The organism is Hymenobacter rubripertinctus (assembly GCF_003583925.1).
GTDB classification, from domain to species: domain Bacteria; phylum Bacteroidota; class Bacteroidia; order Cytophagales; family Hymenobacteraceae; genus Hymenobacter; species Hymenobacter rubripertinctus.
Map to the genome: position 1 here is coordinate 113,986 of NZ_QYCN01000003.1, position 113,202 is coordinate 227,187.

Annotated in this window: 97 protein-coding genes (1 of these 97 only partly in view); 38 read left to right on the top strand and 59 right to left on the bottom strand. The window is 63.1% G+C overall.

Translation table 11 applies throughout. The annotated features are described in order from the left end of the window. Window positions 1-48: 48 nt before the first annotated feature. Together D0T11_RS02685 and D0T11_RS02690 are read right to left on the bottom strand one after the other, a co-directional pair. The gene (locus D0T11_RS02685; protein ID WP_119654241.1) at window positions 49-1,536 is read right to left on the bottom strand and encodes a cellulose synthase family protein; all 1,488 of its coding nucleotides are present in this window, start codon (window positions 1,534-1,536) and stop codon (window positions 49-51) included. 142 nt (window positions 1,537-1,678) lie between these two features. Then, a complete protein-coding gene (locus D0T11_RS02690; RefSeq protein WP_119654242.1) occupies window positions 1,679-2,368 on the bottom strand; it encodes a glycosyltransferase family 2 protein in 690 nt (229 codons plus the stop codon). A gap of 224 nt (window positions 2,369-2,592) precedes the next feature. Here D0T11_RS02690 and D0T11_RS02695 point away from each other — a divergent pair, with 224 nt between their 5' ends. The 3 genes from D0T11_RS02695 to D0T11_RS02705 all read left to right on the top strand — a co-directional run bounded on the left by D0T11_RS02695 (window position 2,593) and on the right by D0T11_RS02705 (window position 4,499). Further along, window positions 2,593-3,057, top strand: coding sequence for a peroxiredoxin (locus tag D0T11_RS02695; RefSeq protein ID WP_119654243.1), 465 nt, complete (start codon window positions 2,593-2,595; stop codon window positions 3,055-3,057). 137 nt (window positions 3,058-3,194) lie between these two features. Then, the gene (locus D0T11_RS02700; RefSeq protein WP_119654244.1) at window positions 3,195-3,764 is read left to right on the top strand and encodes a hypothetical protein; all 570 of its coding nucleotides are present in this window, start codon (window positions 3,195-3,197) and stop codon (window positions 3,762-3,764) included. Window positions 3,765-4,202: 438 nt separating this feature from the next. Continuing rightward, complete coding sequence (locus D0T11_RS02705) at window positions 4,203-4,499, top strand: hypothetical protein (RefSeq protein ID WP_119654245.1); 297 nt, start codon at window positions 4,203-4,205, stop codon at window positions 4,497-4,499. A gap of 124 nt (window positions 4,500-4,623) precedes the next feature. Here D0T11_RS02705 and D0T11_RS02710 read toward each other — a convergent pair whose 3' ends face one another. Both D0T11_RS02710 and D0T11_RS02715 read right to left on the bottom strand, forming a co-directional pair. Continuing rightward, entirely contained in the window at window positions 4,624-7,350 is a 2,727-nt protein-coding gene (locus D0T11_RS02710) for an outer membrane beta-barrel protein (RefSeq protein WP_119654246.1), read from the bottom strand. A gap of 286 nt (window positions 7,351-7,636) precedes the next feature. Beyond that, window positions 7,637-7,921 (bottom strand): hypothetical protein, encoded by a 285-nt coding sequence (locus tag D0T11_RS02715; protein ID WP_119654247.1) that lies wholly within the window; start codon window positions 7,919-7,921, stop codon window positions 7,637-7,639. 211 nt (window positions 7,922-8,132) lie between these two features. Between D0T11_RS02715 and D0T11_RS02720 the strand changes: the two genes are divergently transcribed. After that, window positions 8,133-9,050, top strand: coding sequence for a hypothetical protein (locus tag D0T11_RS02720; RefSeq protein ID WP_119654248.1), 918 nt, complete (start codon window positions 8,133-8,135; stop codon window positions 9,048-9,050). A gap of 157 nt (window positions 9,051-9,207) precedes the next feature. Then, on the top strand, window positions 9,208-10,470 hold the full coding sequence (locus D0T11_RS02725) for a hypothetical protein (protein WP_119654249.1): 1,263 nt from the start codon (window positions 9,208-9,210) through the stop codon (window positions 10,468-10,470). A gap of 108 nt (window positions 10,471-10,578) precedes the next feature. Here the strand turns inward: D0T11_RS02725 and D0T11_RS02730 are convergent, their stop codons facing one another. The 4 genes from D0T11_RS02730 to D0T11_RS02745 all read right to left on the bottom strand — a co-directional run bounded on the left by D0T11_RS02730 (window position 10,579) and on the right by D0T11_RS02745 (window position 14,860). Then, the gene (locus D0T11_RS02730) at window positions 10,579-11,505 is read right to left on the bottom strand and encodes a formylglycine-generating enzyme family protein (RefSeq protein WP_182888215.1); all 927 of its coding nucleotides are present in this window, start codon (window positions 11,503-11,505) and stop codon (window positions 10,579-10,581) included. A 209-nt stretch (window positions 11,506-11,714) separates the two neighbouring features. After that, the gene (locus tag D0T11_RS02735; RefSeq protein ID WP_119654251.1) at window positions 11,715-13,091 is read right to left on the bottom strand and encodes a 4Fe-4S binding protein; all 1,377 of its coding nucleotides are present in this window, start codon (window positions 13,089-13,091) and stop codon (window positions 11,715-11,717) included. A gap of 170 nt (window positions 13,092-13,261) precedes the next feature. Next, a complete protein-coding gene (locus D0T11_RS02740; protein ID WP_119654252.1) occupies window positions 13,262-13,489 on the bottom strand; it encodes a hypothetical protein in 228 nt (75 codons plus the stop codon). Window positions 13,490-13,525: 36 nt separating this feature from the next. Then, a complete protein-coding gene (locus D0T11_RS02745; RefSeq protein WP_119654253.1) occupies window positions 13,526-14,860 on the bottom strand; it encodes an NAD(P)/FAD-dependent oxidoreductase in 1,335 nt (444 codons plus the stop codon). A gap of 208 nt (window positions 14,861-15,068) precedes the next feature. Here D0T11_RS02745 and D0T11_RS02750 point away from each other — a divergent pair, with 208 nt between their 5' ends. After that, on the top strand, window positions 15,069-15,467 hold the full coding sequence (locus tag D0T11_RS02750; RefSeq protein WP_119654254.1) for a hypothetical protein: 399 nt from the start codon (window positions 15,069-15,071) through the stop codon (window positions 15,465-15,467). A 275-nt stretch (window positions 15,468-15,742) separates the two neighbouring features. Then, complete coding sequence (locus D0T11_RS02755) at window positions 15,743-16,459, top strand: carboxypeptidase-like regulatory domain-containing protein (protein ID WP_119654255.1); 717 nt, start codon at window positions 15,743-15,745, stop codon at window positions 16,457-16,459. 181 nt (window positions 16,460-16,640) lie between these two features. Here D0T11_RS02755 and D0T11_RS02760 read toward each other — a convergent pair whose 3' ends face one another. Continuing rightward, entirely contained in the window at window positions 16,641-18,131 is a 1,491-nt protein-coding gene (locus D0T11_RS02760; protein WP_119654256.1) for an APC family permease, read from the bottom strand. A 132-nt stretch (window positions 18,132-18,263) separates the two neighbouring features. On the opposite strand from D0T11_RS02760, the gene D0T11_RS02765 reads away from it, so the two are divergent. Further along, window positions 18,264-21,023 carry a hypothetical protein gene (locus D0T11_RS02765; RefSeq protein WP_119654257.1) on the top strand — a complete coding sequence of 920 codons (2,760 nt, stop codon included), beginning with the start codon at window positions 18,264-18,266 and terminating at the stop codon, window positions 21,021-21,023. Between the two features lie 173 nt (window positions 21,024-21,196). Here the strand turns inward: D0T11_RS02765 and corA are convergent, their stop codons facing one another. After that, window positions 21,197-22,411 (bottom strand): magnesium/cobalt transporter CorA, encoded by a 1,215-nt coding sequence (gene corA, locus D0T11_RS02770; protein WP_119654258.1) that lies wholly within the window; start codon window positions 22,409-22,411, stop codon window positions 21,197-21,199. Window positions 22,412-22,680: 269 nt separating this feature from the next. On the opposite strand from corA, the gene D0T11_RS02775 reads away from it, so the two are divergent. The 3 genes from D0T11_RS02775 to D0T11_RS02785 all read left to right on the top strand — a co-directional run bounded on the left by D0T11_RS02775 (window position 22,681) and on the right by D0T11_RS02785 (window position 26,347). After that, window positions 22,681-23,688, top strand: a complete 1,008-nt coding sequence (locus D0T11_RS02775; RefSeq protein WP_147374495.1) for a hypothetical protein — start codon at window positions 22,681-22,683, stop codon at window positions 23,686-23,688. 232 nt (window positions 23,689-23,920) lie between these two features. Further along, complete coding sequence (locus tag D0T11_RS02780) at window positions 23,921-25,210, top strand: MATE family efflux transporter (protein ID WP_119654260.1); 1,290 nt, start codon at window positions 23,921-23,923, stop codon at window positions 25,208-25,210. A gap of 237 nt (window positions 25,211-25,447) precedes the next feature. Then, complete coding sequence (locus D0T11_RS02785; protein ID WP_119654261.1) at window positions 25,448-26,347, top strand: glycosyltransferase family 2 protein; 900 nt, start codon at window positions 25,448-25,450, stop codon at window positions 26,345-26,347. Window positions 26,348-26,433: 86 nt separating this feature from the next. Here the strand turns inward: D0T11_RS02785 and D0T11_RS23305 are convergent, their stop codons facing one another. After that, window positions 26,434-28,101, bottom strand: coding sequence for an ArnT family glycosyltransferase (locus D0T11_RS23305; protein WP_119654262.1), 1,668 nt, complete (start codon window positions 28,099-28,101; stop codon window positions 26,434-26,436). A 73-nt stretch (window positions 28,102-28,174) separates the two neighbouring features. Between D0T11_RS23305 and D0T11_RS02795 the strand changes: the two genes are divergently transcribed. After that, window positions 28,175-29,863, top strand: coding sequence for a hypothetical protein (locus tag D0T11_RS02795; RefSeq protein WP_119654263.1), 1,689 nt, complete (start codon window positions 28,175-28,177; stop codon window positions 29,861-29,863). Between the two features lie 86 nt (window positions 29,864-29,949). Further along, complete coding sequence (locus D0T11_RS02800; protein ID WP_119654264.1) at window positions 29,950-30,933, top strand: acyl-ACP desaturase; 984 nt, start codon at window positions 29,950-29,952, stop codon at window positions 30,931-30,933. A gap of 140 nt (window positions 30,934-31,073) precedes the next feature. Here D0T11_RS02800 and D0T11_RS02805 read toward each other — a convergent pair whose 3' ends face one another. Both D0T11_RS02805 and D0T11_RS02810 read right to left on the bottom strand, forming a co-directional pair. Continuing rightward, complete coding sequence (locus tag D0T11_RS02805) at window positions 31,074-31,694, bottom strand: hypothetical protein (protein WP_147374496.1); 621 nt, start codon at window positions 31,692-31,694, stop codon at window positions 31,074-31,076. 192 nt (window positions 31,695-31,886) lie between these two features. After that, window positions 31,887-32,168: a DUF427 domain-containing protein gene (locus D0T11_RS02810; protein WP_119654266.1), complete on the bottom strand. Its 282-nt coding sequence runs from the start codon at window positions 32,166-32,168 to the stop codon at window positions 31,887-31,889. 148 nt (window positions 32,169-32,316) lie between these two features. Here D0T11_RS02810 and D0T11_RS02815 point away from each other — a divergent pair, with 148 nt between their 5' ends. Further along, window positions 32,317-33,426, top strand: a complete 1,110-nt coding sequence (locus tag D0T11_RS02815; protein WP_119654267.1) for a vWA domain-containing protein — start codon at window positions 32,317-32,319, stop codon at window positions 33,424-33,426. Between the two features lie 26 nt (window positions 33,427-33,452). Here D0T11_RS02815 and D0T11_RS02820 read toward each other — a convergent pair whose 3' ends face one another. Beyond that, window positions 33,453-34,205 (bottom strand): DUF4386 domain-containing protein, encoded by a 753-nt coding sequence (locus D0T11_RS02820; RefSeq protein WP_119654268.1) that lies wholly within the window; start codon window positions 34,203-34,205, stop codon window positions 33,453-33,455. A 302-nt stretch (window positions 34,206-34,507) separates the two neighbouring features. Here D0T11_RS02820 and D0T11_RS02825 point away from each other — a divergent pair, with 302 nt between their 5' ends. Continuing rightward, window positions 34,508-36,043, top strand: a complete 1,536-nt coding sequence (locus tag D0T11_RS02825; RefSeq protein WP_119654269.1) for a sigma 54-interacting transcriptional regulator — start codon at window positions 34,508-34,510, stop codon at window positions 36,041-36,043. A 317-nt stretch (window positions 36,044-36,360) separates the two neighbouring features. Here the strand turns inward: D0T11_RS02825 and D0T11_RS02830 are convergent, their stop codons facing one another. Next, complete coding sequence (locus D0T11_RS02830; RefSeq protein WP_119654270.1) at window positions 36,361-36,921, bottom strand: transposase; 561 nt, start codon at window positions 36,919-36,921, stop codon at window positions 36,361-36,363. Between the two features lie 233 nt (window positions 36,922-37,154). After that, a complete protein-coding gene (locus tag D0T11_RS02835) occupies window positions 37,155-40,298 on the bottom strand; it encodes an Eco57I restriction-modification methylase domain-containing protein (RefSeq protein WP_119654271.1) in 3,144 nt (1,047 codons plus the stop codon). Window positions 40,299-40,478: 180 nt separating this feature from the next. Here D0T11_RS02835 and D0T11_RS02840 point away from each other — a divergent pair, with 180 nt between their 5' ends. From D0T11_RS02840 to D0T11_RS02850, 3 genes are all read left to right on the top strand, one after another. Then, on the top strand, window positions 40,479-40,748 hold the full coding sequence (locus tag D0T11_RS02840; protein ID WP_119654272.1) for a hypothetical protein: 270 nt from the start codon (window positions 40,479-40,481) through the stop codon (window positions 40,746-40,748). Between the two features lie 104 nt (window positions 40,749-40,852). Further along, a complete protein-coding gene (locus tag D0T11_RS02845) occupies window positions 40,853-41,083 on the top strand; it encodes a hypothetical protein (protein ID WP_119654273.1) in 231 nt (76 codons plus the stop codon). A 527-nt stretch (window positions 41,084-41,610) separates the two neighbouring features. After that, the gene (locus tag D0T11_RS02850) at window positions 41,611-42,183 is read left to right on the top strand and encodes a helix-turn-helix domain-containing protein (protein WP_119654274.1); all 573 of its coding nucleotides are present in this window, start codon (window positions 41,611-41,613) and stop codon (window positions 42,181-42,183) included. Window positions 42,184-42,440: 257 nt separating this feature from the next. On the opposite strand, the gene D0T11_RS02855 is transcribed toward D0T11_RS02850, so the two are convergent. Further along, window positions 42,441-42,701, bottom strand: coding sequence for a hypothetical protein (locus D0T11_RS02855; RefSeq protein WP_119654275.1), 261 nt, complete (start codon window positions 42,699-42,701; stop codon window positions 42,441-42,443). A gap of 161 nt (window positions 42,702-42,862) precedes the next feature. Then, window positions 42,863-43,324, bottom strand: a complete 462-nt coding sequence (locus D0T11_RS02860; RefSeq protein ID WP_119654276.1) for a peptidylprolyl isomerase — start codon at window positions 43,322-43,324, stop codon at window positions 42,863-42,865. A gap of 168 nt (window positions 43,325-43,492) precedes the next feature. Between D0T11_RS02860 and D0T11_RS02865 the strand changes: the two genes are divergently transcribed. Next, window positions 43,493-44,140, top strand: a complete 648-nt coding sequence (locus tag D0T11_RS02865) for a fasciclin domain-containing protein (RefSeq protein ID WP_119654277.1) — start codon at window positions 43,493-43,495, stop codon at window positions 44,138-44,140. Window positions 44,141-44,239: 99 nt separating this feature from the next. On the opposite strand, the gene rsgA is transcribed toward D0T11_RS02865, so the two are convergent. The 6 genes from rsgA to D0T11_RS02895 form a co-directional block, all read right to left on the bottom strand. After that, a complete protein-coding gene (rsgA, locus tag D0T11_RS02870; RefSeq protein WP_119654278.1) occupies window positions 44,240-45,166 on the bottom strand; it encodes a ribosome small subunit-dependent GTPase A in 927 nt (308 codons plus the stop codon). A gap of 218 nt (window positions 45,167-45,384) precedes the next feature. After that, on the bottom strand, window positions 45,385-46,629 hold the full coding sequence (locus D0T11_RS02875; protein ID WP_119654279.1) for a 3-deoxy-D-manno-octulosonic acid transferase: 1,245 nt from the start codon (window positions 46,627-46,629) through the stop codon (window positions 45,385-45,387). 241 nt (window positions 46,630-46,870) lie between these two features. Further along, the gene (locus D0T11_RS02880; RefSeq protein ID WP_119654280.1) at window positions 46,871-47,509 is read right to left on the bottom strand and encodes a peroxiredoxin; all 639 of its coding nucleotides are present in this window, start codon (window positions 47,507-47,509) and stop codon (window positions 46,871-46,873) included. Between the two features lie 143 nt (window positions 47,510-47,652). Further along, a complete protein-coding gene (locus D0T11_RS02885; RefSeq protein WP_182888216.1) occupies window positions 47,653-48,144 on the bottom strand; it encodes a Fur family transcriptional regulator in 492 nt (163 codons plus the stop codon). A gap of 247 nt (window positions 48,145-48,391) precedes the next feature. After that, the gene (locus tag D0T11_RS02890) at window positions 48,392-49,171 is read right to left on the bottom strand and encodes an enoyl-CoA hydratase-related protein (RefSeq protein ID WP_119654282.1); all 780 of its coding nucleotides are present in this window, start codon (window positions 49,169-49,171) and stop codon (window positions 48,392-48,394) included. A 152-nt stretch (window positions 49,172-49,323) separates the two neighbouring features. Then, window positions 49,324-50,583, bottom strand: a complete 1,260-nt coding sequence (locus tag D0T11_RS02895) for an aspartate kinase (RefSeq protein ID WP_119654283.1) — start codon at window positions 50,581-50,583, stop codon at window positions 49,324-49,326. A gap of 158 nt (window positions 50,584-50,741) precedes the next feature. On the opposite strand from D0T11_RS02895, the gene fbp reads away from it, so the two are divergent. After that, complete coding sequence (gene fbp / locus D0T11_RS02900; protein ID WP_119654284.1) at window positions 50,742-51,785, top strand: class 1 fructose-bisphosphatase; 1,044 nt, start codon at window positions 50,742-50,744, stop codon at window positions 51,783-51,785. 123 nt (window positions 51,786-51,908) lie between these two features. Here fbp and D0T11_RS02905 read toward each other — a convergent pair whose 3' ends face one another. The 3 genes from D0T11_RS02905 to yihA form a co-directional block, all read right to left on the bottom strand. Next, the gene (locus D0T11_RS02905) at window positions 51,909-52,520 is read right to left on the bottom strand and encodes a DUF5606 family protein (protein ID WP_119654285.1); all 612 of its coding nucleotides are present in this window, start codon (window positions 52,518-52,520) and stop codon (window positions 51,909-51,911) included. Between the two features lie 86 nt (window positions 52,521-52,606). After that, window positions 52,607-53,041, bottom strand: a complete 435-nt coding sequence (locus tag D0T11_RS02910; protein WP_119654286.1) for an energy transducer TonB — start codon at window positions 53,039-53,041, stop codon at window positions 52,607-52,609. Window positions 53,042-53,116: 75 nt separating this feature from the next. Continuing rightward, on the bottom strand, window positions 53,117-53,734 hold the full coding sequence (yihA, locus tag D0T11_RS02915; RefSeq protein WP_119654287.1) for a ribosome biogenesis GTP-binding protein YihA/YsxC: 618 nt from the start codon (window positions 53,732-53,734) through the stop codon (window positions 53,117-53,119). Between the two features lie 518 nt (window positions 53,735-54,252). Between yihA and D0T11_RS02920 the strand changes: the two genes are divergently transcribed. The 4 genes from D0T11_RS02920 (at window position 54,253) to D0T11_RS02935 (ending at window position 58,961) form a co-directional block, all read left to right on the top strand. Further along, on the top strand, window positions 54,253-56,466 hold the full coding sequence (locus tag D0T11_RS02920) for an OmpA family protein (RefSeq protein WP_119654288.1): 2,214 nt from the start codon (window positions 54,253-54,255) through the stop codon (window positions 56,464-56,466). 129 nt (window positions 56,467-56,595) lie between these two features. Next, complete coding sequence (gene ubiE, locus D0T11_RS02925) at window positions 56,596-57,324, top strand: bifunctional demethylmenaquinone methyltransferase/2-methoxy-6-polyprenyl-1,4-benzoquinol methylase UbiE (RefSeq protein WP_119654289.1); 729 nt, start codon at window positions 56,596-56,598, stop codon at window positions 57,322-57,324. Continuing rightward, window positions 57,273-58,091 (top strand): type IX secretion/gliding motility protein PorT/SprT, encoded by an 819-nt coding sequence (gene porT / locus D0T11_RS02930; RefSeq protein WP_119654290.1) that lies wholly within the window; start codon window positions 57,273-57,275, stop codon window positions 58,089-58,091. The genes ubiE and porT overlap by 52 nt, the downstream gene beginning before the upstream one ends. 123 nt (window positions 58,092-58,214) lie before the next feature. Beyond that, window positions 58,215-58,961, top strand: coding sequence for an SDR family NAD(P)-dependent oxidoreductase (locus tag D0T11_RS02935; RefSeq protein ID WP_119654291.1), 747 nt, complete (start codon window positions 58,215-58,217; stop codon window positions 58,959-58,961). A 39-nt stretch (window positions 58,962-59,000) separates the two neighbouring features. Here the strand turns inward: D0T11_RS02935 and D0T11_RS02940 are convergent, their stop codons facing one another. The 4 genes from D0T11_RS02940 to cdd form a co-directional block, all read right to left on the bottom strand. Next, window positions 59,001-59,687 (bottom strand): response regulator, encoded by a 687-nt coding sequence (locus D0T11_RS02940; RefSeq protein WP_119654292.1) that lies wholly within the window; start codon window positions 59,685-59,687, stop codon window positions 59,001-59,003. 81 nt (window positions 59,688-59,768) lie between these two features. Next, window positions 59,769-61,712: a sensor histidine kinase gene (locus D0T11_RS02945; RefSeq protein WP_119654293.1), complete on the bottom strand. Its 1,944-nt coding sequence runs from the start codon at window positions 61,710-61,712 to the stop codon at window positions 59,769-59,771. A 256-nt stretch (window positions 61,713-61,968) separates the two neighbouring features. Beyond that, window positions 61,969-62,613, bottom strand: a complete 645-nt coding sequence (locus D0T11_RS02950; protein WP_119654294.1) for an alpha/beta hydrolase — start codon at window positions 62,611-62,613, stop codon at window positions 61,969-61,971. Between the two features lie 119 nt (window positions 62,614-62,732). After that, window positions 62,733-63,236 (bottom strand): cytidine deaminase, encoded by a 504-nt coding sequence (gene cdd, locus D0T11_RS02955; RefSeq protein ID WP_119654295.1) that lies wholly within the window; start codon window positions 63,234-63,236, stop codon window positions 62,733-62,735. A gap of 290 nt (window positions 63,237-63,526) precedes the next feature. Here cdd and D0T11_RS02960 point away from each other — a divergent pair, with 290 nt between their 5' ends. The 3 genes from D0T11_RS02960 to D0T11_RS02970 all read left to right on the top strand — a co-directional run bounded on the left by D0T11_RS02960 (window position 63,527) and on the right by D0T11_RS02970 (window position 67,003). After that, window positions 63,527-64,885 carry a saccharopine dehydrogenase C-terminal domain-containing protein gene (locus D0T11_RS02960; RefSeq protein WP_119654296.1) on the top strand — a complete coding sequence of 453 codons (1,359 nt, stop codon included), beginning with the start codon at window positions 63,527-63,529 and terminating at the stop codon, window positions 64,883-64,885. A 365-nt stretch (window positions 64,886-65,250) separates the two neighbouring features. Next, window positions 65,251-66,150: a hypothetical protein gene (locus D0T11_RS02965; protein ID WP_119654297.1), complete on the top strand. Its 900-nt coding sequence runs from the start codon at window positions 65,251-65,253 to the stop codon at window positions 66,148-66,150. Window positions 66,151-66,223: 73 nt separating this feature from the next. Continuing rightward, a complete protein-coding gene (locus D0T11_RS02970) occupies window positions 66,224-67,003 on the top strand; it encodes an ATP-binding cassette domain-containing protein (protein ID WP_119654298.1) in 780 nt (259 codons plus the stop codon). Window positions 67,004-67,101: 98 nt separating this feature from the next. Here D0T11_RS02970 and D0T11_RS02975 read toward each other — a convergent pair whose 3' ends face one another. The 9 genes from D0T11_RS02975 to D0T11_RS03015 form a co-directional block, all read right to left on the bottom strand. After that, window positions 67,102-67,824, bottom strand: coding sequence for a tRNA1(Val) (adenine(37)-N6)-methyltransferase (locus D0T11_RS02975; protein ID WP_245990584.1), 723 nt, complete (start codon window positions 67,822-67,824; stop codon window positions 67,102-67,104). Beyond that, window positions 67,817-68,920: an acyltransferase family protein gene (locus D0T11_RS02980; protein ID WP_182888217.1), complete on the bottom strand. Its 1,104-nt coding sequence runs from the start codon at window positions 68,918-68,920 to the stop codon at window positions 67,817-67,819. Before D0T11_RS02980 ends, D0T11_RS02975 begins: the two co-directional genes overlap by 8 nt. Before the next feature lie 25 nt (window positions 68,921-68,945). Continuing rightward, window positions 68,946-69,419 (bottom strand): ribonuclease HI, encoded by a 474-nt coding sequence (gene rnhA / locus D0T11_RS02985; protein ID WP_119654300.1) that lies wholly within the window; start codon window positions 69,417-69,419, stop codon window positions 68,946-68,948. 252 nt (window positions 69,420-69,671) lie between these two features. Beyond that, window positions 69,672-71,456: a chloride channel protein gene (locus D0T11_RS02990; RefSeq protein ID WP_119654301.1), complete on the bottom strand. Its 1,785-nt coding sequence runs from the start codon at window positions 71,454-71,456 to the stop codon at window positions 69,672-69,674. A 115-nt stretch (window positions 71,457-71,571) separates the two neighbouring features. After that, window positions 71,572-72,396, bottom strand: coding sequence for a mechanosensitive ion channel family protein (locus tag D0T11_RS02995; RefSeq protein ID WP_119654302.1), 825 nt, complete (start codon window positions 72,394-72,396; stop codon window positions 71,572-71,574). Between the two features lie 161 nt (window positions 72,397-72,557). After that, window positions 72,558-72,950 (bottom strand): hypothetical protein, encoded by a 393-nt coding sequence (locus D0T11_RS03000; RefSeq protein ID WP_119654303.1) that lies wholly within the window; start codon window positions 72,948-72,950, stop codon window positions 72,558-72,560. After that, window positions 72,947-73,258 carry a hypothetical protein gene (locus tag D0T11_RS03005; RefSeq protein ID WP_147374497.1) on the bottom strand — a complete coding sequence of 104 codons (312 nt, stop codon included), beginning with the start codon at window positions 73,256-73,258 and terminating at the stop codon, window positions 72,947-72,949. The genes D0T11_RS03000 and D0T11_RS03005 overlap by 4 nt, the downstream gene beginning before the upstream one ends. A 204-nt stretch (window positions 73,259-73,462) precedes the next feature. Further along, on the bottom strand, window positions 73,463-73,897 hold the full coding sequence (locus tag D0T11_RS03010; protein WP_092737426.1) for a nucleoside deaminase: 435 nt from the start codon (window positions 73,895-73,897) through the stop codon (window positions 73,463-73,465). A 142-nt stretch (window positions 73,898-74,039) separates the two neighbouring features. Further along, window positions 74,040-77,096: a PD-(D/E)XK nuclease family protein gene (locus D0T11_RS03015; RefSeq protein ID WP_119654305.1), complete on the bottom strand. Its 3,057-nt coding sequence runs from the start codon at window positions 77,094-77,096 to the stop codon at window positions 74,040-74,042. Between the two features lie 538 nt (window positions 77,097-77,634). Between D0T11_RS03015 and D0T11_RS03020 the strand changes: the two genes are divergently transcribed. Continuing rightward, window positions 77,635-78,030 (top strand): hypothetical protein, encoded by a 396-nt coding sequence (locus D0T11_RS03020; RefSeq protein ID WP_147374498.1) that lies wholly within the window; start codon window positions 77,635-77,637, stop codon window positions 78,028-78,030. Here the strand turns inward: D0T11_RS03020 and D0T11_RS03025 are convergent. From D0T11_RS03025 to D0T11_RS03035, 3 genes are all read right to left on the bottom strand, one after another. Further along, a complete protein-coding gene (locus tag D0T11_RS03025) occupies window positions 78,027-79,304 on the bottom strand; it encodes a TCR/Tet family MFS transporter (RefSeq protein ID WP_119654307.1) in 1,278 nt (425 codons plus the stop codon). The genes D0T11_RS03020 and D0T11_RS03025 overlap by 4 nt on opposite strands. 168 nt (window positions 79,305-79,472) lie before the next feature. Next, on the bottom strand, window positions 79,473-82,973 hold the full coding sequence (locus tag D0T11_RS23310) for a UvrD-helicase domain-containing protein (protein WP_119654308.1): 3,501 nt from the start codon (window positions 82,971-82,973) through the stop codon (window positions 79,473-79,475). A gap of 84 nt (window positions 82,974-83,057) precedes the next feature. Then, a complete protein-coding gene (locus D0T11_RS03035) occupies window positions 83,058-83,483 on the bottom strand; it encodes an acyl-CoA thioesterase (protein WP_119654309.1) in 426 nt (141 codons plus the stop codon). 230 nt (window positions 83,484-83,713) lie between these two features. Here D0T11_RS03035 and D0T11_RS03040 point away from each other — a divergent pair, with 230 nt between their 5' ends. Both D0T11_RS03040 and D0T11_RS03045 read left to right on the top strand, forming a co-directional pair. After that, the gene (locus tag D0T11_RS03040; protein WP_019947277.1) at window positions 83,714-83,905 is read left to right on the top strand and encodes a cold-shock protein; all 192 of its coding nucleotides are present in this window, start codon (window positions 83,714-83,716) and stop codon (window positions 83,903-83,905) included. 316 nt (window positions 83,906-84,221) lie between these two features. Continuing rightward, window positions 84,222-86,144, top strand: a complete 1,923-nt coding sequence (locus D0T11_RS03045) for a DEAD/DEAH box helicase (protein WP_119654310.1) — start codon at window positions 84,222-84,224, stop codon at window positions 86,142-86,144. 295 nt (window positions 86,145-86,439) lie between these two features. Here the strand turns inward: D0T11_RS03045 and D0T11_RS03050 are convergent, their stop codons facing one another. From D0T11_RS03050 to D0T11_RS03060, 3 genes are all read right to left on the bottom strand, one after another. Next, on the bottom strand, window positions 86,440-86,889 hold the full coding sequence (locus D0T11_RS03050) for a PA2169 family four-helix-bundle protein (protein WP_119654311.1): 450 nt from the start codon (window positions 86,887-86,889) through the stop codon (window positions 86,440-86,442). A 100-nt stretch (window positions 86,890-86,989) separates the two neighbouring features. Continuing rightward, entirely contained in the window at window positions 86,990-88,240 is a 1,251-nt protein-coding gene (locus tag D0T11_RS03055) for a BaiN/RdsA family NAD(P)/FAD-dependent oxidoreductase (RefSeq protein WP_245990585.1), read from the bottom strand. 31 nt (window positions 88,241-88,271) lie between these two features. After that, window positions 88,272-89,117: a Rossmann-fold NAD(P)-binding domain-containing protein gene (locus D0T11_RS03060; RefSeq protein ID WP_119654312.1), complete on the bottom strand. Its 846-nt coding sequence runs from the start codon at window positions 89,115-89,117 to the stop codon at window positions 88,272-88,274. A 244-nt stretch (window positions 89,118-89,361) separates the two neighbouring features. Here D0T11_RS03060 and D0T11_RS03065 point away from each other — a divergent pair, with 244 nt between their 5' ends. After that, window positions 89,362-90,243 carry an SDR family oxidoreductase gene (locus D0T11_RS03065; protein ID WP_119654313.1) on the top strand — a complete coding sequence of 294 codons (882 nt, stop codon included), beginning with the start codon at window positions 89,362-89,364 and terminating at the stop codon, window positions 90,241-90,243. 91 nt (window positions 90,244-90,334) lie between these two features. On the opposite strand, the gene D0T11_RS03070 is transcribed toward D0T11_RS03065, so the two are convergent. Further along, window positions 90,335-91,183, bottom strand: a complete 849-nt coding sequence (locus tag D0T11_RS03070) for a DUF1571 domain-containing protein (protein WP_147374499.1) — start codon at window positions 91,181-91,183, stop codon at window positions 90,335-90,337. Window positions 91,184-91,333: 150 nt separating this feature from the next. On the opposite strand from D0T11_RS03070, the gene D0T11_RS03075 reads away from it, so the two are divergent. Continuing rightward, window positions 91,334-92,092 carry a glycosyltransferase family 2 protein gene (locus tag D0T11_RS03075; protein WP_119654315.1) on the top strand — a complete coding sequence of 253 codons (759 nt, stop codon included), beginning with the start codon at window positions 91,334-91,336 and terminating at the stop codon, window positions 92,090-92,092. 36 nt (window positions 92,093-92,128) lie between these two features. Here the strand turns inward: D0T11_RS03075 and D0T11_RS03080 are convergent, their stop codons facing one another. The 4 genes from D0T11_RS03080 to D0T11_RS03095 form a co-directional block, all read right to left on the bottom strand. Beyond that, window positions 92,129-93,397, bottom strand: a complete 1,269-nt coding sequence (locus D0T11_RS03080) for a metal-dependent hydrolase family protein (RefSeq protein WP_380282867.1) — start codon at window positions 93,395-93,397, stop codon at window positions 92,129-92,131. A 46-nt stretch (window positions 93,398-93,443) separates the two neighbouring features. Further along, on the bottom strand, window positions 93,444-94,049 hold the full coding sequence (locus D0T11_RS03085; protein WP_119654317.1) for a hypothetical protein: 606 nt from the start codon (window positions 94,047-94,049) through the stop codon (window positions 93,444-93,446). A gap of 305 nt (window positions 94,050-94,354) precedes the next feature. Then, entirely contained in the window at window positions 94,355-96,598 is a 2,244-nt protein-coding gene (locus tag D0T11_RS03090) for a S46 family peptidase (RefSeq protein WP_119654318.1), read from the bottom strand. Between the two features lie 242 nt (window positions 96,599-96,840). Then, window positions 96,841-97,362, bottom strand: a complete 522-nt coding sequence (locus tag D0T11_RS03095) for a YkvA family protein (protein WP_119654319.1) — start codon at window positions 97,360-97,362, stop codon at window positions 96,841-96,843. 164 nt (window positions 97,363-97,526) lie between these two features. Between D0T11_RS03095 and D0T11_RS03100 the strand changes: the two genes are divergently transcribed. Next, window positions 97,527-98,060, top strand: a complete 534-nt coding sequence (locus D0T11_RS03100) for a DinB family protein (protein WP_119654320.1) — start codon at window positions 97,527-97,529, stop codon at window positions 98,058-98,060. 482 nt (window positions 98,061-98,542) lie between these two features. Then, entirely contained in the window at window positions 98,543-98,941 is a 399-nt protein-coding gene (locus D0T11_RS03105) for a VOC family protein (RefSeq protein WP_119654321.1), read from the top strand. Here D0T11_RS03105 and D0T11_RS03110 read toward each other — a convergent pair. The 4 genes from D0T11_RS03110 to D0T11_RS03125 all read right to left on the bottom strand — a co-directional run bounded on the left by D0T11_RS03110 (window position 98,929) and on the right by D0T11_RS03125 (window position 102,657). Then, the gene (locus tag D0T11_RS03110) at window positions 98,929-99,555 is read right to left on the bottom strand and encodes an RNA-binding domain-containing protein (protein WP_119654322.1); all 627 of its coding nucleotides are present in this window, start codon (window positions 99,553-99,555) and stop codon (window positions 98,929-98,931) included. The genes D0T11_RS03105 and D0T11_RS03110 overlap by 13 nt on opposite strands. Window positions 99,556-99,745: 190 nt before the next feature. Further along, window positions 99,746-100,621 (bottom strand): SDR family oxidoreductase, encoded by an 876-nt coding sequence (locus D0T11_RS03115; protein ID WP_119654323.1) that lies wholly within the window; start codon window positions 100,619-100,621, stop codon window positions 99,746-99,748. Window positions 100,622-100,724: 103 nt separating this feature from the next. Further along, window positions 100,725-102,071 carry a leucine-rich repeat-containing protein kinase family protein gene (locus tag D0T11_RS03120; RefSeq protein WP_119654324.1) on the bottom strand — a complete coding sequence of 449 codons (1,347 nt, stop codon included), beginning with the start codon at window positions 102,069-102,071 and terminating at the stop codon, window positions 100,725-100,727. Window positions 102,072-102,231: 160 nt separating this feature from the next. Next, window positions 102,232-102,657, bottom strand: a complete 426-nt coding sequence (locus tag D0T11_RS03125) for a DUF3127 domain-containing protein (protein WP_119654325.1) — start codon at window positions 102,655-102,657, stop codon at window positions 102,232-102,234. 149 nt (window positions 102,658-102,806) lie between these two features. Here D0T11_RS03125 and D0T11_RS03130 point away from each other — a divergent pair, with 149 nt between their 5' ends. Next, the gene (locus D0T11_RS03130) at window positions 102,807-103,763 is read left to right on the top strand and encodes an isoaspartyl peptidase/L-asparaginase family protein (protein ID WP_119654326.1); all 957 of its coding nucleotides are present in this window, start codon (window positions 102,807-102,809) and stop codon (window positions 103,761-103,763) included. A 245-nt stretch (window positions 103,764-104,008) separates the two neighbouring features. On the opposite strand, the gene D0T11_RS03135 is transcribed toward D0T11_RS03130, so the two are convergent. Together D0T11_RS03135 and D0T11_RS03140 are read right to left on the bottom strand one after the other, a co-directional pair. Beyond that, complete coding sequence (locus D0T11_RS03135; protein WP_119654327.1) at window positions 104,009-104,947, bottom strand: cyanophycinase; 939 nt, start codon at window positions 104,945-104,947, stop codon at window positions 104,009-104,011. 201 nt (window positions 104,948-105,148) lie between these two features. Further along, the gene (locus D0T11_RS03140; protein ID WP_245990586.1) at window positions 105,149-107,002 is read right to left on the bottom strand and encodes a M1 family metallopeptidase; all 1,854 of its coding nucleotides are present in this window, start codon (window positions 107,000-107,002) and stop codon (window positions 105,149-105,151) included. A 219-nt stretch (window positions 107,003-107,221) separates the two neighbouring features. On the opposite strand from D0T11_RS03140, the gene D0T11_RS03145 reads away from it, so the two are divergent. The 3 genes from D0T11_RS03145 (at window position 107,222) to D0T11_RS22420 (ending at window position 111,069) form a co-directional block, all read left to right on the top strand. Then, window positions 107,222-108,982 (top strand): L,D-transpeptidase family protein, encoded by a 1,761-nt coding sequence (locus D0T11_RS03145; protein ID WP_119654361.1) that lies wholly within the window; start codon window positions 107,222-107,224, stop codon window positions 108,980-108,982. Between the two features lie 516 nt (window positions 108,983-109,498). Then, window positions 109,499-110,143, top strand: a complete 645-nt coding sequence (locus tag D0T11_RS03150; RefSeq protein ID WP_119654328.1) for a helix-turn-helix transcriptional regulator — start codon at window positions 109,499-109,501, stop codon at window positions 110,141-110,143. A gap of 755 nt (window positions 110,144-110,898) precedes the next feature. Further along, complete coding sequence (locus D0T11_RS22420) at window positions 110,899-111,069, top strand: hypothetical protein (RefSeq protein WP_182888218.1); 171 nt, start codon at window positions 110,899-110,901, stop codon at window positions 111,067-111,069. A gap of 99 nt (window positions 111,070-111,168) precedes the next feature. Here D0T11_RS22420 and D0T11_RS03155 read toward each other — a convergent pair whose 3' ends face one another. Both D0T11_RS03155 and D0T11_RS03160 read right to left on the bottom strand, forming a co-directional pair. Continuing rightward, complete coding sequence (locus tag D0T11_RS03155; protein ID WP_119654329.1) at window positions 111,169-111,639, bottom strand: hypothetical protein; 471 nt, start codon at window positions 111,637-111,639, stop codon at window positions 111,169-111,171. A 213-nt stretch (window positions 111,640-111,852) separates the two neighbouring features. Then, on the bottom strand, window positions 111,853-113,202 hold the 3' portion of the coding sequence (locus D0T11_RS03160) for a DEAD/DEAH box helicase (protein WP_119654330.1). The gene runs 57 nt beyond the window's last position; 1,350 of the gene's 1,407 nt are visible here — the last part of the coding sequence; its start codon lies beyond the right edge, outside the window; its stop codon occupies window positions 111,853-111,855.

The window sequence follows — 113,202 nt, forward strand, 5'->3', positions numbered from 1 at the left end:
TGCCGCGTCATCGGCTAAGCTGCCTGATACACCAAGTCTTCAACCTGCCTAGGAAGCGTGGCGGAGCGAGTAGTAAAATACCAGTCCGTAGCCGGTGGCCAGCAGCAGGTGGGTGGGGAGCAGGCCGTATTCTTGCAGGTAAATGCCGGCCCCGATGCCGAAGAGAAAGTAGGCCGCCAGCAGGCCTTCGAGCAGGGTGAGGCCGCTGAGCAGCGAGCTGGTGCGGTAGCGGCGGCCCCGCCAGCTACCCGCCCCGGCCAGCATCCCGAGCTTGGGCGTGCGGATAAAGGCGCTGCGCTGCCCCACCAGGCCCAGCACCACGGCCCGGGCGTTGTGCAGACTCAGCCCCATGGAGAAGGCCAGAAACAGCAGCAGTTGCTCCGTGAAGCCCGCCGGCGCGGGCCGGCGGCGGGCCGCCTGCTGCCACGACGTGCGGAAATACAGCGTGAGCGGCACCAGCGTGAGCAGGAACAGGGCCGCCATGTGGAACACCGGCCGCAGCTGCTCGGCCCCCAATGCCCGCACGAACACGAGTGGCACGCTCAGCACGGCCATCAGCAGAATGGCCACGAACACGGCGCTGTTGAGCAGATGAAACGTGGCGTGCAGGCGCGTGCCCACCGACTGACCCGAATTCCAAACCTGCCGCAGGTGCTTGCGGGCGGTTTCGGCGGCGCCCTTGGTCCAGCGGAACTGCTGCGACTTGAGCGCGTCCATGGTGGCGGGCAGCTCGGCGGGGGCGGCCACGGCGGGCAGGTACCGGAACTGCCAGCCCCGCAGCTGGGCCCGGTAACTCAGGTCGAGGTCTTCGGTGAGCGTATCGGCGTGCCAGCCGCCGGCATCCTCAATGCAGGCGCGCCGCCAGATGCCGCCCGTACCGTTAAAGTTGAGGAAGTGCCCGCCGGCCTGCCGGCCCACCTGCTCCACGAAAAAATGGGCGTTCAGTCCGAAGGCCTGCAACTCGGTGAGCAGCGAGTAGTCCTCGTTGAGGTGGCCCCAGCGGGTTTGCACCACGCCGGTGCGGGCGTTGTCGGTGGTGGGGTGGTAGAAGTGCGGCACTGCCCGGCGCAGGAAATCGGGTTCGGGCAGGAAATCGGCGTCGAAAATGGCAATCAGCTCCCCGTCGGTGCAGCCGAGGCCGTAGGCCAGGGCACCGGCCTTGTAGCCGGTGCGCTCGGGCCGGCGCACGTGGCTCACGTGCACGCCCCGGGCGCGGTGGTAGGCCACCCGGGCCGCTGCCAGGGCCACCGTATCATCGGTCGAGTCGTCGAGCACCTGCACGTGCAGGCGGTCGGGGGGGTAGTCGAGGGCGGCAGCGGCGTCGATCAGGCGCTCCACCACGTTCTGCTCGTTGTAGATGGGGAGCTGCACCGTAAGCCGGGGCCAGGTGGCCGGGGGCGGTGGTTCGGGCAGGGCGGGGGCACTGTAGGCTCGTCGGGCCAGCCGCGTAAGCTGCCATTGCGTGAGGCTGAAGCCCAGCAGTAGCAGCAGACACAGGCCGTAAAGGGCCATCAACAGAACTTGCAAAACGAGCATTTACGGGAAACTTGGGGGCTTGGGGTGGGGGAGAGAGTCGGGCGCGGGGTGGGCGGCCGCCGACGGGGTAAGCGGGTGGCAAAGGGGCTCCGGCCGCGCGAAGCCGCCTACAACGCCCCTTGGCCGCCGCGCTTTTTCCGCCTTACAAGTACCGGAAAATCGTCCAGAGGATTTTGTAGCCGGCCCCCAGGGTGCCTTTTACGGTGCCCGACACCTTGCTCACGCCAATGCGGCGGCGGTAGCGGACGGGCACTTCCACGGAGCGCAGCCGGAGCTTGGCGGCCTTGAGCTGCATCTCCACCGTCCAGCCGTAGGTGGTATCGCGCATATCGATACGTTGCAGGGCCTCGCGCCGGATTGCCCGGAACGGCCCCAGGTCGGTGAAGCGGGTGCCGTAGAAGCGGTGCAGTAGGGTAGTGGCCAGCCAGTTGCCAAACAGCTGCTGGGGCAGCATGGAGCCCGCTTCCCGCTCGCCCAGGGCCCGGGATCCAATCACCAGATCGGCCTCGTCGCGCAGAATGGGCTGCACCAGGGCCGTCATGTCGGCCGGAAAATCGGAGTAGTCGCCGTCGAGAAACACGATGATGTCGGCCTGCTCGGGCAGGGGGCGGGCGAAGCAGTGGGCCATGCCGGCCAGGCAGGCGTGGCCGTAGCCGGGGCGGGGCTCGCGCAGCACGGTGGCCCCGGCCGCCCGGGCCACCGGACCGGTCTGGTCCCGGGAGTTGTTATCAACCACGATGACCTCCCGCACCAGGCCCGCCGGAATTTCGGCCAGCACCCTGGCAATAGACTGCTCCTCGTTGAAGGCAGGAATGATGACGTCGATGACCATGCGGGCGGGCGGAAGCAGCGGGGGCGGATCAGGCCGGCCCGGCTGCGGGCAAATCAAAAGAAGTGCAAAGATGCACAGTTGCGCCGGCTTGAGTCCTCACAAAAGTATCCCGGGCCGGGTTTTCGGGTCGGTTGATCGTTTTGGCCTACTTTTGCGCTGCCCCGTTTTGGGGCTGAACCCGCGCGGTCCGCCGTGCCTTATGCCGGCTCCGCGCCGTTTTGCTTATGCTCCAGATTGGCGACCAGGCCCCCGATTTCACCCTGAACACAACGTCGGGCGAACCGTTCCGGCTCAGCGACCTGCGCGGCCAGCGCAACGTAGTGCTCTACTTCTACCCCAAAGACGATACGCCCGGCTGCACGGCCGAAGCCTGCTCCTTCCGCGACCAGTACCAGGACTTTCAGGACCTCGGGGCCGAGGTCATCGGTGTCAGCTCCGATTCGGAAGCTTCGCACCAGAAATTCACCCAGAAGCACCGCCTGCCCTTCCCGCTGCTGGCCGACGCCGGCGGCCAGGTGCGCAAGCGCTACGAAGTGCCCCGCGCTCTGCTGGGCCTGCTGCCCGGCCGCGTCACGTTCGTCATCGACAAGCAGGGCCTCATTCAGTACGTGTTCAACTCCATGAGCCGCGCCACCGACCACGTGAGCACGACCAAGGACGTGCTCAAGAAGCTGCTGGCGGATGGCTGATGGTAGCCGTTCAACCTGTTGGCCGTTCTACCGATATGCCGCCCCGCCGGGGCTCAGGGAACCGGTACTGCCTTCTGTCCTACGTTTACTCAGCTAACAGCTAACAGCTAACAGCTAACAGCTAACAACCCCAAACCATGTCCGGCTTATTCCAGGAAGTATTTGAACGGGCCCGCCAGGAGAAGCGGCTGCTGGGCGTGCGCACCAGCCAGAGCGAACCGGGCCGGTTTTCGGTGGGCTACGTGCTGAGCTTCTCCGACGAGGTGGTGGTGCTGCGCATCATCAACCGCGACGGGATGTCCACCGCCATCCAGTCGTTCAACATGGCGGAGGTGTTCCAGCTCGATTACGACGACCAGTACATCCGCCACGTGGAGTTCAAGGCCGATAATCTCGACAAAGTGTACGCCGGCCTCAAGTCGCCCGCGTTTTTGGAGCAGGAGTACGTAACGGTGCCGCTGCTGCTGGCGCGCGCCCACGAGCAGGGCCAGCTCGTGAACGTGTACACCCACCTGGGCATGGATTACTACGGCTACGTGCGCCGCCTCACGGCCGAGCAGATTCTGATGGAGTGCTACACCGAGTACGGCACCCCCGACGGGCTGGTGGTGTTTCGCGTTGAAGACGTGCGCAACTTCATCTGGAGCAACGAGGATACCCGGGTGCTGGAGCTGCGCCTCAAGCCGCGGGGCAGCCTGGAGGGGTAGCCCGCCCGCCGGATGCCCCGGCCGGACACGAAAGGGGCCGTAGGGCGGAACCTATTTCCGCTCGCTACGGCCCCTTTTGTGTTCAGCATGTTTTCCGTAAATTGACCGTATTTCACCTGGTTCGCCCCTTGAAAACGGGCATAGGCCGCTGAGCTGTCCGGCAAAGTAGCCACTCGTGGTGCCCACGCATACTGTTTGCCGGCTGGTAAGTATCAGTCGCAACCCTGTTTTTTTACGTAATCCGGGTACTGACAAAGAGAAACTGTCTTTGCGCCAGCCCGTTTGCCGCCCTGCCCTGCCCTGCCCTGCCCTGCCCTGCCCTGCCCTGCCCTGCCCTGCCGTCCTCGAGTCCTTTCCGACTTCCATTCGCATGTCCACACCTACCTTTTGCCTCTTTTCATGCCGAACTCACGAGTGCCTTCCCGGGCAGCCTCCAACATGTCACTGGTCATCTCCTATGAGGAGTGCCTTCAGTACGTTCAGAACGAGTTGAATTCCTTTATGCACGGCGAGCTGAAACCGTGGACCGAGCGCCAGCAGCTCAACTACTCCATGATCGTGAACGTGAAGAACGGCCGGGTACCCCGCCCGATTCCGAAGCTGGTGCAGAAGATTATGGGCGTATTCGGGTTCCATCTGGAAGCCCGGCGCATCAGGCAGGAAGACCGGTTTGTGGCGGAATATACCCTTGTGGATGCCGACGAGATAAAGGCCTTCTGTTCGCAGAGCGTCTAATTGCTTGCTTCGGGGAGTACGGTAGCCTGCTGTTCACTCATTCGGGAAGTGCCCTAACCGGGGACCGGCAAACAACGCCTGTTTCCAAAAACCGCGCGTACGCCGGTGGGCCAGCCCCGGGCCGCTACTTCCACTTTTCGGGAAATACACTGACGCCCAGCATCAGGAACCGGGGCAGGCGGTCGACGGCTTCTTCGCGCTGCACATAGTTGGAGAAGGAGTTGGTGTAGAAGGATTGCACGTTCAGGGCGTTGCGAAGGGTAAGGGCCACTTTTACCCGGTCGTTGCTGCCCAGGTACTTGCTCGCCGTCAGGTCGAGCAGGGAATTGACGTTCATGCCCCCCCGGGCGTAGCGGTTGACGAAGCCGGCGTACATGCCTTCCACGTAGAAATTGCCGGCCCACTTCTTCTCCACGCGTAGCGTAGGCTCGGCGCGCCCGTTGAGCACGTTGGCGGCCGTGGTCGGGGTGCTCTGGCGGGTCAGGGTGGTGCGAACATCGAGTTTGGCGCTTAGCGTAGGCGTTACCCGCCACTTGGTGCCCAACGCCACCACCGTCACCATCGTCCGCAGCGGAATCACGGCGGCCTGGGTGATGAGGTAGCCGTTCAGCCACTGGGTAGTTGCCAGGCCATAGAGGCTATACGGCCGGAGCTGATGATACTGGTACCAGAGCAGCGAAACCCCGGTCGTCCTCACCGAGCGGTACTGCTGGTAGGACTGGGTGAGAAATCCCAGCGAATTTATCCGGGTGCTCGTCAGCACGGGGTTGTCGTCGAGGCCGTAGCGACCCGTCAGGCTGAGGCGGTTGCTGCGGTAGTCCGTGCTCAGGCTTACTTCCGCGCTCTGGCGCGCGGTGCTGGTCAGCCAGGCATTGCCCACGCGGATGGTCTGAAGGTTGGTGCTGTCGGCAACGGGAAAAAGCTGCTCGGTGGTCGGCAGGGCCTGGGTCTGACCGTAGCGCAAAGACAGCTTGGTCACCGCGTCGGGGCGGTATTCCAGAAACAAGCCGGGCAGCCAGGCCGTCCGGCTCAGGCCGTCCTGCTGGTCGGGGGCAATGCGTCGGTGGGTGCGCCAGTGCCAAAGCGCAACGCTGCCCAGCGCGCTGAACCGCGGGGTTTTGTAGTAGAGGGCTGTCTGGGCCGTCTGCTGGGTGTTGTCAACCCGGAAATCCGGCAAGCTCAGCCCGGCCGCGCCAAGCTGCCGGCCCTGGTCGTCGTACCGATACCCCCGCTGGTCTACTGGCAGCAGTTCGCGGAGCCAGCTTGCTTTCGCTTCCACCAGCACCCGCCGGCTTATGGGCAGCGCGTGCAGGGCTTGCAGCTCGAAGCGCTGCTCGGGGGCCGTCCGGTCAATCCGGTTGCGGAATTCGGCCCGCTGCTGCTCCCGGACCAGGGCGTTGTCGTAGCGCTGATCCAGGTTGCGGGTGCCGTAGCCGTAGCGGGCATACAGGGAGCTGACGTGGGCCGGGCGCTTGTGCCGGTACACGCCCACCGCCTGCTGGGTGGTGTAGAGCTGTTGCTCGGTCTGGTCGTTGAACCGGCGCAGCGCCGTGGCCGCCAGCAGGGTGTCGGCCCTTCGTAGCCGGGTATCAAATTCGGCCCGTAACGTAGTCTGGGCATGCTGCCAGTAGTTGGTACTGGCCACGGCCAGCGTCAGGCGGGGCGCGAGTGTCCACTTCGCGTTGAAATAGGCCGTTATCTTGGTCCGCTGGCTGGTATCGTCGATGCGGCCGCTTTCCGTTTGCTCCAGCGGGGGCAGGAAGCGGGTGGTCAGCAGCGAGCGGGTGGCCGCCTGCCGGGTCCGGTCGAACAACACGTAGCCGAACATTTCGCTGGCCTTACCGCTGCGGTTGTAGTTGAGCCCCCCGTTGGTAGAAGCAACGTCGCCCACGTTCAGGGGCGACTCCACCAGGTTCTGCACCGTGCGGTCGGCCTGCACGGCGGCCGGGCGGGGCAGCGCCGATTCGGTAACGGAATAAACGCCCTGCATGCCTTTGAACACCACATCCCGCACCAGGTTGTTGCGCTCGTCGTTCGTGAGGGCCTGCTCATACACGTTGTTGGTGGTGAGGAAGGCGTTCAGAAAAGAGCCCGGGCGCAGGCGACTCATCCGGCCGGTGGCCAGGTAGGTGCCGGACGTACCGGCCAGCCCTTCCAGTTTGCCGTAGCTACCCGCCTTACGGTCGTCCTTGAGCCGGATATTCAGGGCCGATTTCTGGTCGCCCTCCGCGCCGGTGGCGGCCATCACTTCCAGGTCCTTGATCATGTCGGCATTAAGGGCCTCCAGGGTGGCCTTGGCATTGCCCCCGTATAAGGTCTTGCCATCAACTGTCACCTGATCCACGGTTTTGCCCATGATCCGGACCTGGCCGTTGGCATCAACCGAGGCTCCCGGCACGTTGTTGAGCAGGTCCGTTGCGCTGGCGTGGGGTTGGGTTTTCACGCTGTCTACGCTGATAACCAGCGTGTCGCCCCGGTACCGAACGGCCCGGTCGGAGGCAATTTTCACCTCGTCCAGCATCACCACGCGCGGCTCCAAGGTGAGGTGCAGCGGCCGGCCGGAAAGCGTGTCGGTCCGCACCGTCAGACGCCGCATCGCGTAGCCTTCGGCCTCCACTACCAGCGTAGTGGGGGGGCTGCCCGGGCCGTACCCCACCCACAGGCAGGTGTCGGCGGTTATCACCAACTGCGGTCCGGCGTTAATCGATACCTTTTTCGTGGGCGGCATACTACCCACGTCGCCTGCCGCAAAGTGCAGGCACAACCGGAGCTGCCGGTTCTGCTGGCCGTGGGCGGCGCTCAGGACCAGCAGCAGCAACAGCAACAGCAGACTAAGTAGGGGTTTGCGCATAGTCGATAGTCTCCCTGGTCCTCTCCGCCTCTCTGCTCTGATGCTTATGTAGGGCGTCGCCCGTATGGCCTGCTCGCAGCAGGGCGGCCGAGGCGCTGGGGCTGACCGATCAGGCAAAAACAGGGGTAGGGGCCGCGGGCCAAATTAGCATTTCTTTGCCGCTGGTGAGCCAGGGTAAACAACCAAAAGTACCCTAACCTCCCCCGGCCGTCCCCTTCTGGCAGAGGAGGACATCCGGAAAGGCGGTTAGGGTACCAGCAGGCAATGGGCTCACCGAAAGCAGGAATTAGTCCTGGATGATGATGATGATGACCGTACCATCATCGAAAATGATGATGATGACGGTGGTTTCCTGCAGGACGGACTTTTTAATCGAGTAGTTTGACTGGTTGGCCGTCAGGGTGCTGATAAGCGCATCGGCTTCCTGCTGGGAGGCCACGGTGATGGTTTGCTTGGTGGGGGCCGTTGCCAGCGTGGTAGCCGGGGCAACGGTAGTGGCCGTAGCAGAGGCGGCGAAGCTAGCCGAGGAGGCGGCGAAGAGGACGGCGAGGGAGAAGAATAATTTTTTCATGATGGCTGAAGTTTGTTTTGGTTGCTTGAAAACGTGTGAGTTAAGCGGTGAGCCTGCGACAAGAATAGAGAAGAAAAATGAGAAAAGAAATACCGAGTGTATATTTTATAAATAGATTAAATAACCTTGCTTTTCCCACCTTATTCAGCCTACTTGGCGGTTGAATGCGCTCCGAATTGCTTCCTTGTTCCTTGCCCTACTCTCAGCACATATGAAAACGAACCGGACCTTATGGCTTGCCACTCTCTTAAGCGCCGGCCTGGTTGGTGCCCAGGCCCCAACAGCCGATGGCCGCCTGCCGGCGCTACCCAAGGGGTTTGATCCGGCTTACCTGGCGGGCAAGAAAATCGTTAGCACCATCAAGCTATCCAAAGTGGAAAACGGGGCCTCGCCGGCCGCTACCGGCGGCAGCAGTATTTCGGTAGCCGGACCCAGCGACCAGCTTATCTCCCGGCGGCTACAGGTGAAGAAAACGGGCAGCAGCGGGGAGCTGTCATTGGAGCGGATCGTGCAGCAGGTGCAGATGACCGTTGTTTCCGTGCTGGGAAAAAGCGTGTACGACTCCGAGAATACATTCGAGCAGGACCAGGTGGCCGCCGCCCTCGGGCAGCGCTACGACCCCTACGTGCGCAAAACGTTCAAATCGGTTTACCAGCCCACGACCGGTACGCTGAGCCAGCAGGATACTGACCCCAAGTTTGATAACCTGTGGAGTCAGAATGTTCCCAACCTTATTTCGGTGCCGGCCTTCCAGGGTTTTTTCCTGCGCCTGCCCCCTAAAAGCGTAAGTCCGGGCAGCAGCTGGAAGGATAGCGTGGTGGTGGGCTCAACCACGTGGCTCAATACCTACAAAGTGCTGAGCCAGCAGGGCGAAATACTGGTCGTACGGATTGAAAACCGGGGCCTGACCGGGGCCGGCTCCACGTCGCAAACCAATCGGAGCGGGGCCGTAACGGCGACCAGCACGAGCGATACCAGCTACGAAGGGGAAGCCAGAGTGAGGCAAAGCAGCGGGTTTATTGAAGAACTCGACGTGATGAAGAAATCGAACGCAACGGTTTTAGCGCTGGGGCAAAACATGCGCAATAGCACGACATCCCGCATCACGGTGAAAAACACAGTGGACTAGCCCCCACTCCACCTGCTCTGGTAAGGTGCCAGAGTCGCCACTTCAGGCTGCGGACCGGAAACCAGGTCTGGTTCCTCGCCTTGCCAAGGAGGGAACCCCGTTTTCTGCCCCTGAATACAGTAGCTCGTAACTGGGGCTACTATAGCCGTCCCGATCCATGAGTAGAGGTAGCGCCGTGCTTGTTCCGCTTACCGGCCCGGCCCAGCCTGCGCTGGGCATAGAGGCGCTGGATACATTGGTGGTGGCGCTCAACACGCAATCAACGGCAGTTCTGGAACCCTACCTGCGGGCCGACACCCGCATCGACCAGCTGCCGGCCGCTTACACCGCGCTGGTGCTGGCGCAGCTGGTGGCGCGGGCGCTTCCCGTGGAGGATGCCCGGCTGGTGCGCCAGGGCGCGGAAGAGGAAAATACGCGCTACGCCTGCTCCTTTGCCCGGGCCGGAGTCTGGAAAGAGTACAATTTTCTGCTGGATTCCACGGGGCAATTCCTGGAGCTCAACCTGGCGAAGGCCCACGTTAAAAAGATAGCGCCGCAGCTACCGGCGCAAAACCTGACGTTGCCTGAAAGAGTGACGATGCCGTTTCGGCTGGTCAGCGGCCTTGTGGTGGTTACCGCCTCGGTGGATGGCCGGCGGGGCGACTTCGTTCTGGATACCGGCTGCCCCACCTTGCGCCTCAACAATGCGTACTTCGCGCCCCCGGCCGGACAGCAAACCTTAGTGGGGGGCGGTTCTACTGGTATCGGGGGCCTCGTTGGGGGGGCTTCTTTTTATCAGATCGGGGAGTTTGACTGGCAAGGAATCGTCGGTCGCCACCTGGAGGTGGCCACTTTCGACCTGACCACGCTGGAGGCCGGGCTGGGCCAACAGCCGATTCTGGGGTTGATTGGCTACAGCTTGCTCAGCCAGTACGCACTCACGCTCGATTACCAGCAAAAACAGCTGTGGCTGGACAAGCCCCCGCCCGTGGCGGCGGGCTCCGCCGTGGCGGAAGGCACGTTTTCTTTTCTCCAGCGCGGCCACCTGCCAGTAGTCGCCTTCAGGGCAGGCGGTCAAACGTTGCGTCTGGGCATAGACTCGGGGGCTCAGAACAACTTGCTCGACGAGAAATACGCTTCGGTTCTGGCACCCGTTACCCGCCGGTGGCAAACCTGTACCGTGGTGGGACTTGATGCCACTCCCGGCCGCGTACTGCGGGGCGAACTGTCGGCCATTGAGCTGGGGCCGCACCTTGTCTTTAAAAGGCAGCCGACGGTGTTTGCCACAACCGAACACCTCAATCGGAACGCCCCGCAAACGCCCTTGGATGGATTAGCCGGTTACCCGCTGCTACGGAAATATGTCACGACCATTGATTACGTCCATAAAACGATTCGCTGGGCATCATCGGGCCAGAGGACGGGCGGGGGCGGGGGGTGATCCAGGCGCCGCCTACTAGAGGCCGCGAAACGGGTAGAGCTCGAAGGCATCGGCCTCATTCCGTTCCTTGGAGTAACAGCGGCACTGCTCGCGTTTCCGCAATAGAACTCACTTGCGGTTGGGGTACGAAGCCTGGCTCACGCACCGGAAGCCCACGTTGGGGGCCGGGCCGGCATAGGTGCCGCGGGCCGTTACGGTGCAGGCTTCGAGCGGGTCGAGGTAGCTGCCGCCCTTGCTGATGCCGCGCTCCTGCACCATTTCCGCCGCGTTGCCCAGTAGTTGGTAGAGGCCGTAGTCGTTGGCAGGAGTCTGGAAGACGTAGGCGGGTGCCAACAGGCGCAGAAAATACGGCTGCTTCGGCTGCCGGCAGCTAATGCCGAAGCTGACGGGCCTGGTTTGGTTGTACGCCTTGATGTCGGTGGCCACCTGCGCGGGGCTGGCTTCAGTGCCCGAATACTGCCGCAGATATGCTGCTGCGCGCGGATTCACGGTGAGGGGCCAGGTGGGGCAGCTGGTGCCGTAGGGTTGGTTGCGGTCGGCTAGGGCGGCACGCTCCCATTCGGCTTCGGTGGGCAGGCGCAGTTCGTAGCGCACGTAACGCTCGGAAAGGCTATCGGCTGCGTTGGCCGGGTCGGCGTTGTAGAGGTGAGTAATGGTACGGCCCCGCCAGCGGCAAAAGGCTGTGACCTGTTCGTAGCTCAGACCTACCACCGGCGCGTAATCGTAGAACGGGTTGGTGTAATAGTCGGGAACGGGCAGGGCGGTGGCGCTGGGCTCGGCGGCGGCACCCTGGCCCGTCAGACGCAGCTGCATCTGATAGCGCCGCCACTCGTTGTTGGTCACCTCCGTCTCATCCATACTCAGCCCATCGGGCCGGATGAGCACGCAGCCGGGTGCCACAACATGCGGTACCAGGGGGTTAGCCTTCAGGTTTTGGTTGAGCGGCGCGCCCGGTGGTAACGGATTTTGGCAGGCGGTTCCTTTGCCAAACTCCAGCACGGCGTAATCGTCGTAGCCCTTCCACGGGGTCTGCATTCCCACCTCATTTGGCAGACCAGTCGTGCTGCTGTAATAGGTCGGCGTAATGCTGCTGGGAAACCTCGGTCCACAGCCCGCAGCGAGCAGCAACAGCGCCGAGAGTAGCGTGGCAACCCCGAGCCGCCGCGAAGAACAGGATAAACTGCCCATGGGGGAAAACGTGATTGTCGGTATGCTTATCAGTATAAAAAGAAGCGCAGCAATACTTAGCTCAGAATCCGCAGCGAGTCGGCCGAGATGAGTTGGGAGCCTTGGTAGCGGTTGTCGCGGGGGCCGTTTTCGAGGTTGAGCACGCCGCGCGGGCAGGCGGTGGAGCACATGCCGCAGCCCACGCAGGAGGCCCGGATGATGGGCTCGCCGCGCTGGGCGTACTGCTTCACATCGATGCCCATTTCGCAGACGTTGGAGCAGTTGCCGCACGAGATGCACTGGGCGCCGTTGGTGGTGATGCGGAAGCGCGAGAAGTGCTTCTGAATCAGGCCCAGGTAAGCCGCCATGGGGCAGCCGAACCGGCACCACACCCGCGCCCCCATCAAGGGGTAGAAGCCCACCCCAATCACACCCGAAAACACCGAGCCGATGGCAAAGCCGTAGGCCTTGCTCAGCGGCTGGGTGATACTTTGCAGCGCCGGCACCGCGCCCGAAGCGCCCACCCACAGCAGCGCCGTGAGGGCCACAATTACTACCAGCACGGTGTAGATGATGCGCACTTCCCACTTCCAGGCGGTGCGGCTTTTGTCGGAGAGCTGGCGGTAGGGGTCGCCGGCAGTTTCGGCCAGGCCGCCGCAGCCACACACCCACGAGCAGTACCAGCGCTTACCGAAAAAGTAGGTGAGCACGGGCACGCCCACGAAGGAAATAACGGCCGTCCAGAACACCATGAACACGCCCAGCCCCGGCCCGCCATCCTTGAGCAGATAGCCCACGGTGTCAGGAAACAGGTATTCCTGCTTGAGGGGCCAGAAGTAGCTGAAGTAGAACTCGGGCCGCTGGAAAGCCAGCAGCAGCCCCGGCAGCAGAAACGCAAACCCCAACTGAAAGAACATCAGCGAGCCGGTGCGGATGAGGTGGTAGGGCGAGCTGCGGTACTTCCAGAGGCCCCGGCCGCCCATCAGCAGAATGGCCAGCGTGTAGAAGGTGCCGTACAAAAACCACTGGTCGGCGGGCTTGTGGCGCAACAGCTGGCTGAACGGATCAAGGGCGTGCACGAGCTGGTTGAGCGGCCCGAAATTGCCCTGGTCGTCGGGGCTGCTGAACCAGTAGAGGATGACGTAGAAGCCGGTGAGCACAATGCCCGTGACCCAGGCCACGGCCCCGCGGCTGGTGCTGGCCCGCAGCCAGAGGTTGTGGTTGTACACGCCGGGCGGTTTCTGGCCGTATTTCCAGCCGGCCCAGCCCAAGGTGCCCACGCTGATAAGGCCCAGCGCCGCGTAAAAAGCGGCGTGCGCCCGCGGCGCATCGGCATCGAAAGCGGCGGGCAGCAGCAGCAGCAGCCCCAGGCCCACGAGGGCCAGCAGCAGCTTTTCGGTGCCCGCTACCTCGGGCAGGGGCGCATCGGCGGTGAGGGGTTGGGCAGTGGTCATTGGGCAAGGCTGGATGATGATTGGACTGAACGTCATTCTGAGCGCAGCGTAGCGGAGTCGAAGAATCTCTACCGCTACAGTAAAGCCCGAGGTCAGGATTAGCATCGCAGTAGAGATTCTTCGGCTCCGCTGCGCTGCGCTCAGAATGACGTTCTGGCTAACAGTTGCTACTAATGATGGTGGTGATGGCCCTGGGGTGGTTTGCCGAACAGGTTGAGCAGGGAGCCGAAAATGTAGAGGCCCAGCCAGCACCAGTAGAGGTAGAGGTAGCCTTCGGGGCGGGGGTAGTTGAGCAGGTGGATGATGAGCTGGGCGCCGCCGCTCATGATGGCACCCACCACGGCAATGTACTGGAAGCTGTTGAGGGCGCTGGGGTGGTAGAGCTTGTTGAAATCCATGTGGGAAAGAAGATAAAGGCAGAAAAAGCCGCTTGACTATACGCGGAACAGGCCCTTGCGGCGGCGCAGCTGCACCGCGTGCTGCGGAAACTGCTGGTTGAACTGGGCCACCATCACCTTTTCGTACTGGCGGAAAAACTCGGGGTCGAAGTTGGCCGCGCCCAGGTTGGCCATTACCTCGGTAACGGGCGTGCCGGCTTGCAGCCAGGCGGCCCAGGTGTCGTGGCGCTGGCGCAGGCCCAGCACGTTCAGGCCGGTTACGGCCAGCGTGTCGGCCCGGAAGTTGATGCGCAGCAGGGCCGCGCGGGTGGGGTGCTGCCAGCAGAAGCTGTGCTCGCCCGCAGCCGGCTCGGCGGGCACGCGGCCGTAGGTCTGGTATTCGAGGTCGAAGAACTTGGCCGAGTTAAACCACTGGCCGCGCTGGTAGGAGCGGGGCGCATCGGCGTTGCACAGGGTATAGGCCACGGTTTCGCCCTGCTGGCGGCCGGTGTACCAGAGCTGCTCAACGGCGAGTTCGCCCTTGGCAAATTCGCGCAGCTGTGTGCAGTCGCCGGCCGCGTACACGTGGGGGGCGCTGGTTTGCAGGTGTTCGTTCACGAGCACGCCCTTGTCTACCTCCAGGTCGCCGGCCCTGGCCAGATCCAGGTTGGGCTCGACGCCGATGGCCAGGCCCAGCCACTGGCAGGGCAGCTGCTCGCCGGCGGTGGTGCGCACGGCCCGCACCCGGCCGTTTTCGTCGGCCAGAATTTCCTGTAGTTCGGTTTCGTAGCGGCACACGATGTGGTGGGCATCGAGCTGGCGCTGGACCAGCGCGGCCTCTTCGGGGGGCAGAATGGCGCCCCAGTAACGGGCGTCGCGGATGAGCATGGTGACGGCCACGCCCTTGGCGGCCAGCATCTCGGCCAGCTCCACGCCAATCAGGCCGCCGCCCACAATCACGGCCTGCCGCACGCCCTGGCGGGTGTCGCGGGTCATCAGCTCCAGGTCGGGCAGCGTCACAAAGGTTTGCACGCCGGCTAGCTCCGCGCCCGGCCAGGGGCCGCGGCGGCCCCGCGAGCCGGTGGCCAGCAACAGCTTATCGTAGGTGAGGGTGGTGCCGTTGTCGAGCTGCACGGTGTTGGTGGCGGTATCGAGGCCGGTGGCGGTAGCGTGTACCAGTTCCAGGCGGTTTTCGGTCCAGAACCAGTCTTCGTAGGGCTTGATGTCCTGGTAGCGCAGGTCGCCCAGATACACGTACATGAGGGCGGGGCGCGAGAAGTGGTGGGCGCTTTCGGCCGAGACGAGCGTGATGCGGGCCTCGGGCTGCAGCTTGCGCGCCGTGAGGGCGGCCGTTACGCCGGTAATGCCGTTGCCGATAATAACCAGGTGCATACTCAACAGGAAAAAACGGAAGGAACCAAACGGGGCCGGGACCCGGGCAGACGTGGGCGCCGGAAAATCCTTACGGCGGGCCGGATACTTTTTCCGGGACCCCGCCCGAACAGCTGCCGGCTAGCGGGGAAACTACCGGCCTCCTTAACCCCGGCCACCGACCCCGCGTACAGCAAAGTAAACCGTTTCCACTCAACCCGCATTTCTCATGGCTCCTGATAACCGCAACGACCTCAACAGCAACAAGGAAATCGTAAACGATACCCAAAGCGCCATTCCCGATAACGAGCAGCTCAAAAAAGAGCAGGAGTTCAAGGAAAGCATGAGCAACGGCAAGGATGCCTCCGACCCCTCGGCCCAGCGCAATACGGGCGCCGGCGGCTTCACCCAGCGTGCCGACCAGAAGGACCAGCTCGAAAACCTCACCATCCGGGGGGGCGAGGGAGTGCCCCAGGGGGGCAATGAGCACCACGAGGCGGGCGAGCAGGCCAGCGGCCCCGGCTTCGAGGTGGAGGGCAGCTACGAAATGGGCAACGCCATCCGCAGCCAGGAGCAGAAGTTTGGCGAAGCCGCCCCCAGCGGCCCCGCCAAGCCAGCCCAGGACTGAGCCGGAGCCCCGCAATCAGGCAAACGACTGGTTCTCTTCCAATGTGGAGGAGAACCAGTCGTTTTTTTATGAAAAAATTATTTTTAAGGACTGGGACCTGCGAATCAGAAGGGGAAATAAAATGCCGGAATTGGTAGCGGGCATTAGGTACTACGCTGGCTAAAGCTATATCTTTAACAGCCGGTGGTGTCGTTTTGGAAAAAAAAGCCCGTCAAGGTCCCGATTCACGGCCGCTGGTTGTCCGCAACTCCCACCACTTTTTACCTGATCCTGGTATGGATACCAATTCTACTGACGCTTTCGACAACGACGACAACTCCCCGGAACTGCTGAGCGCGGAGGAAGAGCTTTCTTCCGGCAATGGCCGGCTGGCTATCATCGTGGGGGTGATTGTGGCCGTTGTGGTGTTGGGCTACATGCTGCTGCCGGCCCAGACGACGCGGCGCATTGCCGCTGCCGTGCCGATTATGCAGCTCGGCGAAGCCACCGTGACGGGCTCCCGGCCCGTGGAAGAAGTAGCGGCCACGCCGGCCGAAACGGCCGCCACCGCCGCCAGTAAGGCAGATGCTACGGCCAAAACCCCGGGCATAACTCCCAAAACCGCCGCCGCCGTTGCTCCGGCCACTGCCGCCCGGGCCGCCGCGGAAGAAGAAGCGGAAGCCAAGGAGGAAGCCGTAGAAACCGCTGCCCCCGTGGCCGTGGCCGCCCCCGAGCCGGTGGAAGCCGCCCCCGCCATGACCAATATGACGGGCCGCGTGCTTAACGAGGATGGCCGCCCCCTGGCCGGGGCCACGGTGATGCTGAAAGGCTCCAAGAAAGTGGCCAGCACCGACGCCAACGGCAACTACTCCCTGGAAGTGCCGGCCAACGGCGACAACACGCTGCTGTACGGCTACGGCGGCTACGAAGACCAGCTGGTGCGCACCCGCAGCGCCAAGGGCCAGAACGTGACCCTCGTACCCAAAGAAACTTCCCGCCGCCGCCGCCGCTAGCGGTGAAGTGGGGAATGCGTGAATGAGCTGTCGTCAGGAGCGAAGCAAAGCAATCCGTCCTGCCCGCAGCTTGAACCCCAAGCAAATGCAAAGCCCCTGACGCTCAAACGTCAGGGGCTTTGTGCTGAATAGAGGGGGCGCTCCAAAAAAAGGACAAACTGCGTCGCTTACACTCACACACTCACTCTCCGAGTCGCTCCTTCGCTTTGCGGGCGAAGCGGTTGCGGAACAGGTAATACACCGGTACGCCGAGGGCGACCAGCAGCAGGCCGCGCTGGGCGAATTTGGAGTTGGCCGGGTCGGTGAGCAGGATAAAGCAGAAGCTGGAAGCCAGCACGATGTAGAGCAGCGGCACCACCGGATACCCCCAGGCCCGGTAGGGGCGCGGGGCGTCGGGGCGGGTGCGGCGCAGGATGAAAATGCCGATGATGGTGACCACGTAGAACAGAATCACGGAGAACATCACGTAGTTGAGCAGCTCGCCGTAGGAGCCCGATAAACACAGCAAACAGGCCCAGGCGCACTGGCCCCAGAGGGCCACGCCCGGTACGCCGGCCTTGTTGAGGCGGGCCATGCCGGGGAAAAACACGCCGTCCTGGGCCATGGCATAGTAGGCGCGGCCGCCCGAAAGCAGGATGCTGTTATCGGCGCTGAAGGTGCTGATCATGATGAGCACGGCCATCACGTAGGCCCCGGGCGCGCCCAGGATGCTCTCGGCGGCGGCCGTGCCCACGCGCTCATCGGTGGCGTACATAATGCCCCGCCCGATAACGTCGGTAGCATTCGGGTCGCCCTGGAGGGGGAGCACCAGCAGGTACACCACGTTGATGAGCAAATAGAGGCCCGTTACGATGCCCGTGCCCAGGGCCATGCTCAGCACAATGGTGCGCTCGGGCTTCACGATTTCGTCGCCCGCGAAGCCGATGTTGTTCCAGGCATCGGAGCTGAACAGGGAGCCCGTCATGGCCAGGCCCACGGCCGTGACCAGGGCGGCCACCGTGAGGGGCGTGCTCTGGCCGGCCGCGTCGAAGCTGGCCGCCTGCCAGATGTGCTGGAAGTTCTGGCTTACGGCCTCGTGCTTGACGCCCAGAAACAGGCCCGACAGAATCAGCACGCCCAGGGCCACGAGCTTGGTGCTGCCGAAGATGTTGGAAATGAGCTTGCCGCCCCGCACCCCGCGGGAGTTGATGTAGGTGAGAAACACCAGCAGCCCGATGGCCAGCAGCTGCACCGTACTGAACTTAAAGGAGCCCAGCAGGGGCAGGTTGTTGACCTCGAGCAGTACGTTGGCCTCCGAAAACCAGGGAATCAGTACCCCAGTAAAACGGGCAAACGCCACGGCCACGGCCGCAATAACGCCGGTCTGAATCACGAGAAACAGCGTCCAGCCATACAGGAAGGCCACCAGCTTGTTGTAGGCCTCGCGCAGGTACACGTACTGGCCGCCCACTTTCGGAAACATCGACGAGAGCTCGCCGTAGCTCACGGCCCCGGCCAGCGTAATAACGCCCGTGAGCAGCCAGACCACCAGCAGCCAGCCCGTGGAGCCTACCTTGCGGCTGATATCGGTGCTGACAATGAAAATACCGGACCCGATCATGCTGCCCGAGACAATCATGACGGCGTCGAACAGCGTAATGGCCCGCTGAAAATGGCCTTGTTTTTCCGACATAAAAGAAAGAGAGAAAGGGTTTGGGGCCGGAAGATAGAAAACTGGTTTCCAAACCCCACATTTAGCCCGGGCGCGCCACTCCGCCCCGATTCCCTATTTTTGCCCACCCATCTGCTCCCGGGGTTTTCCTGCATGTCGAACCGCGTACTGGTATTTCTGGCAAGTCTGCTGCTGCTCATCACGGCCGTGGGCTCCTACGTGTACTACCGGCGCACCCTGGCCCGCGTGCCCGTCGACTCCTGGACCCTGGTGCCCGACGATGCCGCCCTGGTCATCGTCACGCGCGACCACCCCACGCTGATTCGTCATCTGAAGGAAACCCAGGTCTGGGACAACCTGACGGCCGTGCGCTATTTCCAGCAGGTGGAGGAAACCCTGGCAATGGCCGACAGCCTGGCCGGGGGGCGCGATGTGGTGCTGAAGTTTCTGGGCCGCAAGCGCGTGTTTACGTCGGTGCACGTGACGGGGGCCGGCCGTTTCGATCTGTTGTTTCAGGTGCCCATCGGGAGCGTGCGCGAATACCGGCAGGTGCGGGGCCTGCTCGAAGGGCTGGGCCGCGACCCGCATTTCCGGGTGAGCACCCGCGACTACCAGGGCCAGGTGCTGACCGACATCCGGCCGCCCGACGGCGGCGAGGGCCTGACGCTGCTCAACTACCGCAACCACCTCGTTTTCAGTGCCCGGGCCGCGCTGGTCGAGGCCGTCGTTCGCCGGCTGGCCCGCCCCGAAGCCCCCACCGTGGCCGCCGATTTTCAGGGTACCGATTACTTCCAGCTCCGCGACGTGGACGCGACCCTGCTGCTCAACCAGCGGCGGCTGCCCCAGCTCATGGGCGTGTTCTTCCGGGCCGAGCTGACCCCCGAAATGGCCGCCGTGGCCAGTCTGGCCCGCAACGAAATGACGGAAATGCGGCTGGTGGGCAATAAAGTGGAGTTCAACGGCTTTGCCAACCCCGAGGCCGCCCGCGACGGGCTGCACCAGCGCCTGGTGGGCCAGCCCGCCCAGCGCCTGCGCATGGCCGAAGTGCTGCCCTTGCGGGCCGCCCTGGTGGTGCACCTGGGCCTGGGGCCGGCGGCGGTGCTGCGCGGCCCCAGGCCCGCCGTCGCCGCCGCCGATTCGCTGGCCCCCCTGGTGCAGCCGCTGCTCGACAGCCTGACGGCCCAGCTCAGCCAGGAAGTGGCCCTGTGTTACCTGGGCACGAGTTCGGCCCGGGTGCGGCCCGGCAAGCTGGCCCTGGCCTACACCGCCCGCCCGGCCACGGTGGGCAACCTGCTGGCCCAGCTGCGACGGGCCACCGGAACCTCGCCGGCTTTCGGGCGGGTGGGCACTTACCAGTGGTACCAGACCGGCGTGGGCGAGCTGCCCCGGGAGCTGCTGGGGCAGCTGTTCCAGGGCTTTGCCCGGCCGGTGGTGGCCCAGGTGGGCAACTACGTGGTGTTTGGCGATGATGAGGCCGCCCTGCGCCAGTACCTGGCCGACGTGGTAGCCGGGGACGTGTGGAGCCGCTCGCCAACGCAGGTGGCGTTTTTGCAGGATACCCAGCCCCTGGCCCGCCTGCGCATTCTGCTCGATACGCGCAACTGCTGGAACCTGCTGCTGCGCGGCTTGCAGGAAGACCGCCGGGCCGGGCTGCTGCGCAACGAAACCCTGTTTAAGCGCTTCCCGCAGGTGGCCCTGCAATGGGTGCCGCCGGCCAACGAGCAGGAGGCGGGGGCGCAGTACTTCACCCAGTTCATCCTGCGCCACCCCGCCGAGGGGCCGGCCGAAGCCCGGCCCCAGAACGCCGACGGTACCGGCAGCGTGCTCGACTTCAAAGTGCCCCTGGAAACCTCGCCCGAGGCCGTGCTGGTGGCCGGGGCCAAGCTGCCCGGCGTGCTGGTGCAGGATACGGCCCACGTGCTGCACTACGTGACGCCCGACAACGTGGTGGCCTGGTCCGACTCGCTGCCCGGGCCGCTGGTAGGCCCCACGGTGCGCCTGCCGGGGGCCACGGGCTTCCTGCTGGCCACGCCCCGCCACCTGTTCGAGTACAACAACCGGGGCCAGGTGCAGCCCAACTTCCCGCTCAACCTGCCCGATACCGTGCGGGCCACCTCGCTGAGCGTGTCGCCGCCCACGGTGCAGCCCGCCCCGCGCCGGTTGCTGGTGGCGGGCGGGGGCAGCAACCTGTTTCTCTACGACACCCAGGGCCGCACCTACGCCGGCTGGCAGCCCAAGCAGCTGGAGTTCCGGCTGGCCGGGGCGCCCCAGTACCTGACCGTGGACGGGCGCGACGTGGTAGTGGTGCTGCTCGAAAATGGCTACGTGTACGCCTTCGACCAGGCCGGCGGGGCCTACCCGGGCTTCCCCATCAGCATGGGGGCGCGGCTGGCCAGCGGGGTGCTGGTAGAAAGCGGCCCCACCCTGCGCCGCACCCGCCTGACGGTGGTCAGCCAGCACGGCGAGCGGGTGAGCTTCAACCTGAGCGGCGACATCGTGAGCCGCCAGCGCGTGGCTACCTGGAGCCGCGAGTCCCGGTTTCGCCTCATTCCCGACCAGCGCCGGCGCACCTACGTGGTGTCGCGCGAGGAGGGCGGGCGGCTGACGCTGTTCAGCCCCACGGGCCGGCCCCTGCTCAGCCAGTCCTTTCTGACTTCGGCTCCGCGCTCCATCCAGTACTTCGATTTCGGCCCCGACCGCCAGGTATATGCCCTCACCGAAACCGGCCCCGGCAAAGCCTACCTCTACGATGCCCGCTTCCGCCTCATCGGCGGCAAGCCCTTCGACAGCACCACGCCCCGCATCGACCTCACCTACAACCCGCTCACCAGCACCTTCCACCTCTTCCGCGTCAACGGCACCGAACTGCGCCGCACCGATATTCGGGTGGAAGCGGTGAAGGTGAAAGAGTGAGTCGGTGAGGGGGTTGGATTGTTGAATGGTTAAAAAGAACTGTCATCCTGAGCGGAGCGAAGGATCTTATCAAACTGGAACGACAATCGTGCAAACGACTCGTTTCAACGTGGTAAGATCCTTCGCTCCGCTCAGGATGACAGTTCTTTTTAACCATTCAACAATCCAACCATTCACCTGTTCGTCAGCCAGCCTTTGCGGTAGAAGTAGGCGAGCTGGAAGATGACGATCAGGGCCAGCACGGCCAGTAGCACGGGGTAGCCCCAGGGGCTGTAGAGCTCCGGCATATTGAGCGGGTTGACGTGGCCGTTGGGGCCTTCGCGCTGGAAATTCATGCCGTAGAGGCCCACGATGAAGCTCAGGGGGATAAAAATGCTGCTGATAATGGTCAGCACCTTCATCACCTCGTTGGCCCGGTTGCTCTGGTCCGACATGTACAGATCCACGAGGCTGCTCACGGTTTCGCGGTAGCTCTCGGCCAGGTCCAGGGCCTGAATGGCGTGGTCGTAGCAGTCCTTGAAGAATACCTTAATTTCTTCGGGCACGTCCTCGTCGGGCATCCGCAGCAGTTCGGCAATCTTCTCGCGCTCCGGGTACACCAGGCGGCGAAAGCGCACGATGTCCTTTTTCACGTGCAGGATGCGGTTGAGCACCCGGCGGTCGGCGCGGCCCTGGAAAATGCGCTCCTCCAGCGTTTCGAGGTAGTCGCCGATGGCGGCCATGGTAGGGTAGTAGTGGTCGAGCACCACGTCGGTGAGGGCGTAGGCCAGGTAGAGGGGCGAGTGCCGACGGATGTTGGTGCGCCCCATGCGCAGGCGCACCCGCACCGGCTCCAGGCAGTCGTCGTAGTCGTCCTGGAAGGTGAGCACGTAGTTGTCGCCCGTGAAAATGGAGAGCTGGTCGTCCTCGATGTCGAGCAGGCGGGTGAACTCGGTCATGCGCGAGACCAGGAACAGGCCGTCGTCGGTTTCCTCCACCTTGGCCCGCTGGTAGTCGCCGAGTACGTCCTCCATTTGCAGGGGATGGATGCGGAAGTCGGCCTGGAGGCGCTGCATCAGGTCCAGGTCGTTGTAGCCGCGCACATCAAGCCAGTGCTTCTTATCGGGGTGCTGGCGGAAAAAGTGCAGCAGCTCGTCGTAGCTGGCGTAGGCGTGCTCGTGGAAGAAGTCCTCGTCGTAGGTGGTCAGCAGCAGGCGCGGGGGCAGGGCATCGGCGCGCAGGATGAGCGTGCCGGGGCGCTGGCCGATCTGCTGTTCGCGCAGCAGGCGGGCGGCTTCCATTTCGGCCAGATCCTCGGCGGAAAGGTGGTCGGCGTCGTCGTCCTCATCTTCGGGGGAGAGCACAGGGGCAACGGGCAGGGAGGCAGCAGGGGAGGCGGGGGGCGTCATGGGCAATAAAAAAGCAGCAACCGGGCGGCGCGAAGCCGGGCTTCGTCGAACCGGCTTTTGTGGTAAGGCAAGGGCCTGGGCGGCAGAATCCGGGGCAGTTTACGGGATTTTGGCGGAACGGCGGGGGTTGGTGTTCGGGCCGGGTACCCGTACCGGGTGGGCCGGCGGCCCCACCGGGTTTGGCCCGGCGGTAAGAACGGGGCTGGTGCGGGGTATGGCCGGAATTCGTCGTACTTTCGCCCCTCCGCTCCCGGACTAGTCGCCTGCCCTTGCCGCCCCTCGTTGCTCCTTTTGCCCTTTCGTTGCCCGCCCTGGCGGGGCGCTACGTAGTACGGCAGCAGGCCGAAGCGGCCCCGGCGTTGCCCCCGGCCTACGCGCCCTGGCTCTACCTCACACCCGCCCATCAGGCCCTGCAACAGGCGGGTGGCGAGGCCCTGCATTTTTTCCTGGAAGAGCCCGCCACCGGCCGCACCGTGGCCCAGCTGCCGGTGTTTCTGCCCGCCGTCACGGTCGCCCGCAGCCCCGGAATGGCACCTTTCGCGGCCGTGCAAACTGCCCCCGACCTGCCCGAGCCGGCCCTGGAGGCATTTCTGGCAGTAGTAGAAGCCCGGCTGGCGGCCCGGGGCGTGCGCCACCTCAGGCTGCGGCCCCACGCCTTCGTGTACGAGCCGGCGGCCAGTGCCCGCCTGGCGGCCGTGCTCACGCGCCGGGGCTACCGGGTGGCGCTGGCCGAAATCAACCACCACCTGGCCCTGGGCCGCGACTACGCCGCCCACCTGCACCCCTCGGAGCAGCGGCGGCTGCGCAAGTGCGCGCGCCACGGCCTGATTTTCGAGCAGGAGCCGCCGCTGCTGCTGCCTTTGGCCTACGAGTTTCTGAGCCGCTGCCGCCAGGAGAAGGGGCAGGAGCTGTCCATGTCGCTGGGGCAGCTGGAGGCGCTGTTCCGGGCGCTGCCGCGCCAGGTGTTCCTGTTCTCGGTGCGCGACGCGGCGGGGGAGTGGGCCGCCCTCACGGTCGCTATTCAGGTGCGCGAAGACGTGCTCTACAACTTCTACCCCGCCAGCCCCCTGGCCTACAATGCCCTGAGCCCGGTGGTGCTGCTCAACGCCGGGCTGCACGCCTTCGGGCGGGCCAGCCACATGCGCCTGCTCGACCTGGGCACGTCCACTTTGCCCGAGGGCGGACTCAACCAGTCCCTGCTCCAGTTCAAGCGCCACCTCGGCGGCGTGCCCAGCCTCAAGCTCACATTTGAGAAGGAGCTGGGCGGGAATGGGTGAATTGGGGCATGAGTAATCAGGCTGTTCGGGCGAACAACGCGCCTGTCGGTAGGGGGGGTATGGTACAGAACAGGTAGGGTACAATTATAATTGTACCCTACCTGTTCTGTACCATACCCCCCCTGACCACTGAGGTCCGGGGGTTCTAAACAGAAAGCAGATTAGGCGCACCCGAAAGGACGGGTTTCGTCGCGCTGTCCGCCCCAACAGCCCCTTTCTCATCTACTCACTCATGGACCCTACGCTCATTCCTCAAACCCAGCCCGAACCCCGCGCCGCCGTGTTGGGGCCGCTGTTGCGCGGGACGGTAGGCTCGGGGGTGGCGGKGGGGGCGCGGGCGGCGGGCGCCCTGGTGCTGGGCAAGCTGCTGGCCGTGTATGGCGGGCCGGGCGGCCTTACGCTGCTGGCCCACTTCCAGAACCTGATGGCCCTGTTCACCACCCTGCCCAACGACGGGGTGCACGTGGGGGCGGTGAAGTACCTGGCCCCCTTACGGCCCGGTTCGGGCCGGTACCGGGCTTGGCTGGGGGCGGCCCTGCTGCTGAACGCGGGGGCGGTGCTGCTGGGGCTGGCAGCGGTGCTGCTGGTGCCGGGGCCGCTGGTGGGCGTGTTCGGCACGGGAGGAGCCTGGAGCCTGGCGTTTGGGGTGGGGCTGGCCCTGCTGGTGGGCCACGCGCTGGTGGTAACCGTGCTGCTGGCGGCCGGCCACCTGGGGGCCTACGTGGGCCTGACGGTGGTGCTGAGCGCCCTGGGGCCGCTGGCCGTGGCGGCCGTGCTGCTGCGGGGCGGTACGGTGCCCACGGCCCTGCTGGCCTACCTGCTGGCCCAGGGCCTCACGCTGGGACCGGCTGCCTGGGTGGCGGGCCGGGCGGGCCTGCTGCCCCGCCTGCGGGGCCGGCTGAGCCGGCCGGCGCTGCGGGGGCTGGGCCGGTTCCTGCTCATGGCCCTGAGCGTGCTGCTGTTTTCCAAGGTCGTGGATTTTAGTTTGCGCGAAGTGCTCATCCGGCAGTTCGGGCTGGCCGCCACCGATTTGTGGCAGGCCGTTGCCAAGCTCTCGGATAACTACACGATGGTGTTTTCGGCCCTGATGAGCAGCGTGTACTACCCCCGCCTGGCCGCCCTGAGCGCCCACCCCCGGGAGCGGGGCCGGTTCGTGCGCCTGGTGCTGGCCCTGCTGGCCCCGGTGCTGGCCCTGGGCCTGGGCTCACTCTGGCTGGCCCGCACCTGGCTGCTGCCCCTGCTGTTCGAGCCCCGCTTCGCCGCCGCCGACTTTCTGCTAGGCCCCCAGCTGCTGGCCGACTGGGCTAAATTCCTGACCTGGACGTTGCTGTTCCTGCTCACGGCCCAGGCCCGGGTGGGCCGCTACGTGGCCGTGCAGGCCGTGTCGGCGGCCGTCTTCGCGGCCCTGCTGGCCCTGCTGCTGCCCCGTTTTGGCCTGCTCGGAGCCCCGCTGGCCCAGGCTGCCCGCTTCGGTCTGTTGCTGGCTTGGTGCCTCTGGTACTTCCGCCGGGAAGTAAGGTGAGATGATCAGTTGCCAGTTGCCAGTTGTCAGTTGCCGGTTGCCAGTTGCCCGTTTCCGGTTGTCAGGTAAAGCAGAACGTCATTCCGAGCGGAGCCGAGGAATCTCGCGTGCTGATGTTGATTAGTATGGCAACGTCAGCACGCGAGATTCCTCAACTTCGCCTCCGGCTCCGCTCGGAATGACGTTCCGTTTCTCACCCGATTCCCGTACCGTTTCTCACTTCTCACCTCCAAAAAAATGCCCCTGGTTACCATCGTTGCGCTGTGCTACAACCACGCCCGGTTTCTGGCCGTGGCCCTGGATTCCATCCGGGCTCAGACCTACGCCGAGCTGGAGGTGATTCTGGTCGATGACGCGAGTACCGATGGCAGTCCGGTCCTTCTGCGCCGGTATGCGGCCGAAAACCCCGGCTGGCAGCTGCATCTGCTGCCCGAAAACGTGGGCAATTGCCGGGCCTTCAACGTGGCCCTCCGGCTCGCCAAAGGCGACTTTATCATTGACTTTGCCACTGATGACGTGCTGCTGCCCGAGCGCGTGGCCCGGCAGGTGGCGGCCTTTGCCGCCGCCGGCCCGCGCTGCGGCATGGTGTACTCCGATGCCGAGCTGATTGACGAGGCCGGCCGGTTCGTGCGCCCCCACTTTCGCCGCGACGCCCAGGGCCGCCTGCACCCGCGTCCGGCCTCGGGGCAGGTGTTTGCCGATGTGCTGGCCCGCTACTTCATCAGCACGCCCACCATGCTCATGCGCCGGGCCACGTTGCTTGCGCTGGGCGGCTACGACGAAACCCTGGCCTACGAGGACTTCGATTTCTGGGTGCGCGCCAGCCGCGACTGGGAGTTTCACTTCCTTGACGCCCTGACCACCCAGAAACGACTGCACCCGCAGTCTATGTCCCGCAAAGGCTACCGCCCCCACGACCCCTACCTGCGCTCCACCATCCGGGTCTGCCACAAGGCGCTGGCCCTCTGCCGCACCCCCACGGAGCGCGCCGCCCTGGCCGTGCGGGTGCGCTGGGAACTGCGCCTGGCCGTGCGCCACCGCAACCTGCCCGAAGCACGCGACCTGTACCAGCTGCTCCGGGAGCTCCGCGCCGTCCGGCCCCTAGACTGGGTTTTGGGCAAGCTGGCGGGTGGGTGAGGAGGGGATGACGTTCCTTTCTTACCCGATTCCCGTACCGTTTCTCACTTCTCACTTCTCACTTCTCACTTCTCACTTCTCACTTCTCACTTCTCACTTCGAAAAACCTCATACAACTCCACCGGCCCGTCCTGGGCCACTAGCCGCCGCCGGGGGTACCAGCTGAGGACCGAATCGGGCGAGTAGCGGATGAGCTGGCGGGTGAGCTCACCGTTGGACAGGGTGGCGCGGTTGAGCAGGAGCCAGGCGGGGTAGTCGGGGGTGATGCGGATGGAGTCGCGGGCGAAGTAGCGGCGGTAGTGCAGGCCGGGCGGCACCCGGAAGCCGTGGGTGAAATCGGCGTTGTCAATCAGAAAACCATCCACCAGCACCGTGCCCCGGGTGGGCGGCCCGAGGTGCCGGCGAATCACCCGGCTCTGCGCGAAATGGGCCGAAACCGACGGCTTGCGCATGAAATACACCGGCCGCACGGCCAGTGCCAGCGCCAGCAGCAGCACCGTGGCCAGGGCCAGCGCCGGCGTGCCCGGCCGCAGGGTCCGGGGCCAGCGGGGCAGCCACTGGCTGGCTCCCAGCCCCAGCAGCCCCAGGCCCGGCAGCAGGTAGAGCACCGCCACCGCGCTGCGCAGCCAACCCGTCATCAGCAGCAGCCCCAGGCCGGCCAGCAAGGCCGGCCACCCGCCCCGGGCCACCAGCCGGCGCAGGCCAAACCCGGCGGCCAGGGCCAGCGGGGGCAGCAGCGGGGTGGTCATGCGGGGCAGCAGGCTGATGGGGTTATACTGACTCAGGGACGTGCTGCCGACCCAGTAAAAAAGCAGCGTGATGCCGCCCAGCGCCAGCCAGAACCGGCGGTCGGGCCGCTCAGCAGGAGCCTCCGGTTCGGGGCGCGCACCTACGGCCACGGCGGCCAGCGTGAGCATCAGCCCCAGGCCCGCTTCCACGAAAAAGGCCAGCGGCTGCCAGGTAACGCGCGCCAGCAGAGCCGCCCGGTTGCCGGCCAGAAAATTGCCCTCCTTCAGAAATTCGTTGGTCTGCTCGATGAGGTGGATGCGGTAAAGCGCGTCGCCGGTGTAGTAGTGGTAGAAGCCCAGGTAGCCCGCCAGCAGCACCGTGCCCGTACCCAGGGCCGCCCCCCAGAACCGGCCGTGCCGCCGCCGCCCCGCATCCAGGGTCAGCGTGCCCAGGTAGAAAGGGGCGTAGTAGGCAATGGTTTCCTTGCTCAGCAAGGCCGCGAAGCTCAGCAGCGCGAAGCCCAGGCCCCACCAGTCGGCCCGCCGGCCCGGTTCGCGGCCCCGGAGCAGCGCGGCCGCCCCCGCCAGGCACCAGAACATGAGGATGTTGTCGGGGTAGAGGTAGTTGCTCAGGTTGAGCGTGAAGTAGTGCAGGCCCAGCAGCAACATGGCCCCGGCCGCCACCACCGGTTCGCGCCGTCGGTACAGCGCCCAGATGAGTCCGGCGCAGCCCAGTGTAGCCAGCAGGGGCCAGATCGTGGCGCTGATAATGTTGACCCCGAACAGGGCAAAAAGCACCGCCACCGGCCCGAAAATCATCGGCCGCTCGTGCAGCGGGTCGTGCAGCAGGCCCTGGGGGTCGGGGGCCAGCCCGAACGTGCCGGTCAGCAGCTGGTGGGCATACCGGGCGTAATAGTAGTCGTCGAGGGCATACAGGCCCTCGTGGGTCAGCAGGAAGTAGGCCCCGGTCAGCACCACTACCAGCAGCAGCGTCCAGGTAGGCAGGCGGGTCAGCAGTCGGTTCACCGGCGCAAGGTAAGGGGCGAATGCGTGAATGGCAGTTCACCGACTCACCCATTCACCGCTTACCTTGCACCTCATGCGGCACCGGGTTCTTCTGCTACTTCTGCCATTCCTGCTCCTGCTGGCCACGGGCGCGCTGCTGGGCGGCTATTTTGAAACCAACGACGACCTAACCATCGTGGCCCTGCTGCGGGGCACCACGGCCGCCGACCCGGTTACCAATCTGCACCTCTATTTCCACGGCTACGCCGCGCTGTGGAGCCGCCTTTACGCGGCGGCTCCGCGCGGGTCCTGGTACGGGCTGACGCTCTACGGGCTGCTCTACGCGGCTACGGTGCTGGCGGCGGCGGTGCTCTGGCGGGTGGTGCGGCCCCGGGCGGGCACGGGGGCCGCGCTGGCTTTGCTGGGGCTGTTCTGGCTGGTGGGCTGGCTGGAGCACGGCTTCTGGTTCAACTACGTGCGGGTGCCGCTGCTGCTGGCCGGCGCGGGCGTCCTGTTCGCCGCCCAGCGCGCCCCGGCCCGCTGGGCGTTGGCGGTGGGGCTGCTGGCCTTCGGCCTGAGCTGGCTGATAAGGCCCAGCGCGGCGGTGCTGGGCGCGGCCGTGGCTTTGCCTGGGGCGTGGTGGCTGGCAGGCCGCCGGGCCGGGCCGGTGGTAGCGGGCGCGGCGGCCTGGGCCGTGCTGGGCGCGCTCGGGCTCCAGCTCACCCGCAGCCCCGCAGCCGCTAGCTTCCGCCGCCTCGACGTGCTCAAATCCAACCTCAACGACTTCCGGCTGGCCGCCCCGCCCACCACCCCGCTCCGCCCCGCCGATAGCCTCGCCCTGGCCGCCGCCCAAGCCTGGCAACTGGCCGATTCCGCCCTGGTCAATGAGGCTGCGCTGGCGCGGGTGGCGCCTTTCCGGCCCGGCTACTTCCTGGGCCACACCGCCCCGGCCAAGCTCGGGGCGCTGGCCCGCCAGTTGCCCCGCGACTATTTTCCGTTGCTGCTGCTGCTGGCCGCCACCGGCGCGCTGGTGCTCCGGGCCGGGCGCGGCCACCGGGTTTTCTGGCTGGTGCAGGCCGCCTACGCGGGGCTGGGACTGGGGCTGGGGGTTTTGCTGAAACTGCCCCCCCGCCTGGCCCTGCCGCTGTTCGATTTCTGGGCGTTCAGCAATCTGGTGTACCTCTGGCAGCTCCGGCCGCTGCCCCGCCATTCCCTGGCCGTGCTGCTGCTGGCCCTGCTGGCCGCTGCCGGACCCTACGCCTACAAAACCCGGCACCGCAGCCAGCTGCTGGCCCGGGAGCAGGCCCGAAACCGACAGCAGCGCCGGCAGCTGAGCCGGCTTGCGAGCGGCGCGCGCGTGGTAGTGTCTGATGCGCTGGAGGAAACCTACAAATCGGCAGCGCCCTTCAGCGAGGGGGCCGGGGGGGCAGCCTGCGCCGGGCGGCCCGGCCTGGTCTGGCTCTCGGTGCGGGGCTGGCAGACGCTGCATCCGTCGCAGGCGGTCCTGCGGCAGCGCCTCACCGGCACCCGCGACTTCACCGCAGCCCTGCGGCGGCTGGGGCAGCGGCCCGACGTGGCCTGGCTGCTCACGCCCGAAGGCGCGGTCCTGCTCAACCGGCAGCTGGCCCTGGGCCGCCTGCCCGATGAACCAATGGCCCGGCTGGAACATCTGAACCGACCGAAACAGCTTGCCCCCGGCTTCGATGGGGTACTAAAAGGAGTGCAGGCCTACCAGATGCGTATAAAATTCCCGCAATCAACCGAAAAAGACAAAATAATGTAAGCTCTACCGGACTTATTCCCGGCATCCCCGGTTACAAGGAACATACCTTTGATATTCTTGTACCGTACTCTCTTGCCCCATTCACCATGATTACCGCCTCCCTGACCTCCCGCGGAGAGGTCCTCCAACACATGGAGGGCTTCCTCAAAGACAATATCGGCACCTTCCTGAAAAGCGTCGAAGAAAGCTGGCAGCCGTCTGACTTTATGCCGGACTCCCGCCATGATGCCTTTTTCGATGAGGTGAAGCTATTGCGCGAGCGGGCCAAAGGACTGAGCTACGACCTGTTGGCCGTGCTCATCGGCGACACCATCACCGAGGAAGCCCTGCCCAACTACGAGGCGTGGTTTCATGAGCTCGACGGCCTCAACCGCGACCCCGACAACGGCTGGGCCCAATGGATCCGGGGCTGGACGGCCGAGGAAAACCGCCACGGCGACCTGCTCAACCGCTACCTCTACCTCTCGGGCCGCGTGAACATGCGCGAGTTCGAGGTCAGCACCCAGTACCTGATCAATGACGGCTTCGACCTGGGTACGGCCCACGACCCCTACCGGGCTTTCGTGTACACGTCGTACCAGGAGATGGCCACCAATATTTCGCATCGCCGGGTGGGCCAGCTCGCCCGCACGGCCGGCGACGACCAGCTCTCGAAAATCTGCGGCATGATTGCCGGCGATGAAAACCGCCACGCCCGCGTCTACAAAACCTTCGTGGAGAAGATTTTTGAGGTCGACCCGTCCGAAATGATGCTGGCCTTCGAGGATATGATGCGCAAGAAGATCGTGATGCCCGCCCACTATATGCGCGAAATGGGCGTGGAGATGGGAAAGACCTTCGGCCACTTTACCGACGCCGCCCAACGCCTGGGCGTGTATACCAGCCACGACTACACCGAAATCCTGGATACGCTCATCAGCGACTGGAAAATTGAGCAGCTCACCGGCCTCACCGGAGCCGCCGAGAAAGCCCGCGACTACGTAACCGCCCTGCCCAACCGCCTCCGCCGCGTTGCCGACCGGATGCCCGTACCCAAACTGGAATACAAGTTCCGATGGATTGAGGGCTAGCGCCCGACACACCTGGCTCTCACTCATCCGGTGCAACGAAGCCTGAAAACACCTGGAAAAAAGAAGGCCCCGCCGTAACCACGGCGGGGCCTTCTACTTATATTTCTAAGCTCTAAGCTCTAAGCTCTAAGCTCTAAGCTCTAACGAGCATCCATCGACTGGCCCATCATCAGGCGGCCGGTGGCATCGAGCGTGTATTCTACGGTGCGGTTGCCGGCCCGCATGGTTGAATCGATGGGCGTGACCGGGAACGTGCGGACCAGCTTGTTGCCGCTGATGGTGTACATATCCTGGCCGGTGTAGCCCATGCCAGCCTGGCCGCCGGGCGTGCCGGGGAAGGAAATGGGCGTGTAGCCCCGCTCCCCAAACTCATAGGCATAGAGCCCACCGTTCGCCTTTTTGTTGTCGGTCATGATGAAAAGCTCCGGCTTGCCGTTTCCGTTCAGGTCGCCGGACGCAATGTTGGTTACGGCTCCGGTTACTTCTACCCGCATCGGATCCATGATCTGCGAGGAGCCCCGGTAAGAACGGATGCTCACAAAGCGGGGCTCCTGAGTGCCAAACGTTTTGACGGCGAAACGGTAGTCACCCTGCGTTACTTCGCGGTTGAAGGTCACGTCGCTTTCATCGATGGTAGGTCCGGCCGGCACGCTGCTGGCCGAAGACTCGCTGGCTACCTGGCGCGTTGAGTCGCAGGCCGAAAGCGAGGCCGCTATAACGCCGGTAACCAGCAGCAAACGAGGGAGGGAGGAGGTACGCATTGGACAAAAATGGAATTAGGGAAGATGCAAAAGAAGCCTCGGCAGGGCCAAGGCATAAAGTTTACCAGGGAGAGAAGGCTAGCTCGTTTAAACGCAATGTAAGAAGATTGAGTTGTATTTTTCTGCTTATATAGGGATTAATAAATCAACACCTTAGGTAGTTGATTGCCATTCCGCGCCGCCGCCGGCCGCCTAAGGCAGGATCTGCACGCCTTTCCAGAAGGCTACGTACCCCTTGATCTGGGCCGCAGCCTCCTTGGGCTCCGGGTAAAACCAGGCGGCGTCCTTGTTCAGCTCGCCTTCAATCCGCAGCGAGTAGTAGCTGGCCCGGCCCTTCCAGGGGCAGGTGGTGTGGGCAATGCTGTCCTCGTAAAACTCCCGCTTGATGGAGTCGGCGGGGAAGTAGTGGTTGTTTTCGATTACGACCGTGTCGTTGCTCTCGGCCACGACGGTGTTGTTCCAGATGGCTTTCATGGGGAGGGGTTGTTGGTGGGTGGTGGGTGGTTCTTAGTAGCCGATACCGAGGTGGCGACTATCGGATGGCGGGTCCCGAAAACCAAAAACCAGCAACCCTAAACCATCCCTGCCCGCCGGTTGTTCTCAGCATTCAATTCCTTTTTCTATGTCCGCAGGCTTCCGATTCCGGGATTACGTGCCCGAAGAAACCACCGAGAAGGGTTTCGATTCCCTTTTCAAGATATTCATGCAGCTCATCACCATCACCAGCGGCGACGTGGGTGAGGCCCTCTCGTGGCTCAACGAGCTCGACAAGCAGTACGGCCTCACCGACGACGGCTACGGCATGGGCGACTTCATCGAGGACCTTAAAAAGAAGGGTTACATCGACGAAAACGCCCAGGAGCCCGGCTCGTTCAACATTACGGCCAAGAGCGAGCAGACGCTGCGCAAGTCGGCGCTCGAGGAAATTTTCGGTAAGCTCAAGAAGTCGGGCACCGGCAACCACCGCACGCCCCACACCGGCCAGGGCGACGAGCAGAGCACCGACATGCGCGAATTCCGGTTTGGCGATTCGCTCGACCAGATTTCGATGACCGAGAGCATCCGCAACGCCCAGCTCAACCACGGCATCGGGGCCGGCGACGACTTCATGCTGACCGAGGGCGACCTGCAGGTGCGCGAGAACGAGCACAAGACCCAGACCAGCACCGTGCTCATGATCGATATTTCGCACTCGATGATTCTGTACGGCGAAGACCGCATCACGCCCGCCAAAAAGGTGGCTATGGCCCTGGCCGAGCTCGTGAAGCAGAAGTACCCGAAGGATTTTCTCGATGTCATTGTATTTGGCAATGATGCCTGGCAGATTGAAGTCAAGGAGCTGCCCTACCTGCAGGTCGGCCCCTACCACACCAACACGGTGGCCGGTCTGGAGCTGGCCCTCGACCTGCTGCGCAAGCGCAAAACGGCCAACAAACAGATCTTCATGATCACCGACGGCAAGCCGACCTGCCTGAAAGAGCCCGGCGGCTACTACAAAAACAGCTTCGGGCTCGACCGCAAAGTGGTCAACAAAACCCTGAACCTGGCCGCCTCGGCCCGCCGCCTCAAAGTGCCCATCACCACCTTCATGATTGCCGACGACCCCTACCTGCGCCGCTTCGTGGAGGAGTTCACCGAAGTCAACCAGGGCAAGGCGTACTACTCGTCGCTCAAAGGCCTGGGCCACATGATTTTCGAGGACTACAAGCGCAACCGCCGCAAGAGTTTGTAATGCGCTGACACGGGCGGTGCGGGGTGCTAAACCTGCGCCAGGGTGCAGGCCTGCTGGTTCCGGCACAGTCTTGCCTGCCACCGCACGCTATCGACGCCCTTCACCAGCAGCCACAGGCACAGGGCCGATTCGCCAAGCAGGCAGGGCAGCAGAATGCCCGGCAGCAGGTGGTCAGCCAGTGTTGGGGCAAAGAGCGCCGCAAAACAACCCACCAAGTAGCACCCACCCGCTACTTGTAGCAGCACGCCTAATAGCTTTGGTAAGAAGCCCGACCGGAAAATTAAGTAGCCGTTCACCAGGCAGGTGATGCCAAAGAAAATAAGAGCAACGTTGAAAGTAACGTTGTGCGACCTTAGCGCCAGGTTGGCTAGCACCGCCTGGCCCTGAACTCCGAAAGTCTGACCATACTCGGCGTTTTCCAGCGTCGGCATCACCAGCAGCAGGAACACTTTGCTCATGGCTTCAACTGCCAACGACACCGTATTGAGCAGTACGGCCAGCATGGCCAGGGTTTTGCTCACCGGCCGTAGCAACAGATACTCAATCCAAAGCAGAGGAACGGCACACAGCACCACCAGCAGATTGCCCAGCGTACTCATCTGCCAGAGCCCGGGGGAGGCCAGAATGTGGCGCGCCGTGGCGGCCGCGTCTCCTGGCACGAGCAGCTTGCTGTTTACGAACCCTTCGGCAAAAGCGCCGAACAGGATGATGAGCAGGTAGAGCGCCCCGCCGAAGCGGGCATAAAGCTGCGGCGAAGTCTGGATGGAGCGTGTAGTCATGGGGTTGGTATGGCTGGCAGGTGTGGAAGCAGTGTGGTACTGGCTTGGCCGCGAGTGGTGCGCCCGGCGGAAAGCACTGCTGAGTAGTGGCAGATGCAAGCCCGCTGGCCGGCGTTGCCTGATAGGATGATCTTTTTAATTGCCCATATCGATGCTTTTGGCTGAATTTTGTGTTCCGCAACGCAGCCGTACTTACCCCCGGCCGACCAGCTGCATCCAGCGCTGCCCGGACTTGTCCTGAACCTCCACCCACCTTTACCGGTTAATGAAGCCGGGAAACCGGTTTCCCCTTACGTCTCCGCATGAACCACGAAACTATCCGAACCCTGGGCCAACTGCGCGCCAGCGGCTACCAGCCCCGCTCCGTGAAAACGGAGCTGCGCGACAACCTTATCAAGAAGCTGCAAAGCGGCGAAGACGTGTTTCCCGGCATCTTCGGCTACGAGGAAACCGTGATTCCCGAGTTGCAGCGCGCTATTCTGGCCGGTCACCACATCAACCTGCTGGGCCTGCGCGGCCAGGCCAAAACCCGCATTGCCCGCCTGCTTATTGGCCTGCTCGATGAGTACGTGCCGATGGTGGAAGGCTCCGAGCTGAATGACGACCCGCTGCAGCCGCTGAGCGTGTTCGCCAAGAACCTGATTGCCGAGAAAGGCAACGACACGCCCGTAAGCTGGCTGCCGCGCGCCGACCGCTACACCGAGAAGCTGGCGACCCCCGACGTGTCGGTGGCCGACCTGATTGGCGACGCCGACCCCATCAAGGCCGCCACGCTCAAGCTACCGTATTCGGATGAGCGGGTGATTCACTTTGGCCTGATTCCGAGGGCCCACCGGGGTATCTTCGTGATTAACGAACTACCCGACTTGCAGGCCCGCATTCAGGTGTCGCTGTTCAATATTCTGCAGGAGGGCGACATTCAGATTCGCGGTTTCAAGGTGCGTCTGCCGCTCGATCTGCAGTTCGTGTTCACGGCCAACCCCGAGGACTACACCAACCGGGGCTCCATCGTGACGCCCCTCAAGGACCGCATCGACGCCCAGATCATCACCCACTACCCGAAATCCATCGAAATCGGCAAGCGCATCACCCAGCAGGAAGCCCGCATCAAGGAGGCGCAGCGGGGCATGGTGACGACCAACGACATCATCGCCGACCTCGTGGAGCAGGTGGCCATCGAGGCCCGGGGTTCCGAGTTCGTCGATGCCAAGTCGGGCGTGTCGGCCCGCCTCACCATCTCGGCGTTCGAGCAGGTGGTGGCCGGGGCCGAGCGCCGGGCGCTGGTCAATGGCGAAAAGACCACGTACGTGCGCGTAAGCGACTTTATTACCGCCGTGCCGGCCGTTACGGGCAAGGTGGAATTGGTGTACGAGGGCGAGCAGGAGGGCGCGGGCATTGTGGCCGAGAAGCTCATGGGCAAGGCCATCCGCACGCTGTTTCTCAACTACTTCCCCGACCCCGACAAAGCCAAGAAGCTTAAAGGCCGCCCTTCGCCTTACAAAACGGTGCAAGAGTGGTTCGGCGCCGGCCACACCGTGGACCTGCTCCACGACCTGAGCACGAAGGACTACCGCACCGCCCTCGACCAGGTGCCCGGTCTGCGCGACATCGTGACGGAGCTGCATCCCAACGAGGACGCGGAAGCCACCTATTTCCTGATGGAATTCCTGCTCCACGGCCTGAGCGAGTACAGCCTGATTTCGCGCAACCGCCTCACCGCCGGCGCCCAGTTTAAGGACCTGCTCAGCAGTATGTTCACGATGCCCAGCTTCGGCGAAGGCGACGAGGATGACGACGAGGACGAAGACGAAAAGCCCCAGCGCGGCCGCCGCCGCTAACCGCCGCTTCAGTCGCGCACAGATAAAACGCCCCGCGTACCGATTGGTACGCGGGGCGTTGCCGGTTGTAGAGACGCATCTTTGCGTCTCGGCGTTGAACGGTTACGGCCGCGCCGTCAATCCTAGTATTGCCGAGCGACCGTACGCGGGCCGTTTGGCAGCTGTAGAGACGCATCTTTGCGTCTCGGCGTTGAACGATCCGCGCGCAGCCATCGCCCGAGAAGGCAATATGCCCAATGGCGCGGCCGTAACCGTTCAATGCCGAGACGCAAAGATGCGTCTCTACACGGCTTGATGGTGGCAGTGTTGCACCTCGTTCAGCGGTAGAGCCCTTCGCCGTTGTCCCATTCGTGCTGCCAACGGCTGGGATTGGTAAGGATGTAGTCGCGGATGCGGGTCAGTTCGCTTTCGGAGCGGACGATTCGGTCGTAGAAACGCGGTTGCCAGGCGAAAGGCATCTGCTGGGCGCGGGCGAAACTGCTGACTCCGGCCTTAAAACCGCGTAGTACGGCGGCCAGATTGGCGTGCTGGGGACCAAAGCGGTTTTCATAGCTCAGCGAAGGTATCAAGTCTTCGGCCTTATCGAACAGCAGAACCCCGTGCACATGGTCGGGCATCAGCACGAAGGCATCGAGCGTAACGAATGACGCGAAAGTGGGAATGGCATCCCAGCCTTCCCGCACCCGTTGGCCCACCATAGAGGGGCGCACGAACGCCGCATCCCAGTCGCCGGCCGGTACTTCCATCGAGCCGAAATAGGGCTGGCGTTCAGCCGTGCAGATGGTTACGAAGTAAGCACCACGCTGCCCGTAATCATAGCCCGGCAGCCGGGCCGAGGCCACCCGGTACTTCCCCTGGTATAAAATGGGTTCCGTCATAGCAGCTTCCATGTAAACCTTGTAGAGACGCATCTTTGCGTCTCGTCGTTGAACGATGCCGTTGGTATGACCGGCCATCGGCTACCAGCTGGCGCGCATCGTATCGTTCGGGAGAGCCGTTCAACGGGGAGACGCAAGGATGCGTCTCTACATTGCCCAATGCCGCAGACAGCCCGCCGGTTTTTGCAGCATATTTTTCAAAAAGCAGAAAATATGCTGCAAAACTTCGTGGGCTACTCAGCGGGGGCGGGGTGGCCTTCAACCAGGGCTATTTCGGCATCTGTGAGCTGGTAGAGCTGGTACACCAATTTATCCAGGGCGTCGTCCTGGCGCTGGAGGGTGGCGCGGCGCTGCTGCTGCTGCTGCTGGAACTGGGTGAGGTAGTCGCTCCACTCGCTTTTCTCGGGCAGACTGAGCTTGCGGCCCAGGGCTTTTTCGAGGGCCTTGCTCCAGGTGGGCCAGGGCTGGCTGAGGGCCAGCTTGCCGCTCAGCGCCTGGGTCAGCCCCAGCTCGGCCCGCACCAGCCGCGCCGCCTTGGCCTCCGCCTCGTGCAGCTCCTTATGGCCTAAGAGCAACGCCTCGGCGGCGGTGATAAAGGGTTGTTGCTCGGCAGGGGTAGCGTTGGGGATGGGAAGTTCTAAGATTTGTGAGCGTTTTATTTTAGGAAAAGTTTCTTTGTTGTCTGAAAAGACATAATCAAAGTAGAATTTGATTAATCTAGATGAAACGATAGATAATGTGTAATGTAGTCTTAGTGATTTTTCCGAATAGATTATATAGTTACTTTGATCTGTGTATATGTTGTTTTTGTCTATTGTTGATATTAGATAATATTTACTAGGTATTTGCCTGATTAATATTTTGGGCTGCTCAAATATTTCATTAGTTCTAAATCTTTGATTTGAATACAATTTTTCATTTTCACTTGTATAGTGAACATATGTTTCGGGCTTATCTATGGTATAACGTCCAATATCTTTTCCTAATATGAAAGGCTTGTAATCATTGTCAAGGCAAATGGGCAAAAGAAGTTCTTTCCTAACCTTCATACCACTATTCACCTCGTGGTAGTTCGATAGGGCTGGATGTTTGCTAATTTTATCGGTTATTTCATTCGTTTCCGTAGTGTTATTCTGGTTAATAATGAACCCAGGATCTTTCAGGGTTGATGTGTGTATACTCTTGTTGCTGGTTGTGCTACTTTCGTCTATATCGTAAAACGATATTGTATTACTTTCTTCTGTATTATTTTTAATGTTGAAAATAACAGTCTTGACTTCGGCATCTTGAAAGACTTTATTGGTAGGAAATGTTAGACTAATTAGAGTATGTTTAAATATTAGGTAGTGCCGCAGTTGTGCATCATTGTCATTAACCAGAAAAGCGCTAGGGGTTATAAAAGATACATAGCCGTTGTTGTGTATGATATTTAATGATTTTTCGATAAATAGCTTATATAAATCGAGCTGATAAGAGGCAGTTGCATAAGTATTGCTTAAATATCTCTTCTCCTCACTTGAGAACAAACCGCGGCTTCTCACATACGGCGGATTCCCAATCACCACGTCAAACCCGCCCTGCGCGAATACTTCCGGGAAGGCGGTTGGCCAGTCGAAGGCGCGGTCGCCGGCTACGGCGGGGTCGGAGATGAGGGAGTTGCCGCAGCGGATGCTGTGGTCGAGGGAGGTGAGGGGCTTGCCGGGGTTGGCGGTTTGCAGCCACAGGCTCAGGCGCGTAATGTCCACCGACTCGGGGTTGAGGTCGACGCCGTAGAGGTTGTGCTGCAAAATGTGGCGGTCGAAGTCGAACACCTTGTACTGCCCGGCCCGCAGCCCGGCCAGCTCCCGGTTTACCTGCTCGCCCTCGCGCAGCAGATACCCGAAGGCCTCGTTGAGGAAAGCGCCCGAGCCGCAGGCCGGGTCCAGCACCCGGATGCCTTCCAGGCGCTGCCCGTACTGCTCCCAGGCCGCCATGTGCCGCTGCACCCGCGCCGTGGGCTGCACCAGCCGGTTGCCGGTACCAATCCGGATGCTGGCCCGGTCGTCGTCGGTGAGCTCGGGCAGGGCATCGAGGCCGGCTTCCTGGCGGCGCTCCTGCAACCAGCCGCCCACCGCCTGCCGCACAATGTAGCGCGTGATGTACTCGGGGGTGTAAAAGATGCCGTCCTGCTTGCGCTTGCCCTTTTTGGGGTTGTGGGCCTCCCCGCTGAGGCGGGCGCGCTCCTGCTCCAGGTCCGAGAGGCTCTGCTCGAAAATGTGGCCCAGGATGTTCACATTCAGGTCGGAGGCAAAGTCGTACTGCTCCAGCTGAATAACCGGCGTGAGGGTGCGGTCCTTGATGCGGAGGGCATCCAGGGCCGGGTCTTCGGCAAACAGCCCCCCATTGAAGCGGTTGATGCCGGCCAGGGGGTTGCCCTTATCGATGCTCTGAAACAGGCCCCGCACGGTGCGGTACACCTTGTCGTCGGCGGGGTCGAACACGTTCTGGCGCACGGCATCGAGCAGGCGGCGGAAGGTGTGGCGCGGGATGATGTTCTTGTCTTCGCAGAAGCACACGAAAATCACCCGGTCCAGCAGCTTCTGGGTATGGGCCAGCAGCTCCAGCGGGGCCACGTCGGGGTTCTGCTCAATCAGGTGGTCAAGCAGCTGGCGGCGGGCGGCGCGGTAGTCCTTGTAAAAGGCTTTCGTGATTTTGGTTTCTTCCTGCTGGCGCTGGTGCAGGGCCTCATCGAGGGGGGCCTCGGCCCGGCCGGCGGGGGGCAGCAGGTGGGCGGGCAGCAGCAGGGCAAAAAAGCGCCGGAGCTGGGCCTCGTCGTCGGGCAGGGTTTCGAGGTTGAATACCTCGGCCCGGAGCTGGTCGTTGGCCGCGTACAGGCGCAGCTCTACAAAGTTAGACACCAGCACCCAGCGGCAGGTAGCACCGTACTTGCTGGGGTAGCTGAAGGCCTGCTCCACCGGCGTTTCGGCGCGGCCGCCGCTGCTGCGGCGCTGCTTGGCATCGAGGGCGGTGCGGGCATCTTTCAGTTCTACCACGGCCCGCACCGGCCCGCCCAGTCCGCCGCTGGGCACGCGCACGAAGTCGCCGAGAGCCCCGTCGGGCTTGGTGCCGTCGGTGAGGGTTTTGAGCTCCAGCTCCAACTGGCGGTGGGTGGTGGCCTGGTACTCGTAGCCCAGCACCTGCCCGAACAGCAGGTTCAGGAACTCGGCCTGGAGCACTTCCTCCTTGCGGTCGTGCACGTAGCGGTCCTTAATGGCCTGCTGCCAGTGGCGCAGGTGGCGCACGCGTTCGGCAAAGTCGGGCAGGGCCGTGGCGGGGGCAAATCGGGTAAAGGGAGCGGGCAGCTCGGCGGCCGGAAACAGCGGTAACAACTCGGGCATGGATAGTAAAGGCTAAAAGAGGACCGGAAGGTAGCACGGAAAGGGTTGGCCTGCTCAAAGGAAAAACGCTTTCATCGAACTGTTTCTCCCAGCATTCCGTATAGCCTTTCCCTCGCCAGTTATTGGGTTGAGGGGTGTATATATTTTTTAAGTCTATGTTTAGCCTATCACGATACCTCTATGAGTCGCAATACTACTACGCACAATTATGTGACTAAACGCCTGCCCGAAGCCCTGCGCATCGTACAAAACGGCGGCTACGCCACCGCCCACCCCGAGCTAACCTCAGCCGAGAAGGCGTTGGTATACCATTACACGGAAGATGGTTACGATGCACTGAACGCTGGCTTACACGGTAATCCTACTGCGCCGCTGGCCGCTTTTGGCCAGGGCTTGGCAGCAGTATTGAGCAAGCTGCCTCCGCATGTGGGGAGGCTTTTAGCGGAGTAATGTTGCGGCCGGCCGAGCTGCAATTTTACCACGATTGTGCCCAAACAGGTACTCCCGTTCATTGGCCGGCATTTCTATCAGCCAGTCTTAAAAACAGCGTAGCCATGCAGTTTTTGCGCACTACTGGCAAAAACTGTTTATTTGTTATCCAATCCAAGAGTGGTCGTCTCATTGAGGCGGTTGCCAAATACGGGATTCACGGCCTAGCCCCAGGGCAAAATGAATACGAAGTTCTTTTCTCGCCTCAAACTCGTTTTGATGTGTTGGCGGTAGAAGATGTGCTGAGCCCGAATAAGGAACGCGACTATACGCGCATCACGTTAGACGAACTGTAAAGTCTGTTGCCACTATGTCACTTACCCTACTCGATACGCCCGCAATTCAAGCCGAATTGGCTACGACGTCGCCCACTGTGGCCTCGGCTCCCGCAGTAGCCGGGTTGCTATTCGATGCCGGCCTGACCCATGCCCGGGGACCACTGCTCAATTCCTACATTCAGTTGCTAAGTGATTTTTTGAGCAGCGGTCAACCCCTAACCCGCGCCGACCGGCTACATCTCATTTCGCTCCGGCATGTGCTCACGATGCGCCGCGAAGCGGAAGAGTTGGAAGCTGACCCTACCTTACGGAGAGAGCGAAGTGCAGCTGCTGCCCGCTTTACCCGCAAAGCGCAATCGGGCTGGTCAACGCCGCCGTTACCCGAGTCATCTAGTAGTTCCGAGTAGCTGGCCCATACTGCTAGCTGTTTTTGTAAGCCCCAACTGCCGGTGCGGTTGGGGCTTTTTATAGCGGAAAGCTATCCGAGAATTTTTTGCAGCATATTATTTATATTTTGAAAAATAAGCTGCAAAAACGCATTCGCTATGCCGCGTAAGTCCATTCCCTCTACCACGCTCTTCGCCCAAGTGCGGACGTATTTTGGCCTAGAACAGCAGGAATTGGCCGCCTACCTGGGCATCAGCCGCCCCTACGTGGCCGACATCGAAGCCGGCCGCCGCAGCCTTACCAGCCCGCTGCTGCTGCGCCTGAGTCCGCTGGCGGTGCTGCTACCCGCCGCTGGCCCGGCCCGGCCGGCGGCCCCGCAGCCCGAGCTGGCCCCGCCCGGCGCGCCCGCGCCCGGACCCCTGGAAGCCCGCCTCGATTACTGCCAGCACCACGCCGCGAAGCTGCGGCGGGAGTTAAAGAAATGGGCCGCCACCCAGGCGGCGGCCCGGCGCTGGCTGGCCGTGCTGCCGGGCCTGCTGGCGGCGCCCGCGCCGGCCGAGGTGCTGGTGCCGCCCGCCGAGGCCGCCCGCGCCCGGCAGTGGCTGCTGGCCCACCAAGCGCAGGCCCAGGCCACCCTGCACGATGCCGAGGAAGCCGCCCGCTACCACCTGCTGCGCCTGCGCCTGGCGGCGCTGGAAACGGAAGCTGCCGGGTTGCAGGCGCTGCTATAGTCACTGCCGGGCACAGGGCGCTCAGGCCGTAGAGCCGCGTGCTTGCGTGTAGCTCATCCGCGCCGCACCAACGGTATCGTTCTTCAACGCCGAGATGCAAAGAGGCGTCTCTACCTACCGGGCACACCGTTCGCAAAACCGTTGTGTGCGCGCTTCCCCCGCCTTGTGGGAACCCCTCTGCGGGGGGATATGGGGCGCAAAAAAAAACGCCCGCCCGGGGTTACCGGACGGGCGTTTTCTGGGAGAAGTTCACCGCCTTACATCTTGCGGGCCTTGAGCTCCTGCTCGGCGCTCTTGAGCTGGTATTCCAGGGATTTGAGCTTGGCTTTCTCGGTTTCCACCAGGCGGTCCTGGTCGTTGATCTGGTTGCGCAGGTCGCTGATGCGCTGGGCCTGGGCGGCAATAACGGGGTTGCTGGAATCCATGTCGGATTTGAAAGCGGCGCAACCGCTGCTCAGCAGCAGGGCCGTACCAAATGTAAGCGACAGGAACAAGCGGGCAGTGTTGGACTTTTTCATAAGAAGGGAGTGTGAAGCGTGGTTTCGGGAAGAAACCATTCTGCCTGTTCTTACGCGGCACCTGCGGGCGAGTTGTGCCGGGGCGGGGCAACGGGCCAATAAAAAGGCCTCCCGCAGCCGGAGCTGCGGGAGGCCTTCGGCAGCCGGAGCCGGCCGGTCGGTTAGGCCTGCTCGCCCACTACAATCTTCTCGATTTCGTCGTTGGCCTTGATCTGCTCGATGATGTCGAGGCCCTCCACCACTTTGCCGAACACAGTGTGGTTGCGGTCGAGGTGGGCGGTGTTGTCGCGCGAGTGCACGATGAAGAACTGCGAGCCGCCGGTGTTGCGGCCGGCGTGGGCCATGCTCAGGGCGCCGCGCTCGTGGTACTGGTGCTCGCCGTTGAGCTCACAGTCGATTTTGTAGCCGGGGCCGCCGGTGCCGGGCGCGCCCTTGGCCCCGTCGCGGGAGTTGGGGCAGCCGCCCTGAATCACGAAGTTGGGGATAACGCGGTGGAACTTCAGGCCGTCGTAGAAGCCTTTCTCGGCCAGGTCGGTGAAGTTCTTCACGGTGTTGGGAGCGTCCTTTTCGTAGAACTCCACTTTCATTACGCCTTTACTGGTGTGGATTTCAGCTGTTTTCATCGGTGCTGGAAAAAGGGTGGAACGGCTACCCGTACGGGCCGGGCCGACCGGCGGGTGGGCCGGCGGGCAAAGGTAGCCATTTTGCGGGCGGCCAAACATCCGGACGCGGGGGCGGTTCGTAAGCTTACCAACACCAGTTCACTTTTTTTTCACCACTTTCTGCTTCTTATGCACCAGACCCTTCGTTCGGCCACCTTCGCCTTTCTTGCCGCCTCTACGCTCGGCTTCGGCCTGACCAGCTGCGGCGACGGCAACTCCGAACAAGCCGATGCCAGCGTCGATTCCATGACCGCGCCCACCGTCGATTCCACGGCCATGATGGCCGATGATGCCCGCATGGGCAAGCCCGAAGGGGTGATGGTGGATGGCGTGGCCATGACGCCGGACAAAACCATTGTGCAAAATGCCGTGATGGCCTCCAGCGTCAGCACCCTGGTGAAAGCCGTACAGGCTGCCGGCCTCGATGGCACGCTCAGCGGCCCCGGTCCGTTCACCGTTTTCGCGCCCACCAACGCCGCCTTCGATAAGTTGCCCGCCGGCGCACTGGCCGGCCTACTCAAGCCCGAAAGCAAAGACAAGCTCGCCGGCGTGCTCACCTACCACGTTATTCAGGGCCGCCTCGTGGCCCAGGACCTCAAGGACGGTCAGGAGCTGACCACCGTGAACGGTGAGAAGCTGAAGGTAATGGTGAAGGACGGCGTGGTGATGATTGGCAACGGCCAGGACGCGCCCGCCACCGTGCAGATTGCCGACGTAATTTCCAGCAACGGCGTCACCCACGTTATCGATGCGGTTATCCTGCCCCTGGGCAAGTAAACGGCCCGTTCCTGCAACAAAAAACCCCGGCTGCGTTAGCGCCGGGGTTTTTTGTTGCAGGATAGAAAGCCAGGCTGCGGCGAGAGCCCGTACCACTTCTCACTTCCGGTTGTCGTCGGCCTGCTGCATACTCACGTAGCTGTCGTAGCGGGGCAGGGCAATGCGGCCCTTGTCCACGGCCTCGCGCACGGCGCAGCCGGGCTCGTGCAGGTGCTGGCAGTTGTGGTAGCGGCACTGGTTGAGCAGGGCGCGCATTTCGGGGAAGTAGTGGGCCAGCTCCCCGGCCTTCATATCCACGAGGCCCAGCTCCTTGATGCCGGGCGTATCAATGAGGTAGGTGCCGGGGCGCACCTCCAGCATTTCGGCAAACGTGGTGGTGTGCACGCCCTTGTCGGAAAACTGGCTGATTTCGGCCGTTTTCAGGTCCAGATCGGGCACCAAGGCGTTGATGAGCGTGCTCTTGCCCACGCCCGAGTGGCCCGAGAGCAACGACACCCGGCCGTCGAGCAGGCCATCAATAGCGGCCACGCCCTCGCCCGAGTGGGCCGAGCAGCGCAGGCCAGGGTAGCCCACGCGGGCGTACATGGTCAGAATCTGGTCCTGATAATCGGCCAGGTCCTCGTCGTAGAGGTCGGTTTTGTTGAAGAGCAGGGTGACGGGAATCTGGTAGGCTTCGGCCGTGACCAGAAACCGGTCGATGAACCCGAACGAAGTGGCCGGCGAAGCCAGCGTGACCACCAGCAGGGCCTGGTCGAGGTTGGCGGCCACGATGTGGGCGTGCTCCGTTTTGTGGACCGAGCGCCGGATAATGTAGTTGCGGCGGGGCGCAATATGGTGAATCACGCCCGCGCCCTCCGTCTGCTGCTCCACCGTAAACTCCACCTGGTCGCCCACGGCCAGCGGGTTGCTCACCTTCAGGCCCTGGTTTTTGAACTTGCCCCGCAGGCGGCAGCGGTGCAGCTGGCCCGAGCCCGTTTCGCGCACCACGTACCACGAGCCCGTCGATTTAACAATGATTCCGGTCACAAGGTGAATGGGTGAAGGAGTGACTCGGTGAAGGAGTGACCCGGTGAATGAAGGAGTGCAACGATAAATAAAGGTACGCTCATCCTGCCTCTGACCTGCGCAACGGGAAGGATCTTACCGCTGCAATAATGAATTGGTGTAGTCTCCTTCTCAACTGCGCGTGGGCGCCGCCAACTGAAGGAGTGACAGTTCTATCACTCCTTCACCGAGTCACTCCGTCACGCATTGGCCGCAATCCAGCGCATAATGGTGCGGGTGGCCCCGCTGTGGTCGTGCACGTAGTCGAGGCTCAGGTCCTGAACCTGGAGGCGGGCTTCTTCGCGGTGGTACAGGCCCCCGAACACCTTGAGCAGTTCCTCGGCGGAGGCAACGGAGAAAGCGCAGCCCAGAGCCACCAGGTCTTCGGCTTCCTGAAACTTGTGGTAAGTGGGGCCGAAGAACAGGGGCAGGCCGAAGGCAGCGGCTTCGAGCGTGTTGTGCAGGCCCTTGCCAAAAGCGCCGCCCACGTAGGCAAAGTGGCCGAAGCGGTAGAGCTGGCTGAGCAGGCCCACATTATCGATGAGCAGCACCCGGGCCTGGGCCACCGTATCCGCCCGGGCCTGGGAGTAGCGCGTTACGCGGCCGGGCAGGATGGCTTCCACCAGGCGCAGGCTGGGCTCATTGATTTCGTGGGGAGCCACGATGAAGCGCAGCTCGTTCTGGTACTGGCGGAGCAGGGGCGTGAGCATGGCTATATCCTCGGGCCAGCTGCTGCCCACAATCAGCACCGGGTGCCAGTCGTCGGTGAAGGCGTCGATCAGGGGCAGGGAGCGGGGCGGGGCCGAGGCCGTCTGCACCACCGTATCGAAGCGGGTGTCGCCGGCCACGCTTACGCGGCCGATGCCGGCCTGGCGGAGCAGGTCGGCCGAGCGTTGGTTCTGGGTGAAGATGTGGGTGAAGCAGCCCAGTATCCGGCGGAAGAAACCACCCCAGGGCTGAAAAAACACCTGGTCGGCCCGAAAAATAGCCGACACGCAGATAGTCGGAATCTGGCGGCGGTGCAGTTCGGTGAGGAAGTAGTACCAGAACTCGTACTTCACGAACACGGCCAGCTCGGGCCGCACCGCGTCGAGAAAGGCGTGGGCGTGGGCGGCGGTATCCAGGGGCAGGTAGAACACGTAGGCCGCGCCGGGCCAGTTGTGGCGCACCTCGTAACCCGAGGGCGAGAAGAAGGTGAGCACCAGCTTATGGTCGGGGTGGTCGGCCAGGTAGGCTTCCATCAGCGGCCGGCCCTGCTCAAACTCGCCCAGGGAGGCGCAGTGAAACCACACCAGCGGGGCCGTTTCGGGGCGCAGCTCGCCCTGGATGCGGCCCAGCAGCCCCTGCCGGCCGGCCGTCCAGCGGGCCGCCTTGGGCACGAAGGGGGCCAGCAGCCGCAGCAGCCAGGCGTAGAGGTGCAGACCCAGGGAATACAGAAAGCGCAAGAGGTAGTCGTCGTTAGGGCTTAGAACGAAGGGGCCGGGTCGCGGCGCGAAAAGGCGGGAGGGCAAAAGTACGGTCTTCCCCTCACTCTTAAACCAAAAACCTCCACCCGGTGGGGCAGAGGCTTTTTGGGGTGATAAAGCGGAAGAGTTGCAAAGCTGGGAAGGGCGCTCAGGTCCTGCCATTCCAGTAGGGTCCGTTGGCTTACTTCTATCCTCCCCCACTTGCCAACTTGCTGCCGGCCTACTGGGCGGCCTGCTTGCCCAGGTAGTTGGCTACGCCTTCGCGGGTGGCGTGCATGGCCTCCTTGCCCTCTTCCCAGTTGGCGGGGCACACTTCGCCTTTCTCCTCGAAGTATTGCAACGCATCCACCATGCGCATGGCCTCGTCGATGCTGCGGCCCAGCGGCCCGTCGTTGACTACCTGATGGCGCACGATGCCGTCCTTGTCGATCAGAAACAGGCCGCGGTAGGCCAGGGGCGAGCCCACGAAGGTCATTTCGCCGGCTTCGTTGTAGTCGTAATGGCCGCCGAGCACGTCGTAGTTGGCGGCAATGGTTTTGGTGGCGTCGGCCACCAGCGGATAGGTTACGCCCTCAATGCCGCCGTTGTCGCGGGCGGTTTGCAGCCAGGCGAAGTGGGAGAAGTGGGTATCGGTCGAGCAGCCGACAATAGCGACGCCCTTGGCCTCAAAATCGGCCAGCCGATCCTGAAACGCAATGATTTCGGTGGGACACACGAACGTGAAATCAGCGGGGTAGAAGTAGAAGATGACGTGCTTCTTGCCCAGGTACCGGTCAAGCGAAAAATCCTCCTCGAATTCGCTGTCGATAACGGCCGTAGCTTTGAAAGAAGGGGCACGTTTGCCTACGAGAACTGCCATGGATCAAAAAAAGATGGGTAAAAAAAAGGTGAGTTACTGAAGCGGCTCAAGTGGGCCACTATAAGCCAGTATCATCCGGCCGCCGGGAACAGCTTCCCGCAGCAGTCAGGGTGATGGGGTTGAAAGCAACGCGCCCCGCTGCGTCAGCCGGCCGATGGCGGCTCGTCGGCGCGGAGCTGCGGCCCCGTCACCTTGTCGCCCGTAATGTGCAGGGAGAAGGAGCGGGGCTGAAAATCGGGCAGGCCCTTGGTGGCGAAGAAGTCCCGGATCAGCGCGTCGAGCTGGGGGTCGCAGTAATCAATGATTTCCTGGGTGTTGGTGCAGAACAAATGATGGTGCTCCGTGCAGTCGGCGTCGAAGCGCCGGGACGAGCCTTCGGCCGAGGCTACCCGGCGCGTGAGGCCGGCGGCCACGAACGAATCCAGGGTTTTGTACACGGTGCCCAGCGAAATAGACGGCACCTGCCGCGTTACGTGCTGGTGCACCTGCTCGGCGGTGGGGTGGCCGGGCAGCGTCAGCAGGCCATCCAGAATCAGCACCCGCTGGCGGGTAGCGCGCAGGCCCACCCGGGCCAGCCGTTGCGGCAGCGGTTCGGGCGTGGGAGCCGGGAAAACGGGGGTATGAGAAGCGTGCACAGGTAAGAAAAATTCTCCGCAAAGGTAAGCACATAAGGCCTTCGTGCGCAAAAATGTTTCCCGGCCGGCCGGAATGCGTGATTTTCTGGTGGGAAGCGCGGGGCGGGTTAAATAAAACCGTCTGTCATCCTGAGCGCAGCGAAGGACCTTATCCCGCGTGAACGAGTCGTTGTTACGGTCATTCACGGGTAATAAGGTCCTTCGCTCCGCTCAGGATGACAGACGGTTCCGGACGGCTTTCCCGTTCTTACTTGCCCTTGAAATCGGGCTTGCGCTTCTCCACGAAGGCGGCCATGCCTTCCTTCTGGTCCTCGGAGGCGAAGGTCATGTAGAAGTTTTTGCGCTCGAAGTGCAGGCCTTCATCGAGGTGGGTTTCGAAGGCGCGGTTGATGGACTCCTTGGCCAGCCGGGCCGCTACCGGCGACATCTGGGCGATGCTGTGGGCCAGGCGGAAGGCTTCTTCCAGGAACTGGCCCACCGGAACCACCCGGTTCACGAGGCCGTGCTGGGCTGCTTCCCGGGCCGAAATCGACTGGCCGGTGAGCACCATTTCCATGGCCCGGGCCTTGCCGATGGCCCGCGTCAGGCGCTGGGTGCCGCCCGCGCCCGGCATGGTGCCAAGGCGAATTTCGGGCTGCCCGAACTGGGCCGTTTCCGAGGCCACAATCAGGTCGCACGTCATGGCCAGCTCGCAGCCCCCGCCCAGGGCAAAGCCCGAAACGGCGGCAATCAGCGGCTTGGTAGTGCGCCGGATCTGGTCCCAGATGCTGAACTGGTCGATCAGCAGCATATCAATGGCGGTGCGCCCGGCCATCTGCTTGATGTCGGCGCCGGCGGCAAAGGCCCGCTCGCTGCCCGCCAGCACAATCACGCGCACTTCGGGGTTCTGGTCGAGCGCCTTGAGGGCGGCGGCTACTTCCTGCATGAGTTGCAGGTTGAGGGCATTGAGCTCCTTGGGCCGGTTGAGCTGAATCAGGGCCACCTGGGGCCGGGCCTGGGGCGTTACGAGGATGAATTCGGGAGTCATAAGTAGGGGGGGAATCGGGTGGGGGAATGCCGGGGCGCACTTGCGCGGCGCGGCGTCGATAGGCCAGGGTGGGTGAATGCCGGGCCGCGCAGGTGCGCCTGCGTGAGCCGTGCAGCGCCGAGCCGCAAAGATGCGTCGCTACGCCCAAACCATCAACCCGCCCCGCCCCGGCACACGAACTGAAACGTCTGGCGGGTGCGCTGCTCCAGCAGCAACTCCCGGCCCGCAGTAAGGCGCCGGATGCTGGCCGCGTCGTAGTTCTTGATGGTGTAGAGCTCCAGGCCGGTGTTGTAGTGAATCGTGAACTGCCCGCGCAGCAGTTCCAGCAGCCGCTGGAGGCGGTAGGCCGAAAAATCGGTGCAGACCGAGAAGCTGATGGCCGAGTTCTGCATAAGCCGGATTTTGAGCCGCACCTGGGCCAGCGCCCCAAAGATGACTTCCAGGTTTTCCTCCGAAATGAAGTCCAGCTCCTTCGACTCGAAAGACACCAGGCACTGCTCGGTTTTGCGGATGAACGCGGGCACCAGCAGCCCGTGGCGGCAGTCGTGGATGCGCGTTCCTTCCGCGTCGGGCTCCAGAAACGACTTAACCAGCAGCGGAATGCCGCGTACGGCCAGGGGCTTAATGGTTTTGGGGTGAATGACGGAGGCCCCGTAGTAGGCCATTTCGATGGTTTCCTGGTAGCTGATTTCCGGGTAGCGTACCGTGTCAGGAAAAATCTTGGGGTCGGCGTTGAGCAGGCCCGCCACGTCCTTCCAGATCGTCACCGACCCGGCCCCCAGGCAGTAAGCCAGAATGGCAGCCGTAAAATCGGAGCCCTCCCGGCCCAGCGTAGTGGTAGCGCCGCTGGCCGTGCCGCCCACGAAGCCCTGCGTCACTACCGGCCCCTCGGCCAGCACCGCCGCCGGCAGGGCCGCCCGCAGCAGCCGCTCGGTGGTGGGCCAGTCCAGGCGGCCCTCGCGCCAGGTGTGGTCGGTGCGGATCAGGGGGCGGCAGTCGAGCCACCGGGCTTGGAGTGCGCCCGCCACGATGCGCGTCGCCAGCAACTCGCCGAAGCTCACCACCTGGTCGTACTGCCTGTCGAAGTCGGCGGGCAGCAGAGTGGCCAGCCGGTCCTCAAGCTGGGTGAGCAGGTCGGTGAGCAGGTCGGCAGCCAGGGCCAGGTCAGCGGCCACGGCCTGGTGGAAGGCCCCCAGGCGGGCCAGCGGGGCCGCGTAGTCCTGGCCGGCGTGGGCCAGCTGGTAGAGCTCCTCCAGGGCGTTGGTGGTCTTGCCCATCGCCGACACCACGACCACCAGTGGCCCCGGTCCGCCGTACGCCCGCACGATGCGCGAGAGGTTGCGAATTGCGGCCGCGTCCTTCACCGACGCGCCGCCAAACTTGTAAATCCGAAGGGACTGCGCTTGCTGCATGGCCCCAAATGTAGGGCCAAGTGGCGCTTGCTCCCTACTTCGGCCCGGCCCGGTTCCCAAACGATACCGTAAAAACCTGAGCGAAATTTCGCCGGGGCTCCCGCGAATTGGTTACTTTTGGTCTTTCCCACCCCGTATCTTACCACCCTCCTCACTCTATGACTAATCACGACAAGCTGGCGCTGCCCGTAGGTACTACCCTCGACCGCTTCATCATGCGCAAGCAGGAAGACTTCCCCTACGCCACCGGGGAGCTAAGCCAACTGCTGCGCGATATTGCCCTGGCGGCCAAAATCGTGAACCGCGAAATCAACCGCTCCGGCCTCATCGACATTGCCGGGGCCTACGGCAACCGCAATGTGCAGGGCGAGGACCAGCAGAAGCTCGACGTGATTGCCAACATCCGCTTTATCCGGGCCCTGCGCAACGGGGGCGAGGTGTGCACCATCATTTCGGAGGAAGACGACGAGATGATCCAGACCGGCAACGTGCAGGGCAAGTACGTGGTAGCCATCGACCCGCTCGACGGCTCCAGCAACATTGATGTGAACGTGAGCATCGGCACGATCTTCAGCATCTACCGCCGCGTTTCGCCGACCGGCAGCGAGGGAACGGCCCAGGACTGCCTCCAGACGGGTACCCACCAGGTGGCAGCCGGCTACGTAATTTATGGCTCCAGCACCATGATGGTGTACACCACCGGCAACGGCGTGAACGGGTTCACCTACGAGCCTTCCCTGGGGGAATTTTTCTTGTCCCACCCCAACATCCAGACGCCCCCCTCGGGCACGGTCTACTCCGTCAATGAGGGGCTGTCGGAGTCGTTTACCGAGGGCATGAAAGGCTTCGTGGCCCATTGCAAAGAGCAAAACTACTCGGCCCGTTACATTGGCTCGCTGGTGGCCGACTTCCACCGCAACCTGCTCAAGGGCGGTATCTATATGTACCCGGCTTCCAAGAAATCCCCCAAGGGCAAACTGCGCCTCATGTACGAGTGCAACCCGCTGGCGTTCATCGTGGAGCAGGCCGGAGGCAAATCCAGCGACGGCCGCCGCCGCACCCTGGAGCTGGAACCTACCGAAATGCACGAGCGCTGCCCGGTGTTCATCGGCTCACCGGAGCTGGTCAACAAGGTAGAGGAGTTCCTGGCGGCCGATTTCGCCCGGGCCGCCGTGCTCAACGGCGAGCAGGAAAGCCGCTAGTGGCTGCCTAACGCCTGTACCGCCCAAGTCCATTTTGCGGAACGGGTGGTGCTTCTCCCCAACAAGAACGGGCGGCCCATCTGGGCCGCCCGTTCTTGTTGGGAAGGGAAACGAAGAAGAACGCTATTCGGCCTTCTTCTTGGTCGTTTTCTTAACCGGTTTGGCGTCGGCAGCTTCGGGGTTGCCGGCGGCATTGGTTTCCTCAGCGGCCGGAATAATGCCAGCCGTACTCATGGCCTCATCAGCACCGGGCTCGTCCGCCTGAACGGCTTTCTTCGGGGCGGCTTTCTTCGGGGCGGCGGCGGCATCGGTGGGGGCGTCGGCCTCATCGGGGGCCGGGGCCTGGTAATCCAGGGCCTTGCTCACCACGTGGTACCACTGCACCAGCTTTTTGATGTCGGACAGGTACACCCGCTCCCGGTCGTAGTCGGGCATGATGCCTTCCATGAGGGCCGTCAGCTCGCGCTCATCCGATTTGTGGGTCAGGGCCAGGCCGGAGCCATGCTGCTGCTGAATCCGGTCGAATACCTCGCTGAGCGGCACCGTCTGGTCGTAGTCCTGGGTATAGATGGAAATTTCCTGGAGCAGCGACACCTTGTTGCGGGCCGAAGCCACGGAACGGGTGCCCTTCTCGTCGAGGGCTTCGATGATAACACCGGCGCGGGTGGGTTTCACGAGGCGGTACAGACCGGGCATTCCGCTGATGGCGGCAATTTCCTTCAGGTCGTAGGGCATAGGAAGAAAGCAGTGGTTGGAAAGAACGAAGGTACGGAGCCGGAACGGCTTTGGCTACCAGGCCGGCGCGCGCGACTAAAGCGCCGCTAAAGCTTGAAGGCGATGGGCAGGCTGGTAAGGATGGCGTAATCGGGCTTGTTGAATTTGAGCAGCCGCACCACGCGCAGGGCCTCCTCGCCGCAGCCGCCGCCAATCTGCTTCACCAGCTTCACCCCCGACATGGTGCCGTCCGTATTCAGGGTGAAACTCACAATGCACTGGCCCTGAATACGGTTGCGCCGCGCCATAACGGGGTACTTGAGCTCCTCATTGATGAAGGCATACATGGCGTCCTGGCCGCCCTCGTAATACTCGGCTATCGGAATGGTTTTACCGGCTTTGGGGCCTTCCTGAGCCGCCTCGTCTTCAGCGGCTTCCGGAGCGGGGGCGTCGGTTTTTATCTTGATCTTGGTTTTCTGGGCCACGGCCGAGCCGGAGGCGGCCAACAGGGCGAAGCTGAGGAGAAGAACAGTTTTTTTCATGGGGAGCAGCAGTGATACGTAGCAGGAACAGAAGACGGGAAAATCCCGGCTCAGCCACACAAGAACGAAGCCAATTTACGCATTGTCGGGAGCCTGGGCGATTTGCTGGTTGATTTCCTGGATGAACTCCAGCACGGCCTCCCGGCCCGTTTTCTGCTCGGCCGACGTCACGAAGTGGCGCGGCAGCTCGTCCCAGGTTTCCTGCATTTTCTCCAGATACTGCACCACATTCTGCGTGGTGCGCGAGCCCGACTGTTTATCGGCTTTGGTAAATACCATCACGAACGGAATTCCCTCACTGCCTAATTGTTCCATAAATTCCAGGTCGGCCGCCTGGGGCGAATGACGCGAGTCGACCAGAACAAATACGCACGTCAGGTTCTCCCGCTTGCGCAAATAATAATTAATCATGCGCGCCCATTTTATCCGGGCATCCTTGCTGATCTTGGCGTAGCCATAGCCGGGTAAATCAACCAGATACCAATTATTGTTGACAATAAAGTGGTTGATTAGCTGGGTTTTACCGGGTTGGGAAGATGTTTTGGCCAACCCATTCTGGTTGGTGAGCATATTAATGAGGGAAGACTTGCCCACGTTGGAACGCCCGATAAAGGCGTATTCCGGCAACGTAGGGGGGGGGCATTCCTCCACCCGGGAATTACTCATCAAAAACTTCGCGTCCTGAATATGCATGTTGTCAAGCTAAACTGAGCAGCAAAGGTAGATATTCGGCGGGTGAGGTTGGAAATCATGATTTTTTGAAGAAAAACCTTGCGGTTTACGGAGGCGAGCTATATTTGTGCGTCTGGTTCGGGCGGCAAAAGAGCACGAACCCCCGCGAGTCAGCCTTTCTTTCAGTACCCCCGATGGGCTATCTCACCCGTTTTACCAAATTGGATGCGACTAAGTCCGTATTATAAAAGTTCTATCTTTGCTCGCTAAATCCCCTGCTTCAGGTTGGTAATTCCGGTTCGGAACCAGAAGGAAAACGTCCTTTTTTCGCGTTGTGCCTTCGGTTTTTGCGCGGTCTAGCTCAACCCTGAAGCGGGTTTTCAGTATAAGAGGCAACTCTCAAAAACTAGCCCGCGCAACTGGCGTCCGGTGCTTCTTTTCCTCCTTTGCAACTCCTTATTTCCCTAACCCCTCCAACAATGGACAACTTAGTCAGAAGGTTATTGAAAGCCTCGTGCGCCTTCGCGCTTACGGCTGCTATGGCCCAGCCTGCCCTGGCTCAGAGCACTCGCCAGCAGCTAAAAACGGCCAACAAGTTCTTTGGACAAGAGAATTACCGCGCTTCATTACCGTTCTACGAACAGGTGCTGGCTAAAGACCCCAACAACGCTCAGGCATTGTTCCGGGCCGGTATTGCCTATATGTCATTCGACAAAGAAAAAGCCAGCGACTATATCTACAAGGCCCAGCGCCTGAAGAAGAACGTGTCCAAGGACGTGGAGTATTGGTTGGGCCGGGTGGATCACCTGAACTACAACTTCGACGAAGCCATTACGCACTTCCAGGCCTACAACGCCTCGCTTAAAAGCAAGGATTCCCGCAAGAAGGAACTGGCCCAGTTGATCCAGCACAGCAAGAATGCCAAGGTGCAGTTCAACAGCCCCAAGGACATTTTTGTAAAAAACCTGGGGCCGACGATTAATACCCAATGGTCGGAGCACAGCCCGGTAATCTCCAACGACGATAAAGTCCTGCTCTTTACTTCCCGCTCCGACAACATGAGCAATGCCCCGGCCGTGAGTGCCGATGGCAAAACCAAGGACAAGAACAAGATTGCCGCCGACGGGCAGTACTACGAAAACATCTACGAGGCCACGCGCATCGACGATGAGAACTGGGAGAAGCCCCGTTCGCTGAGCGGCGTGCTCAACGGCAAAGGGCACGATGCCTCCATTCAGGTGTTCGACAACGACACCAAACTGCTCATGTACCGCAACGACGAAAACGGGGACATCCTGTATTCGGAGAAGTCGGGGGCAGACTGGACGGACCCGAAAAAGCTGAACAAGAACATCAACACACCAGCGTTTGAATCCGACGCCTACATTACGCCCAATGGCCTGACGATTTACTTCTCGACCAGCAAGTACTCGGAAGACAACACGCTCGACATTTACTACTCCACCCGCGTACCCGGCGGCGACTGGGGACCGGCCAAAAGCATCGGCTCGGCCATTAACACGGCCTACGACGATGATAGCCCGTACCTGAGCCGGGATGGCAAAACGATGTACTTCTCGTCGCGCGGCCACAACACGATGGGCGGCTACGATATTTTCAAGTCGGAGTACGACTCGGTGGGCCGCAAGTGGGGCCGGGCTGAGAACATGGGCTACCCCATCAACACGCCCGACGATGACACGTACTACCGCCTGAGCCCGGATGGTTCGTACGCCTACCTTTCGTCGTACCGCATTGGCGGCTACGGGGAGAAGGACATCTACACCATCAACTACATCAAGAACGCCATCATCCGGGGCCGCGTGCTTTCGAGCCGCGACAGCACGGCTATTCCCGGCGCGGAACTGGTCTTCAGCGGAACGCAGGCCGACAAAACGGCGCTGAGCTACCGCGACGTGACCAAGCCCTTCTCGGCCGAATACCAGGTAAACGTGCTCTCGGGCCGGACGTATCAGGTAGCCGTGAGCAAGGACGGGAAGAACATCGAAACCCAGGAGTTTGCCGTTCCGATTTCCACGAACGACTCGACGACCATTGAGAAGAATTTCTACGTGGATTACGTCGATCCAGCGGGTCCGGCCCTGGCTATCAACCCAATTTACTTCGATACCGACAAGTTTAAACTACGGCCGGAGTCGATTACGGAGCTGAACAAAATCACGGAAATCCTGAAGGCTAACCCCGGCATCAACATCTCGATTGAGGGTAACTGCGACTCGCGGAACACGGATGAGTACAACATCGTACTCGGGCAGAACCGCGCCAACGTAGCGTACAACTTCCTCAAGAAGGCCGGCATTGCCGAAACCCGGATGGTGACCGTGAGCTACGGCGAGCGTCGTCCGGTAGCCCCGAACGATTCGCCGGAGAACATGCAGCTGAACCGCCGCACCGACTTCCGCGTGATTGTGAAGGAAGGCGAATCGATGCCGATCATGAACAAGCCGGCTTCCGGAGCAACCAACTCGTCGCCGGCGATGAAATCGGGCATGGCCCCGATGAATACTGGTACCCGCTCGACGGTTCCGTTGCAGCCCGGCAAGAGCAAAGTGAAGCTCGAAGACGGTACTAAGGTGAAAACCAAGGTAGACGAGGACAGCGACAAAGTGAAGGTGAAAACCAAAGGGGCCGACGACTCGAAGAGCAAGACGGTAACCAAGGACGGCACCATCGACGCGAAGGCGAAAGACGCGGAGGGCAACAAGGTCAAAGTGAAGACTGACAACGACTAAGCATCGTTGGTCCCCGCTAAAAACGGGTCGGGCTCTGTGCCCGACCCGTTTTTTTTTAACTTAATAGCGAGCCGGCCGTTCTATTTGGGCAATTTTACCCGAGATTCCCCGTTCTTCGCTCTCCGCAGTATGTCCGTAGTACCTTACAAAGACGACGCCGCCGGCAAAAAGTCGCAGGTGGCCCAGATGTTCAACAGCATTGCCGGCAAGTACGATTTCCTGAACCACTTTCTGAGTGCGGGCACGGACATCTACTGGCGGCGCAAGGCCGTGAACGAGCTCCAGCAGCTGCGGCCGGCCCGCATTCTGGATATTGCCACCGGCACGGCCGATTTTGCCATCGAAACGCTGCGGGCCGCCACCCCCGACGCGCAGATTACGGGCGTTGATATTTCGGAGGGGATGCTGGAGGTGGGGCGGCGCAAGCTGGCCCGCAAAGGGCTGGGCCACCGGATTCAGCTCGAACTGGGCGACTCGGAGAATCTGCCCTTCGCCGACAACCACTTCGATGCCGTGACGGCCTCGTTTGGGGTGCGTAACTTTGAGAACCTGGAAAAGGGCCTGGCCGAAATGTACCGGGTACTGCGGCCGGGGGGCAAAATGGTGGTCCTGGAATTCTCCAAGCCTACGGCCTTCCCCATGAAGCAGGCGTATAATTTCTACTTCAAAAACATTCTGCCCGTATTCGGCAAGCTCATTTCCAAGGACCGCGCCGCCTATACCTACCTGCCCGAATCGGTGCAGGCATTTCCGGACGGTCCGGATTTTTTGGCGATTCTGCGTAAAGTTGGCTTTTCTTCCCCTGCATGGCAACCACTCACCTTCGGCATCAGCTCCATTTACACGGCGCAAAAATAAGGCACCTGACCCTGGCAGCGCTGGCGGGTCTGCTTCTGCCCCTGAGTGCTCAGGCGCAGAAAAAAAGCTTCAGCAAAGCCTCCCGGGGTAGCAACGGCGCGGTAAAATCGGTGACGGTGAACAACCTGCCGGGCTACGACGACCGGTGGCTGCACCTGGGCATGTACGTGGCCCCCAATTTCTCGCGCTATAAAATTGAGCGGGCAAAGGGCTTTGAAAACGAGCTATCGGCCAATTCGGTGGTGAGTCCGGGCTTCTCGGTGGGTTTTCTGGGCGACTTCCGGCTGGGTAGCTACGGCGCGCTCAACCTGGCACCCGGCGTGAGCTTTCTGACGCGGCGCATCGAGTTTAAGCCCTATGGTTACCGGCAGAATACCGACACGCATCCCAACGATCCGGCCGAGATTGAGGACCAGGAAATCGGGAGCACCCAGGTGGATTTCCCGATTCTGTTCAAGCTCAAATCGGAGCGGCGGCGCAACTCGCGGGTGTACCTGATTGCGGGCGTGAAGCCGAGCTTCAACATCGGTGGCCGCCGCAAAGACCCCGAGGTGAACCTGCTGCGGGCCGGCAGCTCCGACGTGGCCCTGGAATATGGCGTGGGCATGGACCTGTTCTATCCGTTCTTCAAGTTTTCGCCTGAGCTGCGCTTTTCCCACGGCCTGACCAACCTCTACGTGCCCGGCACCGACGTGTACAGCCGCAACCTGCGAAGCCTGAGAAGTAACACCGTTACGCTCTACCTCAACATCTGGTCGGGACGGTAGCGGAAGGCAGGTGCACTGTCATTCCGACGCAGGAGGAATCTGGGTCAATTCATTGAACACTATCGTCTTTACAAGCTGAGGCAGATTCCTCCTGCGTCGGACTGGCAAGACTACTTACTCAGTATGAAAACGGCTTTCATTACGGGCGCTTCTTCGGGAATCGGGCGGGCTACGGCGGTGGCGCTGGCCCAGGCCGGCTACCAACTGGTGCTTACCGGGCGGCGGCGGGAACGGCTGGAGGAGCTGGCCCGCACGCTGCACCCCGTACCCACCCAGCTGCTCACATTCGACGTGCGCGACCGGGCGGCCGTCGACGCGGCCGTGCAAAGCCTGCCCCCCGCGTTTGCGGAGGTGGACGTGCTCATCAACAACGCCGGCAATGCCCACGGGCTGGGTCCCATTCAGCGCGGCGACCCTCAGGACTGGGATGATATGCTGGACAGCAACGTGAAAGGGCTGCTCTACGTGAGTCAGGCCGTGCTGCCCTCCATGACGCGCCGTAATGCCGGCCACATCATCAACATCGGCTCCGTGGCCGGGCACGAGGTGTACGCCAACGGCAACGTGTACTGCGCCTCCAAGGCAGCTGTGGCCTCGCTTACCAAAGGCATGCGCCTGGATTTGCTGCCCCACCACATTAAAGTGGCCGAGGTAAATCCGGGCGCGGTGCAAACCGAGTTTTCGGAAGTGCGCTTCAAAGGCGATATGCAACGAGCCGCAGACGTGTATAAGGGCTTCGAGCCGCTGCAGGCGGTGGATATTGCCGAGGTTATCGTGTTCATGGTCACGCGCCCGGCCCACGTCAACGTGGCCGAGGTGCTGATTCTGGCCGCTGCCCAGGGAGCCGCCACCACGATTCGCAAGGAGTAGCCCCCGGCCCCGGGTAGTGTTCAGGTGGCCCGGGTGGGCTTACAAGCCGTGCTCGTGGGCAAAGCTGATGAGCTCCGCCATGCCGCGCAAGCCAAGCTTGTGCAGAATATTGCGTCGGTGGGTGCTTACCGTCAGCTCCGCCAACGACAACTGTCCGGCAATGGCCCGGCTCGAATGACCTTCGCGCACGAGCCGGATGACTTCCCGCTCGCGGGCCGAGAGCTGCCGCAGCCGCAGCAGGACATCGGCGGCGACTACTCCCGGCGTGCTTCCGGCCGGGGCAAGGCGCTCGGGCAGGGCGGCGCCGGGCAGGGGGCGGGGCCGAATCCGGCCCGGAAACACCAGCTGGCCGGTGTGCACGGCCCGGATAGCAGCCAGCAGCACCCGGGCCTCGGCCGACTTATCCAGAAACCCGTGCGCCCCGGCCGCCGCCACCTGGCTCACCAGCACCGCCGACGAGGCACTGCTGAAAACCAGCACCCGCAGGCCGGGCCACTCGCGGCGCAATTGCGGCAGCAGGGTCAGCCCATCAAGGGGGGGCGGCAGGTAGAGGTCGAGCAGAACCAGGTCGGCAGTAGGGGGGGGCGTTTGGGCCAGGAAGCCCAGCAGCGCCTCTCCGCTGGCAAACAGGCCCTCCACGGTCAGGTCCGGTTCCTGGCTCAGCAGGGAGGATAAGCCCTGGGCCAGTGTAGGGTGGTCATCAACAATCAGCAGGTGGCAACTCATCAGGTAGCAGAGCAGTGAAGCGGGTGGTGCAGCGGCCGGACCATCCGGCGCGGAAGTAACAGGCGAGGGAAGCGGGTGCGTTTAGAAGGGTAGCTCAACCGTGACGGTGGTGCCCTGGCCGGCCGGTGAGCTGATGACGACCAGGCCCCGCAGGTAGCCCACCCGGGCCTGAATGCTGCGCAGGCCCAGGCCGCCCCGGCCCCCGGGCGGACTGGACAAATCGAACCCCTGCCCGTCGTCCTGAACGCACAGGCGCAGGCCGGCCGCCTGGTGGCGCACGTCTACCCGGATTGATTGGGCCTGGGCGTGGCGGAGGGCATTGTGCAGCAGCTCTGCCACAATGCGGTAGGCGGTAGCCTGCACGGCGAGCGGGAAACCCGTCGCCGAGGGGTCGCAGTGCCAGCTTATCAGGGGGCCTTCATCGGCCAGGTTCAGCGTGTCGGCCAGCAGGCCAATGGCGGCTGGCAGCGGCAGTTGCTCCCCGGGCGGCGGCAGCAGGGCCTGGCTGAGCGTGCGCACATCGTGGCGCAGCTGGCGCAGCAGCGTTTCGGTGTAGTGGTGGGCATCGTGGAGAACGGCCGGGGCCTCGCTTAGCGCGTGCTGCACTTGCCGGCCCTGCCAGGCCAGGTGCAGGGCCGTCAGGCCGGGGGCCAGCGCGTCGTGCAGCTCGCGGGCCAGGGCTTCGCGCTCCTCGTCCTGGGCGGCAATCAGGCGCTGGCCGGCCGTGGCGCTCTCGTGCAGGTGGCGCAGGCGCAGGGCGGTCGTCTGGCGCAACGATTGGCGGAAACGGCCGATCAGCAGCGCGCTCAGGCCCATCAGCTCCAGAGCCAGGCCCCAGGCCAGGGCGTTGGGGTTGGCCAGATGAATATTGCTCAGGCCCGAGCGGTTGAGCAGAAAGTTGATGGAGCCGTAGCAAAAGATGGCGTAGGTGAGGCTGTAATAGCCCGCCAGCCGGCGCTGGGGCGCGCGCCCCCGGCTGCCAACCACAACCAGCAGCAGCACGGAGCCCAGCAGCAGCGCAATAGTCAGGAACTCGCGAACTCCGTTGAGCCACGGCAGCAGCTGACTATGGGCCGGCAGCAGGGTGTAGCCAATGCCGTAGAGCAGGGCGTAGCCGGCCGCCCCGTTGCTAAGCGCCCGGCTCAGCCGGTGCAGGCGGGGCCAGCCCTGGCGCAGCCGGATAAACAGGGCCAGCACCCGCAACTCGCAGGCCAGGGCCAGCATCAGCAGCGTGTACTGGCCCAGCATCCAGCCCAGCGAGTGCAGGGCCGGGGGCAGCAGCACGGCTTCCAGGCCGTCCTCCATCAGCAGAAACCAGGTGCTCAGCAGCACGTAGGCCCCGTACCAGAGGTAAATCCGGTCGCGCAGAAACACGAACAAAATCAGGCTGAACAGGGTGCTGCCCACGTACAGGCCCAGCAGCCAGGCCCAGTTCTTGGTGGTGAAATACGTGGATTCGTACTGGAGAAAATCCTCGGCCGTCGTGATGTCGGTGGGCAGGTAGAGGGCGCCGGTGCGGTTGTCCACGCGCAGGTACAATACGGCCCGCGCCCGCGCGTCCAGCCAGAAGGGCAGGCTCAGGATCCGGCTGGGCACAGGGCGGTTTTCGGCCGTATCCCAGCCACTGGCTCGGGCCAGGCCCCGGGGGGGCGGCAAGGCTCCGCCGGCTCCCGGCCAGGTGCCGAACAGGGCCACGCTGTCTACGCCGGTGTAAATGCTCCAGACGAAGCGGGTGCGCTGGGGCAGGGTATTGACGACCACGGCCCGTAGCCAGAGACGGTCGTGGGTGAAGCCGGCCTGGAACACGCGGCCGGCCGGTAGGGGCCGGAACCGGCCCAGCTGCCACAGCCGGGCGGCCCGCGCCCCGGTGGCGGGCTGGGTGGTGGAGTCGAAGCAGTAGGCCAGGTAGGGGTGGAACGGCCCATCGTTGGAGGCGAGCAGCCGCAACGTATCGGGGCGCGCGGCCCGGGCCGCGCGCCCCGGCAGCATCAGGGTCAGGATCAGGAAAATCAGCAGGTAGCGCATCGGCAGGCCCCAACCTGAACAACCCGGTACGGCCGCTGGAGCTGGCTTGCAAGTAACAAGCCGGGCGGCCCGGTAACAATACCCGGAACTAGGTAGATGGAGCGCCCGCAATATGGCAGGAAATTACAGCTATGCTCCCGCGCTGCCCGCGCCCGCACCCCCTGCTGGTTACGCAACCAGCAGGGGGCAGCGCCGTCAGCAGAAGCGGCCGGCTCCGGCCAGTCAACAACGGCTCCGGCCGGAGCCGGAAGGCGCGCTACCCGGCCAGCGCGCTCAGGGTAGCCGCGTGCAGCGTATGCGTGCCCGGGAAACGAATCAGCTCGGCCCGCACGCCCAGCCGCCGCAAAAACTCCTGCTGCTGGACCAGGGCGGCATCGGTAACGAACATGTCGTTGGTCCCGCAGACGAGCGTAACGGGCAACCCGCGCAGCAGCAGAGAAGCAACGGAGAACTCCATATCGGGCGGAAAAGCGCCGGCCCAGAGGATGAGCCGGGCCGGCCGGAAGCAGGCGCGGGCCAGCCAGCGGCTGACCGTAGCTGCGCCCTGCGAGAAGCCCAGTACCGTGACGGCCGCGTTGGGGGCGGCCCGGGGCAGCAGGGTGGCGGCCAACTGGTTGAGGTAGGCCACGTAGTCGTCGATTTCGGCCAGGCGGTCTTCCTTGGTCATCCAGGTGGCCCCCACCCGGCCCCCGGTGCCCTGCAAATAGAACCGCGACAGGCCCTCGGGCGCAATAACGACCAGCCCGGGGTCGTGGTCGGTGAGGTGGGCGAAGTGGCGGATGAAGTAGGCGGCCAGCTGCCCGTAGCCGTGGGCCACGAACCACACCCGGCGGGTGGCGGCCGACAACTCGCCCAGCTGCGAGTAGCGCGCCGTGCGCGCTACGGCTATCTGATGCTCCATGCGGTGAGGTGGTGAACTAGTGAGGTGGTGAGGTGGTGAACTAGTGAGTCTGATGTTGCAGGACCCTGCCGGCGCTGCCCGCGCCATGAGGACCGTTGCTCGTTAAACTCACCACCTCACTAGTTCACCGCCTCATTCTGGGGCAGGTCGTTGGCGCTGAAGCCGAAGGGCAGCAGGTCGGAGAGAGAGCGGAAGCGGTAGATGGAGCCCTCGGGACCCGGCAGCAGCAGCGGAATGGCTTGCTGCTGGCGATGCTCGTACTCGGCCATCACCTGGCGGCAGGCCCCGCAGGGCGTTACGGCCACAAACTCGCCATGGGCGGGGCGGGCCGCAATGGCCATGCCCAGGATGCGGCGCTCGGGCTGCGAGGCGGCCAGGCCGAACAGGGCCGTGCGCTCGGCGCACAGGCCGGAGGGGAAGGCCGCATTTTCCTGGTTGGTGCCCCGGAAATAGGTGCCATCATCGAGCAGGAGCACTGCGCCCACGTGGAAGTGGGAGTAGGGCGCGTAGGCGTGGTCGGTGGCGGCGCGGGCAGCCTGCCAGGTGGCTGCCTCAGTGGGCGAAAGGTCAGCTTCGGCGGCCACCACGTCAACGGTGATGGTCAGGTGAAGGGGATGGGCCATGAAGGGCAAAGAACGACCCGGCACCGGCAAGCGGCCCCGGGAGAGTGAAAAGGGGCGGTGAATGTACAAATTTATTGTTGAACTGGTGGCTGGGGGAGGCAACCGTCATGTTGAGCCCATCGCCCATCAAGCAAGGACGAAGGATATTCTCACGTCAGCCCGAACCGTTAGTTCCCTCGTTCCAGCCTGATAGACTCCTTCGCGCTGCGCAGGATGAGAGTTGCTTCCCCCAGCCACCCACTCAGCCACCCATCCATTCCTTAACTTGCCGGCCCACCCACTTCCTTCCTATGTCCCGGATTCTGCTGCTGGGGGCGGGCCGCTCGGCCTCCTCCCTGATTCAATACCTGCTCCGCCACGCCCCCGCCGAAGGCTGGTTTCTGACGGTGGCCGACGTGCAGCCGGCCCACCTGGCCCCCGTGCTGGCCGCCCACTCCGACTACGCCCGCGCCGTGCCCTTCGACGTGCACGATGAGGCCCGGCTGGAGGAGCTGGTGGCCCAGGCCGACGTGGTGGTTTCGATGCTGCCGGCCTTGTTTCATGCCACCGTGGCCCGGGCCTGCGTGCGCCACGGCCGCCACCTGGCCACGGCCAGCTACGTGAGCGAGGAAATCCGGACCCTGGACGCCGAGGCCCAGGCCGCGGGCGTAACCCTGCTCATGGAATCGGGCCTCGATCCGGGCCTCGACCATATGTCGGCCATGCGCGTGATTGCCGATATCCGCCGGCGCGGCGGCCGGGTCACGTCGTTCAAATCCTACTGCGGCGGGCTGCTGGCCCCCGATTCGGAGCAGGACAACCCCTGGCGCTACAAGTTCACCTGGAACCCGCGCAACGTGGTGCTGGCGGGCCAGGGCACGGCCAAATTCCTGGAAAACGGCTGCCTGCGCTTCATCCCGTACCAGCAGCTGTTCGCCCGCACCGAAACGCTGGTGGTGCCCGGCTTCGGCGAGTTTGAGGGCTACGCCAACCGCGACTCGCTCAGCTACCGCGCCCCCTACGGCCTGGAGGAAATTCCCACCATCCTGCGCGGCACGCTGCGCCGGCCGGGCTACTGCGCCGGCTGGCACGCCCTGGTTCGGCTGGGCCTCACCGACGATGCCGTGCAGCTTAACAACCCCATCGGCCTCCCCTGGGCCGAGCTGGTGGAAGCCTACCTGCCCCAGCCCACTACGCCCGGCCAACCCCTGGCCCGGCGCGTGGCCGAGCACCTCCACCTGGCCCCCGATTCGCCCGAAATGCAGCGCCTGAGCTGGCTGGGTTTGTTTGGCGAGACGCCGGTGGGGCTGGCCAACGCCACGCCCGCCCAGCTGCTGGAGCGCCGGCTCACCGAAAAATGGGTCCTGCAACCCCACGACCACGACATGATTGTGATGCAGCACCAGTTCGAGTACGAGCTGGCCGGCCAGCCCCACGCGGCCACCTCCTCGCTGGTGGTGCTGGGCGATGATGCCGTGCACACGGCCATGGCCAAAACTGTGGGCCTGCCGCTGGGCATCAGCGTGCGCCGCCTGCTGCGGGGCGAGCTCACGCGGCGCGGCGTCGTCATCCCGACGTTGCCCGAGGTGTACGAGCCGGTGTTGGACGAGCTGGCCGCCGACTACGGCATTGCCTTCGTGGAAGAAGACGCGCCGGTAGTGGCCGGGTAGCTGGGGCACGTTGCGGCTGGCCGGCGTGAGCGGCCGAAGGTCCTCCGTTTCGATGGCGTGGACCAGGAACTGGCTCCTGCCCAGGGACAACGAAGAATCGGAAACCGCCGAATGACGTACCGTCGCAGTTTGTGGAGAATTATTGAATTCGGAGAAAATACTCCACATCATCCGCGAAAAGCTTGTGGAGTATTTCAAAATTTGTTCGGAATACTCCACATCCAAGAAAGGTTGCGGGACGGCACAACCGACCGGCCCAGTAAGCCGGCGCCGGGGCTGGCTGGCCGGGCAGCGTCAGGTTGCGGCCTAAGCGGTGGTGCGCCCCAACCCGCCATAAAGCGGACTTTCTAAACAGCTTCAACAGCATGAAACACTACCTGCGGTTACGGCTGCGGCTGCTGGCGCGGCAGGTGCGGGAGCTGGGCTGGGCGCGGCTGCTGGCGCTGGGGGCCTTGCTGGTGCTGGTACTGGGCAAGGGCCTGGTAACGGCCGCCACCCGGCCTGGCCTGGCCTGGGTGGTGCCCGGGGCAGTGGGCCTGCTGGTGCTGAGCCACCACCGCCGCCGGTCCGATCTGGCCTTTCTGCACCTGACCACCCCGGAGTTCCGGGGCTGGCTGGCGGCGGAATATGCCCTGGCCGGTCTGCTGCCGGCCCTGGTCGTGCTGGGTCTGGGCCAGCCGGGGCCGGCCCTGCTCACGGTGGTGGGGGCCGCCGCCGCTGCCCTGGTGCCGGCCGCGGCCGCCCCGGTAAGCAAAAGGCGGCGGCCCGGTTTGTTTCGGAGCGTGGCCTTTGAGTGGGTGAGTGCGGGCCGCCGCCCCGGGCTGGGGCTGGCCTGGCTGGGCCTGCTGGCGGCGGCCGGGGCCACGCGGGAGGGCAGCACCGGCCCGGCCCTGGCGGTGGTGGGCTGGCTGCTGCCCGCCCTGGGCCGCCCCGGCCCCTGGCTGCGCGGCCGCGTTGGGTGGGCGCTGCTGTATTTCGGCCTGACGGTGGCCCCGCTGGCGGCCGTGCTGGCCGGGGGCATGGCCGGGGCCGGGGGAGCGGCCGCGCTGCTGCTCTGGTGCGCCCTGGTCCTGACGATGGTGGTGCTGGCCAAGTACGCGTTCTACCCCCACGCCACGCTCGGCCGGCTCACCCAGGCCGGGGCCGTGGGGGTGGGCCTGAGCATTCTGGGCAGCAACCCCGCCTATCTGGCCCTGCTGCTGGCCTGCTTTCTGGGGCTGCTGGTGAAGAGCCGGCGCCGGCTGGCCCAGTACCGGCCGGAATAATTGCGGGGCTCGTTGCTGGGGCAGCCCGGTTCCGAAAAGCGGAAAGCGAGGGACACGTTATAAGGAACAGAATATGCTGATAATCGAAGGCTTAGGCAAACGTTTCGGGGCGCACACGGTACTGCACCACATCGACCTGGAGCTGCGGCCCGGCAGCCTGCACGGACTGGTGGGGGCCAACGGGGCGGGCAAAACCACACTGCTGCACTGCCTCTACGGCCTGCACACTGATTATGCGGGTACGGTGCGCGAAACTGGCGGCCGGCCCATCCGGGAGTGTACCGGCCTGCTGCCCTACGAGCCCTATTTCTATCCCCGCATCACGGGCCGCGAGTACGTGCAGTTCTGTCTCCAGGCCCGGGGCCGGCCGGTGCCCGACCTGCGCGGCTGGAACGAGCTGCTGGAACTGCCCCTGGATCAGTACGCCGAGCAGTATTCGGCCGGGATGCAGAAGAAGCTGGCGCTGCTGGCCTTATTGGTGCAGGATTTTCGCTACCTCATCCTCGATGAGCCTTTCAACGGCCTCGACCTGAGTGCCAACCTGCTGCTGATGGAAATGCTGCGCCGCCTGCGCCGGCAGGGCACCGGCCTCCTGCTCACGTCCCACCTGCTGGGCTCGCTCACGGAGCTCTGCGACGAAATCACGGTGCTGGCCGACGGACGGGTGCTGCGCCACTACCCCGCCACCGACTTTGCCCGCCTGCCCACCGACTTACTGGGCCACCTCCACGAGCAGAAGCTGAGCCGCCTGGAGCTACTGCTCCCCCCGCGCCCACCAGCACGAGTAGTCAACGGCAGAAAAATGCGCGTCATTCCGAACGCAGGCGGAGCCGGAGCCGAGGAATTGCGCTAGCTGACCTTGTGCCAGCTAGCCCTAACAGAGGGTTTACTAGTGCCCGCGAGATTCCTCGGCTCCGGCTCCGCCTCCGTTCGGAATGACGCGTTTATTGTTTACAGGGCCAGGTAGAATGGTCCCAGCCGCTCCCGAAACCAGGCGGAGTAGGCGTCGGAGTCGGATGCGTAAAGGGAGTGGGCAGTTTCGGTTACCGGCCCGCCGGCCCGCCCGAAAGCCGTAATGTGGCGCAGAGGCTTGCTGGTGGCGCGGTGATGCAGCACGAGCCGGGTGAGCGGGAACAGGCCCGCGCGGGCCGCTTCTTGCTCAAACTCCCGCATTTCGGGGGGCGGCAGCAGCACGGTGAGGCGGCCGGCATTCGTCAGCAAATCGGCCGCGAACCGGGCCAGCTCCGCGAAGCTGAGCGTGTCGGGGGCCGCGTGGCGGGCCTGGGTGCGCCGGGCATCGGGGGAGCGGAGGGCGTTCCGGAAAAAGGGCGGGTTGCAGAGAATATGGTCGAAGGGCCGGGGCGCGGTAGCGGCCAGCGCCGCCAGCGCGCCGGCGTGCAGCGTGAGCCGGCCGGCCCAGGGGCTAGCCCCGAAGTTGGCCGCCGCCTGGGCGGCCGCAGCTTCATCCAGCTCCACGGCCTCGATGCGGGCTGCGGGGTTGCGCTGGGCCGCCATCAAAGCCAGCAGCCCGGTACCGGCCCCGATGTCGAGGATTCGGTCCGCGTCTTCCACCGCCGCCAGTGCACCCAGCACGCAGGCATCGGTGCACACCTTCATGGCGCACCCGGCCTGCTCAATGCGAAACTGCTTGAACTGGAAGTAGGAGTTAGCCAAGAGACGGTTGAGAAGAACGAATCAGCTTGTTAAGAGGCTCCTCTACGAGCTTATAGAGGGCAATAGAGAGGATAACTAATACAATAAATATAAGTAATGACCCGGTTAATGTCTCCTCATCAAAATAAGGACTGAACAGGCCGTGGATATGGCCCATATGTATCAGATAAAATGCGTAGGAGCTGCGGCCCAGCAAGGAGAAAAGCTGGGAATTTAAGACGGTTGAAAATAATGTTTTCTCCCGTATCAAACCGATGATTACTAGCGAGATGAAAATAGGTAGATAAATATTGTTTACAAGCATTCCTAGGGGATGGTGAGTGCCGAATGATTCCCCGTATATGTATTTTATTCTGAATAGAAAATATATTCCGAGGCTAAAAAAGGCAACTCCGATGTATGTAAACCAGGCAATTCGGGTGCTTGGAGGTATTTTCTTTAGCAGAATTGCCGCGCCAATGCCCATGAAGAATTCGGTAAATCTGCCGAAAAAGGTATAGGAAACCAATAGCTGGATGTTTTCAAAAAACGGAATACCTAGGCGTTGGCACAAATGCATGATCAGAAGGCCAATAGCCGGCAAAGCAATGAGGAAAAAAAACCAGACAGCTATCCGGGCTCTGGAGGCATACTTTAATGCGGCAAAAAAGAAGAGGGCAAACAGATAGAAGCATTCTTCGACGGTAAGTGACCAGCTTTGTTGAATGCCCGTGCCCAAATACTGCCACGAAAATCCCTTGAGAAAGCTGATATTCAAAAAATATTCATAAAACACTTTTGAACTGGTATCTGATGATAAGTAATAAATGTATATGCAAGTTGTTATGATAAAATATAGGGGATATACGCGCGCAAATCTGTTTATTAGGTATTTTTTGACATAGGTGAAACGCAGGTTAGCAGTATCTAAATAGCGAGTTGCAATCAGAAAGCCGCTGAGCGTGAAAAATATAGTTACTCCCACGTGCAGTTCTTTGCATATATCTTCCAGTAATATGCTATTGAATAATAGCATACCAGGATTATAGTGGTGCAGGTATACCATAAAAGCTGCAATGGCCCGCAAGCCCGTAAGGGCACCATAGTAAGATTTCATCAGGATGTAATAGGAAATAATGAAATTATTTCTTCGGCTGTTTGGTCTCAAGTAGCTCGTACCCCTCATCGATGAGCAACGGGCCGCGGGTGGCGCTGAATACGGCCAGCTGGTCGCACCGCTCGTTTTCGGGGTGGCCGTTGTGGCCGCGCACCCAGCGGAACTGCACCGTGCGCTGCTGGTACACCCTGATGAAGCGTCGCCACAGGTCCTCGTTGGCCTTCTTGCCGAAATCGGCCTTCTTGGCCCAGCCAAACACCCACTTCTTCTCCACCGAGTCCACCACGTAGCGCGAGTCGGTGACGACGGTAATGGGCAGCTCGGGGCGGTTGACGGATTCCAGACCCACAATCACGGCCAGCAGCTCCATGCGGTTGTTGGTGGTGAGGCGGAAACCCTGGGTCAGCTCTTTCTCGTGGGGGCCGAAGCGCAGCAGCGCCCCGTAGCCGCCCGGCCCGGGGTTGCCCCGCGAAGAGCCGTCGGTGAACAGGTAAATCAAATTTTTGAGCGGTTAATTTAGTTGCTGCCGGCTGTTGGCTTTCATGCGTAAAGAAAGCCCGTGTGCTGCCAGCAGCAGGCAGGAAAGAAGGCTGCAAGGTACGGCCGCTATTGGTCGGATGCACAGTGGAAACGAAACCCCGCGGCGGTTTTCTCCGCTCTTCCCCGGGAAGGCCGCCGCGGCCGCGCCAGAAACAATTGGAGCGTCAGCGCGGCGCTGTCAGCTAAGCGGGGGCGGCGGCCAGCCCAAAAATCAGTCCCCGCTGTCTTTGAGGAGCTGGCGGCGGTAGTTGGCCAGGATGGTGGATTTGAGCAGAAAGCCCAAGTAGCGGTCTTCCAGATCGAGGACGGGCAGGGCCCAGGCCCCCAGCTGCTCCATGCAGCGCAGCGTGTCGAGCAGCGTGTCGTCGGGGCGCACGATGGCCAGGGGCTCGGCCATCAGGTCGCGGACGCGGGTGGTGGTGTAGTGCTCGTCGTCGAAGAGGGCGTCGCGCACCGTGTCCAGGCTCACGATGCCGTGCAGGTAGCCCTTGGCATCGACCACCGGAAACAGGTTGCGGGAAGCGTGGCGGAAGGTGTTCACCAGCTCGCCCAGGGTGTCGTCGGGGCCAACGGGCAGAAAATCGGTCTGGAGCAGGGTGCGCACATCAAGGCGGGCCAGCAGGCTCCGGTCGCGGTCGTGGTTGATGTACACGCCCTTCTGCACCAGCTTGCGCGTGTACACCGAGTAGGGCTCGAAGTAGCGCGTAATCAGGTAGGAGCCCGACGTGACCACCATCAGGGGCACGAACAAGGCGTAGCCGCCCGTAATTTCGGCAATCAAAAAAATGCCCGTGAGCGGGGCGTGCACCACCCCGGCCAGGGTGCCGGCCATGCCCAGCACGATAAAGTGCACTTCGGAAATGGGGTAGAGGCCGCTCAGGTTGATGAGGCGGGCGAAGATAAAGCCGCACAGCGCCCCCGCAAACAGGGAGGAGCCGAACATGCCCCCGTTGCCGCCCGAGCCGATGGTGATGGTGGTGGCCACCACCTTGAGCAGCATACTGCCCCCGGCCACTACCAGCACCAGCCAGGCACTCTGGTCGCTGAACACGTCGAAGAGCGAGCCGCTGGTGAGCTGCTCGGAGTGGCCGCCCAGCAGCAGCTGCACAATGTTGTAGCCCTCGCCATAAAGCGGCGGAAACAGGAACACCAGGCCGCCCAGGGCCAGCCCGCCCAGCACTACCTTGCGGAAGGAGCCGGTGAGGTGGGCGAAATACTGATCGGCCCAGAAGTACACCCGGATCATGTACACCGAGAGCAGGGCCGTGAACACGGCCAGCATCAGGTAGAGCGGCACGGCATCGACGGGCCAGCTGGTGGTGATGAGCACGAAGGGCTGGCCCGCGTACAGGGCTTTGGATACCACGGTGGCCGTGGCCGAGGAAATGAGCAGGGGCACGAAAAACGCGGCCGACAGCTCCGAGAGAATAACTTCGACGGCGAACAGCACCCCCGCAATGGGGGAGTTGAAGATGGCCGCAATGCCGGCCGCCGCCCCGCAGCCCGTGAGCAGGCGCCGCTCCCGCCGCCCGATGCGCAGCACCCGGGCCGTGTTGGAGCCAATGGCCGAGCCCGTGACCGAAATGGGGGCCTCCAGACCCGCCGAGCCGCCGAACGTGACCGTGAGAAACGACGAAACCAGCTGGGAAAACAGCTTGCTGCGCGGCACAATGCTGCCCTGGCGGGCGATGTTGTAAATGATGGGGCCGATGCCCCGCCCCAGGTTGCCGGCCAGGAAATAGCGCGTAAACAGCACCGTGAGGGCAATGCCGATGATGGGGTAGAAGGAGCTGGTGAACACCTGGTACTGGGTCGGCACCCAGGCGTTGAGCAGGTGCTGGGAGTCGTGGACTAGGGTTTTGAGCAGCACCGCCGCCAGGCCCGCCAGCACGCCCACCAGCACGCTCACCAGAATCAGGTACACCCGGTCGCTGAGGTGACGCACGCGCCATAAGAGCAGCGGCAGCAGCAGCCGGTGGATGGTATTTTGAGGCATAGGCGCGCGGTGGAGGGACAGCAGCCCGGCAATGAAGCCGCAACCTAACGAAAAGCGCGGTCGGATGACAGTGGTTGGTGATTGGTGGTTGGCAAAAGCCCTGTCATCCGACGCGCTACCCCACCAGAGCCGGCACGCCCAGGCCGGCGCCGAGCAGCTCCTGCTTCACCTGCTGCATGAGCCGGCTCTTGAACTGAAGCACGCCCCGGCGGTAATCCTCGGCGTCGCCCCAGAAATAGACCCGCAGGTCGGCGGTGGTGGCGGTGGCTTTTTCCAGGTTCACGTAGGGCGTGCGCAGGCCTTGCTGCACCTCGGGCACCGTGCTCAGATAGCGCAGGATGATACTGGTGGCCAGGTCCGGGGTCGTATCGGGGCCGACTTCCACGGTCAGCAGGAAATCCATGCGCAGGTCGCCGTCGCGGGTGAAGTTGATGAGTGGCTCCTTGAGCACCATGGAATTGGGCAGGAAGATGTGCTTGCCGTCGAAGGTGCGCATGAGGGTGGTGCGCAGGTTCAGGGCCACCACGTGGCCCACCAAGTCCTTGATCTGAACCGTGTCATCAATGTGAAACGGCCGGTTGAAGGCCAGCATCACGCCGGCCAGGAAGTTCTCGGCAATATCCTTGAAGGCGAAGCCCACAATAAAGGCCGATACGCCCGCCGCGCCCACCAGGCTGCCCACGATGCCCGAAAAGCCCAGCACGTTCAGGGCCACCAGCAGCGCAATCAGGCCCAGCACCCACTGGCTGATGCGAGTCAGGAAATCGGCCAGCAGCGGGTCGGCGGAGCGGCGGTGCAGGCGGCGGCCCAGCAGGCGGCTGAGGTGGTTGGCAATGCCCAGCCCCACGGCCAGCAGCACCAGGGCCAGCACCAGTTTGGGCAACACAAACAGCAACTGCTGCCAGTAAGCAGTCAGCACGCGGTGTAAATCGGCAATCATGGAGGGCAGTAGTTAAAGGTAAGGCGGAGTCTGCGGCGTTTTTCCGCCCGCAACCGCGCCGGGCCAGGTCAGGCCCAGGGGCCAACGCAAAGCCCCGTCGGCGAACTGCCAGCGGGGCCAGAAGGAGGGCTATACGCGAAACCAGACGCCTGGGGTTGGGTTCAGGTCCTGGCCGGGCGGTTCAGCCAGCGCCAGAAAAGCAGGCCGCCCAGGGCGTAGGCCCCCACGTCGAGCCAGTCGGCGGTGGCGCGGGCATCGAAACGGGGCAGCAGGCCTTCGAACCAAACGGCAACGACTAGCCAGGCGCTGAAAATCCAGGAAGCCGGCAGCACGAAGGCCGGCTGGCGGAAGTAGAGCCGCCGCAGCGCCCACAATGCCAGCGTGAGCAGCAGGGGCAGGGTCAGCAGGTCGGTCAGGTGGTGGCGCACCAGCTCCGGCAGCGGCGGCCAGTGCACGGACCGTGCCCCCGCGTGCCGGTACAGCGCCAGCCCCCCGTAGGTGGCCGCGCCGAGCAGGAAAAGCGGGTGGCGCAGCTCGGCCGGCAAACGCCTCATGCGGCCACCACCGTCACGAGCCAGACCAGAAAGGCTATGATGGCGGCAAACGCCAGCTGCCCACCCCGGATGAGGTGCTTGAAAAACCGCGTTGCCGGGCCGTCGTCGGGCTTTATTTCGATGAGTAGCACGGGGGCCAGGGGCGCATCGGCCTGCTGCTGGCGCTGCTGGTCGCTGGCGGCCCGGCGGACTTCCAGCACCTGCCCGCAGTGTTGGCACCGGTCGGTGGGGCGCTGCTCCCACTCGGTCCAGAGGCCGCAGTGCGGGCACTTTTTAGTGGCGGCGAAGGGGGTGTCGGAATCAGGCATGGGCATGTAATGTGAAAAATGTGATGGAATATGGTGGGATGTGAAGGAACGTCATGCTGAGCGAAGGCGGAGCCGGAGTCGAAGCATCTCTACCGCTTCGTTGTAACGCTATTGACTAGTCAGAGGTAGAGATGCTTCGACTGCGCTCAGCATGACGTTTCTTCACATTCCTCACATTCCACCATAGTTCTCCCATTAGAAAAATTACAGCTCCATAATGTCTTCGTTCCAGAGCTCGGGCTCTTCTTCGATGAAGCTTTCCATCATGCGCACGCACTCGTCGAGGTCGAGAATTTCGACTTCCACGCCGTGGCTTTCCAGGAAGGCTTTCGACTCGCCGAAGGTGCGGGCCTCACCCACCACGACTTTCGGGATTTTGAACTGCACGATGGTGCCGGCGCACATAAAGCAGGGCATCAGGGTGGTGTAGAGCACGGTGTCGCGGTAGGTGCGCTGGCGGCCGGCGTTCATCAGGGCGTCCATTTCGCCGTGCTTGATGGCGTTGCCCTCCTGCACGCGCTTGTTGCGGCCGCGGCTCACGAGCTTGCCGTCGCGCACGAGCACCGAGCCGATCGGAATACCGCCTTCCTGGCGGCCCTGGCGCGCCTCATCAATGGCGGCCTGCATGAATTCGTCCATAGTATTCGGGGGGGAAAGAAGTTGAAAAATTGAGAAGTTAGCAGACCTGTCATTCCGACGAAGGAGGAATCTGGGTCAATCTGCCGGGCAAAGTTGCGAATGATTTACCCCAGATTCCTCCTTCGTCGGAATGACCGGTTTATTACCGCGCGCAAATGCCCCGATAGGCGCAGTACTGGCACTTATCGAGGTCGTCGGTTTTGCGGATGGGCTCGGCGGGGTCGAGGATGCGGCGCACCAGCTGGCCCAGCAGTTCCTCACTGTGCTGGATGAAATCCTGGCCGTCGGCGGTCAGGAAGCTCATATCAGCCGACATGGGGCCGGCGGGCAGGTTGCGCAGGGAAATGATGGCCGCGTCGGCGGCGGGGCGGCCCTGCTGGGTTAGCAGGAAGCGGTAGAGCCAGAGCTGGCGCACCTTGTCGGCCGAAGGAGTGGCGTCGGTGAGCAGGCGCTGCACGGCCTCGGCGGGGGCTTCGCCTTTCTTCCACAGCTTTAGCTCGTGGGCCTGCACGAGGCCCGTTTTGTAGTCCACTACCCGCAACTCGCCGTTGGGCAGCTGATCCACGCGGTCGGCGAGGCCGAACAGGCTCACGGGCAGCTTCTCGCCGTCGGGCAGGGGCACGTACACGGTGGCCTGGAGCGGTTCCTCCAGACTTTGCACGCGCAGGGGCAGGGCGTCTGCCTGCTCGGGCAGGCTCTCAAAATAGCGGCGGACCAGCTGGCTGGCTACCTGGCCGAGCACGTGGTTGAGGCCTTCGTCGGCGCGGGCGTGGCGGCCGGCTTCCTCCTTGCGCAATGCCTGGGCCACCATAATCGGGGCCTGGGCCACGAGGCCCGGAATATCGGCGGCCGTGAGGGCCGGGGCCTGGGGCGTCTGCTGCTGCGAAAACGGCGTCAGCAGCTCTTCCAGGGCCTCGTGCACCACCGTCCCGAACCCGTCGGGGCCGAGGGCTTCCTCCACTTCCTCGTTCTCCTTGAAGAGGGCAATCCGCTGGAAATAGAAACGCAGCGAGCAGCTCAGGTACTGGTTGAGAGCGGTGGGCGAAAGGCCTTTTTTGAGTAGCTCCCGCAGCGCCAGCAGCATGCCGGCGTCTTTTTCGAGGACGAGGTCGGTGGCTTCTTTTGAGCTATTAGCTGTTAGCTGTTGGCTGTTAGCTTCATTGAACGAAGAGCTATCAGCTAACAGCTCCAAGCTGTCAGCTGAGGAAGATACGGTCAAATCCAGCAGTTCCAACGCGGGGTTCTGGAGGGCCAGGTCGTTTTCGAGTTGGAGTAAAAAGCGGCTTCGCTCGCCGGTGCGGGTGCCCTCGGCCCCGGGCAGAATGTGGAGCAGATCGACTTGGCGCGCGCGCTGGAGCAGGCGCCAGAACTGGTGGGCGGTGGCGGCTTCGTGGTCGGCGTAGGTGGGCAGGCCAAAAGTGGTGAGCACGTCGTAGGGGAACAGGGAGCTGTGGCGCTTGGGGGCCGGCAGCACGTTCTCGTTGCAGCTCAGAATGATAACGTGGTCGAAGTCCAGGGCCCGGGTTTCGAGCAGGCCCATCACCTGCACGTCGGCAATGGGCTCCCCGCTGAAGGGCAGGCGGGTGCTCTTCATCTGCTCATACAGAAACCGTCGGAACGAGCGCACCGACAGGCGCTGCTCCCGGCAATCGAACACCGAGTCGAGGCGCTTGACCAGCGTGAAGAACAGGTAGAGGTACTCGGCTTCGATGGCCGAATGCTGGTCCTGGTAGGCCTTTTTGAGCAGGTCGATGAGCGTGTAGCAGGCCCGGATGATGTCGTCGCAGTTGTCCCAGGTGGCAAACAGGGCGTGCAGCAGCTCGTGGCCGCCGCCCATTTCCACCAGCTCCTCAGCCGTGAGCAGCACCGCGTGGCGCTTAATAATGGTGCGGCACACCCTATCGAGCAGGCCGTGGCCGGTGGGGTCGGGCTGCTGGTTGAGCCAGCCCTGGTAGCGGCGCAGAAACGGGTGCTGGAGCAGCTTGCTCACGGCCAGGTGGTGGTAGCGGGGCACGCCGTAGCCGGTTTCCTGGGAACCCTCGCGCACGCCGGTCAAATGCACTTCAAACAGCAGATCCACGAGGTTGAACAGGGGCGTGCTCTGGAAGTTGAGGCCCATGGTCACGTTGTACTCAGGCACCTCGCGCGGGGGCAGGCCGTGGAGCACGGGCAGCAGCAGCGTTTCGTCGGGCAGCACCACGGCCACCTTGGCGTGGGGGTTGGCTTGGCGCGAGGCGGCCAGCAGCTGGCCGGCTACCTTGCCCTGCATGGAGGCGTTGGCCACGCCCACCAGCCGCACGGTGCGCGGGAGTTGGCGCAGCAGCTCGGCCGGCCCCCCGAAGTTCTCCCAAGGCAAATCCAGCACCTCCTGGTAGCGGCGCAGGTGCTGGCCGGCGCGGTTGGGCGAGCCGCCTTCCAGGTAGAACGCGTCGCCATCAAAATACACTTCGGCCCGGCCCGCCTTGCGCAGCCGCCGGATCAGCCGCTCCTCGGCCTTGGAGAGGAAGCCCAGGCCCACGAACACGTGGCGGGCCAGTTCCTCGCCGGTTTCCAGCCGCTCGCGCACCCGGCGCTGGGCCAGGCGGTAGGCCAGACCGGGGTAGGCGAGGCGGTCCTGGCGCATGCGCTTTTGCAGGCGGCGGTACACTTTCTCCAGGTCGTCCCAGAAGCGGAAGTAGGCCGTGGTGGTGGTCTGGGGCTGGAATTCGGCCCCCAGGTCCCAGCGCTCCAAAGCCTTGGCCTGGCTCAGGTACTCGAACACCTTGCGGGGCGAGGCCAGGTTCTGGTCGAGGCTGGAGAAGTCCTGGAGCAGCAGCGCCGACCAGCCCACGAACTGGTCGAATTCGAGCTGGGGGTCGATGTCGCGCAGGATTTCAAACAGCAGCAGCTGCAAGGCAATGGGCTCCTCCACCTGCACGCCGGCCAGCTCCACCATGTAGTCTTCCATGGCCGCCACCCGGGGGCTCCACACCGCCTGCCCGGCCTCGGCGGCCAGGCTCAGCTCGTTCTGCAAGTACACCACCGCCCGCCGCGTGGGCACCACCACCACCAAATCCGACAGCTCGCCGGTGGGGCCGTACTGGGCCACCAGCTCCCGGGCAATGCGCGCCAGAAAGGGCGTGGCATCGGGCAGGGGCACGGCGGGCGGCAGGGGCGGAGCGGCGGCGAACAGGGGGAGGTCGGAGTGGGAAGCGGGCATGCGCGGCGGGTCAGGAATTCTACTGAAAGGTACAGTACCTTTCGCTCAGAAACCGGCTTCTGCTCGCAGAAAAACCCAAGTTTCGCAGCACGACGTAGGGGCGGGGCTTGCCCCCGCCCGCCATTGCACGGTAGCGTTGAACGCTGAATGAAGGCCGCGCGCTTCGTTTCAGCGGCGGGCGGGGACAAGCCCCGCCCCTACGTCGTGCTGCGCAACCTGAGTTAATAAGGACTCTTTTGATTCGCCTAACCGCATGCCATTCACCGTTCAACAAATCATTATTCCGCCGCCGCCACCACCCACAGTTTCTTGGTGGGAGGACGCACGCAGCTTGGTATTGCTGGCGCTGCTAGCCATACCGGTTGTGATTCTAGGAGTAGGGGCTTTACTGGTACTGGGAATTGGTTACGGCCTGTGGCAGGCTGGTGCGAAAATTACTCTGAGTATCCGGAAACTGTTTGGCTATCAGCCGCCCCCAGAGCTGCCCCCCGTTCCGCCAGAGCCCACGGTTTTATTCCAGGGGGCGCAACTGCAATTAGTGGCTGCCGACCAGGACTGGGATGTGGAAGGGCCAGAGTTTGGAGCGTGGCTGGAGCAGTGGGGTTATTTGGAAGAAGAAGAAATAGTCCCCAGCCTTTACCGCCTGCAAACAAAACCCGAGGTTCCCGGCCTGCACGGGCAGCTCGTGAGCGACTTGTGTCGCGAATGGCCCGAGGGCATTTTCCTGCAACTCGTGGAGTCCCGCCCCGGCCAGATACCGGCGGCCACTACCTGGCTGGTATACCTGGATTTTACCACCCTACAATGGGAGCGGCTGACTGAAACGGCAGACTATTACCTGCTGCCCAACGCGGCGGGGGCGGAGCACGGCCTGTTTGAAGGCCTCAGCCTAACGCAGGGCCGGCTGGAGCTGCGGGTGCAAATGCCCGGCTAGTGGCCCAGCTCCATCACGGGTTCGGCGGCCTCGGCGGTAGCCGCCGGGGCTACGTAGCGGGCCAGGGAGCGGGCGGCCAGGCCCAGGCTGATGAGCGTGAGCAGGGCGGCCAGCAGGAAGGGCGCGCCGGGGAAGTACACCGGCGCGCCGGGACTGGTGTAGAAGGAGAACAGGCTGGTCATGAGCACTGGCCCCACAATGGACGTGAGGCTCATCAGGCTGGTGAGGGCACCTTGCAACTCACCCTGCTCATCGGCGGGCACCTGGCCCGAAATAATGCCCTGCAAGGCCGGGCCGGCAATGCCGCCCAGGCAGTAGGGCACCAGAAAGGCGAACATCATCCAGCCCTTGCTGGCAAACGCGAACAGCACGAACCCCACCGCGTAGAGCAGCATGCCCAGGTACACCGAGCGTTGCGGGCCTAGGGCCGGGTTGATGCGCCGGATGAGCACGCCCTGCACCAGGGCCACCAGCAGGCCCACCGTCGCCAGGGAGTAGCCCACCCATTTCTCGGTCCAGCTGAATTTCTCCATCACGTAGTACGACCACGTGCTCTGGGTGGCGTGAGCGGCCACGTAAATGAAGAGCAGCGAGGCCACCAGCCCCAGAATAACGGGGTAGCGGGCCAGCAGCTTAAGGCTGCCCACGGGGTTGGCCCGCTTCCAGGAAAACGGCCGCCGCCGCGCCAGGGGCAACGATTCGGGCAGCACGAAGTAGCCGTACACCACGTTGAGCAGCGTGAGGCCCGCGGCGGCCAGAAACGGCAGCTGGTGGCTGTATTCGCCCAGCACCCCGCCCAGCAGCGGCCCCATAATGAAGCCCAGCCCGAAGGCGGCCCCGATCAGCCCGAAGTTCTGGGCCCGTTCCTCGGGCTTCGACACGTCGGCGATGTAGGCCGAGGCGGTGGTGATGCTGGCCCCGGTGATGCCCGCAATCAGCCGGCCCACGAACAGCCAGCCGATAGTGGGGGCGAAGGCCAGAAACAGGTAATCGAGGCCAAAGCCGAGCAGGGACGTGAGCAGCACGGGGCGGCGGCCGTAGCGGTCGGAGAGGTTGCCCAGCACCGGCGAAAACAGGAACTGCATCACGGCGAAGGCAAACACCAGCCAGCCGCCCACCTTGGCCGCCTCGCTCACAGTGCCCCCATTCAGGTGCTGAATCAGCTTGGGAATGACGGGGATGATGATACCGATGCCCGTGACATCCAGCAGCAGGGTGATAAAGATGAAGGTGAGGGCCGAGCGGGGAGCGGTTGGAGTAGCGGTGGGTTCCATGAAGGCAGTGAAGGCAGGGCCGCAAAGGTAGGCGGTTTCGGGGGGCTTGGGAGCAGCTGATTGAAAGGGTCCGCCGACGAACAGAGCGCCTTACAGGATAGAGAACCGCATAAAGGCAAACAGAACGTCATTCCGAGCGGAGCCAGGAATGACGTTCCTTTCTATACCCTACTCCCACTCCACCACTTCCCGGGTGTCGAAGTAATACAGCACGCAGCGCACTTCCGCAAAGCCGAGCTGGCGGAACAGGGCCGCGTACTGCTGCAAGGGTACCCGGTGGCGGAATTCGGCCGGGGGTTGCTTGAAATCGAGCAGCGTGACGCGGCGGCCAGTGCCGCCGGGCGCGGTTTCAAACACGATGCGGTCGGGCTTGTAGTCCTGCTTGCGGGTGCCGCCCACCAGGATTTCGCGCTCCGCCTCGGCCTCTACCCGGGCACTGAAGTAGTGGGCCAGCTGCGCGTTATCCACCACTTCGCGCAGGCGGCGCAGCAGTTCGGGCCGCTCCTGGAGGCTGATGATGCCTTCGGCCGCGAGCTGGGCCGCCACGCGGTCCGCGTCGGTGGCCTGCTTCACCCGGCGCAGAGCGTAGTGCAGGCGACGGTTCCACTCACGCTGCGCCTGCTGCTCATCAAAATCAAACACCGTATTGGCGTGCTGGCGCAGGCGCAGGCGCTTTTCCCAGGGCGTACTGGTCAGGTTGGTCAGCGGCAGGTCGTGGTTTTCGTTGTTCGTTATTGGTTTTTCGTTGTTCGTTTTTGGCGGCTGACTTGGAGTTTCGTTGCCCGAAAAGCTATCGGCTAACAGCCCCGGGCTACCAGCTAAAGAATAAGCCATCTGCTCCTCATTCCACAGGGTGGTGCTTACCAGGTAGCGGTGCAGCAGCTCGGCCACGGTGCCGGCGGGCTTGTCGAACGAGGCCGCGTCGTCGTCGTCGTTGCGGGCGGCCTTTTTGGCGGGTTTGGGCTTCCTGCTGATGACGTAGAGACGGTGCCGGGGCCGGGTGAAGGCCACGTACAGCATGTTCAGGCCCTCCAGAAAGGTTTTTTCCAACTCCTCGGTGTACTGCCCGGCCAGGGGCGTGAACAGCAGATCCTGCTTCTGGCTGAGCACGGCCACCCCGGGCATGTCGGGCACCGGCCGGTCGGCTACTTCCGGCAGCCGCCCCCAGAGCAGGGTGCCCATAAACGGCCGCAGGCTCCAGTCGGCAAACGGCACAATCACTACTCCGTAGGCCAGGCCCTTGGCCTTGTGCACGGTGGTGATGGTGAGGGCGTTGCGGCCAGCGGGGGCGTTGATGCTCAGGCTGCCCTTCTTCTGGTCCCAGTAGGTGAGGAAGTTGTTGAGGTTGTTGCCGTAGCGCAGGCTGTATTCCAGGGTCAAATCCAGGAACCGGAACAGGTACTCGCGTTCCGTTACCCGCTCCAGCAGCCCAAACAGCCCGATGAGGCGCTCGGTCAGCTCATAAAGGCCCAGGTTGCCGGTTTCGCCCTCCTGCACGTCGTAGCCCAGGGCCCGCAACTCGTCAAAAAACGGCTCCGCCGACTCGGCATTGGCCAGCTCGGCCCAGCGCCGGGCGCGGTCGGGGGTGGGGGCGTGGCCCCGCACCACGCGGTCGACGAGCAGCAGGGCTTCGGCCCGGGCCAGCGTGTCGGCGGGCCGGTTAAGTACCCGAAACACGGAAACCAGCAGGTTCACCACATCCGCGAATTCCAGGGAGAGCGAATCGGCCGAAATGATGTCGTAACCCCGCTCTTTCAGAAATTTGGCGGTGCGCCGGCTGTTGCCCCGGGTCCGGCAGAGCACGGCCACGTCCTGGAGCCGAAAACCGTCGGCCAAGGCCTGCTCCACCAATTGCAGGGTCAGGTAGAGGGTGCTTTCGTGGTAGTCAAGGGTCTGGCCGGGCAGGTAACCGGGCAGCAGCGCGGGCGTAAAGGTGCCGGCCGCCGCGTCGTAGCGGGTGGCCGGGGCCTCGTCGTCGGTGAAGAGCAGCTCCACGTGAGCCGGGGCCGGCTCGGCTCCGGCCGGCAGCTGCTGGGTAAAACCGGCGTCAAACAACTCCTGGACCAGCGGCAGGGCAGCGTGGGTTTCGCTCACGTGCCCGAAAAAGACATTGTTGAACTCCACAATGGCCCGGCCCGAGCGGTAATTCACGTTCAGGTTGCGGGCCTCCAGCGCCTGGTCGATGGTCTGGTAGCGGTCGGCCAGGCGCTGGCGGGTTTCGGGGTCGGGCACCCGGTCGTAGAGGTGGTGGGTCTGCTGCTGGTAGAGGCGCAGAATCTGTTCCATCTCGCCGCCCCGCCAGCGGTAAATGGCCTGCTTGGCGTCGCCCACGGCCAGGTTGAGGTGGCCGCTGCCCAGGGCATTTTCCACCAGCGGCAGCAGGTTGTTCCATTGCAGCACCGAGGTATCCTGAAACTCATCGATGAGCAGATGCTGGTACCGGTCGCCGAGCCGCTCATACAGGAACGGCACCGGCTCGTGCAGTACAATCTGGGCAATGCGGCGGTTGAACTCGGCAATCAGCACCACGCCCCGGTCGCGGCTGAGCTGCTCCACGGCCTTGCTCAGCTCGCTGAGCAAGCTTACCTGAAACACGTAGGGCAGCATCCCGGCGGCCAGCAGGTAGCTGGGCAGCAGGCGCTGCCGGACCTCCTGGAGGCGCACGAAGATTTGGGCCAGCACCGGGGCCACGGCCGCCACGTCGTGCTCGCGGCCCTGCTTTTTAGCGGCAGCGCTGCCCCATTTATCAGTTTCCACGGTTTTGAGGGCGGTGGCAGTCGGGAAGGACGCCCCGGCGGCGGGCGCTTCCAGCCAGCGGTGCCAGTTGTGGAAGTGGCCGTACACGCCGTTGGCCCCGCTGGCCAGGTGCTCGGCTTCTAGTCCGGCATTGGCCAGCGTTTCGAGGGCCACGGCGGCGGTTTGCTGCACGAGCACCTCAATTTCCTGCTTGCGCAGCTTCAGCCCCTCGTGCAGGCGGCGGTAATCGGCCAGACTCAACTGCTGCAACTGTTGCATGGCCTCGTGCACCGGTTCGCTGAGCAAAAACTGCCCGAACTCGACCAGCTCTTCGGGCAGGTTGTTCCAGGTTTTGCCTTCCTCGGCCTTATTGAGGGCGAAATCGGAAATCGTACGCGAGAGTAGGGCCGCGTTCGGGTCGCGGTTCACCCGGTCCAGCACCAGGGCCACGGCCCCTTGCAGCACGGTGGCGCTGTCGAGCTCCACCTCAAACGTAGCCGGCAGCCCCAGCTCGCGGGTAAAAGCCGTCACGATGCGCTGCACGAACGAGTCGATGGTACTCACCGCGAAATCGGCGTAGTGGTAGAGGGCCAGCCGGAACGTGGCCTGGGCGCGCTCCTGCACCACGCGCCGGCGCTCGGCCGCCGTGGGCAGGTGGGCCAGCGGGCCTTCCTGGTGCAGCTCCTCGGCAATATCGGTCAGCAGCGGGTCGTGCTGGCCGGCGGGCAGGCGGGCAAACCGGCGCAAGGCCCCCAGAATCCGCTGCTTCATCTCGCCCGCCGCGTCGTTGGTGAATGTGATGGCCAGAATGCTCTTGAAGTACCCCGCCTCCTCCGAGCCCAGCGCCAGCTTCAGGTATTCCTTGGTGAGCTGGTAGGTTTTGCCCGAGCCGGCCGAGGAGGAGTAAATGCGGAAAGTGGGCTGGGAAGGCATAAAGGGAAGACGCTAAGGTAAGACGACCGTGCTGATGGCAATGGGCAGCAAAGCAGGGGCAAACGGCTGGTTAAGCGCTGCATGTCACCCCACCGGTCCCCACAAGTAGTCGCGCATGGGCTGCTCAATCCGCATCGGGCGCTTACTGATGGCGTCCAGCAGCACCCACTGGGTCTCGGCTTCGCAGAGCAGCTTGCCATCGGCGGCCCGCTCGATGCGCACGAAGCGCTGGCACTGGGCGCCGCGCACTTCGCCGATCCAGGTGGTGCAGCGCAGCTCGTCGTGCAACAGGGCCGGGTGGCGGTACTGAATGCGGTGCTCCCGCACGACCCATATATAGGAGTGTTCGGGGGTGCCGGCCGGGTAGGCAGCGTGCCAGTGCGCTACGGCCGTTTCCTGCACCCAGCGCACGTATTGCACGTTGTTGGCGTGGTCGAAGTCGTCGATGTCGGTGAGCTGCACCGTTAAATGGTGGGCGAAACGGAAGGCGGGGGCGGCGGGCATTTTCATAGGAGCCAAAGGTAGGGCCGCCGGCCCGGATGCGGCAGCGCGGGCGCGGGGCATACTAAAAAAACAGCGCCATCGTTGCTCCAACCTTCCATATCTAAAATATACCTGTATCTTTGGGCCAAGTTAAGAAAACGCAGTTTCGTTGTTTGGTTCAGTTCCTCTGTCAAGAGGGCGTAATCAAGCCAAGGGCCGCCTTTCTAACGAAAACATCCATCATCATCAGAGTACCCATGCAGACAGGAACTGTAAAATTCTTCAACGAAACCAAAGGTTTTGGTTTCATCAAAGTGGACGAGACCGGCGAGGACGTGTTCGTACACGTAACCGAGTGCATCGACGAAATCCGCGACCAGGACAAAGTTGAATTCGAAATCGCTCAGGGCCGTAAGGGTCCGAATGCCGTAAAAGTGAAACTGGCTTAGTTCTAAGCTCGCTTCCTTTTTAGGATAGCACACTGAAAAAGCAGGTTCCTTCGGGGAGCCTGCTTTTTTTGTTTTCGGAAAGGATGGGGAATTGGTGCCGTCATTCTAGCTTTTGCAAATAAAAAATCGTATCTTTGCACCCGCATTTGAGAACGGCCACGTTCCGCGCAGCTTGTGAGCTGCCTATTAGAAACTTGTTGGGCCGGCTTTGTCTTCCGTCTGTTGCTTCCGTCACTTGTCGTTGTGTTGAGTGGGAGAAGAGCGTCGCTGAATCCGCTGTTTTCAGAGCTTATCTCTTCACTCCATTAACACTGACATGGACCAGGAAACCCCGAAAGTAAAGTTCAGCGAGCTGACCCTCTCTGAAGAAATGCAGCGTGCCATCACCGAAGTTGGCTACGAAGAAGCATCCCCCATTCAGGCCGCCGGTATTCCGGTCCTGCTCGCAGGCCGCGACGTAATCGGCCAGGCCCAGACGGGCACCGGCAAAACGGCCGCCTTTGCCATTCCCGCCATTGAAATGGTCGATACCGACTCGCGGGAAGTGCAGTGCCTGGTGCTCTGCCCCACCCGCGAGCTGGCGGTGCAGGTTTCGGGCGAAATCCAGAAACTGGGCAAGTACAAGCGCGGCCTGGCTGTAGTTCCGATTTACGGTGGCTCCTCCTACGACCGGCAGTTCCGGGCCCTGGAGCGCGGCGTACAAATTGTAATCGGTACCCCCGGCCGCGTGATGGACCACATCGAGCGTGGTACGCTCAAGCTGGAGCATTGCAAGATGATCATCCTCGATGAGGCCGACGAAATGCTGGACATGGGCTTCCGCGACGACATCGAGACGGTGTTGAAAAAGATGCCTGAGGAGCGTCAGACGGTATTCTTCTCCGCCACGATGAGCAAGCCCATCATGGAGATGACCAAGCGCTACCAGAAGGATCCGCAGATCGTGAAGGTCAACCATCAGGAAATGACGGTGACCAACATTGAGCAGAGCTACTTCGAGGTGCGCGGCCCCCAGAAGAAGGATGTGCTCACGCGCCTCATCGACATGTACAACATCAAGTCGGGCATCGTCTTCGCCAACACCAAGCGCATGGTCGATGACATTGTGGGCGACTTGCAGGCCAAAGGCTACTTCGCCGAGGGGCTGCACGGCGACATGGGCCAGCAGCAGCGCCAGAACACGCTCGACAAATTCCGTAAAGGCACCCTCGAAATCCTGGTAGCCACCGACGTAGCCGCCCGCGGCATCGACGTGGAGAACGTGGAAGTAGTGGTTAACTACGACCTGCCCGCCGACGAGGAATACTACGTGCACCGCATCGGCCGTACCGGCCGGGCCGGCAAGCAGGGTAAAGCCTTCACCTTCGTGAGCGGCCGCGACATCTACAAGCTGCGCGACATCATGCGCTTCACCAAGGCCACCATCAAGCAGGAGCGCGTGCCGTCCTTCGAAGATGTGTCGGAGGTGAAAACCACGCTCATGCTCGCTTCCATTAAGGGGGTTATTGAAAAAGGCAACCTTGAAAAGTACGTAGGTCGCGTTCAGCGGCTCATCGACCAGAGCATTGACGAGAACATCACTTCGCTCGACATCGCGGCCGCTTTGCTGAAGATGACGATGAAGGAAGACAAGCGGGCCCAGGAAAGCCTCGACGCCAGCCGCACCCAGGGTGCCGCCCGTGCCGGCTTCACCCGCCTGTTCGTGACCATGGGCAAGAAGGACCGCCTGCACCCGCGCGACATCGTGGACCTGATTGCCGAAAACACCAGCCTCACGGCCGCTAAAGTGGGCGACATCGCCCTCTACGACAAGTTCAGCTTTGTAGAAGTACCGAACGAGTTCGTGGAAGAAATTGTGGCCCAGCTCGGCCGCAGCTCCATCCAGGGCCGGCCGGTAGCCTTCAACATCGCTACGCCCCGCCAGGAAGGCGACGCCCAGCAGGAAGGTGGTACCCGCGGTGGCGGCGACCGTCCGCGTCGGGCTCCCGGCGGGTTCGGCGGTGGTGAGCGGCGCGAAGGCGGCGGCTCCTACGGCGGTAACCGCGGCGGCGGCAGCTACGGCGACCGTCGCGAGGGCGGCGGCTCCTACGGCGGCAACAAAGGCGGCGGCTCCTACGGTGGCAACCGCGGCGGCGGCAGCTACGGCGGCAACCGCGACGGGGGCAGCTCTTATGGCGGCAACAAAGGCGGCAGCAGCTACGGCGGCGGCTACAAAGGCAAGCGCCGCGACGACGAATAAATCACGGATTGACGCTGATTAATCGTAATTTCACTGATTGCTTGTTGCTGATTCCTCAAAAAAAGCTGCTTCTCCGGAAGCAGCTTTTTTTGTTGGGGTCGGGCCGAGGAGTTGGTTTGTTGGACGTGATAACGGTTGATTGTGGCTGGAATGTGCTAGCAGGTTTGGCCACCGCCGGGCCGCTTGGCCAAACGGAAACCAGAACGCCCCCGCTTCAGTGAAGCGGGGGCGTTCTGGTAAGGTAGTGGCACTGAAAAATCAGTGAAATCCCGATCAATCAGCGGCAGTCAGTGCGTTACTTCTTGGCGGCGTCGCGCAGGTCACGGATTTCGTCGTGGCCTTGCTTGATGCCGGCGGCCTGCTTCTCGATAACCGATTTGAGGTCGGCCGGAATGTCCTGAATCTTCTGGGCTTTCTCGTAAGCGGCTTTGGCGTAGTCCTCGCCCCGCTCACACTCGGCCAGGATGCTGTAGCGGTCCTTACCGGTAATCAGGCCCTTCAGGTTGATAAAGGCGCGGTGTACGGTGCCGGTAATGGACGACTCTTCGTCGGGCTTCAGGTTCAGCTTGTACATTTTATCCTCCAGCTCCGTGATATACTCGGCGCGCTGGGCGGCATATTTCTTAAACGTCTGCTTCAGATCCGCGTCTTCCACGTCGGTCATGGCTTCGGCGTAGCCTTTCTGGCCGTCCTTGAGGGTTTCAATCAGTTCGTTCAGGCCGGCTTGCAGTGCTTTAGCTTCCATAAGGAAAGGGGATTTAGATTAGGTGGAGTTGGAAAGATCTTAGTGACCCTCTTTACTGCCAATCTGCCGCCCGGGTTGCCGGAAGCCATTATTTTGCAACCTAACCCGCCTGGCTCATGGCCCGGCCGGCGAGGTGGCCGGTGGTCCAGGCGGCCTGGAAATTGAAGCCGCCGGTGATGCCGTCCACGTCGAGCACTTCGCCGGCGAAGTGCAGGCCCGGCACGAGGCGGCTTTCCATCGTCTGCATGTTGATTTCGCCCAGCGAGATGCCCCCGCAGGTCACGAATTCGTCCTTGTAAGTGGTCTTGCCGCGCATGGGCAGGGCCGTGCGCAAGAGGGCCTCAATCAGCCGGTTCTGGAGCTTGGCGGGCAGCTCGTTCCAGCGCGTTTCGGCCCCGATACCGGCCTGTTCGGCCAGGGTGCGCCAGAGCCGCTGGGGCAGCCCGAACAGCGGGTTGCTAACGACTATTTTGCGGCCGTGGGGGCCGCGGTGCTCCTGCAAATGCTGGCGCAGGGTGTCTTCCGTGAAATCGGGGACCCAGTTGATGAGCGTGGTGCTTTGGTAGTTGAGCTCGTGGAGGCGGCGGGCACCCCAGGCCGAGAGCTTGAGCACGGCCGGCCCGCTCACGCCCCAGTGCGTTACGAGCACCGGGCCTTCGTATTCGAGCTTTTCGCCGGCTACCCGCACCCGGGCGCGGGCCACGCTCACGCCCGGCAGCTCGCGCAGGGGCGAGTCGGGCACGTTAAAGGTGAACAGGCTGGGCACGGGCTCCTGCACCGCGTGGCCCAGCTGCCGCAGCCAGTCGTACTGCGCCGATTTGGGCGCCCCGCCGGTGGCCACCAGCACCCGGGCCACCGCCAGCTCCGGGGCCAGCACCCGGGGGCCGCTGAGCACCAGCCGGAAACCGCCGCCGGTCAGAGGCTCAATGCGCTCGGCCGTGGTCTGGAGCAGGATTTCCACCCCGGCCCGGCGGGCGGCTTCCAGCAGGCACTGGGCAATGGTTTCCGACGAATCGGTGGTGGGAAACATGCGGCCGTCGGGCTCCGTTTTGAGGGGCACGCCCCGGCTTTCGAACCAGCGCACCGTATCGGGCGCGCCGAACTGCCTGAACGGTTCCTTGAGCTGCCGGGCTCCGCGTGGGTAGTGCTGCACAAGCTGGGCCGGCGTATCGGCGGCATGGGTTACGTTGCACCGGCCGCCGCCCGAAATCCGCACTTTGCTCAGCAGTTTACCGGTTTTTTCCAGCAGCAGCACCCGTAGCTTCGGGTTGGCCTCGGCGCAGGCAATGGCCCCAAAAAAGCCCGCTGCCCCGCCGCCCAGCACGGCTACAATCGTTCGTTCTTCCTTCACAGGGGCAAAGATAACCCACACCAACCTGTGTTCAGCAGAACTCCAGGGCCGCTACCACGTCGTCGTGGCGGAACTGGTAGCTGGTCAGGTCGCGCAGGAGAGAAGAGTCGATTTGCTTGCCGCCGGTGGTGCCTTCGGCGAACGTGGGTGGTTGCAGGTCCAGGCGGGTGGCGGCGGCGGTGTAGAAGGTGCGGCGGCTGGGGTGGCTGTTGGCGCTGGCGTTGAGCGTGTAACCCCAGAGGCCCAGTTCGAGAATGCGCACCAGCAGCCCCACGCAGTCGTGCAGATGAATCAGGTTGACGGGAGCTTCGCCGTGGGCCACGCCGCTGCGGCCGGCCATAAAGCGGCCCGGCGGCCGGCCCGGCCCCATGAGCCCCGCCAGGCGCACCACGGTGTGGGCGGGGCCTTGGAACAGGGCTTCGGCGCGCAGCAGCGGCGTTTCGGCTTCCAGGCTGGCGCGGGCATCGGGCTCCTGCATCAGGCGGGCCTCGTCGGGGTAGACGCCGGTGGAGCTCACCAGCAGCACGTGGGCCACGCCGGCGGCGGTGGTGGCCTCGGTTACCAGGCTCAGCAGCGCCGGGTAGGCTTCCGGTGAGCCGGCCCCGCGGGTGGGCGGCACGTTCAGAATCAGCGTTTCCACGCCCTGGAGCAGGGCTTGCAGCGTATCGGTGTCGGTGAGGGTGGGGGTGGGGGCCAGGCGCAGCAGGTAGGGCCGGATGCCGGCGTCGCGCAGGGTCAGGAGCTGGCCGGGCGTGGTGGTGGAGCCGTGGACCGGGTAGCCGGCCGCCACCAGGGCGCGGGCCAGGGGCAGGCCCAGCCAGCCGCAGCCCAGCACGGCCACGGTGGGAAGAGCAGCAGAAGGAGCGGGTTGAATCATGCGGGGTAAAGGTGGCAAAAAAACTTTCCCGGGCAAGCAGGCCGGCAAGGAATCCGCAAACTGTTACCTTGCGCTCCAACAAGTAGGCAAGCATACTACCTCTGGCCGACCCATACGGCCGGTGTTCTGAGTTTCCCATCGACCTTGAGCCCCGCGTGCGGTGGCGGCCCAATGAGGCCGGACAGTGGTAGGAGCATCCTGATTTTTGCCATCTACTTTTCCCACTTCACCCTTTCTTCCGCTTATGTCTACTGCGCATCCCTACGCCCAACCCATGCTCCGCGACAATGCCCTCCAGGGCAAAACCATCGTGGTGACGGGCGGCGGCACCGGCCTCGGCCGGGCCATGACCACCTACTTCCTCCAACTCGGGGCCAACGTGGTCATCAGCTCCCGCAAGCTGGAAGTACTCGAAAAAACGGCCACCGAGCTGCGCGAGCAAACCGGCAACGCTAACGTGCTGGCCGTGCAGTGCGACGTGCGCAAGTACGACGAGGTAGAAGCCCTGCTCGAAAAAACTATCAGCACTTATGGCGGCGTCGACGTGCTGCTCAACAACGCGGCCGGCAACTTCATCAGCCCCACCGAGCGCCTCAGCCACAAGGCTTTCGACGTGATTGTGGACATCGTGCTTAAGGGCTCCTACAACTGCACCCTGGCCTTTGGCAAGCGCTGGATTGCCGATAAGAAGCCCGGTACCATCCTCAACATCGTGACCACCTACGCCTCCGTGGGCTCGGCCTTCGTGGTGCCATCGGCGGCGGCTAAGGCCGGCGTGCTGGCCATGACGCGCTCCTTGGCCGTGGAGTGGGCCAAGTACGGCATCCGCTCCAACGCCATTGCGCCCGGCCCGTTCCCAACGGAGGGTGCCTGGAGCCGCCTGTTCCCCGAGCCCCTGGCCTCCCAGCTCGACCCGGCCGCCAACGTGCCCCTCAAGCGGGTGGGCAGTCACCAGGAGCTGGCCAACCTGGCCGCCTACATGGTGTCGGATTTCTCGGCCTACATGAACGGCGAAGTCGTGACCCTCGACGGGGGCGAGTGGCTCAATGGGGCCGGCGAGTTCAACAAGCTCGAACTGCTCACCTCCGAAATGTGGGACCAGATCGAGAAGACCATGCGCCGCTAAATCACAGATGTTACAGATGGTGCAGGTAAAAGGGATTCGTTCTGCCAGCAGAACGAATCCCTTTTACCTGCACCATCTGTAACATCTGTGATTATAGTTTGTACCCCTTGAAGCCCTTGGCAAACTCGGGGGCCGGGATGGGTTGGTTGGCCACTACGTCGTTGAATTCGAATTTCTCGAACAGGCCTTTGTCGTCGTGGACCTGCACGACCAGGGGCAGGAAGAGCTTCTGATCCACGCAGAGCAGCACGCGGCGGCCGTAGGCGTTGGGCACCTGGAGCATTTTGCCGGCCGGCACGACCGTGCCGGGGCTCAGGTCGTTGCGCTCCAGAATGCGGTATTCGCCGCAGCCGAACTTCTCGGCAATAGCGCGGGTGCTTTCGGCCTTGGTGGGCTTGTAGCTCACGTACCGGAACTGCGGGTACACGGAGCGCAGCACGTAGGCCGCCCGCCCCTGTACGATGGTGTCGGCGGTGTAGCGGAAGGTTTTCTCGAAGCCCGGAGTCAGGCGCTGATCCGAGCCGTCGAGCATTTCGGCAATGGTGCCGTAGCCGGCTTCCAGGGCACTATGGTGCTGACTTTTGCGCATGATGGAGCCCTCCGGGTCGAGGCTCAGCGTCACGTAGGGGAAGCTGTTGGGGTACACCCAGGCGTCGCCGTTGTTCTGGCCCGTTACGTAGAGCACCTCCACGCCCTTCTGGTTGCGCAGGTACACTTTGTAGGGTTTGAAGGTCATCTTCATCTCCGTCCGGGCCTGCTGATAGACCCCGCCGATGCGCTCCTGGGCGCGCACGTTGCAGCGCAGCGTTTTCAGGTTCTCAATGGTGCTGCTGAGACGATTGATAATGGCGTCCGTCGTGATTTTGGGGTCGGCGGGAACGGCGGCGGTGCTGCCCAGGCCCAGTAGCAGAACGGGCAGCAGGCGGGAAGAACGAAGCATAGTGAAACGGTAAGAGTAGGGGTAGAGCTGGCCGGCAAGCAGAAACCGCGCCGGAAGCGGCCGGCTTTTGCTTGCCGGCTGGTTGCGGGCTAAAGCTAACGGATTGGTGGCAATGGCAACTTTTTGGGGCTTCAGCCAGAATACTCGTCCATGCACTTCACTGTTATCACCCCCACGCACAACCGCCGCGCCTACCTGCCCGAGGCTGTGCAGAGCGTCCGCGCCACCGTTACTGCGCCCCTCGATTTCTCCTTTGAACACCTGATCTGCGAAAATGCCTGCACCGACGGCACTGCCGAGTGGTTGCAGCAGGCTGCTCACGAGCCCGGAGCCCCGCTCCGCGTGCGTCGGCAGCCTGAGCTGCTCCGGGCCGGGCCGGCGCGCAACGTGCTCATCCGCGAAGAGGCCCCCGCCGAAACCTGGCTCGTGCCCCTCGACGACGACGACCTGCTGCTCCAGCGCACCCTGTTTCACTACGCCAGCCAGATCCGGCAGCACCCCGGCCGGCCGTGGCTGGTGGCCGACTTCCTGCGCGTGGACCAGGACCGCCGCTACCTGCCCGCCGACGATTACTACGCCTGGCAGTTCGACAGCCCCACCGACATGCTCCAGGCCATTTTCCGGGCCGAACATTTCATCCAGGGCAACGTGTGCTACAGCCGCCAGCTGTTCGAGGAAGTGAACGGCTACGACGAGCAAATCGAAATGGCCGAAGACCTCGACCTCTACGTGCGCTTCCTGCTGGCCGGCCACCTGCCCGTCATCTGCCCTCACATCAGCCACCTGCACCGCTTTCACAGCAGCAACGTGAGTATTGGCACCGATGCCGGCAAGCACGCCCAGGATCTGCGGGTTATCTATGATAAGTACGCCGGGCAGTTAGGGGAGATGGGAATAGAGCGGCCGTGAGGCAACTGCTGGAACATAGGTAATCGAGAGAGTTGATTATTTATCCACCACTACCCCGCCCTTTACCACCAGCTTCACCTGCCGCAACGCGCTGATATCCTGGGTTGGGTCGCCGGATACGGCTACCAGATCGGCCAGCAGGCCGGGCTTTAGCTGGCCGCGGTCGGGGAGCTGGAAGAGGCGGGCATTGGTGCTGGTGAGGCCGCGCAGAACTTGCAGTCTCGTCAGGCCGTACTCGCGGACCAGCAGCTCGGCTTCGCGCAGGTTGTCGCCGTGAGTGAACACGCCCACGTCGCCGCCAATGGCCAGTTCTACGCCGCTTTGCAGGGCGGCTTTCATGCTGAGGCGTTTTTGCTGAATCCGGTCGGGCTCGGCGCCTGTTCCTTTCTGCCAGCCCCGGTACTGGGCAATGGCGTCGCCGGCGGCCACGGTGGGGCAGAGGGCCACGCCGCGCTGCTTCATGAGCTTGAATACTTCTAAGGTGCCGCCGTCGCCGTGTTCGATGGTCTGCACGCCGGCCAGGGTGGCGCGGCGCATGCCTTCGGGGGTGCTGGCGTGGGCCACCACGGGGCGGCCGGCGTTGCGGGCGGTTTGCACGATGAGGTTCAGCTCGTCCTGGGAAAACGTGGGCCGGCTGGGCTCATTCGGTCCCCAGCGGTAGTCGGCGTACACCTTGATGATGTCGGCCCCCTTGCCGATTTGCTCCCGCACGGCCCGCAGCAGGCCATCCACGCCGTCGGCTTCCTGGGCACCCTGGAGCACGTCCACGTCGGCCGAGAGTTTGGGTCCGTAGCTGCCGGTAGCCACCAAAGCGCGGGTAGCCACCAGCAGGCGCGGCCCCGGAATCAGGCCCTGCTCGATGGCTTGTTTGAGGCCCACATCGGCGTAGCCGGCCCCCTCGCTGCCCAGGTCGCGGGCGGTGGTGAAGCCGGCGGCCAGCGTGGCGCGGGCGTGGGCCGTGGCGCGGGCCACCCGCAGCGCCTGAGATTCGAGCAGCACCTGGTCGTTCCAGGGCGTTTCGTTATAGGGGTGGAGCAGCAGGTGGCTGTGGCCCTCAATGAGGCCGGGCAGCAGCGTGAGGCCCGGCAGCTCCAGAACGCGGGCACCGGCCGGGGCGGTGAGCTGGGCGGCCGGCCCCACAGCTTTGATTTTGTCGCCCTCGGTGAGCACGGCCCAGCCGGGGTGCAGGGTTTCGCCATCGAACACGGCGGCGGGCCGTAGCAGCAGGGCCACGGGTGCGGGCGCAGCTGACGGTTGAGCCAGGGTTGGGCCGGCAGTCAGCAGGAAGGCAATCAGGAGTAGAATCGGACGCAAGGGCAGGGCGGAAAGCGGGTGAAGCAGGGGCTTAAAGCTACGGCTGCTTCCGCAAATCGTACGACAGGCCCACCTGCGCATCCCAGATGAACAGGCGTTGGTTTCCAAAGCGGAAATCCGCGTCATCCACCGGCAGGCTGGTAAGCAGCAGGCGGGGGTGAAACAAGGCTTCTACATTGAACCGGCTGCCGCCCAACTGCCGATACGTGAGCGACGACCACAGGCCAACCCCCGCTTTGGCTTCCGTGCTCCGCTCCCGGGCTCCCACGAAGTAGAGCCCTGCGCTGGGTCCGGCCAGCAATTCCAGCCGGGGCGCGAGCTGCATCCGGCCCGCCACGAAGCCTTGCAGGGAATAGAGCGAATTGTGGTACTCAGTGATGGCGCGGGGGCGGCCCGCAGGATCGAATGGATCAGCATTCGGCAAAAACTCCCGGTAATTCTGGCGGTTGCGGGCCGCCGTCAGGCCCACGCCCGCCGCCACGTGGCGGCCCAGGGGAAACACCGTATGTAGCCCCCCGGAAGCTGCGCCGGTAAACGAATTTTCGCCCACCCGGGTATAGCCGCCCGTGAGCAGCACTTCCTGACTGAAAGCAGAAGTAGCGGCGAGAAAAAGCAGGAACAGGGCAGATAGAAATTGAGTCATAAGTGGGTAAGTCACTAAAAAGTAAAGCAGCCGCCACTCGGGAAGTCAGGAGGAGAGTGAAGTGCAAAAGCGAAGGAAGTGAAACCTAGCGCTACGACGGCGGCCAGAATTTTTATAGCGGGCAGTTCGCGCAAAAAAAAGGGCCGCCCGGGGTAAAAGTCGCTGTAACAACTTCTGTCGCGGGCGGCCCTTCCGGGTGGGTGTACTCCCGGTTCGAAGGGTCGAGGAAAACAGGGAGCCGGTTTATGATTTGGTAGGTTATTTTTTTTGCGCAGAAAAATAACCTACCAAATCATACGTGGTCGTTACGCCTTTTTGCGCTTCACTTTTACCTTTTTCACTTTTTGGTTGGAATCCGAACCGGCGGCCGCTTCGGGGCCGCCCACGAGAGTCATTTCCTTTACAAGGTGGCCGGCCCCGGCGTACTTGTCCACCACGAAGAGCATGTAGCGCACGTCGAGGGTAATGTTGCGCACCCGGTCGGGGTCGAACATGATGTCGGACATGGTGCCCTCCCAGTTGCGGTCGAAGTTGGTGCCGATCAGCTCGCCTTTTCCGTTGATGACGGGCGAGCCGGAGTTGCCGCCGGTGGTGTGGTTGGTGGCGATGAAGGCCACCGGCACGGAGCCCTTGTAGGCGTAGGGGCCGTAGTCCTTGTTCTGGTACAATTCTGCGAGGCGGGCCGGCACCTCAAACTCGGGGTTGGTGGGGTCAGCCTTCTCCATGATGCCGTCGAGGGTGGTGTAGAAATCATACTTCACGCCGTCGGCGGGCTCGTAGCCGGCTACCTGCCCGTAGGCGAGGCGGAGGGTGGAGTTGGCATCGGGGTAGAACTTGCGCTCCGGTTGCTGGAGGCGCTGGCCGGCCAGGTAGGTGCGCTGGAGCAGGGCAATCTGGTCGGTGGCCGCCGAGTAGGTGGGCAGGATGGCCGCGCGGTAATTGCCCACAACGGCCGCCGCGAGCTGGGCGGCGGGGTCCTGGCGCAGGGTTTCGGGCTTGCCGTTGGCCACCGCATCAAGCACGGCCAGGGCGCTGGCCTGGTCGGTGAGGCGCGACTTACTGAACAACTGGGCCGCGTAGGCGTCCCAGCCGGTGGCGGCGTACTGCTGGCTGAGCGTCTTCACGTAGGTGGGCAGCAGGGCGGGCGGGGTGCCGGTGGCGTAGAGGGGCAGCAGCTGGGCGGCTACCTTCTGGTCGGTGGGGGCATTGTAGTTGCGGAAGAAACCGGCTACACCCTTTTTGGCTTTTTCCACGGCCGCCTTCAATTCGGCGGCGGGTACTTTCTGATCCACCAGGTCCAGAAGTGGGAGCAGGCTGTTGGCGTAGCTCACCAGCTCCACGCCCAGGGCCGCCTCGCTCACGTAGTCGCGGGCCAGGGTATAGTCGCGGGCGCTGGCGTAGCTGCGCTTCAGGTCGGGAAGCAGGGTGGCGAAGGCGGCCCGGCGGGCGGCGTCGCCCGATTCGGCCCAGCGCTGGAACTCGGCTTCCTGCTGCTGCTTCACGCGCACGGCATCGAGCTTTTTGAGGCCCCGGTTCTCCCCGATCCACTTTTTCCAGTAGTTGGCGATGCTGGCGTACTTGGCCGCGTACTGAATCCGCACCTTGTCGGAGGCCTTCATGTCGGCATCCAAAACCTTGAGCTTGGCGTCGCGGATGGCAATTTTGGCCGGGTTCGATACCGCGTAGGTTTCCTCCACGCCCCAGCTGGTGAGGTATTCGTTGGTGCGGCCGGGAAAGCCAAACACCATCGTGAAGTCGCCGGGCTGCACGCCGGCCAGGGAAATGGGCAGGTGGTGACGGGGCTTAAAGGGCTTGTTGTCGGGCGAGTAGGGGGCGGGCTTGTTGTCGGGGCCGGCGTAGATGCGGAAGATGCTGAAGTCGCCGGTGTGGCGGGGCCAGGCCCAGTTGTCGGTGTCGCCCCCGAATTTGCCGATGCTGCTCGGCGGCGCGCCCACCAGCCGGATATCCTGGAACACCTCGGTCAGGAACAGGTAGTACTCGTTGCCGTTGAACATGGGTCGTACGAACGCCTGGTAGCCGGTGCCCTGCACGGCGGCCTGGGCCACGCGCTGGCTGTTGAGCTGCACCAGTTTCTCCCGCTCGGCCTCCACGATGCCCGTGGTGGGCACGCCGGCCAGCACCTGGCTGGTCACGTCCTCCATGCGCACGATGAAGGTGGCCGTCAGGCCGGGGTTGGGCAGTTCCTGGTCGCGGCTCATGGCCCAGTAGCCTTTGGTGAGGTAGTCGTTTTCGACGGAGGAATGCTGCTGAATCTGGCCGTAGCCGCAGTGGTGGTTGGTGAGCAGCAGGCCCTGGTCGGAAATGATTTCGCCGGTGCAGCCACCGCCAAACTGCACGATGGCGTCTTTGAGGCTGCCTTGGTTGATAGAGTAAATCTGCTCGGCGGTGAGCTTGAGGCCTTTTTTCTGCATGTCGGCCTCGTTGAGCTGCTTGAGCAGCAACGGCAGCCACATGCCCTCATCGGCGCGGGCAGTTAGGGCAGTAAGGAAAGTAAGGGCCAGCAGCGCCAGCCGGGTACGAAGGAGCATAAAAACGAAAAAGGGTGGAGGTATCAGGACGCGAAAATACGATTTTGGCTGCTTGGATGATCTTCTTTCGGGGCCAATAAGCTTTCCCGCAGAGGTCCGCAGAGGGATGCGCAGAGAAAAAACAGCGCTGTCAGCAAAACGCCCACCCGAAAACCGGGTGGGCGTTTTGCTGACAGCCGTCAGAACGAATCTGCGGCATCTGCAACATCTGCGGCATCTGCAACATCTGCAACATCTGTGATTCAGGAGTGCCCGATTTCGGCCACGGCGGGCAGATTTTCGGCTTTGGTGTAGGACCCGGAGGGCTTTTGGGCGGCGGCCGGAATGTCGTCGGCTTCTTCGGCGGCGTGGGTGGTTTCCCACTCGCGGAACCGCGTCAGCTCGCCCTGGAATTTGCCGACAAACCAGCTGATCAGGGCCAGATCATCCAGAAAGCCCACGACGGGAATGAAATCGGGTACCAGGTCCACCGGGCTCAGCACGTAGAGCAGCACGCCCAGGCCCGAGACGATGGTACTGGTTTCCACCTGCCGGTAGTCGCCGCTCACGTAGTTGCGCACGAGCCGGATGAGGGTGCGGGCCACCGAGAAGAGCTGTTTGAATTTGTTGTCGCCGCTTTCCTTGCTGGCTAGCTTCTCGGCGGTTTCGTTGAGCACCAGTATCACCTTGAACGGGCGGCCCAGCAGCTTGCCGGCTTTGTTGAGAAAGACGCTGAACAGGGCATTTTTGGAAATCGAAAGACCTTTTTCGACGAGTGAAGACATGAAACAGGGGTGAAGTGGGGTGAGTGCCCGGTGTACGCGCCCGGCCCGGCTGGTGTTGCCAACGGGCACCGCCGGGCCGCTTGCCGGCCGGTTTTAGCAAACATCGGCCAGCCAGCCGCCCACTTTATTGCCCGATATTTACCGGAAGCCCGTAGCTTCGCTCCATGAGTTCCTTCCTGACGCCCCCGGCGGCCTCCGAGTACGCCCCGTTCTACCATACCTACGTGCGCCTGATTTTTGGCGAGCCGCTGGCCGCCCTGCGCGAGCAGCCCCGGGAACTGCGCCGCCTGACGGAAGACCTGACGGAGCAGCAGGCCCTGGGGCGCTACGCCCCCGGCAAGTGGAGCCTCAAAGAAATGCTGGTCCACATGATGGACACGGAGCGCGTATTCGCCTACCGCGCCCTGCGCATCGGCCGCGGCGACCCTACTCCGCTGCCCGGCTTCGAGCAGGACGACTACGTGCCCGCCTCCGACGCCGATTCCCGTCCCCTGGCCGACATTCTGGCCGAGTACGACGCCGTGCGGGCCGCCACGCTGGCCCTGTTCGAGTCGTTCAATCCGGCGGCCATCAGCCGGCAGGGCACGGCCAGTGGGCAGCCGGTGAGCGTGCGCGCCCTGGCCTACATCCTGCCCGGCCACGAAGCCCACCACCTGAACCTGCTGCGCGAACGATACCTGCCGGCACTGGGCAAATAGTATCTTTGAGCCCGCCCGGAGCCGTTTTCAGTGCAACACCTTTCCCGGTCGGGCGTTATATAGTCACCTGATTCACTCTTCATCCCTCACCATCATGGCAAAAGCCCAGGAACCCCGCAAAGAGAAAAAGAAAGAGCCCGCTAAAACCACCAAGGAAAAAAAGGCGGCTAAAGACGAGAAAAAGGCCCTCAAGTCCCGCCAGCAGGACTAATTTGCGCTTAGTTTGAAAAAAGCCCGAGGGCCGGTACAACACAGTTGTATCGGCCCTCGGGCTTAACTATCGATGGGGGGGCGGCCACCAAAAAAAGTTAATGACTGCTGTTACGCAGTAGCCGTTGAAGCATTCGTTTTTCGTTGCTCGTTTTTCGGGGCTGATTCACCTTCAGTAACCAATCAGCCCCGAAAAACGAGCAACGAGCAACGAGCAACGAAAAACGACCTGCCACCGCAGATACCGGAAGCGGCTTGCGTAACAGCAGTTAATGAATCAGCGGATTGCCCTCGTGACGCTGGTTGTGGCCGACTACGACGCAGCCATTGCCTTCTACACCCGGCAGCTGGGGTTTCGGCTGGTTGAGGATACCCGGCTGAGCGCCGGAAAGTGGTGGGTGCGGGTTGCGACGCCCGGGCCGCCCGGGGTCGAGCTACTGCTGACGCTGGCCGCCAACCCGGAGCAGTTGGCCCACATCGGTAACCAGACCGGCGGCCGGGTGGCCCTGTTTCTCTACACCGACGACCTGGCCCGCGACTATGCCCGGCTGCGGGCCAACCAGGTGCGCAGCGTGCGCCTGCCCATGATGGAACCCTACGGCCGGGTGCTGGCTTTTGCCGATTTATACGGGAATCTGTGGGACCTGCTCGAACTGGCTCAGAGCGTGTAATACACCTCCTTTTGCTTGTCGTGGTGTTTGATGTAGCCGTGCAGGGTGAGCTTGATGAGCAGGCGGTAGGCCCGGCGCTGGCCAATGTTGAGCAGCTTCATGTACTGGGCCAGCGTGATGCGCGGGTGCTGGCGCAGATACTCCAGTACGGCCAGCTCCTCCCGGCTCAGCGGAATCTGCTCAAACTCGTTCGGGGGCTCCTGGCGCTCCAGTGCTTTCTCGGTTAGCTGGCTGGTTTGCACGCTCTGGTCGCGCACGCGCACGTAGGCCCGCCAGTCGCCGTCGGCAATTTGGGCGCGGTGGGGCTTGTGGGCGCTTTCGGGCACCGTCACCACCAGCACTACGCGGCCTTCGCCGGCCTCCATTTCCTGGTAAGTGAACTCCAGGGGCGGATCGATGTAGTGGCGGGCGGCCTCGCGGAGCTGGTAGAGTTCCTCCTCCACGTCGCGCACGCCCGTTATGCGGCCGTTGTCTTCCACCCCCACCAGCACCCGCCCCCCGTGGGTATTAGCCAGCGACGACAACGTGCGGGCCATGCGCGTGGGGCGGGTGGTGCGCTGCTTGAACTCCAGCCGCTCCCCCTCGCCCTGCCGAATCAGTTCCAGTAAATCCATCGGGGTAAGATTAGCGGGAAAAAGTAGACAACAGGCAAAAGCAGGCCGTCATTCCGAGCCTGCCGAGGAATCTCGCGTGCTCACATTGAGCTCCTGTGGCAACGTCAGCGCGCGAGATTACTCGGTCCCTTGCTTGATGCGCAACATGCTCGGAATGACGTTCTTTTCCCATCCCCCGACATCGTAACGCCTACTCCACGCCCGTTTCCTCGGCCGAAATGCGCCAGAGGCGGTTGGCCTCGTTGCTGCTGCTGGCCCGCTCGGAGCAGCGGGCTACTTTGCGGCCCGCGAAATACTGGCCGCTCACGCGGGCCGCTTCCGGGGCTGTAGCCAGGTACAGGGTAGTCTGCGCCCCTTTTTCGGCCGATACCATCAGGGGACGGGCCGTCCACCACAGGGCCTTCATCACCTGCGAGGTGTCGGCGCGCATGAGGCTGGTATTGACCATGCCCGGGTGCAGGCAGTTGGCCGTAATGTTGGTCAGGTCGAGACGGTGGGACAGCTCCTTGGTAAAGAGAATGTTGGCTAGTTTGGAATCGGCGTAGGCGGTGAGCCAGCTGTACTTTTCGGGGGAGTTGCGGGCCTCGCGGTCGGGCTCAATCTCGCCCACCCAGTGCGCCACCGACGACACGGTAACCACCCGGGCGTGCTCGGCGGCATCGAGCAGAGGCAGCAGGCGGTTGGTGAGGGCGTAGGGGGCCAGGTGGTTGGTGGCCCAGCTCAGCTCGTGGCCTTCCTCGGTGAGGGTGAAGCGCCCGGGCATAATGCCCGCATTGTTGACCAGAATATCGAGCTGGCTGAATTCCTGTTGCATCTGCTCGGCCAGGGCGGCCACGTTGCGCAGCAGCGAGAGGTCGAAACACTTCACGTGCACATGAGCCTCGGGGCCGGCGGCCTGCTGAATGACGGCCTGAGCGCGGGCCGCCTTTTCGGGGTCGCGGCCCACCAGGATTACCCGGGCTCCGTTTCGCGCCAGCTCCCGGGCCGTGACCAGCCCGATGCCGCTGGTAGCACCGGTAACCAAGGCAGTTTTGCCCGCCAGCGGCAGGGAGGAAGCAGAAACCATACGGGACGGGAGTAGCGTGAAGTCAGATGACGAGTATGAGAGGGCCGGGGCTGGCAATAAGCAGGCCAGTGGAGTAAAAACGTAAAAACAAGCCCCGCAGGTTTCACCCGGCCAGGTCCGGTTGCATTTCCCGGAGGAAGCGGCTGATTTCGGCCAGCGTGGGCCGGTCGGCCACGGCGGGCTGCTGGCAGCGGGCCTGTAGTTGCCGCAGCTCCCGGAGTGTCCCGGCCGCCGGCTCCTGTGGCTGCGGGCAACGGTCCAGCAACTCTTCCAGCAGATTGCCAAAGGCCCGGGTTTCCAGGCGGGGCAGCAGGTGGGCGGCCTTTTCGGCGGCGGCGGGAATAAAGCCGGCCGCGCCAAAATCGCCCAACAGGCTTTCCCCGGCCGGGGTGGTGAGAATATTGTGGGCGTATAGGTCGCCGTGCAGAATACCCTGGGCGTGCAGGTGGGCCGCCGCCGCCGCAATGCCCCCGGCCAGACGCAGCAGCACGGGCAGCTCGAACGCGGCGGCGGGCGCGTACACGTCGCGGGTGCAGGTGGCAAAGCTGGGCGGCCCGGCCAGGTTGCCAAAGGCCGGGTCGATGAGCTCCAGCACCAGGCCTTCCCGGCCGCTGGGGTGGTCGGGGATGGTGCCGCGCACGGCAATCAGGTTCGGGTGGGGACCGGCGCTGAGGCAGGCCACCATTTCGGAGTGGGGCAGTCCGTCGCTGGTCACGGCCCCTTTAAACAACTTCACCGCTACCGGTTCGGGCGCGGCATGGGCGGCGCGCTCCCACTGGCCCCGGTAAATAATGCCCGACGCGCCCTCGCCCAGCACCTGCTCCGTCGTCAGGAGGTTCCAGGCAATAGGGGGCCGCGTGGCGCGGGCCAGCGCGGCGGCTTCGGCGGCGGCGGCCAGGGGGTTGCCGGCGTAGGCCAGCCAGCTCAGCCGGGGCATGGTCAGCAGCCACTCGGGCAGCTCCGTCAGCTGGTTGGCGGCCAGGCGCAGCAATTCCAGGTTGGTGCAGCGGGCCAGCTGCGGGGGCAGTTCCCGCAGCCGGTTGCCGGCCAGCATCAGCTTCTGGAGCCGCCCGCAGTTGCCAATTTCCGGGGGCAACGCGGCCAGCTCGTTATCGGTGAGGATGAGCCAGCGGAGGCGGGGCGGCAAAGCGGCCTCGGGCAGCTCCCGGATGCGGTTGGCCTTGAAGCCCACCATTTCCAGGTTCGGGCACTGGCCCAGCACTTCGGGCACCCGGGTAAACTGGTTATCGGAGCCGAACAGAATGCGCAGTCGGTGCAGGCGGGGCAGGTCGGCGGGCAGCCCGGAGAGGGCGTTGCCCGAAAGGTTGAGGATTTCGAGTGTATCAGCCAGCGCAAAAATCTCCGGCGGAAACTCGGTCAGACCTTCGGCCAGGTCCAGCCGGGTGGTGCCGGCCAGTTCCCCGGCGCGTAGTTGGGCAAGCGTGTGCATAGAGCAGGTAGGGTAGAGGCCGGTTTCGGGAGGAAGCCGGACCGGCACAAAAAAGCCGCTGCCAGAAGCGGCAGCGGCTTTTTTTAAGGAGTTAGGAGAGAGAGAAGCTAGGAGGCCAGGGAATTTTATTCTTCGGCTCCTGACTGCTAGCTCCTTCCAATTAGAACGGCAGGTCGTTGTCGTCGTCCGAGGCAATAGGAGCGGCCGAGGCGCGCAGGTTCGGGTTCTGGTTTTGGGCCGGAGCCGGGGCCGCGGCGCGGGGAGCAGCCTGCTGGTAGCCACCGGCCTGAGGAGCTGCCGCTCCGCCAGCGGAGTTCTCAATGCGCCAGGCTTCGAGGTTGGTGAAGTAGAGCATCTGGCCGTTCTTGTTGAAACCACGGCCGCGCAGGTTGAAGGATACCTTCACTTCGTCGCCCACTTTAAACGGGTCGATGAGGGAGGTCTTATCCTGCACCATCTGGAACTTGATATGCTCGGGGTACTGGCCGTCTACGACCTCCAGCACGAATTCGCGCTTGCGGAATTTTTCGCTCACCTGCTGTTCGTCGAAAATTTCGTGCAGGCGGCCGGTAGCTTCGTAAGCCATAAGGTTGATACGTTTGGGGAGTTGAAAATCTGTAAACCAAACCTACGAAAAAAAACGCGGTTGGTTTCCGGCTTCCAGGGGGGGGCGGGGCCAGTGGCCTGCCTACCTTTGCCTTGCGTTTTTACCACCTACCAACTTTTTTCCGCCCCATGACTCCTCCCTTCGCTTTGGCCCTGCACGGCGGTGCCGGCACTATTTCTCCCGCCCTGATGACGCCCGAAAAGGAGCAGGCCTACCAGCAGGCCCTGCGCGGAGCCTTGCAAGCGGGCTACGCCGTGCTGCGCGACGGCGGCCCCGCTCTCGACGCCGTGGAGCAGGCCGTGCGCCGCCTCGAAGACCACCCGCTCTTCAATGCCGGCCGGGGCGCGGTGTTCACCCACGAAGGCCACCACGAAATGGACGCTGCCATCATGGACGGCCGCAACCGGGCTGCCGGGGCCGTGGCCGGCGCCCGCGCCGTGCAGAATCCTATCCGGGCCGCCCGCCTCGTGATGGAGCACACCGACCACGTGCTGCTGGCCTGGCCCGGCAATGATGAGCTGGTGCGCGAGCATGGCCTGCCCACCCAGCCCGCCGAATACTTCTTCACCCAGCACCGCTACGACCAGCTCCAGGAAGCTTTGCAGGAAGGCCGCATGCGCCTCGACCATTCCCAGGCCCTGCCCACCCACGAAGACCCGAAAAAGAAAATGGGCACGGTGGGCGCGGTGGCCCGCGACCAGCACGGCCACCTGGCCGCCGCCACCAGCACCGGCGGCATGACCAACAAGCGCTACTCCCGCATCGGCGACTCGCCCATCATCGGCAGTGGTACCTTCGCCGACGACCGCACCTGCGCCATCAGCTGCACCGGCCACGGCGAGTTTTTCCTGCGGGCCGTGGTGGCCCACGACATCAGCTGCCTCATGGAGTACCGGGGCCTGAGTCTGGCCGAGGCCTGCCGCATTGTGGTCCACGATAAGCTGGCCCCCATCGGGGGAGAGGGCGGGCTGGTGGCCGTGGACGCGGCCGGCAACGTGGCCCTGCCCTTCAACTCTGAAGGTATGTACCGGGCCAGCCAGACTTCCCACGGCGACGCCATACCGTACGTGGCTATTTATAAATGAGGACAGCGCGAAACGGAAGCCTCACGCTGCCGGGCTCAGCAAGCTTACTACAACCGGCCGGATTTGGGCGGCTTAGCAAAGCTCCCGGCGGTGGCTATATATATAAGGAGTAGGCCACGTCGGCGAATCAGGAGCCAGCAAGCCGATTCTCGGCCGTTGAGCGTGAAGCGCGTAGCTTAGGCAGTATAACGAAAAAGCCCATTTTCTGGGTAGAAAATGGGCTTTTTACCATTTGGATAAATTGTTCAGGTGGCGCGAGCGGGCTCATTGGCGCCCTGGCCGGCCGTGAGCAGCTCCGATTCGGCAACTTGCTGGCGCAGCTTGAAGTCGGGGTAGAATGTGCGGTGGGTCACGTCGTAGAGGTTGCCCTTCACCAGCACGTGCAGCAGCATGTGTTCCACGGAAATGGCCTCGCCCTTGCGGGCGGCGGCGGCGTTGTTGTGCTCCAGCTTGTGGCCATCCATGATGACGACCATGTTCGAGCCGATGGTTTCGAGCTGGTTGCCCTCCGTGATGAGCATCCCCGTGTCCTCGCCCAGTCCGATGCCGATAAGCTTAGGGTGCAGCGACACGGCCTCGATGAGGCGGCCAAAACGCCCACGCTTCACGAAGTGGGAGTCGATGATGACGTTATCGAGGAAACCCAGGCCGCCGCCCATTTTCACGGCCCCCTTCATGAGGGCGTCGGGGACGCTGCCGCCCTTGATCATGGTTTTCGACATGCCCATGGCCCCGGCCGAGGTGCCGGCAATAACGAAGTTGGGCGTGGTCTGGTAGCGGTGCTTGAGGGCGGCCAGGAATTCGGTTTCGCCGAAAATGTCCACCAGCCGCGACTGGTTACCGCCCGATATCATCACAATATCGGCTTGTCGGATGCGCTCCACGTAGTCGGGGCGCAGGGCATCCTCGCGGGTGCGTATGTCGAGCACGTTCACGTTGTTGCAGTTGAGCATCGTGAACGAAGAAATATAGATGCGGGCCACCTCATCCGGAATCATCGACGCGGTGGTGATAACCTCAATGCGCGGGTCTTCCTGGCCGGACTCGAGCACCACGCGCTTGAGAATGCCCAGCTCGAAGAAGTTGAGGTAGTATTTTTTCTTGGTCCGGGGGTTGGGATAGGTGCCCTTGTCCTCGTTGCCACCAATGGCAATGAGCTTACCGAGCGGTTTGGAATTTTTCAAAGCAAAATCAGCTTAAGCCACACAAAAGGAAAAGTCCTGCGCTCCTGGGCAAGCAAGCTTCGGGCCACGCGGGCTTTTCCGGAAAAAGAGGCGTCAGCGGGCCGGACTTCCCGACGTACGGGCCGCGACCCACTCGCTGACAACGGGTAATGAACAAAAAAATGCCGAACAAATCCGTGCTGGCCGGCTGAGAAGGCACTCCTACTCGGTGGGAGTCCCTAGCAGCGCGTCGAACGTGACGGTGGCTACGGCGTGGTAGTTGGGGCGGGCCTCGGCGTAAAGCCGTCGGGCCAGCGGCCGGCCGCCGGGTCTGGCCAGCAGGGCTTTATAAAGCGGGATCAGGAATTTGCGCCGGCCCACCCGGGTCAGAAAACGATGCAGCGCGGCTTCGGCAGGAGCGTAATCGGCCGCGATAGTGAGCGGCAGCCAGGCCGCCAGAATTTCGGTGTTGCCCGAGTCGGTAAAGCCGAAGGCGGCGTCCAGTTCAGCCAGTTGGGCGGGGCGCAGGCCAGGGGGCAGGCCGTGCAGGAAGTGGACCCATTCGTGGCTGCTCCAGGCGGCGGCCGGCAGGTGGGTAGGTGGCGTGCCATTTTGCCAGGTGCGCAACGCCGCTTCCACGGCCGCGAACCGCGCCGAGGACACGGGCGGTGCTACGGCCGGAATGCCGGGGCCGTTCACCCAGGCGTCGAGCTGGAGCTTTTCTTCCAGACCCAGCTCCAGGTCGAGCAGCTCCCGGCGCAGGTAGGTCAGGAAGGTGGTCGTATCCATGCTCTGGAAACCGTGGCGGGCGAAGTACTCCTTAATAAAGGCGTCGAGCCGGGGGCGGCCCACCAGGTGCTCCAGGGTGAGCAGCAGATAGTCGCCCTTCTCGTAGGCAATATCAGTCAGGCCCTCGTCGGGGTCGCGGCCGGCCAGGTCCAGCAGCAGGTGGGTGTCGGGGCTGGCAGCACCGATTTCCTGGATCGTGCGCAGCAGGCCGGCGTGGCCCAGCACCTGGAGCATGTCGGCGTAGGGGCGGCCGTAGAGCTTTTCCATTATGCGCCGCTCGAAGTACACGGTGAAGCCCTCGTTGAGCCAGAAGTCGTTCCAGGTGGCGTTGGTCACCAGGTTACCGCTCCAGGAGTGGGCCAGCTCGTGGGCCACCAGGCTGGTTAGGCTCCGGTCGCCGGCCAGAATGGTGGGCGTCACGAAGGTGAGGCGCGGGTTTTCCATGCCCCCGAACGGGAAGGAGGGCGGCAGCACCAGCAAGTCGTACCGGTCCCAGCGGTAGGGGCCGTACAGGTCCTCGGCCGCCGCTACCATCTGCTCCAGGTCGGCAAACTCCCCGGCGGCCCCGGGCAGCGTGGCCGGCTCGGCGTACACGCCGGTGCGCGCGCTCAGGGGCCGGAACTCCAGGTCGCCCACGGCCAGCGCCATCAGGTAGGCCGGAATGGGCTGGGCCATGCGGAACTCGTAGCAGCCGTCGGGCCGAAGCTGCTGCGGGTTTTCGGCGCTCATGAGCGGGAGTAGCCCGGCGGGCACCTGCACCCGGGCTTCGTAGGTGAAGCGCACGCCCGGCGAATCCTGGCAGGGCAGCCAGGTACGGGCCAGAATAGCCTGCGACTGGGTGAAGAGAAACGGTTGGGTGCCGGCCGTCTGCTCCGGGCTCAGCCATTGCAGGGCCGCTGCGGCGGGCGTGGTCTGGTAAACGATGGTGACGGCCGTGGTGTCGGGCCGTAGCCGGATGCGCAGGGCCTGGCCCAGCACGGCATCCTCGGGACCCAACACAAACTCGGTCGGCTCGCCCTCGGGGAAGTTGCCGAGCAGGACGGCTTCGATGCGCAGGTGGCGGGCGTCGAGCACCAGCTCAGTGGCAGTTGAGCCCTCGGGGCGGCGGAGCTGCCAGGTAGCGTGGCCGGCCAGGGTGCGGGCGGCAAAATCCACCCGCAGGTTGAGGGCCAGGTGATGAACGCTGACTTCGGTGGGGCGGGCGTGGCTGTGCGGGTCGGGAGGCAGCAGGCGGGCGGGCAGCGGGGTAGGGGCCATATGGAAGGTGGGGAAAGGAAGTTCGCGCAAAACGAAGAAGTTGCCGGCCAAGGTACGGATTGGTGTCGGCCAGGGCCGGAACCGGGGGCGGGAGTCCGGCGAAATCCCCTAACTTGCGGGCCTAGGAAAGAAGTGCGGGGGCGGGCAACTCGGCCGTCTCAAACGCAGTAGAAAGCCCGAACTGTTTCGGCCAGCCTTCCGTTGGCAGCACGAATGGCTTCCATTTCCCTCTTTTTTCCTGCCTGCTCTATGAACAAATCCTGCCGCTCTTTTTCTTTTACCCCCTTTTTTAGCTGGCTGCTGGGCCTGCTGCTCGTTACCGCCACGGTATCGTGCAGTCAGGATCAGAAGGCCCAGCTGAAAGACGTCCTGCCCGACGCCCTCACCAAAGCCGGCGGACCCCAGCCCAAGCTCGACAGCGTGTACGTGGTGAAAGCCATGAACGCGGAGCCTAAATTCAAAGGTCAGCTCGATTGGGCCAAGAAGTTTTACAAGGAGCGCGACTTCCGCCTCGGCTGGTTCCGCGACCATGAGCTGGTGCCCCAGGCCCAGACGATGCTCGGCGTTATCAACAAGGCCGCCGATGAAGGGTTGAACCCGAAAGACTACCAGATCAAGAACTTCGACAAGCTGCTCCAGGAGCTAGATGCCGCCCAGGCCGATACAACCCGGCGCAACGCGCTGGAAAAGGAGATTGATGTGGCCTTGTCGGCTACGTACTTCACCTATGCCTCCGATTTCTACCGGGGCACCGTGGACCCGCGGGCCGTAAAGGCCATCGACTGGGATGTGAAGCGCAACAAAGTGAAGCTGCACAAGGCGCTCATGACCATCCTGAAAGAGCGCGAGAGCACCTATGGCTACTACGATTTCGAGCCTTTGCACCCCGAGTACGACCGCCTGAAGAAGGCTCTGGCCGACTACCGTGCTATCCAGCGCAACGGGGGCTGGCCGGCTATTCCGGCGGCCACCAAGCTCACGCCCGGCGCGGCCTCAGCGGCCGTAGCCGCCCTGCGGGGCCGGCTGCTGGGTGCTGGTGGCCCGCCCGCTGCCGCGAACGAGACCCCGGCCGTAGCCGTGTCGAATAAGCCCGGCGAACCTGCTGCGGCCCCGGTCGCGCAGAAATACGAAGGGGAGCTGGTAAGCGCCGTGAAGGAGTTTCAGACCCTGAATGGGCTGCGGCCCGACGGCGTGGTGGGGGGCGAAACCCTGCGCGAGCTTAACGTGCCCGTGTCGCAGCGCATCGACCAGATCATGCTGAATATGGAGCGGTGGCGCTGGATTCCGAAGAAATTTGAACCCGATTATCTGCTGGTCAACATTCCCGAGTACACGCTCCACGTGGTGGAAGACAACAAGGAGGCGTTCAATATGCCCGTAATCGTGGGCAAGCGCCTGCACGAAACGCCTATCTTCTCCGACAAGGTGGAGTTTGTGGTGCTGGCTCCGTATTGGAACGTCCCGTTCAGCATCATCGCCAACGAGCTGCGGCCGAAGCTGGTGGCCAATGCCCAGGGCACTCTTGACCGCCTCGATATGGAAGTGGTGAAGGGCTGGGGCGCGAAGGCTACTCCCGTTGATGCCAACAGCATCGACTGGGCCAACGTGTCGGAAAAGACTTGGAAGTACACCCTGCGCCGCCGCCCCGGCCCTAAGAACGACCTGGGCGACGTGAAGTTCATCTTCCCGAACTCCAACGATATCTACCTCCACGACACGCCCCACGACGAGCTGTTCAGCCAGACCAAGCGCGGTTTCAGCCACGGTTGCGTGCGCGTATCGGACCCGCTCAAGCTGGCCGAATACCTGCTGCGCAACAAGCCCGGCTACGACCGTTCTACCATCCTGGAAACCATTGCCGGCCGGGAAGAGAAGTACGTAACCCTGCCCGAGAAGCTACCCGTGTATCTGGTGTACTTCACTACCTGGGTAGACGAGGCGGGCAAAGTCCACTTCCGCGACGACATCTACGGCCACGACAAGTCGCTGGCTAAGGAGTATTTCAACTAAGCAAATCGGTTGCGCTGAAGAGCAGCAGTAAGGCTGCTTTTTGGTAAAGTAAACTTCCCCGCCGGTGGCCCCGGCGGGGAAGTTTGCGTTTAACCAACACCGATACCGGAAGTCCAGTCGCAGTGCGCCCCTTGGTTGCGCCCGGGCATGGGGATGCCTGGTGGGAGGCCGGGCAGGCAGGAGCAGAAGCGGGGTCGATAACAGCGAAAGATCAGTCCCCAGGTACCAAGACTACGCCGAGTGCCCCGAGGCAGAGGGATATAAAAAGGAGGAAGGCAGGAGTAGTTGCCGGGAGATGCCAAGCTGCGACGACCGGAAGAAGCACCAATTGCAATCCGGCCAGGAGAAGGGAATAGTTTACACTTGTGAAACAATTGTAAACAAACAACCCCCGTTGTGCGCAAATGTAAACAAATAGGCAGATGGAGAACTAATTGCTTACATAAGTAAATATATGTAACGGGTGTAAGTCTCGGAGATGGATTTCCTACATTTGTAAATCATACAGAAGAAGCTATGCTAGACCGGATCCGGGAGTTATTGGCGGCGCGGGAACTCAGTTCCACTCAGTTTGCGGATACTATCGGCGTTTCCCGGCCCGTGGTAAGTCACATCCTCAGCGGCCGCAACAAGCCCAGCCTGGAGGTTGTGCAGAAGATTCTGGCTGCCTTTCCCGATTTGGCCCTTCCCTGGCTGCTAAACGGCGAAGGGCCAATGGTGGCACCTGCTACCGCCCCGTTGCCTCCGGCGGAACCAGCAGCCCCTTCTGCGTCCACTCGGCGCCCGCTGGCCCCCGTTGCAGCCCCCGAGCTGGTAGCGCTGCCTGTTAGGCCCCCCGAGGCGCACTACGAGCCGGAAGCTGTTGCTTCCGGCGATGCCCCGGCTGCTTTGCGCACTCCTGTGCCCATGCAAGCGCCGGCAACGGCCCCCAGAGTAGCTTTTCCACCCGCGTCTGGTCAGGAAGCTCAACCTGCCCAACTCAGTCCGGGAGCGGCTCCTGCGCCGGCAGCCCCGGTAAAGCCGGTGGGCCCTGCGCCTGCTCCCCCGGCTGGTGCCGCACTGGCCCAGGCCCTCGCTACGCCGGGCAAGCACATCCGGCGCATCGTAATATTCTACCAGGATGGCACATTTGCCGACTATCAGCCGGAAACCAACAGCTAGTCAACGCGCTAGCCAAAATCGGCCAACAGGGCTGTTTTGTCGACCATAGGCTGCAAATTCAGGCTGAATGCAATTTGGCAGGTTGATTTCAGCGGCCTGCAGGGGCCAGTACAAGGCACGTGCTACGACCCGATACGGGGGCGTTTACGGCGTAGGCCAAACCTACTTAAGTGCTGATGGCAATACTACTAACGTTATTGTTAGCAGTGGATTTTTTTTGATTTTAATAGTCTGTTTATCAGGTTTTTGAATAAGTAAATATGAAGCAATGAGTAATGTAAAGAGCAATCGTAGGAAAATGGTCGAAAGCCCGAATAGTTAAAATAGGATAAGCAAGATTTGAGCAGCCTTCAACGGCCTAGACGCAGGCCGTGATATGCTAATATTCTTGTCGGCTAACGCCCGCAGCAAAGTGCTACTTGGGCGGCCGGGGTACACGCTAAAGAAGTTAGCGGCCCGACTCCCGTTCATCTATTCCCTAGTCAGGCGGCTCGGATTCAGTAATGAGAATATAGACTTGTTGATTTTGGGCATATTCACTGTTTGTAAACCCAAAGCGTAAGCTGCAAGAAGCTGTCCCAAGTCAAACCTGAATGTATACTTGTAAATTCTCATGCGGGAGCGACTCTCTTCTGCCCGTTGCTCTGGAGAGTTTACAACCGTAACGTCTGGTTGTCGATTCGGACCCCGAAGCCTTATATAAGGGAGGAGCGGTAAAACTTGTCCGGTTTCGGGTCGGTGCTTACCTTTGAGCTATGAAAAATCTTCGTCTGCTCGTTCTGCTCGCCGCTGGCGCCTCGTTGTTCCTGTCGTCCTGCTCGCAGGCTCCCGATGCGGAGAAAGACCCCAATGCCGATGCGGCCTACAAGCGTAGCCACCGGCCTGAGCAATACCGCGAGGCTCAGCGCAGCAACGTAAACTACTAACCGCCTCGCCCCACCGGGCTATGGTTAAACATAAAAGCCCTGCCAGCTACTGCTGGCAGGGCTTTTACGCGTGTATATAACAGTTCCGGGGAAGCCGGATCAGGCGGGCACGGCTACTGTGGCAGACAGGCTGGGTAACTCAATGCCCGCCAGCAACTCGGTTTCCAGCAAGTCGGCCCAGGAGCGCAGGTAGAGCACCACGTCGTCGCGCTGGTTGTGGCGCAGGGCGTTGCGGCGCTCAAAGGGGATGGTAGCCCGGATAGCCGGGTCGGAGAGGCGCTCCAGGTGGGTGAGGTCGGCGCGGGTGAAGCCCAGGGCCAGCATCTCGTCAATGGTCGTATCAATGGGCAGGCCGCTGGTGGGGCAGTAGTCTATGAGCTGCCGCTCCCAGTCGCCGTAGCGCTGCATGGCCCGGGTATGGATTTCGGCCTTGGTGAGACGGGTAACGGTCTGGGCCAGGTGGCCGCAGTTACAACTGCCCATATGGCCCCACTGGTAGGGGGCCTGGGCCAGCAGGCGCTGGGCCGTAGTGCGCAGTGCCTGGATAACGGGAAGAGTGCGTTGAGCCATACGAGTAGAAGAAAAACTGCCGTAGCGGATGATATACAGCTGAATAAGTGGATCACCAATTGTTTTGTTTGCCACGCGTCACCCAAACAAGGGTAATTCTTACCAGGAAATAACCTTTCGGGGGCTAAAAACAAGGACCCCACCGCCGGCCCTTTTCGGCCGATGGTGGGGTCCTCCGCTATGTTGCCCGGCATACTGTCGGGCCGTTAGCGACTAGCGGTTGCCGCCGCGGCCGCGACCGCCCCGGCCGGAGCCGCCACCCGCCTGACTGCGCTGGCTATCGGCCCGGCCCGCCTGGCTGCTGGTCTGGCTGCGCTGACCCTCGCGGCCACCGCCGCCGGCCGGGCGCTGGCCTTCGCGGCCCCGACCGCCGCCGGCCGGGCCACCCTCCCGACCCGGACGGGCGGGCCGACCGGCCGGACCCTTGGGACGCTTGATGGGCGGGCCACCGGTGAGGGGCACCGGCAGCACGGCCGACGTAGCGTAAGGGTGGCTCTGCACCACCGGCACCTGCCGCCGGATGAGCTTCTGAATGTCCTGGAGGTAGGCGCGCTCCTCGTCTTCGCAGAAGGAGAGGGCCGTGCCGTCGGCCCCGGCCCGGCCGGTGCGGCCGATGCGGTGCACGTAGGTTTCGGGCTCGTTGGGAATCTCGTAGTTGATGACGTGGGTCAGCTCGTCCACGTCGATGCCGCGGGCGGCAATGTCGGTGGCCACCAACACGCGGGTGGAGCCGGCCTTGAAGTTGGCCAGGGCCCGCTGGCGGTGGTTCTGGCTTTTGTTGCCGTGAATGGCTTCGGCCTCAATATTGGCCTTGGCCAGCGTTTTTACCACCTTATCAGCCCCGTGCTTGGTGCGGGTAAATACCAGCACCCGGCGGATATTCTTATCCTGGAGCACATGTTCGAGCAGGTCGGCCTTGTCGTTCTTGTCGACCATGTACACGGCCTGGGTCACGGTATCGGCGGTGCTCGACACGGGCGTGACGGCCACTTTCACGGGATTGGGGCGCAGGATGCTGCCGGCCAGCTCCTGAATCTGGCCGGGCATGGTGGCCGAGAAAAACAGGGTCTGGCGACTGACGGGCAGCTTGGGCAGGATGCGCTTGATGTCGTGGATGAACCCCATGTCGAGCATGCGGTCGGCCTCATCGAGCACGAACACCTCCACGTTGCGCAGATCCACGAAGCCCTGACTCATCAGGTCGAGCAGGCGGCCGGGCGTGGCAATGAGCACTTCTACGCCTCGCTTAAGGGCCTGCACCTGCGGGTGCTGGCCCACGCCCCCGAAAATGACGGTGGAGCGCAGCTTGGGCAAATGGCGGCCGTAGGACTTGAAGCTCTCCCCGATCTGGATGGCCAGCTCGCGGGTGGGCGTGAGGACCAGGCAACGGATACGGCCAGGGGCGTGACGCTCTACCTGCGCCGTCTGGTGCAGAATCTGGAGAATGGGAACGGTAAAGGCGGCCGTTTTGCCGGTGCCCGTCTGGGCAATGCCCAGCAGGTCGTGGCCTTCCAGCACTTGCGGAATGGCTTGCTGCTGAATGGGCGTGGGGATGGAGTAGCC

Excerpts from the sequence above, each read along its gene's own strand:
- D0T11_RS03085 (WP_119654317.1), bottom strand. The coding sequence starts at position 94,049 with ATGACTCAATTTCTATCTGCCCTGTTCCTGCTTTTTCTCGCCGCTACT.
- D0T11_RS02735 (WP_119654251.1), bottom strand. The coding sequence starts at position 13,091 with ATGACCACTGCCCAACCCCTCACCGCCGATGCGCCCCTGCCCGAGGTA.
- D0T11_RS02800 (WP_119654264.1), top strand. The coding sequence starts at position 29,950 with ATGATTACCGCCTCCCTGACCTCCCGCGGAGAGGTCCTCCAACACATG.
- D0T11_RS02865 (WP_119654277.1), top strand. The coding sequence starts at position 43,493 with ATGCACCAGACCCTTCGTTCGGCCACCTTCGCCTTTCTTGCCGCCTCT.
- D0T11_RS02825 (WP_119654269.1), top strand. The coding sequence starts at position 34,508 with ATGAACCACGAAACTATCCGAACCCTGGGCCAACTGCGCGCCAGCGGC.
- D0T11_RS02765 (WP_119654257.1), top strand. The coding sequence starts at position 18,264 with ATGTCGAACCGCGTACTGGTATTTCTGGCAAGTCTGCTGCTGCTCATC.
- D0T11_RS02815 (WP_119654267.1), top strand. The coding sequence starts at position 32,317 with ATGTCCGCAGGCTTCCGATTCCGGGATTACGTGCCCGAAGAAACCACC.
- D0T11_RS03105 (WP_119654321.1), top strand. The coding sequence starts at position 98,543 with ATGAATCAGCGGATTGCCCTCGTGACGCTGGTTGTGGCCGACTACGAC.
- D0T11_RS02880 (WP_119654280.1), bottom strand. The coding sequence starts at position 47,509 with ATGGCAGTTCTCGTAGGCAAACGTGCCCCTTCTTTCAAAGCTACGGCC.
- D0T11_RS03060 (WP_119654312.1), bottom strand. The coding sequence starts at position 89,117 with ATGATTCAACCCGCTCCTTCTGCTGCTCTTCCCACCGTGGCCGTGCTG.
- D0T11_RS02685 (WP_119654241.1), bottom strand. The coding sequence starts at position 1,536 with ATGCTCGTTTTGCAAGTTCTGTTGATGGCCCTTTACGGCCTGTGTCTG.
- yihA (WP_119654287.1), bottom strand. The coding sequence starts at position 53,734 with ATGCATATTCAGGACGCGAAGTTTTTGATGAGTAATTCCCGGGTGGAG.
- D0T11_RS03005 (WP_147374497.1), bottom strand. The coding sequence starts at position 73,258 with ATGCCTGATTCCGACACCCCCTTCGCCGCCACTAAAAAGTGCCCGCAC.
- D0T11_RS03015 (WP_119654305.1), bottom strand. The coding sequence starts at position 77,096 with ATGCCCGCTTCCCACTCCGACCTCCCCCTGTTCGCCGCCGCTCCGCCC.
- D0T11_RS02920 (WP_119654288.1), top strand. The coding sequence starts at position 54,253 with ATGGCCCAGCCTGCCCTGGCTCAGAGCACTCGCCAGCAGCTAAAAACG.
- D0T11_RS02970 (WP_119654298.1), top strand. The coding sequence starts at position 66,224 with ATGCTGATAATCGAAGGCTTAGGCAAACGTTTCGGGGCGCACACGGTA.
- D0T11_RS02965 (WP_119654297.1), top strand. The coding sequence starts at position 65,251 with ATGAAACACTACCTGCGGTTACGGCTGCGGCTGCTGGCGCGGCAGGTG.
- D0T11_RS02695 (WP_119654243.1), top strand. The coding sequence starts at position 2,593 with ATGCTCCAGATTGGCGACCAGGCCCCCGATTTCACCCTGAACACAACG.
- cdd (WP_119654295.1), bottom strand. The coding sequence starts at position 63,236 with ATGGCCCATCCCCTTCACCTGACCATCACCGTTGACGTGGTGGCCGCC.
- D0T11_RS02890 (WP_119654282.1), bottom strand. The coding sequence starts at position 49,171 with ATGACTCCCGAATTCATCCTCGTAACGCCCCAGGCCCGGCCCCAGGTG.
- D0T11_RS02905 (WP_119654285.1), bottom strand. The coding sequence starts at position 52,520 with ATGCCCTACGACCTGAAGGAAATTGCCGCCATCAGCGGAATGCCCGGT.
- D0T11_RS03150 (WP_119654328.1), top strand. The coding sequence starts at position 109,499 with ATGCTAGACCGGATCCGGGAGTTATTGGCGGCGCGGGAACTCAGTTCC.
- D0T11_RS03110 (WP_119654322.1), bottom strand. The coding sequence starts at position 99,555 with ATGGATTTACTGGAACTGATTCGGCAGGGCGAGGGGGAGCGGCTGGAG.
- D0T11_RS03120 (WP_119654324.1), bottom strand. The coding sequence starts at position 102,071 with ATGCACACGCTTGCCCAACTACGCGCCGGGGAACTGGCCGGCACCACC.
- D0T11_RS02940 (WP_119654292.1), bottom strand. The coding sequence starts at position 59,687 with ATGAGTTGCCACCTGCTGATTGTTGATGACCACCCTACACTGGCCCAG.
- D0T11_RS02700 (WP_119654244.1), top strand. The coding sequence starts at position 3,195 with ATGTCCGGCTTATTCCAGGAAGTATTTGAACGGGCCCGCCAGGAGAAG.
- porT (WP_119654290.1), top strand. The coding sequence starts at position 57,273 with ATGGCAACCACTCACCTTCGGCATCAGCTCCATTTACACGGCGCAAAA.
- D0T11_RS03130 (WP_119654326.1), top strand. The coding sequence starts at position 102,807 with ATGACTCCTCCCTTCGCTTTGGCCCTGCACGGCGGTGCCGGCACTATT.
- D0T11_RS02995 (WP_119654302.1), bottom strand. The coding sequence starts at position 72,396 with ATGATTGCCGATTTACACCGCGTGCTGACTGCTTACTGGCAGCAGTTG.
- D0T11_RS02895 (WP_119654283.1), bottom strand. The coding sequence starts at position 50,583 with ATGCAGCAAGCGCAGTCCCTTCGGATTTACAAGTTTGGCGGCGCGTCG.
- D0T11_RS03000 (WP_119654303.1), bottom strand. The coding sequence starts at position 72,950 with ATGAGGCGTTTGCCGGCCGAGCTGCGCCACCCGCTTTTCCTGCTCGGC.
- D0T11_RS02805 (WP_147374496.1), bottom strand. The coding sequence starts at position 31,694 with ATGCGTACCTCCTCCCTCCCTCGTTTGCTGCTGGTTACCGGCGTTATA.
- D0T11_RS03090 (WP_119654318.1), bottom strand. The coding sequence starts at position 96,598 with ATGCTCCTTCGTACCCGGCTGGCGCTGCTGGCCCTTACTTTCCTTACT.
- D0T11_RS03125 (WP_119654325.1), bottom strand. The coding sequence starts at position 102,657 with ATGGCTTACGAAGCTACCGGCCGCCTGCACGAAATTTTCGACGAACAG.
- ubiE (WP_119654289.1), top strand. The coding sequence starts at position 56,596 with ATGTCCGTAGTACCTTACAAAGACGACGCCGCCGGCAAAAAGTCGCAG.
- D0T11_RS02705 (WP_119654245.1), top strand. The coding sequence starts at position 4,203 with ATGTCACTGGTCATCTCCTATGAGGAGTGCCTTCAGTACGTTCAGAAC.
- D0T11_RS03065 (WP_119654313.1), top strand. The coding sequence starts at position 89,362 with ATGTCTACTGCGCATCCCTACGCCCAACCCATGCTCCGCGACAATGCC.
- D0T11_RS02690 (WP_119654242.1), bottom strand. The coding sequence starts at position 2,368 with ATGGTCATCGACGTCATCATTCCTGCCTTCAACGAGGAGCAGTCTATT.
- D0T11_RS02960 (WP_119654296.1), top strand. The coding sequence starts at position 63,527 with ATGTCCCGGATTCTGCTGCTGGGGGCGGGCCGCTCGGCCTCCTCCCTG.
- D0T11_RS02715 (WP_119654247.1), bottom strand. The coding sequence starts at position 7,921 with ATGAAAAAATTATTCTTCTCCCTCGCCGTCCTCTTCGCCGCCTCCTCG.
- D0T11_RS02745 (WP_119654253.1), bottom strand. The coding sequence starts at position 14,860 with ATGCACCTGGTTATTATCGGCAACGGCATTACCGGCGTAACGGCCGCC.
- D0T11_RS02950 (WP_119654294.1), bottom strand. The coding sequence starts at position 62,613 with ATGGAGCATCAGATAGCCGTAGCGCGCACGGCGCGCTACTCGCAGCTG.
- D0T11_RS02750 (WP_119654254.1), top strand. The coding sequence starts at position 15,069 with ATGGCTCCTGATAACCGCAACGACCTCAACAGCAACAAGGAAATCGTA.
- D0T11_RS02720 (WP_119654248.1), top strand. The coding sequence starts at position 8,133 with ATGAAAACGAACCGGACCTTATGGCTTGCCACTCTCTTAAGCGCCGGC.
- D0T11_RS02845 (WP_119654273.1), top strand. The coding sequence starts at position 40,853 with ATGCAGTTTTTGCGCACTACTGGCAAAAACTGTTTATTTGTTATCCAA.
- D0T11_RS02850 (WP_119654274.1), top strand. The coding sequence starts at position 41,611 with ATGCCGCGTAAGTCCATTCCCTCTACCACGCTCTTCGCCCAAGTGCGG.
- D0T11_RS03070 (WP_147374499.1), bottom strand. The coding sequence starts at position 91,183 with ATGCTTCGTTCTTCCCGCCTGCTGCCCGTTCTGCTACTGGGCCTGGGC.
- D0T11_RS02795 (WP_119654263.1), top strand. The coding sequence starts at position 28,175 with ATGCGGCACCGGGTTCTTCTGCTACTTCTGCCATTCCTGCTCCTGCTG.
- D0T11_RS03050 (WP_119654311.1), bottom strand. The coding sequence starts at position 86,889 with ATGGAAGCTAAAGCACTGCAAGCCGGCCTGAACGAACTGATTGAAACC.
- D0T11_RS03040 (WP_019947277.1), top strand. The coding sequence starts at position 83,714 with ATGCAGACAGGAACTGTAAAATTCTTCAACGAAACCAAAGGTTTTGGT.
- D0T11_RS03095 (WP_119654319.1), bottom strand. The coding sequence starts at position 97,362 with ATGTCTTCACTCGTCGAAAAAGGTCTTTCGATTTCCAAAAATGCCCTG.
- D0T11_RS03025 (WP_119654307.1), bottom strand. The coding sequence starts at position 79,304 with ATGGAACCCACCGCTACTCCAACCGCTCCCCGCTCGGCCCTCACCTTC.
- D0T11_RS23310 (WP_119654308.1), bottom strand. The coding sequence starts at position 82,973 with ATGCCTTCCCAGCCCACTTTCCGCATTTACTCCTCCTCGGCCGGCTCG.
- D0T11_RS02935 (WP_119654291.1), top strand. The coding sequence starts at position 58,215 with ATGAAAACGGCTTTCATTACGGGCGCTTCTTCGGGAATCGGGCGGGCT.
- D0T11_RS03145 (WP_119654361.1), top strand. The coding sequence starts at position 107,222 with ATGAACAAATCCTGCCGCTCTTTTTCTTTTACCCCCTTTTTTAGCTGG.
- D0T11_RS02855 (WP_119654275.1), bottom strand. The coding sequence starts at position 42,701 with ATGAAAAAGTCCAACACTGCCCGCTTGTTCCTGTCGCTTACATTTGGT.
- D0T11_RS02860 (WP_119654276.1), bottom strand. The coding sequence starts at position 43,324 with ATGAAAACAGCTGAAATCCACACCAGTAAAGGCGTAATGAAAGTGGAG.
- D0T11_RS02840 (WP_119654272.1), top strand. The coding sequence starts at position 40,479 with ATGAGTCGCAATACTACTACGCACAATTATGTGACTAAACGCCTGCCC.
- D0T11_RS02910 (WP_119654286.1), bottom strand. The coding sequence starts at position 53,041 with ATGAAAAAAACTGTTCTTCTCCTCAGCTTCGCCCTGTTGGCCGCCTCC.
- D0T11_RS03045 (WP_119654310.1), top strand. The coding sequence starts at position 84,222 with ATGGACCAGGAAACCCCGAAAGTAAAGTTCAGCGAGCTGACCCTCTCT.
- D0T11_RS03155 (WP_119654329.1), bottom strand. The coding sequence starts at position 111,639 with ATGGCTCAACGCACTCTTCCCGTTATCCAGGCACTGCGCACTACGGCC.
- D0T11_RS02755 (WP_119654255.1), top strand. The coding sequence starts at position 15,743 with ATGGATACCAATTCTACTGACGCTTTCGACAACGACGACAACTCCCCG.
- corA (WP_119654258.1), bottom strand. The coding sequence starts at position 22,411 with ATGACGCCCCCCGCCTCCCCTGCTGCCTCCCTGCCCGTTGCCCCTGTG.
- D0T11_RS03035 (WP_119654309.1), bottom strand. The coding sequence starts at position 83,483 with ATGAAAATGCCCGCCGCCCCCGCCTTCCGTTTCGCCCACCATTTAACG.
- D0T11_RS02835 (WP_119654271.1), bottom strand. The coding sequence starts at position 40,298 with ATGCCCGAGTTGTTACCGCTGTTTCCGGCCGCCGAGCTGCCCGCTCCC.
- D0T11_RS02760 (WP_119654256.1), bottom strand. The coding sequence starts at position 18,131 with ATGTCGGAAAAACAAGGCCATTTTCAGCGGGCCATTACGCTGTTCGAC.
- D0T11_RS02820 (WP_119654268.1), bottom strand. The coding sequence starts at position 34,205 with ATGACTACACGCTCCATCCAGACTTCGCCGCAGCTTTATGCCCGCTTC.
- fbp (WP_119654284.1), top strand. The coding sequence starts at position 50,742 with ATGACTAATCACGACAAGCTGGCGCTGCCCGTAGGTACTACCCTCGAC.
- D0T11_RS03100 (WP_119654320.1), top strand. The coding sequence starts at position 97,527 with ATGAGTTCCTTCCTGACGCCCCCGGCGGCCTCCGAGTACGCCCCGTTC.
- D0T11_RS02810 (WP_119654266.1), bottom strand. The coding sequence starts at position 32,168 with ATGAAAGCCATCTGGAACAACACCGTCGTGGCCGAGAGCAACGACACG.
- D0T11_RS02725 (WP_119654249.1), top strand. The coding sequence starts at position 9,208 with ATGAGTAGAGGTAGCGCCGTGCTTGTTCCGCTTACCGGCCCGGCCCAG.
- D0T11_RS02730 (WP_182888215.1), bottom strand. The coding sequence starts at position 11,505 with ATGCAGACCCCGTGGAAGGGCTACGACGATTACGCCGTGCTGGAGTTT.
- D0T11_RS02710 (WP_119654246.1), bottom strand. The coding sequence starts at position 7,350 with ATGCGCAAACCCCTACTTAGTCTGCTGTTGCTGTTGCTGCTGCTGGTC.
- D0T11_RS02945 (WP_119654293.1), bottom strand. The coding sequence starts at position 61,712 with ATGCGCTACCTGCTGATTTTCCTGATCCTGACCCTGATGCTGCCGGGG.
- D0T11_RS03010 (WP_092737426.1), bottom strand. The coding sequence starts at position 73,897 with ATGGACGAATTCATGCAGGCCGCCATTGATGAGGCGCGCCAGGGCCGC.
- D0T11_RS02785 (WP_119654261.1), top strand. The coding sequence starts at position 25,448 with ATGCCCCTGGTTACCATCGTTGCGCTGTGCTACAACCACGCCCGGTTT.
- D0T11_RS02990 (WP_119654301.1), bottom strand. The coding sequence starts at position 71,456 with ATGCCTCAAAATACCATCCACCGGCTGCTGCTGCCGCTGCTCTTATGG.
- D0T11_RS02830 (WP_119654270.1), bottom strand. The coding sequence starts at position 36,921 with ATGACGGAACCCATTTTATACCAGGGGAAGTACCGGGTGGCCTCGGCC.
- D0T11_RS22420 (WP_182888218.1), top strand. The coding sequence starts at position 110,899 with ATGAAAAATCTTCGTCTGCTCGTTCTGCTCGCCGCTGGCGCCTCGTTG.
- D0T11_RS02980 (WP_182888217.1), bottom strand. The coding sequence starts at position 68,920 with ATGAAATCTTACTATGGTGCCCTTACGGGCTTGCGGGCCATTGCAGCT.
- D0T11_RS02740 (WP_119654252.1), bottom strand. The coding sequence starts at position 13,489 with ATGGATTTCAACAAGCTCTACCACCCCAGCGCCCTCAACAGCTTCCAG.
- D0T11_RS03115 (WP_119654323.1), bottom strand. The coding sequence starts at position 100,621 with ATGGTTTCTGCTTCCTCCCTGCCGCTGGCGGGCAAAACTGCCTTGGTT.
- D0T11_RS03075 (WP_119654315.1), top strand. The coding sequence starts at position 91,334 with ATGCACTTCACTGTTATCACCCCCACGCACAACCGCCGCGCCTACCTG.